We start from the raw sequence: 112,737 nt of genomic DNA on the forward strand, positions 1-112,737 counted from the left end.
GGCGATGATCTCGCGCAGCGACTCCGCCTCGGCGGTGAGGTCGAAGTCCTGCAGACGCTTCTGGATCGCCTTGGCGCCCATGTAGCCCTCGAAGTACTGGCCGAACCGGTACGTCATCTCGCGGTAGAGCATCTCGTCGCCCTCGAGGTCCTGGACCTTGAGGTTCTTGAACCGGTCCCAGACCTCGGTCAGGCGATCGATCTCGCGCTGGATGCGGTCACGACGCTGGCGAGCCTCGCGCTCGGCGGCGTCCTTGACCTTGCGCTTGGCGTCGGCCTTCGCGCCCTCGTCCTCGAGCTGCTTGAGGTCCTCCTCGAGCTTGGCCATGCGCTCGTTGACCTCGGTGTCGCGGCGGGTCTCGAGCTGCTCGACCTCCATCTGGATCTTGGACTCCAGGGAGGAGAGGTCGCGGTGACGCGCATCCTCATCGACACGGGTGATCATGTACGCCGCGAAGTAGATGACCTTCTCCAGGTCCTTCGGGGCGAGGTCGAGCAGGTAGCCGAGCCGGCTGGGCACACCCTTGAAGTACCAGATGTGCGTGACCGGAGCGGCGAGCTCGATGTGGCCCATGCGCTCACGGCGCACCTTGGAGCGCGTGACCTCGACGCCACAGCGCTCGCAGATGATCCCCTTGAAGCGCACGCGCTTGTACTTGCCGCAGTAGCACTCCCAGTCCCGGGTGGGACCGAAGATCTTCTCGCAGAAGAGTCCGTCGCGCTCGGGCTTGAGCGTCCGGTAGTTGATCGTCTCAGGCTTCTTGACCTCGCCGAAGGACCACGTACGGATGTCGTCGGCGGTCGCGAGGCCGATCTTGAGCTGGTCGAAGAAGTTCACGTCGAGCACGGTGTGGGGTGACCTTTCACCAAGAGAAAAAATTCAACGGGGGAAGTGTGGTTACTACACTTCTTCGACGCTGGACGGCTCGCGACGGGAGAGGTCGATGCCGAGCTCCTCCGCTGCGCGGAAGAGATCCTCCTCGGCGTCTCGCATCTCCACGGCGGTTCCCTCCGCGTTCAGCACCTCGACGTGCAGGCACAGCGACTGCATCTCCTTGACGAGCACCTTGAAGGACTCCGGGATGCCGGGCTCGGGGACGTTCTCGCCCTTGACGATCGCCTCGTAGACCTTGACGCGGCCGAGGATGTCGTCGGACTTGATCGTCAGCAGCTCCTGCAGCGCGTACGCCGCACCGTAGGCCTCCAGTGCCCAGACCTCCATCTCACCGAAGCGCTGGCCACCGAACTGGGCCTTGCCGCCGAGCGGCTGCTGGGTGATCATCGAGTACGGGCCGGTCGAGCGCGCGTGGATCTTGTCGTCGACCAGGTGGTGCAGCTTCAGCAGGTACATGTAGCCGACGCTGACCGGGTCCGGGAACTTCTCCCCGCTGCGTCCGTCGAACAGGACCGCCTTGCCGTCAGGGCCGACCATGCGGTCGCCGTCACGGTTGGGCAGCGTCGAGGAGAGCAGTCCGGAGATCTCGTCCTCGCGGGCACCGTCGAAGACGGGCGTCGCGATGTTGGAGTCCGACGGCGCACGGTCTGCACCAATGGAGCGCAGGCGATCGGCCCACTCGTCCTTGAGGTCGCCGATGTCCCAGCCGGCCTTGGCGACCCACCCCAGGTGGGTCTCCATGACCTGGCCGACGTTCATGCGGCCGGGGACGCCGAGCGGGTTGAGCACGATGTCGACCGGCGTGCCGTCCTCCAGGAAGGGCATGTCCTCCACGGGCAGGATCTTGGAGATGACGCCCTTGTTGCCGTGGCGTCCGGCGAGCTTGTCGCCGTCGGAGATCTTGCGCTTCTGGGCGACGTAGACGCGCACCAGCTGGTTGACGCCGGGGCTGAGCTCGTCGCCGTCCTCGGCGTTGAACACGCGCACGCCGATGACGGTGCCGGACTCGCCGTGCGGCACCTTCAGAGAGGTGTCGCGGACCTCGCGAGCCTTCTCGCCAAAGATGGCGCGCAGCAGGCGCTCCTCGGGCGTCAGCTCGGTCTCACCCTTGGGCGTGACCTTGCCGACCAGGACGTCTCCGTTGCCGACCTCGGCGCCGATGCGGATGATGCCGCGCTCGTCGAGATCGCCGATCATCTCATCGCTCACGTTCGGGATGTCGCGGGTGATCTCCTCCGGGCCCAGCTTGGTGTCGCGGGCGTCGACCTCGTGCTCCTCGATGTGGATCGAGGTGAGGAGATCGTCCTGCACGACGCGCTGGGAGAGGATGATCGCGTCCTCGAAGTTGAGGCCCTGCCACGGCATGAAGGCCACGAGCAGGTTGGTGCCCAGGGCCATCTCGCCCTCGTCGGTGCAGGGACCGTCGGCCAGCGGCTTGCCGACCTCCACCCGATCACCCTGTGCGACCAGCGGACGCTGGTTCGTGCAGGTGCCCTGGTTGGAGCGACGGAACTTGGCGAGGCGGTACGTGGTGTACGTGCCCTCGTCCTCCATGATCTCCACGGAGTCCGCAGAGACCTCCTTGACCACACCGGCCTTCTTGGCCACGGTGACGTCACCGGCGTCGACGGCGGCACGGAACTCCATGCCGGTGCCGACGAGCGGGGCGTCGTTGCGGACGAGCGGGACGGCCTGACGCTGCATGTTGGCACCCATGAGGGCGCGGTTGGCGTCGTCGTGCTCCAGGAAGGGGATGAGTGCGGTCGCGACCGAGACCATCTGGCGCGGCGAGACGTCCATGTAGTCGACGTCGCCGGCCGGGCGGAGCTCGGCCTCGCCACCGCGCTGGCGCACGAGCACCGCGTCGTCGACGAACGAACCGTCGTCGGTGAGCGGGGAGTTCGCCTGCGCGATGATGAAGCGGTCCTCGTCCGTGGCGGTGAGGTAGTCGACCTGGTCGCTGACCTTGCCGTCCACGACCTTGCGGTACGGCGTCTCCACGAACCCGAAGGAGTTGATCCGGCCGTAGGAGGCCAGCGAGCCGATCAGGCCGATGTTCGGGCCCTCAGGCGTCTCGATCGGGCACATGCGTCCGTAGTGCGACGGGTGCACGTCGCGGACCTCGTAGCCCGCGCGCTCACGCGAGAGACCACCCGGTCCGAGGGCCGAGAGTCGACGCTTGTGCGTCAGGCCCGCGATCGGGTTGTTCTGGTCCATGAACTGGCTCAGCTGGCTGGTGCCGAAGAACTCCTTCAGCGCAGCGACGACCGGGCGGATGTTGATCAGGGTCTGCGGCGTGATCGCCTCGACGTCCTGGGTCGTCATCCGCTCGCGCACGACACGCTCCATGCGGGCCAGGCCCGTGCGGAGCTGGTTCTGGATCAGCTCGCCCACCGTGCGCATGCGACGGTTGCCGAAGTGGTCGATGTCGTCGGCCTCGACGACCGTCTCACCGACGGCGGCGTCGAGCTCGGCCTCACCGGCGTGCAGCGCGACGATGTAGCGGATCGAGGCGACGATGTCGTCGATCGTCAGCGTCTGCTGGTCGAAGGCCTCGTCGACGCCGAGCTTCTTGTTGATCTTGTGGCGACCGACCTTGGCCAGGTCATAGCGCTTGCCGTTGAAGTAGTAGTTGTCCAGCAGCGTCTGGGCAGCCTCGCGCGAGGGCGGCTCGCCCGGGCGCAGCTTGCGGTAGATGTCCAGGAGCGCGTCGTCCTGGCTCTCGATGTTGTCCTTCTCCAGGGTCAGGCGGATCGACTCGTACTGGCCGAACTCCTCCAGGATCCGCGCCTCGGACCAGCCGAGCGCCTTCAGCAGCACGGTGACGCTCTGCTTGCGCTTGCGGTCCAGGCGGACGCCGACGAGGTCGCGCTTGTCGACCTCGAACTCCAGCCAGGCACCGCGCGACGGGATGACCTTGGCGGTGTAGATGTCCTTGTCCGACGTCTTGTCGGGGGTGCGCTCGAAGTACACGCCGGGCGAGCGGACGAGCTGGGAGACGACGACACGCTCGGTGCCGTTGATGATGAAGGTGCCCTTGTCGGTCATGAGCGGGAACTCGCCCATGAAGACCGTCTGGGACTTGATCTCACCGGTCTCGTTGTTCATGAACTCGGCGGTGACGAACAGCGGAGCGGCGTAGGTGACGTCGCGGTCCTTGCAGTCCTCGACCGAGTACTTCGGGGGCTCGAAGCGGTGGTCGCGGAACGACAGGCTCATCGTCTCGGAGAAGTCCTCGATCGGGGAGATCTCCTCGAAGATCTCCTCCAGACCTGACTTGGTGGAGACGTCGGTTCGACCGGAGGCGACAGCGGCGTCGACGCCGACCTGCCACTTCTCGTTGCCGATCAGCCAGTCGAAGCTGTCGGTCTGCAGGGCCAGGAGCTCGGGAACCTCGAGGGGTTCGTCGATCTTGGCGAACGAGATGCGGCGAGGGGCGATCGACGCGGCGGTCTGTGCTGACTTGTTCTGGGCGGCGGTGCGCGAGGCGGCCAAGAGGAGTCCTTCCAAGGGCTTCGCAGAGATGGCACGGTATGGACTTCAGCGCACGCCACAAGACCCCGGTCAAGGGGTCTGATCACAAGCGTGGTGAGCGCGAAACTACAGTCTAGCCCTCGACGTCGCTGCCACGCAAGCCGGGTGCTTGACAACGCCTGCGCGATGGTCCAGCATGGGGGGCTTTTGTCCCAGAATCGCAGTGCTGCCCCAGCGCCCCGACGGTCGCGTGGGTCGAGTGGCCCGATGCTCCGCGGCCGGTCAGACAGCGGCTCAGTAGGCTTCGATGTCGTCGACGAGCCACTCTCCGTCGGACTCGACCATGGAGAGCGTGATCCGGTTGCCGAAGACCGTGGGCTGCTCGTCGCCGTCGACCAGCCGGGCCTGGTCGATGAAGATCAGCACCTCCACGCTGTCGGTGGAACAGTCGCTCCCGCACGGCTGGGCCGCGGCGTCCCGCGCGGTGGCCTCGACCTGGATCTGGCGCTGCGGAGCGAGATCGTCCAGGGCGGGCGAGATGGACTCGAAGTCCTCGGCGAAGCTCGGGGTCATCAGCGCCTGGGAATTCTCGAGGTGCTCGTCGAGCTGGTCGTAGCGGTAGCTGAGGATCTGCTCGGCAGCAACGGCGGCCGCATCGGCGGCCTCACCCTGTGCGGCCTCCACACCGAACGTGCCCTGAGCCCGATCCCAAGCCCAGTACGACGCGCCCGCGCCGAAGACGAGCGCGAGCACCATGACGACCGCGGTCAGGATCCGGGTACGGGTGAACCTGCGCCCGGTCGAGCCGGTCCCGCGGAGGTCGGTCCCCGTCTCGGACGCTGAGGGTTCATCGGTGACGGTGTCGACCTTCGAGTCACCCTCGTCCGACACCGGAGCGGTAGTGGTCGTCGCAGCCCGCGAACGACCCCGACGGCTCGCCGGAACGATGCGCGGGGCATTGCGCTGCGTGCTCTCTTCCGCCTCCGGCCTGGCGGAGGGGGCGGCAGGCTGCACCGACTCGTCCGACTCCACGTCGCTGGTGACCGCAGGGGTTGACCTCGCGGCACGGCCGCGAGCCTTCTTGGCCGGCTTCTTGGCGGAAGACTCGGAGGTGCTGGACGGCGGCGTGGCCCCCGGACGGGCGACAGGCTTCTTGACCACGCGCCGCGCCGGAGCCTTGGCGCCGGTGGCTGGGCCGCTCTCCCCCGCGATACGACGACGGGGCGGACGCTTCTCCTCGCTCACTCGGACTCCTCCTGAGGCTGCTGCTCGTCCGGGACGGTCTCGGGCAGCAAGCCACCCTGCTCGCCCGGCTCCCCCACCTCGGCCTCGACTGCGGCGACGGCGTCGAACTGGCTCACGAGCCACTCGCCGTCCTCCTTGGCGAAGGTGACCTCCCACCGGAAGCGGCGCGGCACGGCCGCCTCGCTCCCTGCTGTGGTGATGGCGGCGTTCACGGCAACGAGCACCACGGCGCTGTCGTCATCGATGGTGTCGATCGCGGTGGCGACCACACGAGCGTTCTCGCTGCGCTGGTCCTTGGAGTCGATGGCGGAGAAGACGGCGTCGGTGATCTGCGTGAACTCACCGTAGAAGCCCTCTGTCAGAAGATCGCGCATGCGCTCCTGGTATTCATCCTTCTCGGCAACGTCATACGTGTTGTAGGTGACCGCGAAGTCCTCGGCGCGCTGAACGACGGCCGCCCGGTCGCCGGACTCCTCCCCGTCACCCAGCATGGGCACCACCAGGCCGACAACGAGAGCGATGACGCCCACGAGCACGCCGAGCACCGTCAGGACGACGGGCAGGCGCTTGCGGGACGTCGAGCTCAGTCGCTCGTTGGATCCAGCAAGAGCCACGACAGGGCGTCCTTTCCTTCGATGGACGACGGCACGGAGGTGCGGTTCCGGTTGACGTCGTCGGAGTCCAGTGGGGTTCGAGTCGGCATCCGCTCCGGGTCGGTGCAGTCGATGTCGATGTCGAACCCGCGTGGTGTCAGGTTGTTGTTGGAAGCTGGGTTTCGTTCGCCCAGACGACTGGTGTCACCCGGGTCGCCAAGCGCGTCCGCCCCCAGTCGAGGACGATACCCCTCTTGGCAAGGCTCGACCTTTCCCTCTCCGACGGGCGATGAGAGGACGAGTCCGAAGGTGGCGTCGTACTCTCCCGGCCGACGCTCGCTGGGCGCGGCGACGCTGAAGGAGCCCTCGAGCAGGTACGGGTAGACGATCGACAGGACCTGCAGGCCCTTCTGGTTCCGGGCGAGAGGCTCAGAGACGGTCCGCAGGTCCGAGATGATGGAACGCAGGTCCTCGGCGTTCTCGTCAACGAGCTGGCGGGTCTCGCGGGCGGCGGGGGTGCCCTCGTCAAGCAGGAACCGGATGTCGTCGTCGGACTCCACCAGCGTGTCCGAGAGCAGCGCGAGGTTCTCCGAGAACGTGGCCAGCTGTCCGCGCTTGTCGATCTGCGTCTGCAGGACGCCCTGGGAGTCGTTGATGAGGGCGCGTGTCACGTCGATGTTGGCATCGGCCTCGTTGATGAACTCCGTGGCCGTCTCGACGATGCGTGTGAGGTCGCGTCCGGTACCCTCGAAGGCAGCGCCGAGCTCGGAGACCACGGTGCGCAGGTTCTCGGTGTCGACCGAGGTCACGAGCTCGTTCAGGTTGACCAGCAGCGTCGTGGTGTCGATGGGGATCTCGGTCTGCGTCCGCTCGATCACGGTGCCGCTGGCCAGGAACGGAGCCTGGTTGGACTGCGGCTGCAGGTCCACGAACTGTTCGCCGATGGCCGATTTGTTGGCCACGACGGCCTTGGCGTCGGCCGCGATCTTCGGGGCGTCCTTCTCGATGTCCAGGATGACGTCGACGCCGGAGTCCGTGAACTCCAGCTTGCCGACCTGACCCACCTCGATGCCCCGGTAGGTCACCTGGGCCCCGGCGAAGATGCCGCCTGAGTCGTCGAAGCGTGCCGTGACCGGGTAGGTCCGGTCGACGACGAGGCGATCGACCTCCGCGTACTTGCCGCCCACGTAGGCCGTGCCCAGGACGGTGATGATCGCGAAGATCAGCAGCTGGAACTTGGTGAGCCTGGTGATCATCGTGCCACCGCCGGTCCGATCAGCAGGCGACCGAGGTCGTCCTGGGACTCCATGAGCTCGGCGGGTGTGGTGCGGCAGGCGCCCAGCAGCCGGCAGAACCCGTTGCCGCCTCCATCTCCCTCGCTCGACGAGTCCGAACCGGACTGCTGGGGGGCAGGGTCGGGCTCGTCGTCCTGCCCCTGTGGCGTCAAGCCCTCGACCAGGTCGACCAGGTCGCCAGAGGGTGACACGGCAGCCTCACCCTCTTCAACGGCCTCGTCCTCGGAAGCCGAAGCCTGCGCACTGTCCGACGGCACGAGTGTGTTGCCCAGACTGAGGACTCCTTCGAGGAGGCTGGTGATCTGGTCGGGCCCCAGCTCGAGCCGGATGTCGAGGTTGGAGTAGTCGCCGTAGCAGGCCCTGTCCGAGACGGCGGCGGAGTTGTCGGAGGTGAGGTTCTCCGGGCATACCTCCCGTGCGCGCTGGACGCTGTTGCCCACGATCTCGTCGGTGAATGGAAAGCTGAGCAGCGCCTGGGTGGAGGTGGCGAGGTCGTCACCGGCATCGGCGAGGCCCTTGAGCGTGGGCTCGAGGTCGCGCAGCACGGCGAGTGTGTCGTCCTTGGAGCGGCGGATGACGCCGGTGGCGACGTCACCGAGGCGGTCGAGCGCCTCCAGCAGACCGACGATTCCGTCGCGCTGCTCATCGAGCACCGCGAGTGCCTCTGGCAGCTCGTCAAGCGCCTCGGTGATGGCACCCTCCTGCTCGTTGGCCGTGACCGCGAGGTTGTTGACCTTCTCCAGCGCCGTGAGCAGCTCTTCCTTGTTGTCGTCGAGCTGGCTGACGAACGTCTCCGAGGTCTGCAGGAGCTGCTTGATCTCGGGCTCGTTGCCGTCGAGCGTCTTGTTGAGCTCCTTGACGATCGTGTTGGTCTTCTCCAGGCCACCGCCGTTGAGCAGCAGGGACGCCGCGCCGAGGACCTCCTCGATGTCCGGGTTGCGTCCCGAGCGCTCCAGCGGGATGAAGTCTCCCTCGCTCAGCTCACCATTGCCGGGGTTCTCCGGCGGCGCGAGCGCGACGAACTTCTCGCCCAGCAGGCTGGACTGGCGCAGAGTCGCCTCGGCGTTGTCGGGGAGCTGCACGTCGTCGTTGATCTGCAGGGTTGCAGTGGCCGTCCAGCCGTTGAGCTCGATGTCGGTCACCTTGCCGACGGCTATGTCGTCGACGCGCACGGCGCTCTGCGGCACGAGGTCGAGGACGTCGCGGAACTCGACCGTGACCTCGTAGGGGTCGTCGCCGAGGTCCGCGCCACCGGGCAGCGGCAGGTCATAGGGCGAGAAGCCACACCCGCTGAGGACGACCGCGGAGGCGGCGACGAGAGCGGTGGTCCGCGCGAGCCGTGGCGTGGTTCTGGTCATCACTGCACCGCCAGCATCTCGTCGAGCGAGGTCATGGTCCGGTCGGGCGAGGACGCCGAAGGCACCGCAGTGCGCTCGGCCGCCAAGCCCTCCCGCAGCTGCTGAAGCAGCTCGTCCGGAACGTCCTCGTCCTCCGCCGAGGAGGACGGCTCCTCGCCGCCACTCGTGGCGCCAGTCGCGCCGCGGAGACCGTCGGCAGCGCTGCCGAGAATCGGTCCGAGGATGTCGGTGAGGATGTCACACCCGTCACCCAAGAACTCGGGAAGTCCCAGGCCCCTCCCCGCCTCGCAGAGAATTTTCGGCAGGCCCTCAACCGCGCCGGTGACCAGACTGAGGAGATCGGCGTGGTTGTCGAGCGTGCCGAACTCACTGTTGTAGGTGAGGGCCACGTTGGACAGGGCGGTCGGGGCGCTGACGGTGAACTCCTCGATGTCGGACTCGTGGCGGGCCAGGACGTCGGCGATCGTCTCCAGGTTCTGGACGTTGCCACGCAGCTCCTCCCGGTTGTCGCGCACCAGCGAGCGAACCTCCACGAGCGCCCCACCCAGCGCGTCGAGCGTCGCGGCGAGATCGTCGCGCTCGCCCTCCAAGACCTCGGAGACCTCGGCCGTCGAGTCGAAGAACGCCCGGACCGAGGAGTCATTGCGGTTGAGCAGCTCGACGAACTGGGAGATCTCGCGGACGCTTCCGAAGAGGTCGTCCTTGTTGTCCGACAGCGTCTGGCTCAGCTGACCGAAGTTGCGCAGCGTCTGGTTGAGCTGGGCTCCTTGTCCGTCCAGCTGGCCGGCGGTGTCGTCGACGAGGTTGCTGAGGGCACCGTCGGAGTTGGCACCGTCCGGTCCGAGCGCGACGGAGAGGTCGTCGAGGGAGCTGTAGACCTCGTCCAGCTCGACCGGTACCTCCGTGCTCTCGACACCGAGCCTGGCCCCGTTCTCCAGCTCCGCGCCGCCGTCGTAGGCGGGAGCGAGCTGGACGAAGCGGTCGCCGACGATGGAGGGCGAGACGATGACGGCCTTGACGTCCTCGGGCAGCGTGACGTCCTGCGGGTAGGAGATCTCGGCCCGCACGCTGTCGCCCTGCGGAGTCAGCGTGTCCACCGTGCCGACCGGCACGCCGAGGATCTTCACGTCGGACCCCTCGTAGAGAGAGTTGGTGCGCGGGAAGTCCACCGTGAGGGTGCGTGACTCCGTGCGGTCGACGAAGACGAACACAGCACCGGCCACCAGCAGCAGGACCACCAGCACGGTGACCATCCGGCTCAGCCCGGCGAAACGACTCAACAACGAGCTCATGAGCCGGCCTCCCCGATCTGGACGTAGGTCTCGAACCAGGGACCGGTGCCCAGGGCGTTGGAGAAGACCCGAAGGAATCCGGGCAGAGCGGTCAACGCCTGATCGAGACTGTTCTGGTTCTGGCGCAGCATCGTGGTGACGGTCTCCAGGCGGGTCAAGGCGGGATTGAGGTCGGCGCGGGTGTCATCGACGAGCGCCGTCAGCTCTGCTGAGATCTCCTGCGTGGAGACCAGCAACCGGTTGATGGACTCCCGCCGCGAGGACAGGGCGTCGAAGAGCACCGAGGCGTCCTCGAAGAGCGTCTCCAGCTCCTCGTTGCGCGAATTGAGAACGCCGGAGACCTTCTTGAGATTCACCAGCAGGGTGTTGATCTGCTCGTCACGGGCCGCGAGGTTGGCCGAGAGGTCAGAGACGCCCTTGATGGCCCCGCGGAACTCCTCCGGGGTCTCGGCGGCCACCTCGGCGAGAGTCTCCAGAGCCGTGGCGATCTGGTCCTTGTCGAGCTCGTCGGTGGTCTCGCTCAGCTCGGAGAAGGCCTCCACGACGTCATAGGGGGCGACCGTCCGATCGACGGGGATCGTAGCGCCGCGGTCGAGCTCACCGCTGCCGTTGGGCGTGAGGGAGAGGAACTGCGCCCCGAGCAGCGTGCGGAGCTTGATCTCGGCCCCGGTCTCGGCACCCAGGTCGGTGCCCTTGTCGAGCTTGAACTCGACCTGGACCTTGTTGCCGTCCAGCTCGATCTGCTGCACCTTGCCGACGGACACACCGGCCACGCGGACCTCCGCGTCGTCGCGCAGTCCGCCGATCTCGCTGAACTCGGCGTAGTAGGTGTCACCCGCGCCGATGATGGGCAGCTGATCGGCGCGGAACGCACCCAGGAGCAGCGCGGCGATGACGGCGAAACCGAGCAGGCCGATGATGGCGTGGTTGCGCTCGCGGAAGGGCTTCACTCCTGATCACTCCCCCCGGAGGCGAGCGTCTGGGGGTACTCGCCATCGGCGGTCTCGCACCGATTCCCACCAACCTGGACGTTGGTCGGGTCGCCGTCGCCAGGCAAGCCACTGAGCAGGGCGCCCAGTAGGTCGTCCAGCACAGGAACGTCCTCAAGAGCCGTGATGTCGACGTCGAGCTCACAGACGTAGAAATTGAACAGCGAGCCGTTCGAGGCCAGGTTGCCCAGCTTCTCCAGCTTGATCGGCAGGATCTGCAGCGACTTCTCGATGGTGTCCAGGTTGTCCTTCTTCGCCAGGTTGCCCGAGAGGCGGTTCAGCTGCTTGACATCCCCGGTGAGGTCCTCACGACCTTCCGAGACCAAGCCAGACGTCTCCTCGGTCAGGGTAGAGATGGAGTCCAGGGATCCGAGGATCGCGTTCCGATCCTGCTTGAGCCCGGTGACGAGGGCCTGCAGGTTGTCGATGGTGGACGTCAGCTGGTCATCCCGGCTTCCGAGGGTGTCCAGCACCTGCGACAAGTTCGTCACGACGTCGCCAATGAGCTCATCGCGCCCGGCCAGCGTGTTGGTGAGCGAGGACGTGCTGGCGAGTAGGCTCTCGACGTTTCCGGCCTCACCCTGCAAGGTCTGCACGATCTCGAAGGCCAGCTGGTTGGTGTCCTCGGGTGACAATGCCTCGAAGACCGGCTTGAACCCGTTCAGCAGCACGTTGAGGTCAAGTGCCTCCTCCGTGCGCTCCTGCGGGATGGTGCTGCCCGGCTGCAGCCGCTCCGTGCCGCCCTCGGAGCCCTGGTACAACGCCATGTAACGCTGGCCGATCAGGTTGCGAAAGCGCAGCTGCGCGTTGGTGTTTTGCGTCAGTGGAGTGTCGGCCTCGACACCGAAGGTCACCAGGGCCTCGTTGGCGTCGACGATCTCGACCTTCTCGACCTCTCCCACGCGAACACCGCCGATGCGGACGTCGTCACCCTTGGCCGTGCCCGTGACGTCGCTGAAGCGTGCCTGGTAGGTCTCGGTCTGCTGGAACAGACCCTGGCTGAGGATGACCATGAGCAGCAGCGTCGCACCGCCGGTGATCCCGAAGAACACCATCAGCTTCAGCAGCGCGGACAGAGACTCCTTGTCGAGCTTCACGGGGCCTCCACCTCCGCTCCCCTCAGGACCGGGCTGAGCAGCAGGGAGGCGACGTCGGGTACATCCGCCGCGTCCACACCGGCCATCGCGCCTGCGAGCTCACGGACTTGCTCGCGCTGCTCGACACTGTCGGTGTCGGCCAGGCTGGGGCTCCCGTAGCCGGCATCGGCGAGCGAAGCCACAGCCGTGCGCTCGAAGGTCTCGTCCGGACCGAACTTGCCGTTGTGACCGTTGGTCAGCCCCAAGAGGGTATAGACCTCCTCGGCCACCTTGAAGGGCTCCTTGCCTGCACTGACTGCGCCGTTCGGGTTGTCGGAGTCATCTGGCCGGCCGGCGCCACCGAGCCCCTTGTTCTGGTACTGCGGAAGGGTCTCGCAGACCTGCTCGATCGAGTTGGGGCCGGTGGGCTGCGCTTGGGACGTGCCATCGATGACGGCCTGGTCGGGGAGCTGCGGCTCCTCCCCGTCCTCGTACTGGGTCGGCTGGGTGGCGAGCGTCTTGAGGTCGATGTGGACCGTGCGGTTGCGCAGCACGCTGTCCAGACGCGGGATGGCTTTGGCCATGCCACCGAGGAAGCACGGGAAGGTCGAGGAGTACTTGGCCGTGACCTGCAGTATCTCGCGGTTCTGGGCAGCGAGCGCCTCCAGGTCGTCGCCGTTGGCGTCCACGAAGTCGGTCAGCGTGTTGGCAAGACGGGTGCCTTCGTCGAAGAACGCGGCAAGCTCGGCGCGCTTGGCAACGATGGTGTTGCCCGTGGTGACGGAGTTGCGCAGCAGCCGCGCGATGGTCGGCAGCTCCTCGGCGTAGCCGTCGGAGACCTCGCCCAGCTTCACGACGTCATCGACGAGCGTCGGGACGTCAGGGTTGATCTGCTGCAGGTAGTCGTTGGCCGTCACGAGCGTCTCGCCGAGCTCCTCGCCGCGGCCCTCCAGCGCCTGTGAGACCGCGGTCAGGGTGTAGGAGAGGTCCGCAGGGTCGACCGCCTGCAGCAGCGGGTAGAGGTCGTTCAGGAGCTCCTCGACCTCGATCGGCACCTCGGCCTTGGTAATGGTGTCCCCGGCCTGCAGGGACTCACTACTCGGGCCGGTGCCCTCGGGCGCGAGGAGCGCCACGTACTTCTCTCCGAAGAGCGTCTTGGGGACCAGCTCGGCCGTGACGCCCGACGGGATGTCGTCGATGAGCTCGGGCTTCATGGCCAGCTCCATCGTGACGCCCTCGCCGGCCGGCTCGATCGAGCGCACCGAGCCGACGATCATGCCGCGAATCTTGACGTCGGCGTTCTTAGGCAGGTTGGAGCCGGCCTTGGTGGTCTCGAGCGTCACCACGTCGGAGTCGACGAACGACTTGTTGAAGAAGGCGTAGGTGAGCCAGACGAAGAACACCATCAGCGCGATGAACACGGCCCCGAGGGCCTTCAGCGACAGCGAGCGCTCGGCGAGAGGAGTGGCAGCCATGGGTGATCAGCCTGCCAATCTGACGGTGGCGGTCGTGCCCCAGATCGCCATGGAGGCGAGCAGGTCCACGACGTTGACGGCGACGATGGAGGTACGGACCGCGCGGCCCACGGCCACACCCACACCCGCCGGTCCACCGGAGGCGTAGTAGCCGTAGTAGCAGTGGATGAGAATCACTACGACGGCGAAGATGAGCACCTTGCCGAAGGACCACAGGACGTCTCCTGGCGGCAGGAAGGTGCTGAAGTAGTGGTCGTAGGTACCCGCACTCTGCCCTTGCAGCTGGGTGATGGTGAGCCGGGTGGCGAAGTAGGACGACAGCAGTCCGATGACGTAGAGCGGCACCACCGCGACGAGGCCGGCCAGCACCCGGGTGGTGACCAGGAACGGCATCGACGGGATGGCCATGACCTCCAGCGCGTCGACCTCCTCGGAGATGCGCATGGCACCGAGCTGCGCGGTGAAGCCACAGCCCACCGTGGCTGCCAGGGCGATGCCCGTGACGATCGGCGCGATCTCACGGGTGTTGAAGTAGGCCGAGACGAAGCCGGCGAGCGCGGCCGTGCCCAGCTGGTCCAGCGCCGCGTACCCCTGCAGACCGACCTCGGTGCCGGTGAAGAACGTCAGTGCCGCAATGACCCCGACCGTGCCACCGATGATCGCCAGGGCTCCCGAGCCGAGGGCGACCTCCGCGAGCAGGCGGACGACCTCCTTGGAGTACTTGCGCAGCGTCATGGGGACGGCCTTGACGACGCGCAGGTAGAACAGCATCTGCTGACCCAGGTCGTCCATCGCGCGGCTGGGGGTCTCATAGAGCGCGCTCAGGCGTGAGTTGGCCATCGTCACATCCCCTTGGGCGGCACGAGCTGGAGGTACGTGGCCGAGACGACGAAGTTGATGATGAACAGCAGGATGAAGGTGATGACGACGGACTCGTTCACGGCATCGCCCACCCCCTTGGGGCCACCCTTGGCGTTCATGCCCTTGTAGGAGGCCACGATCGCCGCCACGAAGCCGAACAGCACGGCCTTGACCATCCCTTGGTAGATGTCAGGCAGCTGGGCGAGCGCGGTGAACGAGGCGAGGTAGGCACCGGGGGTGCCGCCCTGCAGGACGACGTTGAAGAAGTACCCGCCCGCGACGCCCACGACGCTGACCAGGCCGTTGAGGAAGACCGCGACGAGCATGGCGGCCAGGACGCGCGGGACGACGAGACGCTGGATGGGGTCGATGCCCAGCACCATCATCGCGTCGAGCTCCTCGCGGATCTTGCGGGAGCCGAAGTCGGCGGCGATCGCCGAGCCGGCCGCTCCGGCGATGAGCAGCGCCGTGGCGATCGGGCCGGCGTTGCGGACGACGGCGAGCACGGCGGCCGAGCCCGTGAAGGACTGGGCACCGAACTGCTGGATGAGTCCGCCGACCTGCAGCGCGATGACGGCGCCGAAGGGGATCGCGACCAGGGCCGTGGGGATGATCGTCACGGTGACGATGAACCAGGCCTGGGTCAGGAACTCCTTGAGCTGGAACGGTCGCCGGAACAGCGCGACGAAGACGTCGAGCATGAAGGCGAACAGCCCGCCCGCGACGCGAGCGGGTGCCGTCAGCTGGGCAACGCTCACTGGGCGACGCCCGAGCTCAGGGGCATGTCGGCGACGAACGAGCCCTCGGGCGGCGTCACGCCGTTCTCCTCGCACCAGCGGCCGGGCTCGCGCTGGGCACGACGCGGGCGTCCGTCGGAAGGCTCGATCTGCATCGGGACGGGAGGCAGCGGCGGCATCTCCTGACCCTTCTCGGCATCGAGCTCGTCGGCGTCCTTCTCCTCCGACATTCCGATCGGGCCCACGCGCTGGGCGTTGAGGAACTGCGCCACGACCGGCTCCGTGGAGGTCAGGAGCATCTCGCGAGGCCCGAACATCGCCAGGTGCTTGTGGTACAGCAGACCGATGTTGTCCGGGACCGTGCGGGCGGTGTTGATGTCGTGCGTGACGATCAGGAACGTCGCGTCGATCTGCGCGTTCAGGTCGATGAAGAGCTGGTTGATGTAGGCCGTGCGCACCGGGTCCAGGCCGGAGTCCGGCTCGTCGATGAGCAGGATCTCCGGATCCAGCACCAGTGCGCGGGCGAGCCCGGCGCGCTTGCGCATGCCGCCGGAGATCTCACCGGGCAGCTTGTTCTCCGCACCTGTGAGGCCGACGAGCTCCATCTTGTCCATCACGACGTTGCGGATGTCGGACTCGGACTTCTTGGTGTGCTCACGCAGCGGGAAGGCGACGTTGTCGTAGAGGTCCATCGAGCCGAACATCGCGCCGTCCTGGAACAGCACGCCGAAGAGCTTGCGAACCTCGTAGAGGTCCTTCTCCTTGCAGGTGGCGATGTCGACGTCGGCGATGTGGATGTGGCCCTTGTCGGGCTTGAGCAGGCCGATGAGGGTCTTCAGGAAGACGCTCTTGCCCGTGCCGGAGGGGCCGAGCATCACCGAGATCTCGCCGGCGGGAAGAGTCAGCGAGACGTCGTTCCAGATCACCTGGGACCCGAACTTCTTGGTCAGTCCTTCGACCTTGACCTCAACGCCCACGCGCCCTCCTCGTTCCGCCGCAGACGACCGGGTCTGCACCCGCCGAGCGCTGTGACCCGGGACACCCAGAGTAACGAACATCGCAACATGGTGTTACGAGTCCGGCCAAGTGCTGTGACTCGCGAGTAACTTCCCGCGGTCACGAGACCTTACCCCCGGTAACTGCCGTTGACAAACGTGATCGACGTCATGTCCGGATGGTGGTCCTGAGCCCACGGCGCACACAGCACGACGGCGCCCATCCCCGGGGGGATGGGCGCCGTGCGCGCAGGTCCGTGGACCCGCGGATCAGCCGATCGTCACTTGAGGGTGACGGTGGCGCCGGCGGCCTCGAGGGCCTCCTTGGCCTTGTCGGCGGTCTCCTTGGTGGCCTTCTCCAGGACGGGCTTGGGAGCACCCTCGACGAGATCCTTGGCCTCCTTGAGACCGAGGCTCGTGAGCGTGCGCACCTCCTTGATGACCTGGATCTTCTTCTCGCCGGCCGACTCCAGGACGACGTCGAACTCGTCCTGCTCGGCGGCCTCCTCGGCGTCGCCGCCGCCGGCCGCGGGGGCTCCGGCGGCAGCCACGGCCACGGGGGCAGCGGCGGTGACGTCGAAGGTCTCCTCGAAGGCCTTCACGAACTCCGAGAGCTCGATGAGGGTCAGTTCCTTGAATGCGTCGAGCAGCTCGTCGGTGCTGAGCTTCGCCATGATGGCGTCCTTCCTTTCGGTGAGACCCCGAGGGGGTCCCGATGATGAATCGGGCTGTCAGCCCTCGGTGCCCGCGTCGTCAGACGCAGATTCGGGTGCTGCGTCGTCAGACGCAGAATCGGGTGCCGCGTCGGCAGGTGCCTCTGCGGGTGCTGCTGGGGACTCCTCGGCACGCTTCGCCTCGAGAGCACCCACGAGTCGGGCGGTCTGCGAGAGCGGGGCGCTGAAGAGGGACACGGCGCCCTGAAGGTTGCCCTTCATGGCACCGGCGAGCTTGGCGAGGAGCACCTCGCGGGACTCCAGGTCCGCCAGCTTCCGGATCTCGTCGGCGTCGAGCACCTTCCCGTCGAGGAAGCCGCCCTTGATGACGAGGGGGGTGTTGGCCTTCGCGAAGTCACGCAGACCCTTGGCCGCCTCCACGATGTCGCCCTTGATGAAGGCGATCGCGGTGGGACCGACCAGAAGGCTCTCGTCGAGCTCGACGCCGGCATCCCTGGCGGCGATCTTGGTCAGCGTGTTCTTGGCGACGGCATAGCTTGCGCCCTCACCGAGCGAGCGCCGCAGTTCCTGCAGCTGCTTCACGGTGAGACCGCGGTAGTCGGTGAGGACGACGCCGTCGGCGTCACGCAGACTCTGCGTGAGCTCTTTGACGGCAGCGACCTTGTCCGGGCTTGCCATGGGTCTCCTTCCGGTTCCACCGAGGCCGGCGGGCGAAGGACCCTGAAACGACGGACGCCCCGTGCGCAGGCACGGGGCGTGGTGTTCTGACACCGGCTTGCTGGTGGTGTCACTGCTCGTGTTCCTGCGCGGGCCGCCCTCGCTCAGAGGACCTTCGCGGATCCCGGGTGGGATCCGAACCAGCGGTCTTCGGCTCCGTCATCCTACGGGTCCGTGCCGGTGCGACCAAATCAGGTCGGGGACGGCCGAACGGCGACGAGCCGCTCCCGCAGAACGGGAACGGCTCGTCGTGGACGTTCCGGTGTCAGCCGCCCATCTCGCCGAACGGGCTCTCGGTCGTGATCTCGTCCTCGGACGGCTTCTCGACCGCGACCTCCTCGCCCCACTTGGAGTAGTCCATCGCCATCGAGGTGCCGGCCATGTCCACGACCACGCGTCGCGGCAGGTTGTCGGGGCCGACGAACATCGTGTAGGCGATCTCCTCAGGCATCTCGGCCTCGGCGCCGGCGGCTCCCTCGCCGAGCTGACCGACGATCTTGGAGCTGTCGACCGTGATCTCGTACGGCGTCGCCTCGACACCGTCGATCTCCTCCGCGTCACCCTTCTGCTCGAAGCCGGTGACCGCTTCCTCCAGGACCTCCAGCTGCTTGGCAGGATCGAAGTTGTCGGTCATGCTGCCGAACTGTGCACCGAGCGGGTTGGACTCATCGCTCAGGTCCATCTCGACGAACTTGCCCTGGGTCATGTCGCCGAAGTTCATGTAGAAGATGCCCTCCACGAGGCGCATCTCGATCGTGCCCATGGAGGCCTCGCCGGAGTCCATCGTCATGGTCATGGCCGTGTCCTCGGCCGACTCGCCCATCACGACGTCGCCCTCGGCCTTGATCCCGCCGGCCTCGGCACCCATGTCCATGCTGACGTGGCTGGACTTGGCCTCCACCTGGGCGTCGGTGACCTCGGAGAAGAAGTTCTCCTCAGTCAGCTCGGTCCCGGCTTCCTCGCCGACGGCGACCTCCCCTCCGGACCCGCCGGAGGTCTCGTCGGAACCACAGGCCGCCAGGCCCAGGCTCGTCATGAGCACGACCGCGCCCACCGATGTCCATGTCTTCAAAGGAGCTCGCATGGGGTCAGAGTACGCAGCCCGGGCGAACGACGTCCACGCTGGTCCGGCCGCGTCAGACGCCCGTCCACCGCCGGGTGCACGACGAAGGGCCCCGCGACCACCGAGCCGGTGTCCGCGGGGCCCTCAGGCCGGGTGCGCTCAGGCCTCGTCGTTCGCGTAGTTGCGGATCCGCGCGGGATCCACCGGCACGCCCGGACCGTTGGTGGTGGAGAGCGTGACCTTGCGGACGTAGCGGCCCTTGGAGCTGGACGGCTTGAGGCGCAGGACCTCATCGAGCGCCGCACCGTAGTTCTCGGCGAGCTGCTCGGCCGTGAAGGACGCCTTGCCGATCACGAAGTGCAGGTTGGCGTGACGGTCGACGCGGAACTGCACCTTGCCGCCCTTGATGTCGCCGACGGCCTTGGCGACGTTCGGGGTGACCGTGCCCGTCTTCGGGTTGGGCATCAGGTTGCGCGGGCCCAGGACACGACCCAGACGGCCGACCTTGCCCATCATGTCCGGCGTCGCGACGACGGCGTCGAAGTCGAGCCAGCCCTCGTTGATCTTGTCGACGAGCTCGTCCGCGCCCACGTGGTCGGCGCCGGCCTCGCGGGCGGCGTCGGCGTTGGCGCCGGTGGCGAAGACCAGGACCCGTGCAGTCTTGCCCGTGCCGTGGGGGAGGTTGACGGTGCCGCGGACCATCTGGTCGGCCTTGCGCGGGTCGACGCCGAGTCGCATCGAGACGTCGACCGTCGAGTCGTAGCGTGCGCTGCCGGACTCCTTGGCGAACGTGGTGGCCTGGAGCGGCGTGTAGAGCGCGTCCTTGTCGATCTTCTCGGCAATGGAGCGGTATGCCTTGCTTCGCTGTGTCATGGCTGGCTTCCTTCTGTTGTCACCAGGTGTGGTCGATCGGGCCCAGCTGGCCCTGCCACGTGGTCTCGATACACCGCGGCGGTTGCCGCGATCGTTCTGGGTGTCGGCCGCGTTGCCGCGGCACTCGACCCAAGGATGTGGATACGACTGACGGTCAGTCGGTCGTGACGCCCATGGAGCGGGCGGTGCCCTCGACGATCTTCATGGCCTGATCGATGTCGTTGGCGTTCAGGTCGGGCAGCTTGGTCGTGGCGATCTCACGGATCTGATCCTTGCTGAGCTTGCCGACCTTCTCCTTGTGCGGGACGCCGGAGCCCTTCTGCAGGCCGGCGGCCTTCTTGATCAGCTCGGCGGCCGGCGGCGTCTTCGTGATGAAGTCGAACGAACGGTCCTCATAGATCGTGATCTCGACGGGCACGACGTTTCCGCGCATGGACTCCGTGGCGGCGTTGTACGCCTTGCAGAACTCCATGATGTTGACGCCGTGCGGGCCGAGGGCGGTGCCGACGGGCGGCGCCGGGTTCGCCATACCGGCGTTGAGCTGCACCTTGACCAGGGCAGCGACCTTCTTCTTGGGAGGCATGTCTTCTCGGGTCCTTGTTGGTGGGTTGTTGCTGGTGTCGATCTGCTCGGTGAGCAGTGTGCGACCGGTGGGTCTCGATACGCCGCTCGTACCTCGCGGCTACTCGACCCTTGATCGCGGAGCGATCAAGCCTTCTGCACCTGCGTGAAGCTGAGCTCGACCGGGGTCTCGCGACCGAAGATCTCGACGAGGGCCTTGACCCTCTGGGCGTCGAGGTTGATCTCGGTGATGGTCGCGTGCAGCGTCGCGAACGGACCGTCGACGACCATGACGGAGTCGCCCGTCTGGAAGTCGGCGAACTCGACCTTGGGGGCCGATGTCTGCGGCGCGTCGGGGGCATCGGTCACGGCCTTGGCCGCGACCTCGGCCTCCACCGCCGGGGCGAGCATCTGCTCGACCTCGGCGAGGCTGAGGGGCACGGGCTGGTGGGAGTTGCCCACGAATCCCGTGACGGACGGCGTGTGGCGCACGACGCCCCACGACTCGTCGGTGAGATCCATGCGGACCAGGACGTAGCCGGGCAGGACGGTGCGCTTGACGAGCTTGCGCTGGCCGTTCTTGATCTCGGCGACCTCCTCGGTCGGCACGACGATCTCGAAGATGTAGTCCTCGGCGTTGAGCGAGGTGATGCGGTTCTCCAGGTTCGCCTTCACACGCTTCTCCATCCCGGAGTAGGTGTGCACGACGTACCAGTCGCCGAACTGGCTGTGCAGGCGCTCGCGGAACTCGGCGAGGGCGTCACCGGCGGGCTCCTCGGCCTCGACCTCGGGCACCTCGTCGGCTCCAGCCGTCTCGGCGTCGACCTCTGGTGCCACGTCGGCCTCGGCCTCGACGGCGCCGTCGGTGGGCTCGGACGCCTCGGGGGCGTCGGCCTCCTCGACGTCGGCCTCCACGGCAGGCTCGGTGACCTGCTCGTCGGAGGGGTCCTCGACGGGGGTCGACTCGTCAAACTGTTGGCTCACGGAATTCCTCTACCTGGCTAGGCGAAGATGGCGAACATCGCCTTGCCGAACCCGTAGTCCAGGCCGGAGACGTACGCCATCATGATCAGGACGAACACGAGCACGACGAAGAAGTAGTTGACGACCTGCGGACGGGTCGGCCAGACGACCTTGCGCAGCTCGGCGATCACCTGTCGGATGAAGGTGATGGGCGGGGTGCGCCTCTCCTTCTGCCCTGACAGCTCGTGGCGGTCGCTCACGATGATCCTCTCGTCGAATCTCGGGGTCGTGCTCTCGGTTCGTTCTCGGTCGGGTCGGCCCGGGGCCGACCGTCGCACGGCACGAGGGACTTGAACCCCCAACCTTCGGTTTTGGAGACCGATGCTCTACCAGTTGAGCTAGTGCCGTCCGGGCGAGGGCCACCACGCGCGCCTGCACGAGGGCATGACGGAACATCGTGAGATCTCACCGGTGGATCAAGTGTACGTGGTCGGCGCGGTCGATGCGAAACCGCCCGCTGGGCCGATTGCGGGCTGCGCCGCGGGGCCGACGGGCGGGCCGACTCGCGCGTAACCCCGTGCGTCGCCTAGAACTGAGTCGTGACCCGCCCCAGCGTGCCCGCACCCGTGCCCAGCGTCTCCAACTCCATCACGATCCGGCTGGAGGTTCCCCCCGGCGGCACCGCCGTCGGCGAGCTCACCACGATCGTGGAACGGGCCGGTGGCCTGGTCACGGCCCTGGACGTCGCCTCCTCGCGCACCGACGTGCTGCGCATCGACCTCACCTGCGCCGCTCGCGACCAGCAGCACGCCGAGGAGATCGCGGAGCAGATGCGGGCCGTGCCCGACGTGGAGGTCGTGAAGGTCTCCGACCGGACGTTCCTCATGCACCTCGGCGGTGTGATCGAGACGGCGGCCAAGCACCCCCTGCGCAACCGCGACGACCTCTCGATGATCTACACGCCCGGCGTGGCGCGGATCTGCATGGCCATCGCCGCGGACCGTGAGGACGCCCGCCGCCTCACCGTCAAGCGCAACAGCGTCGCCGTGGTGAGCGACGGGTCCGCAGTGCTCGGGCTCGGCAACATCGGCCCCTACGCCGCGCTGCCCGTCATGGAGGGCAAGGCGGCGCTGTTCAAGAGCTTCGCCGACATCGACGCGTGGCCCCTGGTGCTGGACACCCAGGACGTCGACACGATCGTGGAGACGGTCGCGATGGTGGCCCCGGGCTTCGCCGGCATCAACCTGGAGGACATCGGGGCACCGCGCTGCTTCGAGGTGGAGGCCCGGCTGCGTGAGCGTCTGGACATCCCGGTCTTCCACGACGACCAGCACGGCACCGCCATCGTCGTGCTCGCGGCCCTGCGCAACGCGTTGCGGGTCGTGGACAAGGACCTGCCGGACGTGCGCGTGGTCCTGGTGGGCGCGGGGGCCGCAGGCACTGCGATCCTGCGCCTGCTGCTCGGCGCCGGCCTGCGTGACGTCGCCGTCTGCGACGTGGACGGCATCGTCTCGCGGCAGCGGGAGGACGTCGACCCGACACTCGCCTGGATCGCGGAGAACACCAACCCTGCGGGGCTCACCGGCGGCCTGCGCGACGCCCTGCCCGGCGCCGACGTCTTCATCGGCGTGAGTGCTCCGAACCTGATCGGGGTCGAGGACGTGGACGCGATGGCCGACGACGCGATCGTGTTCGCCCTGGCCAACCCCGATCCCGAGATCGACCCTGGGCTGGCCCGCCGTCACGCCGCCGTCGTCGCGACGGGGCGTTCTGACCACCCGAACCAGATCAACAACGTGCTCGCCTTCCCCGGAGTCTTCCGAGGTCTGCTCGATGCCCAGAGCCACACCATCGAGGTCCCCGTGCTCGTCGCTGCGGCGGATGCGCTGGCCGGGACGGTCGGGCCGGAGGAGCTCAACGCCGACTACATCGTCCCCAGCGTCTTCCACCCCGAGGTCCACGACAACGTGGCCGAGGCCGTCGAGCGGGCGGCGCGGACCCTGGGTTCCTGAACCCGTCGCTACGGTGAGCCCATGACGACGCCACGTACCCCGGCGGCCTCCCCCGAGGCCGCGGCCCGATCCATCCGAGTGCTGGTCCTGAGCTTCGCCGGAGCCATGGCCATCGTGGCCGTGATCGCCCCGGTCCTGCTGCCGCCCGGCGAGGCCGACCAGCCTCCGCTCCTGCTCCTGGCCGGCTTCGCCGCCGTGCCGCTGGTCAGCCTCGCGCTGGTCCACCTCATCGGCTACCGAGCCGACCCGCTGGATCGCAACGACGTGGTGCGTGACGTCGCGGACGTGCAGGCGGCGTCGCTGCGGCGCTTCCTGCCCGGACACATGCTGCGGATGGCGCTCGCGGAGGCCCCGCTCATCGCGCTGCTGGCGCTCGGCTTCACCCTGCCCTACGGCCCGTGGCCCGTGCTCGCCGCGGCGGGCCCGGCGATCGCCGTCCTCTTCTTCATCGCGTGGCCGGGCCGACGCACCGTGCGCCGCGTCGCCGACCAGCTCGAGGCGAACGGTGCCCGGTCCCACCTGCCCGAAGCCTTCGGCCACGCCTGAGCGTTCACGGACCGGCTGGTTGGATGGGGGGATGAGGTCCGTCGCCCAGCTCCCCAAGGCACACCTCCACCTGCACTTCACGGGGTCGATGCGCCACGACACGCTCGTCGAGCTGGCCGAGCGCGACGGGATCCGCCTGCCGACCGCGCTGGTCGAGGACTGGCCGCCGGCTCTCTCGGCCGACGACGAGAAGGGCTGGTTCCGCTTCCAGCGGCTCTACGACGTCGCCCGCTCCGTGCTGCGCACCGAGGGCGACATCCGCCGGCTCGTGCTCGAGGCCGCGCAGGACGATGCCGCCGACGGCTCGCTCTGGATGGAGATCCAGGTCGACCCGTCGGGCTACGCCGCCCGCTTCGGTGGCATCACGGCGTTCACCGACCTGGTGATCGATGCCGTGCGTGACGCCGGTGAGCGCACGGGCCTGGGCATGGCCGTGGTCATCGCCGCCAACCGCACGCGTCATCCCTTCGACGCCAGGACCCTGGCACGCCTGGCCGGCCAGTACGCCGGACGCGGCGTCGTCGGGTTCGGCCTCTCCAACGACGAACGACGTGGAGACACCGGCGAGTTCGCTCCCGCCTTCGCCATCGCCGAGCGCGCGGGCCTGCGGGCGATGCCCCACGGCGGCGAGCTGCGCGGGCCTGCTCACATCGAGCAGTGCCTGCACCACCTGCATCCCGACCGGCTCGGGCACGGCGTGCGCTCGGTGGAGGACCCGGCGCTGCTGGAGCGGCTCGTCCAGCAGGACGTGACGCTGGAGGTCTGCCCCGTCTCCAACGTCTCGCTCGGTGTCTATCGCACGATCGACGAGGTGCCGGTGCGCGATCTCGTCGCCGCGGGGGCGAGGGTCGCGCTCGGTGCCGACGACCCCCTGCTGTTCGGATCCCGTCTGGCCGGTCAGTACGCCATCCTGCGAGCCGCCCAGGACTTCGACGACCGAGAGCTCGCGCACCTGGCCCGGAGCTCCTTCGACGGCTCGTGCGCCCCGAGCGACGTTCTGGAGGCCGGCCGCGTGGGCGTCGACCGATGGCTCACCGCCGAGAACGCTGATGGGATGGAGCCATGAGCGAGCGTCAGCTGGGGGTACCCCCACGAGCTCTGCTGGGGGCACCTCCCGCGAGCTCTGCGAGTGGGAGCGTAGGGGGCGCGAACCGAGGACACGGCCCCCAAGCACGCCCCCGCAAGCGGGAGGTGCCCCCACGCTTCGCTGCGTGCAGGTGGGTCCCTGCACGAAGTGCTTGGGCGGTACCCCCAATGCGGGCACGCTCCTACGGTGGTTCTTCAGAGGACGTGCTCGCATGAGCACTCCTCCCGCCGGGCCGTCGGCCGGCCCACCGCTCCCGACCGGCGGGCCCCCTCCCCCGGCCGTACAGCCGAGGCACGGGTGGACCCCGAATCGCCCCACACACCCCCGCGCCGTGGCCTCGCTCGTCCTCGGCATCGTGGGCCTCACCGGCCTCATGATCGTGGTCACCTTCGTCGTCAGCCCGCTGGCCTGGTACTTCGGCGCGGTGGCTCGGCGGGAGGCGCAGCGCGACGAGCAGCGGTGGGCACCGAGCGGGGCGGCCACGGCCGGTCTGGTCATGGGCGCGATCGGCACCGTGCTGCTCATCGGCGGCACTGTCGTCCTCGTGGGCCTCGCGGTGCTCAGCGCCCTCGTCGCCGGTACCGACACGGGCTACGGCGGCTGACGAGAGGGACCGGGCACCTGCACACCGGGGCTCGACCGATCGAAGGCCCGCGAGACGGAGCGGCCTCGTGGCACTCAGATGGCGGCGAGGGTGCGCCGGGCGGAGCCCGCGACGACGCCGAGGGGCGCGACCGTGAGACCGGTGACCAGTGCCCAGAGCGTAGGCGAGCCACCACCACCGAGCACGGTGAGACTGGCGCTGAGCAGGGGCACGAGCGCGGCGGACGCGAGCGCAAAGACGGCGGTCGCGCGGGCGACCTGCGGCCCGACGGCGAACCAGCGATGGCCGACGCCGGTCGCGACGAGGGCGAGGATGGCGCCGACCATCACCAGCGCACCACCGATCTCGATGAGTGGGTCGAGCACAGAGTAGAGCGTGGCAGCGGCGCCGCTCTGGGGAACGGACTGCGCCGCTGCGGCGGCGAGCTCGAGACCGTCGTCCCACAGGAACGGCTGGTAGCCGAGCGCCGCCAGCAGCATCCATGCCGTACGACGGGAGGCGGCGACGGCCAGGGTCGTCTGGAACGCGGGCGCGACCTCGTCGACCGGTCCGAAGTCAGCGACCGCGCGCCGCGCCGCCGCGGCGGCGGTCCACCCGGCTTCGACGAGTGCGTCGGTCGCGTCGTCCAGGTGGTCCCCAGCCTCGCGCAACAGACTGTGGCGGGTGCGACACGGCCCGACGAGTGCCTCGTCGAGGCGGGTGAGGTATTCACGGCGCACGTCGTCCATGACATCCATCGTGGCGCGCCGGAGGTGTCCCGCGCATCGGGGATGACCCTGAGACCCACCTCTCAGGTGGTTGCGCGCAGCACCCTCGTGACCATGCCCGAGAAGGTGGCCCACTCCTGACGCCGGGTCGCGAGCACCGCGCGGCCCGAGCGCGAGAGCGTGTACGTGCGGCGTCTGCGGCCGCTGTCCGTCGACCACGCACTGGTCAGGTGACCCGCCGCCTCCAGCCGGCGCAGGGCCGGGTAGACCGTGCCGGTCGGCAGGTCGAGCTGGCCGCCGCTGCGCAGGGCGAGCGCCTCGATGATCGCGTAGCCGTGCAGGGGCCCCGCCTCGACCGTGCTGAGGATCATCGCGTCCAGGTGGCCACGGAGTGCATCCGACTTCATGTAGACAGACTACACGTTGTACGGCTACTGTCTAGGCGTTGCCTGTCTACATATCGTCTGTCTACCTGTTTGACGCCCCGGAGGACCACATGACCACCACGACCCGGACCCGACCCGGTCCGTCCCGCTTCGTCCGGCTCGCCGCTTGGTCGCGGCGCCATCACTGGACCGCGGTGATCGCCTGGATCGCCATCCTCGTCGGCGTCGTGGCGGGCTCGAGCGCCGTCGGTGCCGACTACCGCAACGATTTCTCGATGCCGGGAACGGAGTCCGAGCGCGTCACCGACCTGCTGGCCGAGCACGCACCGGGGCAGGAGGGCGACTCGGTGAGCGTCGTGGTCCAGGCCGCAGCCGGACTCGACGGCCAGCAGGACGTCATCGCCGCCATGACGACGGCACTCGACGGGCTCGAGCACGTCGCCTCCGTCCAGGCGCCGGACCCCGAGGCCGGCACGGTGACGCCGGATGGCACCGTCGGTCTCGGCACCGTGCAGCTCGACGCCGCGGCCGGTGACATCCCGCGCGAGGCCAAGGTCGCGGTCCTGGAGACCGCGCAGTCCTTCGCATCCGACGATCTGCGGGTCGAGCTCGGCGGCGACGCGGTGCGCGAGGTCGAGGAAGAGGCCGGCGGCGGCGCCGAGGCCGCCGGCATGCTCGCGGCGCTCGTGATCCTGCTCGTGATGTTCGGTTCGTTGCTCGCCGCCGCGCTGCCGCTGGTCACGGCCCTGTTCGCGGTCGGCACCACGGTCTCGGTGGTCGCCCTCGCGTCGAACGTCCTGACGATCCCCGACTACACCGCTCCGGTGCTGATGCTGGTCGGACTGGGCGTCGGGATCGACTACGCGTTGCTGATCTTCGCCCGATTCAGGTCCGAGATCATCGCCGGACGTGACCGGGCGACCGCAGCCGACATCGCGCTCGACACCGCGGGCCGGTCCGTGCTGTTCGCCGGAGCGACGGTCGTCATCGCGCTGCTGGGTCTGCTCACGCTCGGACTGCCTTCGCTCGAGGGCATGGCGATGGCGGTCAGCCTGACCGTGCTCATGACGATGCTCGCGTCGCTCACGCTGCTGCCGTGCCTGCTCACCGTTCTCGGCGGCCGCCTCGAGCGGCGGATCCTGGCCCGGGCCCGCCGCGCCGCCGAGCGCGGTCGCGAGCCGGGCCGACGCTGGCGCACCCTGGCCGACGCCGTGCACCGTCGTCCGCTGCCGCCCCTGATCGGCGCCGTCACTCTGCTCGCGGTGCTCTGCGTCCCGGCGTTCGGTCTGCACCTGGGGTTCGCCGACGCAGGGAACGATGCTCCGGGCCAGACGAGCCGCGAGGCACACGACCTGGTCGCGGACTCCTTCGGACCGGGCTCGAACGGCCCGCTGGTCGTCGTGACCGAGGGTGATGAGGCGGATGCCGCCGCGGCGACCGCCGCTCTCGACACCCACCCCGGCGTCGCGCGCACCACGCCGCCGCAGGCCACACCCGACGGCGAGCTGTTCGTCGGGCTCGCGTTCCCGACGACGTCGCCCCAGGACGAGGAGACGACGGCGCTCGTGGAGAGCCTGCGCGACGACCTGCCGAACAGTACGTCGGTCGGAGGAGCGACTGCGGCCGCCGTCGACTTCGCCGATGCCGTCGCCGATCGCTTCGCGCTCTTCGTCGGCATGGTCGTGGGCCTCTCCGCTCTGCTGCTCCTGTTCGTGTTCGGCTCGATACCGATCGCGCTCAAGGCGGCCTGTCTGAATCTGCTCTCGATCGGCGCATCGCTCGGTGTGGTCACGCTCGTGTTCAACGAGGGGTGGCTCGGGGTCGAGCCGGGCCCGATCGAGAGCTTCGTGCCGGTGATGATCTTCGCGATCGTCTTCGGCCTGTCGATGGACTACGAGGTCTTCCTCGTCAGCCGCATGCACGAGCACTGGCAGCGCGGTCGCGACGCCGCCACAGCCGTCCGGGAGGGGCTTGCGACGACCGGCGGAGTCATCACCGCCGCGGCCGCGATCATGATCGTCGTCTTCGGTGCCTTCGTGCTCTCACCCGATCGGATGCTGCAGCAGTTCGGTCTCGGCCTCGCCACGGCGGTGCTGCTCGACGCGCTCGTGATCCGCTGCCTCGTCGTCCCGGCCGTCATGCGCCTGCTCGGCGAACGGGCCTGGTGGGCCCCGGCATGGATGGCGTCGCGACTCCCGACGGTGAAGGTGGACTGACGTGGCCCGTCGACGCCGTACGTTGCGGATCCTCATCAACCTCGCCGTCCTCGCGGTCCTCGGTCTCGTGGCTGTCGGGGTGTGGGTCGGCGTGTCGTTCCTGAACGCGGGTGTCGACACCGTCGGTGAGGTCGAATTCGACCGTCCGCTCGCGATCCCGCCGCTCGCGGACTCCCGCGTCGAGGACGGCCGTCGCATCTTCGAGCTCGAGATGGCCGAGGGGCGCACTGACCTCGGCCGCGGCGAGGACACCCCGACGTGGGGGTTCAACGGGTCGATGCTCGGTCCGACGCTGCGCGCCGAGCGCGGCGAACAGGTCGAGGTCGCGGTCACCAACGCGCTGGGCGAGGACACGACCGTCCACTGGCACGGCATGCATCTGCCGGCGGTGATGGACGGCGGACCGCACCAGATGGTCGCCCCCGGCGAGACGTGGCGACCGACGTGGTTGATCGACCAGCCCGCGGCGACGCTCTGGTACCACCCGCACCCGCACGGGGAGACCGCGCAGCACGTCTACCGCGGTCTCGCCGGCATGTTCATCCTCGACGACCCGGCCGAGCAGGTCGTGCAGGAACAGCTCCCCCACGAGTACGGCGTCGACGACGTGCCCGTCGTCGTGCAGGACAAGAACTTCGACGGTGCCGAGCTCGACACGTCGAGCTCGGTGTTCAGCAGCGCGGGGCTTCTCGGCGACACGGTGCTGGTCAACGGCACGCCGGGCCCGTACCTCGAGGTCACGACCGAGCGCGTGCGGCTGCGCGTCCTGAACGGCTCGACGGCGCGCACCTACCGGTTCGTGCTGTCGGACGACCGCCCGTTCGACGTCATCGCCTCCGACGGCGGCCTGCTGCCCGAGCCCGTGGAGCTGGGCGAGCTGATGCTCTCACCGGGCGAGCGGGCCGAGATCGTCGTGGAGCTGGAGCCGGGCGAGGACGTCGTGCTGCGCAGCGAGGCCCCGGGGAATGCGGTCGGTGGCCGGTTCCAGGGCGGCGACGACCGGCTCGACGTCCTCCAGCTCCGCGCGGCCGATGTGCTGGAGCCGTCGCCCGCGGTCCCGGACCGGCTCGCCGACGCCCCCGACCTGGACGCCGACGACGTCGAGCAGACCCGCGACTTCCGGCTCGCGGGGGTCACGATCAACGGACGGGTCATGGACATGTCGCGCATCGACCACGCCGTCGAGGTGGGCACCGTCGAGCGCTGGCGGGTGCACAACGCCGACGGACAGGGCCACAACTTCCACGTCCACGACGTGCAGTTCGCCGTCGAGAGCATCGACGGACGCCCGCCGCCACCGCACCTACGGGGCTGGAAGGACACGGTCTTCATGCCGCCGGGCGTGCGCACAGACCTCGTCATGCGCTTCTCCGACCACACCGACCCGGACGTGCCGTACATGTTCCACTGTCACCTGCTGCGGCACGAGGACCAGGGCATGATGGGTCAGTTCGTCGTGGTCGACCCCGGTCAGTCCACCGGTTCGCCGCCGACGTCCGCGCACGACCACTGAACCCTGGTCCGCCGGCGCGACTGGTCGCCTCGTCCTCCGGTCGCACCTGCCGTGCCTGAGGATCCGATCGCCAGCGCCGTGCTGGAGCCCACTGGGATGTGGGATCGTTCACCCATGAGCGATCCCTACGGTTCTGAGCCGTCCGACGAGCCCGGGCAGCAGCCGAACCCCGACCAGCCGCAGGGGCAGCAGCCCTACCCCCAGCAGCCCTACGGACAGCAGCCCCCTCCGCAGCAGCCCTACGGACAGCAGCCGTACGGCCAGCAACCCGTCCCCGGCCACGTGCCACCCATGGGCCCGCCCAAGCACCAGAGCGCTACCACGGCGATGGTGCTCGGCATCATCGCGGTCGCCGGCGGCGTCATGTGCTACCTGCCGATCTTCGCGGCGCCCTTCGCCTGGGTGATGGGCGGCCGAGCCGTCAAGGAGATCGATGCGTCGGGCGGCGCACTGGGGGGCCGCGGTGAGGCGATGGCAGGTCGGGTGCTCGGCATCATCGGCACCGTCCTGCTGATCCTGGGCCTCCTCGCGATCATCGGCATCGTGACCCTGCTCATCGCCACCGACGCGTTCGACAGCACGTCGACGTACGACTCCACCTACTGAGCAGCTCGAGCCGACCCGGGGCCTGGAGAGGTCAGAGCCGACAGCCCACCAGCACCGGCTCCGGCACGAGCGTGACGCCGAAGTCGCGCTGCACGCCGTCGCGGATCTCCCGCGCGAGGTCCAGGAGCTCACGGGTCGTCGCTCCGCCCCTGTTGGTGAGGGCGAGGACGTGCTTGTCCGACAAGGCGGCTCGGCCGGTGCCGTGCCCCCGCTCGAAGCCCGCCCGCTGGATGAGCCACGCCGCACTGGTCTTGACCGAGCCGTCCGGCTGCTCGAACCGCGGCGCTCCCTCGGGCAGGGCGGCCGCGGCGGCGGGATCCAGCATCGGGTTGGTGAAGAACGAGCCCGCGCTCCACGTGTCGTGGTCGTCGACGTCCAGGACCATGCCCTTGCCGCGACGCAGGGCGAGGACGGCATCTCGCACCGCCCGCAGTGGGGCCCGCTCCCCCACCTCCACGTCGAGGGCACGGGCGAGCTCGGCGTACGCCACCGGTGCGCCCAGGTCTCCCGGTGCGAGCTGGAAGGTGACGTCGAGGACGACGTAGCGCTGAGGCGCTGCCTTGAACCGGCTGTGCCGGTAGGAGAAGTCGCACTGGGCGTTGGCGAAGGTGCGGACGGTGCGGTCGTGCCGGTCCCACGTGCGCACCGACGCGATGGTCTGCGCGACGTCCTGCCCGTAGGCGCCGACGTTCTGGATCGGGGTGGCCCCCACCGCGCCCGGGATGCCGGACAACGCCTCGACGCCCACCCAGCCCTGGTCGACGGAGTGCGCGACGAACGCGTCCCAGGGTTCGCCCGCCTGCACGGTGACGCTGACCCCGCTGCAGGCGTCGGACTCGACGCGCAGGCCCGAGGTGAGCACGCGGACAACGGTGCCGTCCACTCCCTCGTCCGCCACCACCAGGTTGCTGCCGCCGCCGACCACCAGCAGCGGGTCACCGGCCTCGTCGGCCACCCGCACGGCACCGAGCAGCGTGACCTCGTCGGTGGCGTCGATGACGGCGCGGGCAGGACCACCGAGACGCAACGTCGTCAGCTCCGCGAGGTCCATGGCTCGACCCTATCCACGCACACATGCAGCAGACCCCCGACCGTGGCCGGGGGTCTGCTGGAGGACTGTGTCAGCGCGTCTCGCGGTGGACCTGGTGCACCTTGCAGCGCGGGCAGAACTTCTTCATGTCGAGACGATCGGGATCGTTGCGACGGTTCTTCTTGGTGATGTAGTTGCGCTCCTTGCACTCGGTGCAAGCCAAGGTGATCTTGGGTCGAACGTCGGAGCTCTTGCTCGCCACGGGTCTACCTCTTCTGCTCGTCTGCTGGTGCGTTGGGGTGCCGGATGGTAGCGGGGGCGGGACTCGAACCCGCGACACCACGATTATGAGCCGTGTGCTCTAACCACCTGAGCTACCCCGCCACGGGACACGAGTCACCTCGTGTTCCAGAGCCCCTTTACGGAATCGAACCGTAGACCTTTTCCTTACCATGGAAACGCTCTGCCGACTGAGCTAAAGGGGCGCGCCGACGATCCAAGATACAGGGTCGGGCGGGGAACTCGAAATCGGGTCGACACTAGGGTCGAAGTGGGAGACCTCGGGCGTCGAGCGGCCGTCCGGTGAGCATCAGGATGCCGTCGATGAGACTCCACAACCAGAGTCCGACGAAGACCGGGATGCCGATCAGCACGAACATGAACGGGATCGCGATCAGCATGCCCAGCAGCTGGGTCAGACCGATGGCGGTGTGACCCGCGTAGAGCCGTCCGACACCACCCAAGCTGCACAGCAGGGTGAGCAGCAGCTGCAGCAGACCGGCAGTCGTCTTGGCCTTCTCCGAGTAGGGAACCCCGAACGGATCCCGCCCCCAGGGTGCCGAGGGATCGGGCGGCCCCCAGCCGAACTGCCCGCCCTGCGGCGGCGGTGGCTGACTCATGCCTGACTCCTCGCGCCTGGGCCGGCCGAGGCCGCACGGGCCAGGCGCGCCGGCCAGAGCGGTCCGCCGTAGATGAAGCCGGTGTACGCCTGCACGAGGTCCGCACCCGCGGCGAGCCGGTCGACGACGTCCTGCTCGTCGGTGACCCCACCCACCCCGATGAGCGCCAGCTCGTCGCCGACCCGCTCCCGCAGCCGCACCAGGACGTCGATGGCACGGTCGCGCAGCACCGGCCCCGACAGGCCGCCGGGACCTGCCTCGTCCACCACCTGACGATCGGTCCGCAGGGACTCGGGACGGGCGATCGTCGTGTTGGTGGCGCTGATCCCGTCCAGACCGATCTCGAGGGCGAGGTCGGCCAGGGCGTCGACGTCGGGGTCTGCGAGGTCCGGCGCGATCTTGACCACGAGGGGGAGGGGGCCGATGACCGCGCGGACCTTCTGCAGGATCGGCCGCAGCGCCTCCACCGACTGCAGGTCGCGCAGGCCCGGCGTGTTGGGGCTGGAGACGTTGACGACGAGATAGCTGGCGAACGGTGCCAGCAGACGGGCGCTCTCGACGTAGTCCGCGACAGCATCCTGCGCCGGCACCGACTTGGTCTTGCCGATGTTCACCCCGACGACGGGGTGATCACCGTGTCGCTTCCGGAACCGGTGCAGACGGCTGGCGACCTGGGCGGCGCCATCGTTGTTGAAGCCCATCCGGTTGATGACGGCGGCGTCGTCCACGAGGCGGAACAGGCGAGGTGCGGGGTTGCCGGGCTGCGGGCGGGCCGTCACGGTGCCGATCTCGACGTGGCCGAACCCCAGGCCGAGCAGTCCGCCGACCGCCTTGGCGTTCTTGTCGAACCCCGCCGCGAGCCCGAAGGCGTGCGGGAACCGCAGCCCCATGACGGTTCGCGGGGCCTCGGGCACGCGGGCGAAGACCCCTGCCGCGCGACCACCGGCCCGGATCGCGGTGAAGGCGCCCTCGTGCGCGCGCTCGGGGTCGACCCGGGAGAGCACCGTGGAGAACAAGGCGTCGTAGACCACGCCGCCACCCTAGTGGCCGCCCAGGGCCCCGGTGGTCACGGGAGGCCTGGCTAGATCCAGCCCTTCTCACGAGCCTTCAGCGCCGCCTCGTAGCGGTTGGCGACGGCCAGCTTGGCCATGGCCGAGGACAGGTAGTTCCGGGTCGTGCCGACTGCGAGGTGGGCGCGCTTGGCGATCTCCTCCACCGAGGCGCCGTCGAGCGCGAACTCCAGGACGTCGGCCTCGCGCGCCGTGAGCACCGAGTCGCCCGCGCTGATGGCCTCGGCGGCCAGGGAGGGGTCGACGTACCGACCGCCGCCGTGCACCGTGCGGATGACCTCGGCCAGGGTCGCCGCCGCGGTGGTCTTCGGCACGAAGCCGCGGACGCCGGCCGACAGGGCACGCTTGAGGTACGCGGGGCGACCGTGGCTCGTGACGATCAGGACCCCCACGTCGGGCGTGAGCTCCTGGAGGGCGACGGCGGTGTCGATGCCGTCCAGACCGGGCATCTGCAGGTCGATGACCGCCACGGCAACCGGCTCGCCTGCCGAGACACGGCGTCGCCAGGAGGCCACCAGCTCCTCGCCGGAGCCCACGTGCTCCACCACCTGCAGGTCGGGCTCGAGGTCGAGCATCGTCGCCATCGCAGCACGGATCAGTGTCTCGTCGTCGGCCATCAGGACCGGGATCACGTCGTGGCCCATCGAACCTCCAGTACGTAGTGGTCATCGACCACCGCGGTGGTCATGGTCGCGCCGACCTCGGCGAGCCGCTCGGCGAGGCCGATCTGGCCGGATCGGGCCCCGGAGTCCGCACCCGCGTCGTCGTTGCGCAGGGACATCCCGTCGACACCGAGCGTGAGCGTGGCGTCCTTGGCCGAGGTGTGCTTGACGATGTTCGTCGTCCCCTCGCGCACGACCCAGGCCGCGACCTCGTGGCAGGCCTGCGGCACCTTGGCGGCCTCGCCCTGGACGTCGAGGTGGCAGCCGGCCGCAGAGAGCAGGGACCGCGCGCCGGCGACCTCTGCGGCCAGGCTGATGTCGCGATAGCCGCGGACCAGCGAGCGCATCTGCTCCATCGAGTCCACCGCGACGGCCTTGACCTCGTCCATCTCCGCCGCAGCACGCTCGGGAGCCCCGGCGCGCGACAACGCAGCAGCGAGCTCACTCTTGACCGCGATCGCGGAGAAGCCGCGGCCGACGACGTCGTGCAGGTCCCGGGCGAAGCGCAGACGTTCCTGGGTGACCTGGAGCTCCGCCTCGACCGATCGGGCGCGTTCCAGGTCGTCGACGACCTGGATGCCCCACAGCGTCAGCACCATCGTGCCCACCGCGAAGACCCCCAAGCCCGCCCCGAGGACGGCCGTCAACGCCATGTTCATGGGCGACTCGCCGAAGGCCGGACCGGAGGCCACCCCCAGGCCGATGACGATGAGCCACCGGTGCGGCAGGAACGCGACGACCGCCATGACCGCCAGGATGAGCGCGAACAGGCCCACCGTCCGAGTGTCGGCGACCGTTGCCGAGCCCTCCGTGGAACGCAGCAGCACCGCCGCCGCGACCGTGACACCGGCGAGCAGCGTGACTGCGGTGATCGCCAGCCATCGCTGCTGGGTGCGGCTCGTCCAGGAGGTCAGCTCCGGCCGGGCCTCCAGCGCGAGCAGGGCCGCGACGCCGCACACGACCGCGGCGACCGACTGCCACGGGCCACGCATCGAGGCGGCCATCACTACGGCAGTGCCGGCGATGGCCACCTCGACGGTGAAGCGGGTGTAGAAGCGGAAGCGCTCCGTGTCCGACAGCCCGTTCCACCAGGTGGTGACTCGGTTCACCCCCGGTCGTCCCAGCGGAAGCTGCGCTGGGTGATCACGAGCGCGACGACGGTCCATGCCACCAGTGTGACGACCGGGCCGCCCATCTCGGCGAAGGTGCCGGCGAAGTCGAGCGTCTCACCGGACGTCTCGGTGGCCAGCCGGCCCGTGGCACCGAGACTGACGAGGTCGCCGATGGCCGCGAACGGGGTCCAGTCCACCACGGTGCCGAAGTTGTCAGGCAGGATGTTTCGGATGCTTCCCATGCCGATCGTCGCGATGGCGATGATCGGCAGGGACGTCACCTGGGCTGCTTCGGCGTTCTTGGTGAATGTCGCGGTCACCAGGGCGAGGGCGGTGAAGACCACGATCCCGCCCAGGACGGCGACGAGCATCGGCACGACGCTGACCGGGGTCGGTGCGCCGGTCGCGTACACGACGGCCGCCATGGCCGCCGAGCCAGCGACGATCAGCAACGCACCCGGGAAGGCGGGGGCGGTCTTGATCTGCCAGTCGGCGGCCTCACCCGTCCTGAGCCGCTTGAGCACTCCCTCGCCGCGCCTGGTGGTCACGAGGGAGAGGACGGAGTAGTACTGCACGAAGACGAGTGCGATGTACGCGAACATCTCCAGGGTCAGCACCGCGACCTCGCTGGCTGTGGCGCCGTTGTTCTGGGCGATGAAGTAGGTGACCAGCGGCAGGCCGATCGGGAAGACCGTGCCCATGAACATCAGCGTCCTGTTGCGGCGGAACTGCAGGTACTCGGCCTTGCCGAGCGCTCGCAGCTGCTTCCATCGTGGGACGGCGGTGGTCTCGGGGGTGGTGGCGGTGGCGCTCATGAGGTGGCTCCCATCGGGGTCGTGACGTCGGAGGGGGTCTGGTCGGTCTGGTCGGTCTGGTCGGGCTTGTCGGGCTTGTCGGGCTTGTCGGCGACGTCGAGGAACACCGACTCCAACGAGGCCGCTCGGGCCTCCAGCCCGGTGAGCTCGAGCCGGTGCTGGGCGGCCCAGGCGAGCACCTCCATGAGGTGGCCCTGCAGGTCATGGGTACTGATCGTGACCCGTGCTCCCGCCTCGACGGTGGCGTCGGGCAGCGGCGGCAGCACCAGACCCGGGTGGTCGAAGCTGATCCGGGCAGCGTGGTGGTCGACGATCTCGCGCAGCGTGCCGCGCCGGACGATCTGTCCGCGGTGCATGATCGCGATGCGATCGGCGAGCGCCTCCGCCTCGTCGAGGTAGTGCGTCGTCAGCACCATCGTGGTCCCGGCCGCCTTGAGGTCCGAGAGCAGCTGCCAGGTGCCGCGGCGGCTCTCCGGGTCGAGCCCTGTGGTGGGCTCGTCGAGGAAGAGCAGCCGTGGCTGGCCGAGCAGGGCGCAGGCGAGGTCGACGCGACGCTGCTCGCCGCCGGACAACGAGCCGACGCGGACGCCGGCACGATCGGTGAGGCGGACCCGCTCGAGGACGTCGTCGACCGTGGTCGGGTTGCTGCAGGTCCCGCGCCACATCTCCAGCGTCTCGACGACCGTCAGCTCGGCGGGAAGCCCGCCGGACTGCAGCATGGTGCCCACGTGCGGGCGGACCCGGTCGCGGTCCTTGCGGGGATCGAGGCCGAAGACCTCGACCTCGCCCTCGGACGGGGCGGCCAGGCCCTCGAGCAGGTCGAAGGTGGAGGTCTTGCCCGCGCCGTTGGTGCCCAGCAGCGCGAAGACCTCTCCCTCGGCCACGTCGAGGTCGATGCCCTTGACGGCCTCGAAGGCGTCGTCACCGGTGCCGTAGACCCGGCGGATGCCGCGGGCGCTGATCACCATGCTCATGACGCACCTCCCAGGTGCAGGGAGATGGCTCGCTGTGCGGCGAGGAGCTCCTCGAGCCCGAGGCCGTTGCGGCCCGTCGGGTGGTGGATCGTGTTCCTGGCGTGTTCTGTGTTCATGCCTCCACACTCGTCGCGATCACGGCGTGCCAGTAGTGGGTGGAGTCACCAGCTCAGATGGGTCCCGCCATGGGGCACCCATGAGGAATGTCATCTCGCGACGACGTGCGGCCGTCAGGCGTAGGAGGCGGCGGTCCGCTCCAGGACGTGCCGTGCGAGCGCCGGGACATCCACGTCGGGTCCTGCCACCTCACGCTGGCGCCGGGCCGGCCCGCCCTCGGCCACCAGCCGGGCGACACCGTCGTGGACGAGCTCCCGGTCCCCGGCCAGCCTCAGCGCGGGGTCCACGTGCTCCAGCAGGCGCGCCAGTGCGTCGGCGGCCGGCACCGAATGCGCGGAGACCGGGTCGAGGAGGTGCCCGGTCAAGCCCTCGCGACGAGCCAGCCACCGGGCACCCCGCAGCAGCTCGACTCGCCAGGGGTCGAGCGCCTGGCCCTCGGCCGCAGTGGCCACCAGGGCCCGGCTCAGCGCGGCGACGAGGACGACGTCGTCGATCTCGGTGCAGACGTCCGCCACCCGCACCTCGACGGTGGGCACGGCTCGGGCCAGTCGGGCGTCGAAGTAGATCATCCCCTCGTCGAGAGCCGCCCCCGTCGAGACGAGGTCGCTCAGGGCCCGGTCGTACCCCTCGAGGCCGCCGAACGGCGCGACGGGCCCGGCCGTCGGCCACGCGTCCCACACCTGACCACGCCAGGACGCGTAGCCGGTGTCGACCCCGTGATGGAACGGGGACCCGGCCGAGAGCGCCATCAGCAGCGGGAGCCAGGGCGCGAGCCGGTCGATGACCGCGACCCCCTCGTGCTCGTCCTCGACCCCGACGTGCACGTGCATCGCGCAGACGGCCGCCCCACGGGCCACCTGGCCGTAGCGGTCCGCCATGCGCAGGTACCGCTCCCCCGGGGTGAAGTCCACGGCGTCGCCGCCGAGCAGGGGCGTCGGCACGGCCAGCACGGCGGCACCGGCTGCCGTCGCGTCGGCGGCTGCACGTCGACGACCGGCCACGACGTGGCCGCGGAGCTCCTCGAGGTCGGTGGCCGGCGCCGTGTTCGACTCGATCTGCTGCAGGAACAGCTCCTGGGCGACGTCCTCGTCGTCGTCCCGGGACTCGTCCGCGCGGATGGCCCGTTGGGAGACGCCGGTCAATCGCACCGTGGCCGGATCGACGAGAAACATCTCCTCCTCGACGCCGACGGTCCTGGGTCCTTCGAGGTGCATGCGCGTCGTCCTGTCCTGGTGGGGCTGTCGGCCGCACGGTCGCGCACGGCGAGCCTGACACTACGCCCGCAACGAGACACCCGCGGCGCGAGCCGACCTCGCTCCGACGAGAGGACCGGACACCGCTCGGGCAGAAGGTCGATCTCGCGTGCCATGCGTCGCGGGCATCGGGGCGGCTGCCACGATCGACCCATGGGGACCGTCGAGTGGGACCGCGACGACCGCCCGATGACCTGGTGGACCCGTCTCTACGTCCTCGGCATGCGGCTGGCGCGGGACAAGCGCGCCTTCGAGGGCGAGGACCACACGCGAGAGACGGCACTGGAGAAGCAGCGCAAGGGGGACGCCGCCCCGACGGCACTCACCAGGACGGTGTGCCGGGTGCGGCGCGAGGTCCGGGACGCGATGGTGGTGTGGGGCGTCGAGCCCAGGCGCCGTCCGGTGGAACGCGTCGTGCTCTACCTGCACGGGGGTGGCTACATCCACCCGCTCACGTCCGACTACTGGCGCCTCGTGCGCAGCCTGGTCGCTGCACGGGCTCGAGTCGTGGTCCCCTGCTACCCCTTGGCGCCCGGGGCGACGTTGGACGACGTCGCACCTCGGCTGGTCGACCTCGTCCCTCGGGACGATGTCGCGACGACGCTCCCGACAGTCGTGATGGGTGACTCCGCCGGAGGAGCGCTCGCGCTCGTCGTAGCCCGGCGCTGCGCCGACGCCGGGGGATCGTCGCTCGCGTCGGTGATCGCCCTCTGCCCCTGGCTCGACGCCGAGCTTGACGACTCCGAGGTCGCCGAGCTCGAGAGCACCGACCCGATGCTCGCCGAGTCCGGGCTGCGGGCAGCGGGACGCTGGTGGGCAGGGCGCAGGTCACCGGGCGACCCGGAGGTCAGCCCGGTCGCACTGCGACTCGAGGGCCTCCCGCCGCTCGACCTGTTCATCGGCGATCGCGACATCCTGAGGCCGGCCGTGGACCGCCTGGCTGACCGCGTGCGGTCGGCGCCCGGGGTGCACCTGAGCGTCCACGAGACGTCGGCGATGTTCCACGTCTGGATGACGCGCGCGATCCCGGAAGGTCGCCGCACGCGCAGGAGGCTCGCACACCTGCTGGCCGAGCGAACGCCCTGAGGCCCGCCGACAGTGGGTTCACGCGAGGGCCTCTCCATCGAGCCGTCCCGGACAGGCTCCCTCCCCACCTCCGTGAGCTCCGGCCACGGGCGGCGTTACCTTGGCCTGGCCCCGTTCCGGCAACCTCGAGGATGACCACCATGGCGCGCATGGCACCACGTACGGTCGTGCTGCACGGTCAGGAGCTCTCCTACGTCGACAGCGGCTCCGGCCCCGTCGTGCTCTTCATCCACGGGATCCTCGGGTCGCAGCGGCAGTGGGCCCACCTCGTCGACACGATGGACGATGACCACCGGATGCTCGTGCCCGACCTCTTCGGTCACGGCGAGTCGGCGAAGCCGCTGGGGGACTACTCGCTCAGTGCCCACGCCGCGACCATGCGCGACCTCCTCGACGACCTCGGGGTGGAGCGAGTCACTCTCGTCGGGCACTCCCTCGGGGGCGGCATCGCGATGCAGTTCTTCTATCTCTTCCCCGAACGGGTCGAGCGCCTCGTCCTGGTCGCCAGTGGCGGGCTCGGACGCGAGGTGAACCTGCTCCTGCGCTCCGCGACCCTGCCCGGCGCCGCGCAGGTGCTCAGCGTCATCGCTTCCGCCCCCGTCCTCTCACGCGTCGAGTCACTGGGCCGTGGCGCATCCAAGGTCGGCTGGAGGCCCGGCGCGGACGTCAACGCGATCTGGCAGGGGTTCAGCTCGCTCTCGGACCGCGAGAGCCGACGCGCGTTCCTCGCCACCACCCGTGCGGTCATCGACTTCGGCGGCCAGAGCATCAGCGCCCACGACCACCTGGAGGGCGTGCTGCCGATCCCGACGCTGATCGTGTGGGGCTCCAAGGACCGGATGATCCCCGCCTGGCATGCGCTCAGTGCGCAGCGTGCGGTCCCCGACTGCCGCGTCGAGCTCTTCGAGGGCGCCGGCCACTTCCCGCACCTGGACGACCCCGACCGCTTCGCGCGCCTGCTCCGCGAGTTCGTCGCCGCCGGGCCGGCGCCGGCAGCGACCGAGGACTGACACCCGGCCCGGTCGACGCGGAAAGGCCTCCAGCCAGCGTCTCTCCGCTGGCCAGAGGCCCTTCCGGTCATGCTGTGGCAAGTAGAGGGTTCGAACCTCTGAAGGCAATGCCGGCTCACTTTCACAGCACTTTCAGACGATGCCTCTGACCTGCGGCCATGTCGAATATCTCGATCGCTGCTCACGAACAGCCCCAGATTCTCAACGTGAGCCGAACAGCGCCCGAACCAGCGCAGCTATGGCGTGACGGCCGAGGGCAGCCACAACGCCAGCTCGGGGAAGGCGAACACGACCGCCACCATGGCCAGGGCTACGCCAACGAACGGGAACACGCCCAAGAACACCGTCTCTGCACGCACGCCCGACGCCATGGAGACCACGAAGGTATTGATGCCGACTGGCGGCGTCACCAATCCGATCTCGAGCATCATGACGAACAGGACCGCGAACCAGACCCCTTCGAAGCCCAGTCCAGTCACGGCGGGGTGCACGAGCGGAACGACGATCAGGACGATCGCCAACGGCTCGAGGAACATGCCCAGTGGGAGAACCGCCAGAAGGATCACTGCCACAATGAGCAGCGGGGGCAGATCGACCGTGACCACCCAGTCGGCAAACCGCATCGGCACGCGAGCCGTGACGAGGAACCCGGCGAAGATCGCGGCGCCCACAACGAGCGCGAAGACCATCGAGGTGATCGCAGCGGTCTGCAGCACCGAGTCCTTCACCAACGATGCAATCTGCTTGACGCCGGACCGGAGGTTCTCGACCAGGAGGACGAGGAGTGCCACCAGCGCGCCGATCGCCGCCGACTCGATGACGGTGAAGATGCCACTGAAGAGACCGATGACGATGACGAGCGCGATCAATCCGATCCAGAGGAGGGCGCGCAGCTGTTGAAGCACTGTCGGTTGCTCATCGGCTGGCTCGGTGGGCCCGGACGGCGCCACGTCCACCGAGGCGCCCCTCGCCGAGCCGCCTACCCCTCCGGCGTGTGCCAGGGCGACACTCAAATCGTCCGTCGGGACGTCGATCATGGCGCGAGCGCGGAACACGATCAACGTGGCGAAGGCTATTGCGCACAAGACTCCGGGGACGATCCCCGCGACGAGGAGCTCGGCCACGGACTCGCGTGCCAGAACTCCGTAGATGACCATGACCACACTTGGCGGGATGAGGATGCCCAAGGTGCCGGCGATGGCAACGATGCCGGCGGCGAACCTCGGCTGGTAGCCGACCTTGATCATCTCGCCGACCGACAGCTTGCCGAGGCTGGCCGCCGTGGCCAGGCTCGAGCCGGAGACAGCGGAGAATCCCGTGCACGCCGCCACTGTGGCGACCCCGAGTCCACCTGGCAATCTGCGCAGCAGAACTCGCGCTGCAGCGTAGACCCGCTCGGCGAGCCGGCCGTGCAGCGCGAACATCCCCAGAGCCACGTACAGCGGAATGATGACCAACGTGTAGGACGACGTCGCGGTGAACGGGATGCTGCTGAGCGTCGTGCCCGCGACGTCGCTGCCGCGCAGCAGGATGAAGCCCACCGTTCCGGAGGTGGCGAGCGCGAAAGCCACCGGCATCTCGATGAACAGGAACAGGATCAGGACCGCCAGCACGGTCACCACGATGAGGTCAGCGCTCATGACGCTCGCTCTCCTTCTGACTCGGTACCGGTTGCTGTCCAGTCGTCGCCAACGGCGACGCCGCCTCGCCAAGCACGACGCAGACTCATGCAGAACTCGGCGGTCAGCAAGGCGAAACCGAGAGAGATGACCAGCTTGCCCGGCCACAGGGGGATCGACAGCAATCCTTGGCTGTATTCACCCCGCTCGATCGAGGTGGTGGCGGCGTCCCAGGTGGCCATGGTGAACCAGGCGCAGATCCCCACGGTGAGGACGGCGGCGATCGTGCGAGCGAACCGCGCAGGAGCTTCAGGGAGCCGAGACGTCACCAGGGTCAGCTTGATGTTGCTGCCGGAGCGTTCCGCCCACGCCAGACCGAGGAAGGCGACCCCGACCAGCATCATCGTCACGACTTCGTAGGCGCCGGCCAAGGAGCCGCCAGTCATGTTCCGCCTCGCCACGTCAGTCACCATCACCACGAGGATGCCGCCGATCAGGACGCAGGCCAGCACGGCCGACACAGCCGACAGCCGCGCCACGACACGGTCGATGCGGTCCATCATCGGCTTTCCACCGCCTTCTTTGGGACGAGCCCGGTCGAGCGGGGGACGAGCTCGACGCAGCGCACCACCCCTGGTCACGAGCATGTCTCGTGCGCCGGGGGCGTCGGCTCGCCCTTGAGCTCGTCGTATCGTTCGACGTAAGCCCGCAACGCTTCGTCGGGATTGTCGAGGGACGAGGCATTTGCGAGCCACAGGTTGTGCTGGTCCTGCAGGCCGTCGTTCACCCATGTCCGGAGGGACGGCGTTTCTTCGACCTTCTCAATGGCGGCCCCGCCCTCCTTCGCCTGTTCACAGGCCGCCGCCCACGACGGCAGAAAGTGCTCGTCGATGATCGAGGCGCTCACCTCGGTGGCGGTCTCGGACATGACCTCCTGCGCTTCGGAGGACAGACGATCCCACGATTCCTCGTTCATCATGTAGGAGGTCATGGCGTAGAGGCCGACGTACGCGCCGATGTCGTAGACGTAGGGCGCCACCTCGTGGAGCCGCATGTCGACGATGGTGTCGAAGGCGAGAACTGCGCCCGACACCACGCCGCGCTCGATGGACTCGTACGTCTCGGCAGCGCCGATGGTGACCGGGTTGCCGCCGAACGCCTCCACGACCGTCGCCATGGAGCCCCCGGCGCGCAACGAGAGTCCGCTCAGGTCGTCGAAGGACTCGATGGGGTCCTTCAGTGCGATGACGGGTGGAGCACCGGGCGCGTAAAGGAGCGCCCTAGCCGACCGACTCTGCAGCTCCTCCTCGAAGTCGGGGTCCTCGGCCTGGAGCTGGACGTGGGCGTCAGTGGCCGCTTGCAGGTCGGTGGCCTGGAAAGGCAACGACGAGACGTTGATCAGGGAGAGCTCGGGTGAGTCGACGGTCGCCATCAACGCGATGTCCACCGTCCCGTTGCTCACGCAGTCGAGTCCCTCGTTCACCGTGCAGACGCCCCCCTCGTAGGTGTGCTCGAATTCCACGTCGCCTCCAGTCCGTTCGGTCACGTCGTCGGTGAACGTGGTGAAGGCCTGACTGGCCGGGTGCTCAGCCGACAGCCCATGACTGACCGTGAGAGTGACCGTGTCGCCGGACGCGACGCCGCTGCAGGCACTGAGCGCCAGGGCGATCGAGAGGGCCGCTGCGGTCCCGATACCCCACGTTCTGCGGGGTCTTGTCCTGGTCATGGAGTCTCCTTGAGGGTCATCGGCCGCAACGGACTCCGCAGAGCCGCGTCGGCTGCTCACGCGAGCGGCCGCACTCAGCCTGCATGATGTGACGCAGGCCATACGTAGATCGTAAGTTGAATCTAATTTATAATCAAGTATCGATTTGTGCGCTGCCGTGCTGAGATGCCGCGCCCTGGACGAAGTCACCGCTCGCACCTCGTCCCCACCCTTGGGACGGCGTCAGCTCGAGGAAGAGCGCTTTGGCCTCGGCGCACACCACACCTTCCTGACAAATGCGGCCCCGAGTGTGGATCTTGCGGCCATCGACGCTCTCGATCCAGGCCTCGACCTGGAGCTCGGCACTGATGGGCACCAGGGCTCGGTAATCGACATGCAGGAAGAGCGTGCGCTTCAAGCCAGCGCCGACCGAGGTTGCCGTCCCGCCGAGCAGGTCGTCGAAGAGGAGGGCAATCGCGCCGCCGTGCGCCGCCCCGCCGGCCCCGAGGAACCAGCGCCCGAACCTCACCGTGCCTTCGAAGCGCCCCTCGCCGGCCGGAATCATCTGCAGCTCGGGCGCCATGGCCCGACCTCGGGCGGGGACTTGCACCATCCGCCCCCATGCCTGCTCGTGCTCCGGCCCGGCATAGGGCTCCAGTCGCGTGCGCAGCCCGACGAGCTCCTCGGCCAGGGCGTCGAAGGCCGCCGGAACGGCGCCGAGGGAAGCGATCACATCCTGCACTCCCCGCAGGGCTCGGACCATCGCCGCGTAGGAGTCGACCTCTCGTGCGTCGAACTCGCCGGGCACCATCGCCCCCAACTCCACCGCATCGGACTGGGACATCGCGGCTCCTCCCTCGAACCATGGGCTCACGCACTTGTGCCTCGACAGCAATTTAATTTATTCTCGATTTGAACCGGTGCGGGTCATCCTACCTCCAGACCGGGTGAGAAGAGGTCAGCCATAACTTGTCCGTCATGCTTCGCAACACCGCCGTCGCGCACGGGGACCGCGCCGCGGTCGTCGCCCCGGACGGCATCGAGACGTGGTCGGAGCTCTACGAACGGGCGTGCAGACTCGCCAACGGCCTGCGGGACGTCGGCATCGTGCCAGGCGACCGCGTGGCCGTCCTCGGGGACAACTCGAGCCAGCTCCTGGAATGCGTCGCGGCCTGTGCGCTGGGAGGGTTCCCACGCGCGTCGTTGTACCCCTACCACTCAGCAGAGGTGAACGCCTACCTGCTCGACCTGATCGACACCCGCGTGATGATCGTCGAGGCGCAGTACCTCGAGAACCTGCGCCCGCTGCTGGTCGACCGTCCTCACCTACGGGTCATCGCCATCGATGCAGCTGGCTCAGTCGTCCAACAACATCAGGCAGCAGTCGGGTACGAAGACCTCATCGCGGCCAGCAGCGCGACAGACCCGATGGTTCCGATCGACGACGACGCCCCCCACATCATCCGCTTCTCGAGCGGCACGACGGGACGGCCGAAGGGGATCTGGCACAGCTCCGCCCGGTGGCGAGGACAGAGCACCGACTTCGCAGCGATCCTGCCCACCATGGACGAGCGGGACCGCTTTCTCGCGGCGGGCTCCCTCACGCACGTCGCGGTCGGCAACCTCTGGCAGATCATCCAGACCGGGGCCAGCGTGCTCCCCATGGCACCGTTCGATGCCGGCGAGGCGCTCCGTCTCATCGAGGAGCATCGCCTGACCTATGCCGCCGCCGCGCCGATCATGATCAAGGCCATGGTCGAGCACCCCGATGCCGCGCGGCGCGATCTCAGCTCGATGCGCTGCATCTGGTACGCCGGATCGCCCATCGCCGAAGCCACTCTCGAGCGGGCTGTCGTCTGCTTCGGCGACGCGCTGTACCAGGTGTACGGACAGAGCGAGAGCAGCCCGATGTCGGTCCTTCGGCCGCACGAGCATCCGATGGAGCGCGGGTCGAGGCGACACCGCTCAGCGGGCCGTCCGCAGCCCAACATGGAGATCTCCATCGTCGACGACGACGGACGGAGACTCCCCACGGGAACCGTCGGAGAGGTGGCCGCCCGCAGCCACGGCACGATGAGCGGCATCTGGGGTGATCCGCAGGGCACCGCATCTCGCACGCTCGACGACGGCAGCATCCGGACTCGAGACGTCGGCTTCCTCGACGAGGAGGGATATCTGCATCTCGTCGACCGCAAGGACGACATGATCGTGTCCGGGGGCTACAACATCTGGCCGGCCGAGCTCGAACAGGCACTGGTCGAGCACCCAGCCGTGCGCGAGGCGTGCGTTGTCGGGGTACCGGACGAACGGTGGGGCGAGACCCCACTCGCCGCCGTGGTGCTCGTCCAGAACATGCCTCGTCCGACGACCGAGGAGCTGATCATGTTCGTCCGCGATCGGGTGGGCGGCTACAAGAAACCCTCGTACGTCGAGTTCGTCCGCGACCTGCCGCGCACGGGGACGGGAAAGGTGCTGCGACGCCTGCTCCGCGACCAGCACGTGCCACGTGAGGCCGGCAGCATCGTCGGCTCCTGACTGGTGGCGTCGTGAGGCCCGGTCCTGTCCGAGCCGCCCCACCCCCCACCCGTGAGCCCGATCGATCGTTCGTTCATCTCGACGTCGACGAGCCAGAAGACGTCACTGGACCAATGGTCGACCTCCGCGACCCTGGCACCGCACGGACGGTCAGTCGGGCGGCCAGGCGGCCCATCAGCATCGACTCCGGCACCGCTGGATCCTGATGGACCGCTCCACCGCCGGGACGCCGGCGTCGCCGAGCGACCGCGGCCGCCCTCCGTCCGGCTCTCCAAGAGCGGGACAGAGGGCGGCCGTCACCGGGTCATCGGCCGACAGGGCGTCTGTATGCTGCAGCGCTCACGAGCAGATCTCGTGCGTCGGCGGAGTGGGAGCACCTTCCAGCTGACCATAGATATCCAGGTAGGCCCGGGAAGAGGCCTGCGGATCGTCCAGCGAGGACGCATCGGCGATCCATCCGTCGAGCAGCTCCTGGCGAGTCCCCTCGACCCACTGGTCGACCACCGCAGTCTGCTCGATCTCGCTGATAGTGGCCCCCTCGTCCACCGCCGTCTCGCAGTAGCCCTCCAGGGAGGGGAGGATGTGATCGTCGACGATCGCGGAGCCCACCTCGGCCGCCGCGTCGGTCATGGCCTCCTGCGCCTCGGGCGACAAGCTTTCCCACGTGTTCTCGTTGATCATGAAAGCCGACATCACGTAGAGGCCGACGTACTCTCCGATGTCGTACACGTACGGCGCGACCTCGTGGAGCCGCAGGTCCACGATCGACTCGATGGGCAGCACCGCGCCGGAGACCACTCCACGTTCGATGGACTCATAGCTCTCGCCCGCGCCCAGACTCACCGCGTTCCCGCCGAAGGCCTCCACGGCTGATGCCATGGACCCTGCGGCGCGCAAGGAGAGTCCGCTGAGGTCGTCGAAGGAGTCGATGGGCTCCTTCAGCGCCACGACGGGTGGGGTGCTCGGCACGTAGAACAGGGAGCGCACTCCACGCCCCTCCAGCTCGGCGCTGTAGGCGTCGTCGTCGGCCTGCAGCTGGTTGTGAGCGTCCGCGGCGGCCTGGATGTCCGTGGCTTGGAAGGGCAACGACGAGACGTTGACCAGACTCAGCTCTGGGGAGTTGAGCGCCGCCATGTACCCGATGTCCACGGTGCCGTTGCTGACGCAGTCCAGACCCTCGGGAATCGCGCAGATGGCCCCTTCGTAGGTGTGCTCGAACTCCACCTCGCCGCCCGTGCGCTCAGTCACCGCATCGGCGAACTCGACGAAGGCCAGACTGAGGGGGTGGTCCGCCGAGCCACCGTGATTCACGCTGAGCGTCACGGAGTCGTCGGCGGCGACACCTCCGCATGCGCTGACGACCAGGGCCGTGGCGACGATTAGCCCGCCCGCGGAACGACGCGACCGTGTGCGGCGGTGTGGATTCATGGGGTCTCCTTCAAAGCGGCGCGCCGGACTACTCCGTCGCGGACTGACCAAGCGGGCGGACCACGCATGTGTGGCCGCATCACAGCGGTCGGGATGTGAGGTGTGTCATACGATTGTATCTCTAAATCTAATTTAGAATCAATACTTTCTCGAAGTCTCCACTCGACCGCGACACATCACCTCTCACGGCGGGTCGACGTCAAGCACCAGCCGACGGCTTCTGGCTCGAGAGACGCACACCAACATCGCACCCTGTTGATGGTCCATCGGCGTCAAGAGATCGTCGCGATGATCGGGCTCCCCCTCGAGCACGGTGGTCTCACAGCTCCCGCAGATCCCTTCCTGACAGGAGTAGAAGATGTCGACGCCGGCATCGATCAGTGCGGTGAGGATCGGCTGGTCACCCGGTACGTCGATGACCGGTCCGCCGCAGCCGAGCTGGACCTCCACCACCCCGTCCTCGGGTTGCTCAGCCGGGCCGGGCCCGGCAGCCCGGTCACCCGACGCCTCGCTCGCCTCGGAGTCCGGCCTCGAGCCAAACCTCTCCACGACCAGGCTGTCGACAGGCCACCGGTCCGCGCACGTGGACTCCACCGCCGCCAGGAGACCCTCGGGCCCGCAGCAGTAGACCAACGTCTCAGACTCGGCCTTCGACAGCAGTCCCTCGACGTCGATCAGCCCGTCCACGTCTTCGGTGACGATGCGCACCTGGTCGCCGTGACGTTCCAACAGAGGATCGACGAACGCCATGCTGGTGCGGGAGCGTCCGCCGTAGACGAGCGTCCAGTCCGCACCACGTGCGGCCGCCATCTCGATCATCGGCAGCAGGGGCGTGATGCCGATCCCACCCGCGACGAACAGGTACCGACCCGACTCGCGGAGCTCGAAATCGTTGCGCGGCGCGGAGATGCGAAGGTGCGCACCCGCCTTCAGTCGGTGCACGCCGGTGGATCCGCCCCGGCCGTCGCGTGAGTGGAGCACGGCGATCTCGTAGGCGTCGGTGTCACCACTGGCACCACACAGCGAGTACTGGCGGACCAGGCCTGGCTGGATCTCGACGTCGATGTGCGCTCCGGGCGACCACGGTTCCAACGAGTGTGGGCCGGTCGGCTCGAGCACGAGGTGAACGACGTCATCGGCGACGCGGTGGACCGCGACCACCTGCACGTCCTGCCTGGTCACACTCATTCTTGGCTTCCCTCTACACGTGGGGTCTCGGTCATGGACGCAGCGATCTATCCGGGCATGTGCTTGCCACCAGAGACGCTGACGACCTGACCAGTGAGCTGTCGTGAGAGCCGCTCACTGGCGAAGAACAGCACCGAACCCGCGACGTCCTCAGGCGTCGACAAACGACGGAGAGGGACGGCCGCGCGGATGTGCTCCCGTCCCGTCTCATCGATGACGTCCTGCTCCCCGACGGCCCAGAGGCTGTCCTTGCCGACGGACTCCGGGCCTGGGGGGATCACCAGCCCCGGGGCGACGACGTTGAACCGGATGCCTTTGCGTCCGTACTCCAGCGCGAGGGCCTTCATAAGGGCAACAACTCCGGCCTTCGCCGCTCCGTAGACCGACGTGCGCAACTCGCCGAAGGCCGCATCAGAGGCGACGGAGACGACGGAGCCGCCGCGCCCGCTGCCCTCCATCAGCGGCAGGACGGCGCGCGTGGCATAGGTGGCCGACATCAGGTTGACGCGCACCGCCTTGTCCATGTCCTCGGCCGTCACCGAGGCGAACCATGCGGGTCGGTTCCACCCGACGTTGTTGACCAGGACGTCGATGCTCCCACGCTCTGCCACCGTTGCGGCGACAGCCGCGTCGACGGCATCGGGTTCGGTGGCGTCGCAACGGACGACCGACACGTCGCCTCCGCCGCGTCGCGCCACGTCCGCCGTGCGCTCCGCCTGCTCGACGTCGATGTCCCAGATCGTCACACGCGCACCCTCCGCCGCCGCGGACAGCACGATCGCCCGACCGATGTTGGAGGCACCTCCGGTGACGACGACCGAGGCCTCCGCCAGTCCCAGCCCGGGGCCGGCGGCCTGCTCAGTCACCGGTCGACCACTCGACGAACGGCTCGTCGCGATCGCGCAGGGCGCGGGTGAGCCCCGCCTCGTCAACGCGGTCCCAGAAGGCGCCCGCGGCGTCGGTGCGGTGGGCGATCGCGTCGAACTCGACGCCGATGCCGCGGACCGCACGATGACCGACGATCATGTCGGCCCGTAGCAGCGACCGCTTGATGAGCAGCAGGTTGTCCAACGGCATGGCCCTCAACGACGCCAGCACCTCCTCGACCGCCGCATCGAGATCCTCCGCTGGGACGGCTCGCGTGATCCAACCGCGGCCTCGGGCCTCGCGCCCCGACACCGAATTCCCCGTGAGGAGCATCTCGCGGGAGTCACGGTGCCCCATGGTCTGCGGGAACAGCATGAACGGTGGGACGCCGAGCGCCCTCAGCGGAGGGTGTCCGAACCGCGCGTCGTCGGTAGAGATCACGAAGTCGCAGGACAGGGCAAGCTCCAGGCCACCGGCCAGGGCGAACCCGTGCACCTTGGCGACGGTCGGCTTGGGGAAGCTGAAGATTCGCTCCCACCGGTCGTTGTTGCGCTGCAGACGCGCCCAGTCCTGCAGCATCGTCTGGTGCTTGATGTTGATGGCACCGGTCGGCGCGAGGTCGTAGCCGCTGCTGAACCCCTTCCCCCTGCCCTCGAAGACGAGAGCATGGATGTCAGGGTCCGCCGCGGCATCGTCGAGAGCCTGATCGAGCAACTCGAGGGCCTCGCCGTTCAACGCGTTGGACCGCTCGGGCCGATCGATCCGGAAGTAGGCGATCGAGTCCGAGGTCTCGTAGCTGGCAGGTGCGTTCATGAGGTGACCCCCTCCATGGGGCGAGCATGCTGGTCGGGCCGGTTCGCTTGATGTCGATCGAACTCGACGTACTCGTCGTCCGCGGCGTTCCGGCACCGACGGCGGTAGTACTTGTAGCTGCCCACCGAGAACAGCGGCCGGCGCTGCTTGCCGGGGATGTTGGCACCGGTCCACCACGAGTCGGTCCCGGGAATGACGGTCTGGTCGACCTGTGCCACGATCTCCGCTCCCCAGGCGGCCTCCGCCTCGGCGTGCGGGTCCATCGCGTCGATACCCTGGCGCCGCATGAACCCGATGCAGTCGGCAATCCATTCGACGTGGAACTCCATGTTCACGGCGTGGTTGCCGAACGTCGATCCCGGCCCCGTGATGGTGAACAGGTTCGGGAACCCGTGCTGCATCAGGCCGAGGTAGTTGCTCGGGCCGTCGTCCCACTTCTCCGACAGGCTCACCCCACCGATGCCGCGTAGGTCGAGCTTGAGGTACGGCCCCGTCACCGCGTCGAAGCCGGTGGCGAAGACGATGACGTCCACCGGGTAATCTCCCGCCTCGGTGCGCAGGCCACGCTCGGTCGCCCCGACCATCGGCTCCTCGCGCAGGTCGAGCAGGGTCACGTTGTCCCGACCGAACGTCTCGAAGTACTCCGTGTCGACGATGGGACGTCGCGCTCCGAACGGATAGTGCGTCGGGGTCAACCTGGCGGCGAGCTCCGGGTCGTCGATCCGCTCGCCGATCTTGGTCCGCACGAACTCGGCCACGCGCTCGTTCGACCGGTGGTCGGTGAGCAGGTCGCGATAGGAGCCGAAGACGAACTTCAGGCCACCTTCGGCCCAGAGCGCCTCGAGAGTTTCTCGCAGTCCCTCATCGCTCTCGTCGAGCGCTGAGCGACCGTTGTGCTCCCAGGGGAATCCACCGGCCGAGCGTCGCGCGACACTCCAGATGTCGTCGTAGCGAGCCTGGATGTCGTCGAACATGGCGTCGTCGATGGTGGCGTGACGGGCAGGCACGGTGTACTGGGGAGATCGCTGCACGACGTAGACGTGCTTCGCCTCCTTGGCGATGACGGGGATGGTCTGCACACCCGTGGAACCGGTGCCGACCACCGCGACCCGCTTGCCGGAAAGGTCCACGCCGTCGGCCGGCCAGGCCCCGGTGTGGTGCCACTCGCCGGAGAACTGCTCGAGGCCCGGGAGCGCCGGTGTGTACGGCGCCGCCGAGAGCGTGCCCATGGCCGAGACCAGGTACCGGCACTCGTAGACGTCACCTCCGTCGGTGAGCACCCGCCACCGAGCCCGCGCCTCGTCGTAGCTCGCAGCCACCACCCGAGTGCCGAACACGATGTCCTTGCGGAGGTCGAAGCGGTCGCTCACGTGCTCGAAGTACGTGAGCAGCTCCGCCTGGTCCGGGTACCGGGACGTCCATCGCCAGCTCTTCAGCAGCTCCTCGGAGAAGGAGTAGCAGTACACCCAGCTCTCGGTGTCGCACCGAGCCCCCGGGTAGCGATTGGTGTTCCAGGTACCGCCGACCCCCTGGGTGGCCTCCAGGATCCGCACGTCGAGCCCCTCGTAGTCACGCAACCGGTGGAGCGCGTACAGGCCGGAGAAGCCGGCTCCGATCACCACGGCGTCGATCTCGGTCGCGATGGGGGTGTCGTCAGATGTCATCGAGGGTTCTCCCGGAGGGTCGAGGGATGTCAGGCGGCGACTCATGTGGTCATCGCGTCGTCGAGCCACTCGTGGTAAGCAATCAACCCGGGCTCGTTGCGTCCGAACGTGAACTGCCCGATGCCGCCGGCCATGAGGGCGCGCTGGGTTTGCACGACCTGGGGGAAGTCCTCCTCGTCGGTGACCGCCATCAGCACCTCGATGCTGCGACGCAGGTACCGCTCTGTGCGCTCGTCGATGTCGCTGCCGTAGGAGTAGATGCTCGTGCGCACGAGCGCCTCGTCCGGACCGGCGCCAGGACAGACCTGCCAGGTCTCGATGTGGTCGATCTGGTGGGAGACGATCACGTTCGGGTAGAGGATGTACTGCAGGGTCGCGTGAGGACTGAAACGCCGCTCGTTGCTCGGCTTGTCCTGCTCCTCGAAGATCGAGTTGCGGATGCCGACGACCAGACCCACCGGGCCCAGATCCTCGGTGATTCCCGGTGCCGACAGTTGCCGCGTCGCCAGAGTGTCCCGGTGCAGGGAGAACACGTGGTAGGACTCCAGGAAGGTGTCGATGACCAGCTTCCAGTTGAGTCCGATCGTCCGGGTGTGGGACTCGACCAGCCGGCAGTCCTTCAGGTTCAAGTCACGAAGATCATCATCGGCGGCTCCGAAGATCTTCGTCGGATCGAAACCCTCCCCCGCGTCGGACCCGGCGTCGGCCGGGGTCACGAAGACCGCTCCATGTCGCTCGAACACGTCGAGGTGCCGCATGGAGAGCGCGTCCCGATCGCAGTCCTTGAACCCCTCGCGGGCCAGGGGCTGACCCATGAGACGCCCGTAGATGTCGTAGGTCCAGGCGTGGAAGGGGCAGGAGACGCCACGACCCTGGACCGTGCCCCGCTCCTCGGTGTAGATCCGCGCCCCCCGGTGTGAGCACATGTTGACCATCGCCCTCAGGTGCTCGTCCTCGCCGCGCAGCACCACGACCGGCAGGCCATCGAGCTCCGCGGTCACGTAGGCCCCGGGTTCGGCCAGCTCGCCACTGAGGCAGAACAGCAGTGGTCGACCGCGGAAGAGCGTGCGCCGCTCGTCAGCCAGATACCCCGGGTCCGTGTAGACGGAGGTGACCTGCGTCCGTGGTTTCGCCGCCATGGACGTCCCCTTTGTCTCCAACAGCCGGAAGAACTCGTCCGACAGCTCGACCTCGCGCTCGGTGCGCATCACTGACCTCCTGTTTTTGAATCTGCATTAGATTCTGTGGTCGCATTCTTGGCCCCGACATGGACCCGAGTGCGACCCGTCAATATTTGAGTTTAAGATAGATTAAAGTCGCTGAGGAAGCAAGCGCGCCACGACCTGACACGGAGGAACTCGATGACTGGACCCCTCGCTGGACTACGCGTGCTCGAGATGGCCGGCTTGGGTCCCACTCCGCACGCTGCGATGATGCTGGCCGATCTCGGCGCCGACGTGATCCGGATCGAGCGACCCGAGCGGCCTGCAAACGCCGCCACGGACCTCGTGCTCCGCCACCGAAAGCACGTCGCCGCCGACCTCAAGTCCGAGACCGACGTGGGCCGACTGCTGGACCTCGTCGAGCAAGCCGACGTGTTCCTGGAGGGATTCCGGCCCGGTGTCGCCGAGCGACTGGGCATCGGCCCGTCGCCGTGCCGCGCACGCAATCCACGGCTCGTCTACGTCCGCGTCACCGGCTGGGGCCAGGACGGTCCGATGGCTCACAAGGCCGGACACGACATCAACTACATCGCGTCCTCCGGGCTCCTGGCGGCCTTCGGTCGGGCCGGATCACCACCCGCACCCCCGTTGAACGTCGTCGGCGACTACGGGGGAGGCTCGATGCTGGCCTTGACGGGTGTGCTCGCCGCGCTCTGGCACATGAAGCAGACCGGTGAGGGACAAGTGGTCGACGTCGCGATGCTCGACGGAGCGATCCTGCAGAGTCAGTTGTTCTGGAGCATGGACGCCCGGGGAGAGTGGACCGACCTTCCCGGCACCAACCTGCTCAACGGCGGGCATCCGTACTACGACACGTACCGCTGCGCCGACGAGGAGTTCATGGCTGTCGGAGCCGTCGAGCCACAGTTCTACGCACAGCTCCTGGAGGGCCTGGATCTCGATCCAGATGCCTACCCACAGGATGCTGCGGAGCGGTACCCCCAGTACCGCGCTGACTTTGCCAGGATCTTCGCCACCCGGACCCAGGCCGAGTGGGCCGAGCGCTTCTCCATGCTGGACGCCTGCGTCAGCCCGGTCCGACGGCTCTCACAGACACCCTCGGATCCGCAGGTCGCGGCACGTGCGTCGACACCGCTGGTCGATGGCCTCACCCACGCAGCACCTGCACCCCGCTTCAGCAGCACTCCCGCTCGACCACCGGCACCACCGACCGCCCAGCGGATCGACATCGATGAGCTGGGCCGACACTGGGCACCCGGCCCCCGGAGGCCGTAGGGGGAGCATGGACTCGAAGCGGGGCGTCAGCCCCTCAGCCCGTGGAGCACGAACGCCTGAGCGTTGGCGATCACACCTTCCAGGCTTCCCACCTTCGGGTCCCACCACTCGGGTACCCAGTTCAGCGCTCCGAGGGCGAAGAGTCGGGCCGAACTGGTGTCCAGCTGTTCGTTGATCTGGCCGGCGTCGACAGCCGCCGCGATCAGCTGGCGCCACAGCTCGCCGTACTTGCGCTGCTCCACCAGCTGACGGGCACGAATCTCCGGCGGCAGGTGCCCCGAGGTGCGGATGGCCGCCGAGGCGTGATGGGAGTCGCGAAGGGTCACCTCGAGCTGTGCCCGCACCGCGAGGCTGATGCGCTCGATGGGTTCCAGGTCGTCGCCGGCCTCGAGCACCTCGGTGACGTGATCGAAGACGCGTTTCTGCCCGATGGTGACGACCTCCTCGATCAGCTCCTCTCGTGACTTGAAGTAGTAGTACAGCGCGGGAGCTTGGATCTCGGCGATCGCGGCCACGTCGGACAGTCGACAGCTGGCGTAGCCGCGCTCCTTCAGGACGATGGCCGCCGCCTCCAGGATGCGTGCGCGGGTCCGACTCGACTTGCTGTTCTCGTCGCCTCCGGAGTCGACCGACGCCCTCAGTTCCCGTGTGGTCTTCTTGGCCTTCGGCATGTATTCGAGCCTATCCTAGATTCAAAGAGGCCCCCTTTCACCTGGGACCCTCGGCAAGGATGTGGACCGAGCTCACGAGTGCAACCCCGGGCATCGACCCTGCGAGACCAGGCCTGGTTCGGGCGGGGGGCCGACGCCAGTTCCCAACTATCGAGCGGAGGCGAAGAACGCCTTGGCGGCGGCGACGTCGCTGGATGCGGCTCGCCGGACGGCACCCCAGCCCGGACGTCGGCCGTGCTCCGCCGCCGCGCGGGCGTACTCGATCGCCGCCGACACGACGTCACCGGCGGGCACCACCTGGTGGGCCAGACCGAGATCCAAGGCCTCGACCGCACCCACGCTCCGCCCGGTGATGAGCAGCTCAGCAGCTGCGCTGCGCCCCATGATCTGGGAGAGGTACCAAGCGGCCCCGTGTTCTGCCACCAACCCCATCCGCGCGAACACGGTGGTCAGGGCGGCGTCCGCGGCGAGGATACGGACGTCGCACATCAACGCGTGGATGAGGCCTAGTCCGGCCGCCGTCCCGTTGACGGCGGCCACCAACGGTTTGGGGAACTCGAGAGTACGAAGTACTGAGGCCGGACTGAGCTCCGAGGCAGGCTCCTCGCCTCGTCGAAGGCTGTCGAGGAGCGACAGGTCCGCCCCCGCGCAGAAGTGCCGACCCTCCCCGGTGACGACGACCACGGCGATCTCCGGGTCGTCCGCACACCCGCTCAGGGCACGGGTGTAGCCCAGCTGAAGCTCGAGCGTCCACGCGTTGGCAGTCGCCGGAGCATTGAACCGAACCACGGCGACCGAGCCCTCTCGGGTCACCGTCACCGGAGTCGATGTGCCCTCCGGTTCGCCCCCCTGGTCAGGCACGTTCGAGGATCGTGGCGTTGGACTGCCCGCCGCCCTCGCACATCGTCTGCAGTCCGTACCGCGTCCCATCGGCCTGCATCCGATGGACCATCGTGGTCATCAGACGCGCCCCCGAGGCACCCAAGGGATGTCCGAGAGCGATCGCACCGCCCTGCGGGTTGACCAACGCGGGGTCTGCGCCGATCTCCTGCAACCACGCCAGCAGCGGAGCGGCAAATGCCTCGTTGAACTCAAAGGTCCCGATGTCGGACAGACTCAGTCCGGACCTCTTGAGCGCCTTCTCCGTGGCCGGGATGGGGGCAGTCAGCATCATGATCGGGTCATCGCCGGCCAACGCCGCCGTGTGCACCACGGCGAGCGGCCTGAGTCCCAGCTCTTCAGCCTTCTCCTGCGTCGTCATCAGCAGGGCTGCCGCGCCGTCGGAGATCTGCGATGCGTTGCCGGCAGCAATGAGGCCGTCAGCTCCGAAGGCCGGCGCGATAGCGCCCATCTTCTCGAGGGAGCCACCGCGACGTACCCCTTCGTCCTGAGCGAAGACCGAGCCGTCGGGCAAGGTGATCGGGACGATCTGGTCGTCGAAGTCTCCACGATCCTGCGCGGCAGCAGCCAGCTCGTGCGAGCGGAGACCGAGCTCGTCCATCTGCCTGCGCGTGAAGCCCCACGTGCGAGCGATGAGCTCGGCCCCGTCACCTTGGAAGGGCACGGAGCCGAAACGCTCCGTGAAAGCCGGGCCGAAGGCGTCACGATCACCCATCGGCGAACCCATCGGCACCCACGACATGGACTCGGTTCCGCCTGCGACGACGACGTCGTAGTGGCCGGCCACGAGCCCCGCCGCGGCGAAGTGGACAGCTTGCTGCGAGGAGCCGCACTGACGGTCGACCGTCACACCGGTCACCGAGAGGGGCCATCCGGCAGCCAGCACGGCAGTGCGAGCGATGTCCCCAGCCTGCTCGTGGACCTGACTGACACACCCCCACACCACGTCGTCAATGTTCTCCGGCTCGATCCCGACCTCACGGGCGAGTCCGTTCAGCACCTGCGCGGTCAGGTCCACGGGATGCAGACCCGACAGGGCGCCCCCCCGGCGACCGATCGGGCTGCGCACAGCACCGACGATGACGGCCTTGGTCATGGTTCACTCCTTGGTTGGGGCGCACCGAGCCGGTGCTGCCGTGGTGTTCTCGGTGGGTCAATCAATCTTGGAACAGGCCATCCACGGGACGGTCCCGCTCAGATCGAACGTGAGACGTCACGCCAGTAGGGCTCTCTGAGCTGGCGTCGCATCACCTTCCCGCTCTCCTGACGCGGCAGCTCCTGATGGAAGTCGACGATCTTGGGAACCTTGTGTGATGCGAGGCGTTCTCGAACATAGTCACGAAGCGTCTCTCCCTCGAGCTGTTCGCCGTCGAGCAGGGCAACGGCGAGGACGACCTTCTCGCCGAGGTCCGGATCGGGTGCTCCGAACACGGCACAGTCGGCAACCCTGGGGTGAGTGATCACGACGGCCTCGATCTCGGCAGGGTAGACGTTCACCCCGCCGGAGATGATCATGTCGTTCTTGCGGTCACACAGGAAGAGGAAGCCGTCCTCGTCGACGAAGCCGACATCGCCGACGCTGACCAGGCCGTCACCGTAGGTCTGCTTCTCACGACCGATGTACTCCCAGTCGGGTGCGAGCCGGTTCAGCGCGAACACCTCGCCGACCTCGCCCGGCGGCACCGCCTTGCCGTCCGGTCCCACGATCTCGACGGTAGTCTCGGGCAGCGGCCGACCGACCGTCCCCGGTTTCTTGAGCCAGTCGACGGAATCGACGTAGAAGGTCACCCCGACCTCCGTCGCTCCGTACAGCTCGTGCACGATCGGTCCCCACCAGTCGATCATCGCCTGCTTGATGTCGGGGGCGCATGGCGAACCGGTGTGGATCACGGTTCTCAGGCTCGAGGTGTCGTATCTACGCCGGACCTTCTCAGGCAGCTTGAGGATCCGAACGAACATCGTCGGCACGAGTGAGAGCTCGGTGATCTGGTACCGCTCGATCTGTGCGAGGGTGAGCTCGGGATCGAACCTTTTCTGCATCACCAAAAGGTCGGCCAGCTCGAGCCCGAGCTTGGACGCCGTGTCCGGCAGCGAGTGGTAGAGCGGGCCGAGCACGAGAGCCCGCGATCCCTCGCCGATCCCGAACACCCGTGACATCTCGTTGAGATTGCGAGCTCCGCGGTCGTCGGTGAACGGGAGGCGACGGACGCCCTTGGGTTTGCCCGTCGTCCCCGAGGTGTAGATGATCGCCTCGGTCGATGCCTGTGGTCCGGCCTCGAGGGACGGGCTCTCAGCGATGAAGTCCGACCACGGACGTGCCCCCGCGACCTCCGAGAGCACTTGCTCGGCCAGAGGATCCGGACTCGCTGCGTGACCCTCGCTCGGGACCACCAGGATCGGGACCTCGGGCAGGATGTCGCGAACATTCCACAGGAGGTCCGCGTGGCCCACGATCACCGAGGGTCGTGAGTCCGAGATGATGTAGTCGACCTCGGAGGACCTGCTGCGATAGTTGAGCAGCACCACGTGCGCTCCCAGGTACCGCACAGCACGTCCGGCCACAAGATAGGACAGGTCGTTGCGTAGCAGGAGGGCGACGGTGTCCCGCTCCGAGACGCCCAGAGAGTCCAGCCCACCGGCGAGACGTGCCGCCTGGCCCAAGACCTCCTCCCGTGACACCTGCTCATCGCCCAGGATGATCGTGCCGGGACTCATAGTCGTCTCCTTCTCCTCAGTAGCTGTTCCCCGACCGTCGACTGCCATGGCCCTCACCTCTCGACGGGCTCGAAGAAGAACAGGAAGATGAGGTCCGCGACCAGAGCCGGGCGCTCGGACCCCTCGAGATCCAAGGTCGCCGCCAAGACCACCCGGACGCCCAGGCCCTGCGGCGACGCGTCCTTCACGCTGGCCCGTAGGCGCACTCGTGACCCCGACGGAACCGGTGCGAGGAAGCGCAGACCGTCTGCTCCGTAGTTGAGTCCGCTGATCGCGTCCACACACAACAGATCGTCGACGAGGCGCGGAAGCAGTGAGAGCGTCAGGTAACCATGAGCGATGGTGGTGCCCCCGAGGGCCTCACGCCGGGCGCGCTCGACGTCGGTGTGGATCCACTGGTGGTCGCCGGTCGTGTCGGCGAAGGCATCGATCAGCTTCTGCTCGATCGCGATCCAACCCGTCTCCCCCAGATCGCGACCCACCATCGCGGTGAGAGCCGCGGCATCGTCGATCTTCACCACGTCATGCCTCCCACCGGCCGATGCTGCGCAGCCGCTCCTCGACTCGCGCGGCGGTTCCCGGTGTCGTGGGGCGAGCGCCGTCGAGGTCCTGGACGGCATCGAAGACCTCCGCGAAGGCGTCAGGAGTGACGTCCTCGCGAGGATCGAACTGCACCCCCTCGCTCTCCACGTAGTGGATCCGTGAGTACCCGCCCGCGAAGGCCTGGATGATCTGCCCAGTCACATCACAGGTCTCACTCGCGAGATAGGCCACGACCGGGGACACCAGCTCAGGCTTGAGGTACTGGTCGAGCGCCGGAGGGTTCAGTCCGTCGGTCATGCGCGTGGAGGCGCCCGGGGAGACCGAGTTGACGAGGATGCCGTGACGACGCCCCTCGATCGCCAGTGCGTTCATGAGCCCCACGACGCCGAGCTTGCCGGCGGCGTAGGCGGACTGGCCGAAGTTCCCCGAGGTACCGGCCAGCGAGGTCGTGAAGACGACCCGGCCCGCCCCCGAGTCCATCAAATGGGGCCAGGCGGCGTGCGTGACGTTGGCGCTTCCCAGGAGATGGACCTCAACGACAGCGCGAAAGTCGTCCAGAGTGCTCTTCGCGAACGTCCGGTCGCGCAGGATCCCGGCATTGTTCACGACGACGTCCAAGCGACCGAACTCGGCCACGGCCGCCTCGACGATCCGTACCGCCTGCGACGGGTCGGAGACGTCGGCATAGTTCGGTGCGGCGATTCCGCCGGCTGCGCGGATCTCGGCCACGACCGCGTCGGCCGGCCCGTGGTCGCCCTCCGCTCCCGATACCGGCCCTCCGTAGTCGTTGACCAGCACGGAAGCGCCACGGGCCGCGAGCAGCAAAGCGTGCGATCGACCGAGCCCGTTGCCGGCACCGGTGATCACCGCGGCCCGTCCTGTCAGATCAATCGTCATCAGCTCTTGTTCCTTCGATCATGGCGCAGGGACACCGTGGACAACATTCTCTAATTTACTATAGAATAAATTCAAGAGGAATGCCAGGTCCCAGCCTATTCTTCGACCTCGAGCCGATGGCCGCGGTCGGCGGGCGCGAACGCCAACGGGGCGAACCTCGGCGGACGCCGCTCGAGGTAGCTGGCCACTCCCTCCGCGAAGTCGGCCCCCGCGAGCGACTCGGCGACGAATGTGCGCGAAGCCTCTTCCACCTCCGAGACCGACATCGTCGCCTGCGCCGTGACCTGATGCTTGATCACATTGACCGACGCTGGACTCGACATCGACGCCACGTCGCGGGCGTAGGCGACGGCAGAGTCGAGCATCGCGCCAGGATCGCCGACCCGATGCACCAAACGCAGACGCTGCGCCTCCTCGGCGTCGACCTCGCGCGCCGAGAGCATCAGGTCGAGGGCGGTCCCGCGTCCCGCCACCTGCGTGAGGAGCCATGCCATGCCAGCTTCGGCGACGTCGCCGCAACCCCGCGGTGCCGTCGAGAAGACCGTGTCGGACGCGGCGAACCGTACATCCGCCAGCAGGGCCTGCAAGAAGCCGATACCTGCGGCGGCACCGCTGATTGCGGCGATCAGCGGCTTGGCGAAGTGGACAGGCTCCAACAGGAACGCCCCGGCCCACGCCGGGTCTCCGGAGATGGCCTCCCGCAGCTCCGGCGTGCCACCGCGACAGAAGGTGTCCCCGGCCCCCATCAGGACAACCGCCCGCACCGCGGGGTCGGCCTCCAGCTCGCGCAGTGCCGCCAGGTACGCCTCCCCCAGCTCCATCGACCAGGCGTTCTCAGCATCAGGACCACGGAGCGTGAGCAGCGCCACGCCGGCGTCGTCGACGGACCGGGACACCATCGCTCTCAATGGGGCCTCCTGCCCGCCGCGATCCACCGGCCTCACAGCGACTCCCCGGGCTCGGCCGCTGCCCCGTCAACAAGGCCGGTGAGGTGCCGACGATCGGACGGCTCGAGGTAGTCCGGATTCCAGCTGCCAAGCTTCCCGGCGACGTCGGCGAGCAGAACATCCACGACCTCAGCACGGCGCCCCTCGAGCACACCGCGCCGGATCGCGTTCGCGAGCTCCGATTCGTCTGCGACGCCGAATCCGGCCAAGCGCTCTCGATGACGCGCCGCGAGGGCGGGCCCCGCGGTCAGCTCGCGCTCGACGGTCCCGGCGACGTTCGCCGCGACGCGGCCCATGTAGCTCAGCCGGTCATCGGCACTGGACCTCACCTCGTCCTCGAGGAAGCGACGCAACGCCTGGACCAGCTCGATCGTGGTTGGTACTCCGCGCGCCATCACGCCGCCTCCGCCAGCTCACGCAGGTGCAACAGGACGTCGTACTCCTGCTCCCACACACGTCGACCGATGGCCGCGAGCTCGACGGACTGTTCCGCGCCGGAGAGGAAACGCCAAGCCTGGGACATGCAGCCGACACCCCAGCGAACGCAGCTGTAGAGCTCCCACCAACGGACCGCCGACGGATCGACCTCGACACCGGCGACTCGTTCGTACCCCCTGAACAGGTCGGCGTAGTCTCCGAAGCCGCCCACCGGCTTGTCGAAGACGCGGAACCGCCACGCGCGCGCACACAGGTACCCCAGATCTTCCATGGGGTCTCCGCGGTGGACGACCTCCCAGTCCAGAACCGCACGGATGTCCTCGGGCCCCACCAGTAGGTTCCCGTTTCGGAAGTCACCATGCACGACGGCGTCGTTCGTGTGCGAGGGGCGATTCTCCTCGAGCCAGCGCATGGCCAGCTCGAACGCCGGACTCGAGTTCGAGTATCGATCGAGATCCTCGCGCAGCGATTGCAGCGAGTCCGCGGACTTCAGTCCATCGATCTCCGTCGGGTCGACTGCGTGAATCCCGGCGAGGATCTCACCGCAGCGTTCAGCCAGACGAGGACGCAGGCGACCGTACTCGGGATTGCGCAGGATACGACGCGGGCGAGTCTCGCCGTCGACGTGAGTCATCACCATGAATGGAGTGCCGAGGAGGTCCGAGCTGTCGCTGTGCAGGACGACTCTCGGCACCGGGACGCCACGCCTGGCCGCCGCCTCGATCGCGGAGGCCTCCCGGGACATGTCGCCGTCTGCTCGCACAGCCGCCGGCGGATCGCGGCGCAGGACGAGCCGACAGGTCTGCCCGTCGCCTTGCCGAACGTCGAACGCCCAGGTCTCTCGGCTCGCGCCGCCGCTGAGGCGCTGCAGGCCGTCGATCACGATCGTCGGGTCATCCAAAGGGTCGACGAGCACGCTGCGCAGGGCCTCGCCCAGACCGTCGCCGTCCGTGAGCCCAACGCGCTGCTCGACCTCCTGCGCGACCTCGTGCCGGAGCCTCGCCTGACTGCCTGGCGCCACATGTCCTCCTCTAGATCTGCGACCACCGGGGCGAGCCCCCGTCCTCGATGCCATGCGGGCCCACCGGCGCCGATCCGGCCGGAGACGACTTCGCCTTCGACAACCCCATACTCACGTACGCTGAGGGTCACTCGGGCGGGCCCGGAGCCGAGGGTGGTGGTGCTTGAGTCACCCACGTATTTAATCTAACATAAACTAAGGTCGGAGGCTTTCACCCACCAGTGGTCCGCGCTCTCCGCCGCGCCCCGCCACGATGACCCGAGGATCCCTATGAGCACCAGCTTCAAGCCGAACGACGACTACCTCCACCCGATCACCGATCACCCGGATCACAATGAGAGTGCCTACTACAGCTTCGCCGTGCACGACGGGTTGACCGGCTGGGTGCGGATCGGCAACCGTGTCAACGACGGGTTTGCCGAGGTCACCATCTGCCTCTACCTCCCCGACGGCAGCATCGGCTTCTGGTGGGACCGCGCCGACATCCGCGACCCCCTGCTCCACGACGCCGGAGGGCTGACCTTCGAGGTGATCGAACCGTTCCAGCACCACCGCGTCACCTACCGCGGCCCGGTAGCCATCTTCACCGACTACCGTGTCCTGGAGAACCCGAGAGCCGCCTTCAGCGAGGCGGAGCGCCGCGACGTCGCCATCGACCTGACCTTCCACCGGGCGTCACCGGTCTGGAGCGGCGGACCCGATGTGAAGATCCTCGACAACTTCGCCGGCGCCCACTTCGAGCAGCACATGAGCACCGCCGGAACCGCCACCGTCGGGGAGGAGGTGTTCTCACTCGACAACGGCCTGAGCCTGCGCGATCACTCGTGGGGGCCCCGGCGCTGGCAGCAGATCTCCTGGTACAGGTGGCTGACGGCTAGTTTCGCGTCCGACCTCGGCATCGCGTGCACGATGATCGGGACCGACACCGAGGGCGAGTACATCGCACACGGCTACATTCACCACGGCCCGGAGTCACCGGCGACCCAGATCGTCGGTGCGAAGGCGACCACCAGCTATGTCGACGGGTGGTACCCGGCGTCCGTGGAGTGGGTCATCAGCACCGAGGACGGCGCGACGCACGAGGTAAGCGCCGAGGTCCGGACTCCGCTCCCGCTACGCCACCGTCGAGATGGGCAGACGACCCGGATCATCGAGGGACCGACCACCTACACCTGGGAGGGGCGCCGTGGCGTGGGCATGACCGAGTACCTCGACCTCATGGTCGACGGATCGCCGATCGGACGCGATTTCGCCTGATCGCGCACGCGGCGTACCGGCACCGACCGTCACACGCCCTGCTCCGACCGTCCAGGTAGCTGGAGCAGGGCGTGACGGTCGAACAGGGGTCACTCGATGACCAGTTCGCCGATCGAGCCCACACTGAGCGTCCGTCCGCGCGGCACGAAGGTCGTCGACATCTCCTCGCGCACGATGGCGGGACCGACGAACGTGTCGCCACAGCACAGCCCAACGCGATCGTAGACGGGGCAGTCGACATCGTCGTCGTACAGATGGCGGAGCGTCGTGGTCGCGATCGGCTCCACGGCGTCGCCGACACGAGTCGGCAACGACGCGAACTCGAACTTTTCCGACGGGACCGTCACCTGCACGCGGAATGTCACCGCCTCGACCGGGAAGGACTCGAAGCGGGTGCCGTTGCGCTGCTGGTACTCGGCGTGGAAGTCCCGAATGAGCTCGTCAAGTGACGCGGCAGTCAGCTCACCGGCCGGGATGGAGACGAACGGCGTGTCCCACGACTGACCCAGGAGGCGCCCGTCGAAGCTCCGGGCGACCACGGCCCGTGCCCGATCCGCCTCCGCGAGTGGCTCGAGCAGAGCCGCCTCGAGAGTGGACAGGATCTCGTTGACCGACTCGACCGCCCCCTCACCCAGCACGGTGTAGGCACTGCGACTGTCGGAGTAGACCAGGTCGGTGCTGAGAAGTCCCAGGGCACTGAAGAGGCCGGGGTGCGGTGGGACGATCACCCGTTTGACGTGCAGGAGGTCCAGCAGCGAGGGCAGCATCATCGGACCGGCGGCGCCGTAGGCGACCAGTGAGTAGTCACTGGGGTCGACGCCCCGGGTCAGGGCGGCGTTGAAGATTCCCTCAGCGATGTTGTTGAGCCCGAGGTTCCAGGCGTCACTGACCCGGTCGGAGAGCGGGCCGGTCATTGGAAGCGACTCGAACGCGCTCACCGCGAGCTCGGGCTGCAGCCGATGTGCACCCCCGAGGAACGCATCGGAGTCCAGGAGGCCCATGAGTAGACATCCGTCAGTCGTGGTGGGCTGATCTCCGCCGGCGCCGTAACAGGCCGGCCCCGGCACAGCGCCCGCGCTGCCCGGCCCCACGGTGAGCTCGCCGAGCGTGTTGACGTCGACCAGGCTCCCTCCGCCCGCGCCGATCGTCACGATATCCGTGGACAGGGAGTTGACCAGCAGGTCGTGCTCGAACTCGAAGGTCGTCTTCAGGTAGGGACGCCCGCCGGTGACGACGCTGATGTCGCAGGACGTCCCACCGATGTCTGCGCAGAGCAGGTCCGACCAGCCGGTGACCTCCCCCAGCCGCACGGATGCCGCAGTGCCGGCCGCCGGTCCGGAGAACACGACACGGTACGGCCTCGCCATGGCCGCCTCCGCGTCGATCAAGGTCGCCGCGGAGTCGGCGTAGTTCAGCTGACCAGTGAAACCCAGGTCGACCAGACCCTTGAGCAGCCGGTCGTTGTAGTCACCGTAGATCAGCTTCATCATGACGTCGATGACGGTCGTCGACGTGCGGGCGTACTCCTTGGCCAGGGCAGAGACCTCGCTCGAGATCGAAACAGGGATCTCGCCGAGCACCTCACGCACCAGCTCGCGCACCCGGCGTTCGTGCGTGTCGTCGACGTAGGAGTGGAGCAGACAGATCGCAACCGCCTCGACATCACAGCGGCCCAGCACTTCGAGCTGCTCTCGAAGCTGCGGCTCGTCCAGCGGGATCACCGCCGCACCGGTCCGGTCGAGTCGCTCCTGCACTCCGCGACGCAGGTAGCGCGGGACCAGTGGACGCGCGGAGTCGGAGAACGAGCGTCGCCACGACGGGTCGGTCACCGCCTCAGCGGGCCGGATGATGCGGCCCTGGTCGAGTACGTCCCGATGGCCCTTGGTGTGCAGGAGCCCCACCTTGGGCAGCTGTCGGGTGATGATCGCGTTCAAGCCGTGGGTGCTGGCGTGGTTGAACACCCTCGCCCCATCCACCCCCAAGCCCGCGGCCCCGGCAAGCACCGAGGCGTGGGCGTCCTCGGACCGGCTGGGCACCTTGTTGACGACGATCTGGCCGTCACGGATCGCTACCACGTCGGTGAACGTTCCTCCCACGTCGACACCGATCATGCTCGCTTCTCCTCGATCGTCAGGGCGTTGCCTATCGGTCCGGCAGAGGAAGCGACAGTGTCCTCCAGCAGAACGTTCCAGCCCAGCCGGTTCCATGGCTCTCTCGACACGGCAGCCAGGCAGCTCTGACACTTGACCACGCGCTGCCAGCCAGTCTCGGCGACCAGGGGGTACTCGGCCAGTGCCGAGGCGCCACACTCGGGGCAGTCCCCTGCAACCTCGTCCCGCGCGACGGAGACCACCGGCGCCACCGACTTGAAGATCCACGCGTCGTCGTCTGATGTCGCCGGCCCGGCACGGAGGCTGGCGGTGGCGTCACGGTCGATGCTCAAGCCCTCGGGATCGATCTCCGGGTCGCCGAGAACCACCACGCCGTACCGGCTAGCGGCCCCCTCAGGACTGACGTAGCCATCACGGACATCAGCCAGCACCGCCTCGGGGACGCGCTGGCGCGGGTCCCCCCAGCCACCGCCACCACCGCTGACGACGCGGAACCACGCACCCTCGCCGGCAGCCCACGGGTCACCAGCCGCCCAGTGGTAGTAGCGTCCGGACGCCGACCGCCGCAACGTCTGCGGATCCATGACTCCGCAGATCGGCGCGCTGGAGGCGTGAGCGCACTCGTCGTCGAGGCGATCCCACGTCCCGGCCCCGAGCTCGAGGTTGTCCCACATCCAGGCTCCGCCCTGCACTCCCGCGCCTCCCCCGTCGGCGCCGAAGCCGTTCGGTGTCTTGAGGCTGGCCATCGTGATCTGGTGATCGGTCCCGGTCGACCAGTACGTGTCCTCAAACAGCCCAGCGCCGCCGCGATGGACTCCCGGTCCGCCCGAGTCGGTCTCGTACTCGCGACGCAGGACGACGGTGGGGATTCCGGACTCCAGCGACTCCACCTCCACGAGGAAGTAGTTCATGAGATACCCGATCTGGCCGCTGTCGGCGTCGCCGGTCCGTTCCGCACCCCAGCCGCCCACGGCTCCGAGCGCCGTGACCCACGGAACACCATCGGCACTTGTCCCCGCGACGCTGTGGATCTGCGTCGCACGAGCATCGCCAGCGAGCGCTCCGGACCCGAGCACCGGGTTGAGGGCGCGACAGATGGCCGCGAAGGCGGCCTCCATCGGCTCCCAGTACAGCATCACGGCCGCTGGTGACTCGGCGCTGACGACGCTGCCCCGCGGGAGCACGACGTCGACGTCCCTGAGCACGCTGGAACAGAACGGTGACCTGGGATCGATGAGGAACTTCAGCGCCATGCTGACGACCGTGAGCGCGTCAGGCCAGCACGCGTTGAGACTCGTCCTCCCCTGCACGGAAGTTCCACTGAAGTCAAACTCAGCCCGCCCGGCCCGCTTGCGGATCGTGACGTTCACCTGGTGCGCCTCATCGGGGTCCGCCCCGTCGCAGTCAAGATACTCCGTGCCCTCGTAGTCCCCGTCCGGCAGCGCCTCCAACGCCGTCTGCATGAGCTCGGCCGCGGCGTCGCATGCGTAGTCGAACGCACCCTTGAAAGCCGCAAGGCCGTACTTGTCGATCGTCTCCTTGATGAGCCGCTCGCCGAACCTCAAGGACTCGAAGATGCTCTGGATGTCCGGCAGGAGCAGGGCTCCGAAGCGCGAGTTGCCCACGATCAGCGAGAACGTGGAACGCACGGGACGATCGTTGCGGTACAGCAGCGTCGGCGGGACGACGAGCCCGTTCTCGTACACGTCCTTCTTCATCCCCGAGAACCCACCTGGGACGCGTCCGCCGATGTCCAGCTGGTGTGCCCTGATCGTGAGGACGCTCACCAGCTCCCCGTCGACGAAGACCGGGCGCATGAAGCACATGTCGTTCACGTGCGTACCGACGCGGTAGGGGTCGTTGGCGATGAGAACATCGCCGTCGGCGATGTCGTCCACGCCGAACTCGTCGAAGCTGATGGCGACGGCGTTGCGCATGGATCCGAAGAACAGGCTCAGGGTCTTGGCGACGGCTGGCGTCTGGTATGCCTGGGCCGGCCCACCAGACAGCGAGGCGGAGAAGTCGTAGAAGTCACGGATGATGGGCGAGAACGCATTGTTCAGCAGCTGCCCACACACGTGCTCCATGACGTACTGGAAGCGACTGGCAAGAATGGACATGGTGAACCGGCTGCCACCGTAGGTGGAGAACAGCTCGTCCTCACCGAGATCTCGCAGTCGCCGGTCACTGGACGAAGAAACCATCTGTCAGATCCTCACTTCAGACGCCGGCGGCGAAGCCCTGAGCTCGCGAGACCATAGCGACAATCTCGATCCTGACGTGCTCCTGGTCACATGACAGTAGAGCAGTCCAGGCACCGCCGCAATACCTTTTCTATTTTTGATTATTCGATGGTCCACGGCCCTCACGGAGCGTGACCAACGTGCTCCGCGAAGCCAAGAGGCCCTACGCCGACCGCCGAACTCACCCAGCGTCGTCAGCGGTTGATCATCGGTCTAACGACTTCACATCAATCCGATCCTTGAAGCGACTGTCACCTCAGGATGCCCGCGGAAGGCGGTTGCTCAGCTGGTGCGCCTCGCGCAGGAGGAGGCGGCCGAGGCCGGGGCGGCGGTCGTCGGCGAAGCGCGTCTGAACACCGGTGAGGGTGAGAGCGGCGGCCGGCCTCCCGTAGGAGTCGAAGACGGCGGCCGCCATGCCCCAGCTGCCCTCGACGACGAGGCCGGGGTTGGTCGCGTAGCCGTCGAGGCGGGCGAGCGCGATGCGCTCGCGCAGCGCCGCCTCGGCGTGGTCAGGGCCGTGGTCGGCGACCAGGTCGGTGCCGGCGAGGTAGGCGTCGACCTCGTCGTCGGGCAGGTAGGCCAGGACGACGAGCCCTGCGGAGACGACGCCGAGCGGGAACCGGGCGCCCTCGAAGAGCACGAATGAGCGGAGCGGGAAGTCGCCGTCCTCGCGGACGACGCACACGGTCTCGTCGCCGCGGCGCACGGAGAAGAACGCGCTCTCGCCGGTGACCTGCGCGAGGCGGGAGACGTGGGGGCGCGCGGTCTCGGCGACGTCGAAGCGGCGGGCGGCCTGGACGCCGAGGACGTAGAGCTCGGGACCAAGGTGCCAGTGGCCGCTCGCCTCGTCGCGGTCGGTCAACCCCTGCTCGCGCAGCACGCTCAGCAGACGATGCACGGTGGCGCGGGGCAAGCCGGAACGGGCAGCGACGGCCGTGGTCGTGGCGCCCCGCGCCTCGAGCGCGGCGAGGCTCTTGAGCACGCGGACCGCTCGGGTGGCGACGCCGTCGCCCTGCCGGTCGCGATCTCTCACTCCAGCATCTTGTCACGTTCACTGACTGAACGTTGGGATGGGCACAGTCCCACAGAACGAGCAACTATCGGTTGATTCCCGTCCATCTGTTGAGCGAGACGCGGCGACCTGGTTCTCTGCTGTCGACAACGAGAACCAGGAGGACGTGCATGGACAAGGTCGTGGACGGCGCCCACGAGGCGACTGCCGACATCGCCGACGGATCGACGATCGCCGTGGGCGGGTTCGGCCTGTGCGGCATCCCGTCGGTGTTGCTGGACGCACTGCTCGAGCACGGCACGAGCGACCTGGAGGCGGTCTCCAACAACGCCGGGGTCGACGGCTGGGGCCTCGGACGACTCCTGGGAGCGGGCCGGCTACGTCGGATGGTCGCCTCCTACGTGGGCGAGAACAAGGAGTTCGCTCGCCAGTACCTCGCCGGCGAGCTGGAGGTGGAGCTGACCCCGCAGGGCACGCTCGCCGAGCGGATGCGCGCCGGAGGGTCCGGCATCGCGGCGTTCTTCACCGCGACCGGCGTCGGCACCCAGGTGGCCGACGGCGGCCTCCCCTGGCGCTACACCCGCGACGGGATCGTCGCCAAAGCCAGCCCGGCCAAGCAGACTCAGATCTTTCACACCCGCGAGGGCGAACGCGAGTACGTGCTGGAGGAGGCGATCGTCGCCGACGGCGCTCTCGTGCGCGCCTGGAAGGGCGACCGGCACGGCAACCTCGTCTTCCGCCGCGCCGCACAGAACTTCAACCCCCTGGCCGCGATGTGCGGACGCCTGACGATCGCCGAGGTCGAGAACCTCGTCGAGCCCGGCGACCTCGACCCAGCCGAGATCCACACCCCCGGCGTCTTCGTGCACCGCGTCGTGGCGCTCACCCCTGACCAGACCGCCGACAAGCGCATCGAGAAGCGCACCGTCACCCCTGCCTGAGCCGCAGGATCGAAAGAGGAGGATCTCATGGCCTGGACCCGTGACCAGATTGCCGCTCGCGCCGCCGCCGAGCTGTCCGACGGCTCCTACGTCAACCTCGGCATCGGCCTGCCGACCCTCGTACCGAACCACGTGCCCGACGACGTCGAGATCATCCTGCAGTCAGAGAACGGCATCCTCGGCGTCGGAGCCTATCCCGCCGAGGCCGACGTCGATCCCGACCTGATCAACGCCGGCAAGGAGACCGTGACCGTCCGCCGCGGCGCCTCCTACTTCGACTCCGCCACCAGCTTCGCCATGATCCGCGGCGGCAAGGTCGACGCCGCGATCCTCGGCGCCATGCAGGTCTCCGTCCAGGGCGACATCGCCAACTGGATGATCCCCGGCAAGATGGTCAAAGGAATGGGTGGCGCCATGGACCTCGTCCACGGCGCCCGCCAGGTCATCGTCCTCATGGAGCACACTGCCCGCGGCGGCTCCCCCAAGATCCTCGCGGACTGCGACCTCCCCCTCACTGGGCGCCACGTCGTCCAACGCATCATCACCGACCTCGCCGTCATCGACGTCGTCCACGCCACCACCGGACACCCGGTCCCACCCGGCGAACCCGCACCTCGCCGCCTCGTGCTCAGCGAGCTCGCGCCCGATGAGACCGTCGAGACCGTCGTGGCGGCCACCGGCGCCGCGCTCGACGTCGCCGTTGACCACTGATCGACGAGGTCCACGGTGCACGCTGACCCGGTCCCGGGCCGGCGTCGGCAGCGACCGAGGACTGACCCGCGGCGCGGTGGGCTAGAGCCGTTGCATCGGGTCACCAGGTCGGACACTCCTGCCCGGTGGACACGAAAGGGCCTCTGACCAGCGTCTCTCCGCCGGCCAGAGGCCCTTCCGGTCATGCTGTGGCAGGTAGAGGATTCGAACCTCTGTAGGCAATGCCGGCTGATTTACAGTCAGCTCCCTTTGGCCGCTCGGGCAACCTGCCAGGGGCGCCGCCCACGCGGGGCGACGACGAGCAACCCTACCTCAGCGCCCTCGTGACGAGCACACGAGATCGAACCCCTTGACTTGTACAACCATTCAGTTGTATGTTTTGCTCATGACCGCACCGGACGAGGACAGGGCCGACGCGCTGTTCCACGCACTCGCCGACCGGACCCGGCGCGACATCGTGCGTCGCGTCCTCGCCGGGGAGCACTCGGTCTCGACGCTCGCCGCCTCCTACGACATGAGCTTCGCCGCGGTGCAGAAGCACGTGGCCGTGCTCGAGCGGGCCGGGCTCGTCACCAAGCGCCGCATCGGCCGCGAGGCACTGGCCTCCGGCGACGTGAAGGCCGTGCGCTCGGTGGCCTCGATGCTCGACGAGATCGAGGCCGTCTGGCGCGGCCGCATCGGCCGGATGGACGAGCTGCTCGCCACCGGCGACCCACCCACACCACCACCCGCCACGCAGGACGACACCACCCACACCACCCACACCACCCACACCACCACCACCAAGGAGAGCTGACATGCCCGTCATCGACATCCAGAAGGACCTGGAGAACCGCACCATCATCATCACGTCGGAGTTCGCTGCCCCTCTCGAGCGCGTCTGGGAGCTGTACTCCGACCCGCGTCAGCTCGAGAAGGTCTGGGGCCCGCCGAGCCACCCGGCCACCTTCGTGGAGCACTCGCTCACCCCCGGCGCGGTCACGAAGTACTACATGACCGGGCCGGAGGGCGAGCAGTACCACGGCCTCTGGGAGCTCACCGACGTCCGGGAGAAGTCCGCGTTCGCCTTCCGCGACGCCTTCGCCACGCCCGACTTCGAGCCCGTCCCGGACATGCCGGTCTCGCAGAACGAGTACCGCTTCGAGTCCACCGACGCCGGCACCCGCATGGTGAACGTCAGCCGCTACGCGACGGCCGAGGCGCTGCAGCAGGTGCTCGACATGGGCGTGGAGGAGGGCGCGCGCCAGGCGATCGACCAGATCGACGACTTCCTCGCCGCCTGAGAACGCCCGCGACCTCGGGCCCTCCCTGCCCCTCTAGGCTGGGAGGGCCCGTTCCCCGTCCAGCCCCAGGAGACCGCCATGGCCGACTCGTCGTTCGACATCGTCAGCAAGCTCGACCGCCAGGAGGCTGACAACGCCCTCAACCAGGCCGTCAAGGAGATCAACCAGCGCTACGACTTCCGTGGGACCGGCGCGGCCCTGGAGTGGAAGGGCGAGGAGGGCATCGAGATCACCGCCAACGCCGACGAGCGTGCCCTCGCCATCCTCGACGTCTTCAAGGAGAAGCTGATCAAGCGCGGCATCTCGCTCAAGGCGCTGGAGACCGACGACCCGCGCCAGAGCGGCAAGGAGGTCAAGATCAACGGCACCTTCAGCCAGGGCATCAGCACCGAGAACGCCAAGAAGGTCTCCAAGATGATCCGGGACGAGGGCCCCAAGGGCGTCAAGGTCCAGGTGCAGGGCGAGGAGCTGCGCGTCACCAGCAAGAAGCGTGACGACCTGCAGGCCGTCCAGGCGCTGCTCAAGGGCGCCGACCTGGACTTCCCGGTGCAGTTCGCCAACTACCGGTAGGCGTCGCCGCGGACCGAATGGCGGCCTCGCCACTCGCGCCGAACGCGTGTGGAAGTTGTGTCAGCGGCCGTACGTATGTTGGATTCATGGAGATCGCAGAGCACATCGAGGTCAGGCAGCTGGCCGACGTGGTGCGCTCTCGGGCACGGGCGGAGGCCACCGAGTGGTCGCAGCTGGTGGCGGTCCACGATGCCGAGATGGCGCGGATCGAGGCCTCGGGCTCGTCGCCCGACCGCCCCTGCCGGGAGCACCGAGCATCTCCCCCGACCACCCGATCCGTCGAGGGCGGAACACCTGCTCGCCACCACGGTCGTGGAGTACGTGCCCTGAGCCGTCCGGCTCACGGCGCTCTGGTTGACGCGCCCATCGCCCGGGCGCCGGGCGCGCTGCGCGTCCAGGGCCAGACCATGAGAGCCCAGACCGCGGCGATGAGCACGACCTGCACGCCGACGTACCAGGGCCAGGCCGGCAGGAGGTCCAGGGCCGAGCCGCGGGCCGGCTTGCCGTTGAGGTAGCCGTAGTTGGTGTCGAGCAGGGCGTTGTAGACCATCATCGTCGCCGCCCACACCAGCGTGGCACCGACCGTCTGGGCGTACGTCCGCCAGGTCGGGGCGATGCGCAGCCCGAGGACCAGGTAGAACGAGGCCCAAACGACCAGCACGTGCATGGCCCAGAACATGACGAACCGTGGCTCCGGGAACGGGGTGGCGAGGTCCGGGGTGATCATCGCCTGCGTCGTCAGGGTGATGCCCCACAGGTAGGTGATGGTCGCGGTGAGCCGCGAGCGCGTCCACAGGGCGTGGACCGCAATGATCCAGGCCAGGTCACAGAGCTGGAACGGCAGGGAGGTGCGCGGGTTCCACTCCCCCGGCAGGAGCTGCAGGACCTGCAGCGGCACCGTGACCGCGACGATGCCGACCGCGATGCCCCGGTTCACCCAGACCTCGGCCCCCGTGCCCCGGATCCTGCGGCCGAGCAGGACGACGGCGACGACCCCCACCGCGAAGAACGCCAGCACGGTCAGGTGCGACGTCCCGAGCGTCGCGAACTCATCCTCCACGCGTGCAACCTAGCCGGGTCGGACCCCGACGTCACCCGGGCGCGGTCAACGGTCGACGCGGACGACCTCGAAGTCCTCGGAGATCTCCACCGTGACGTCGTCGTCACGACGCTCCACGTCCACCTCGTAGGCGTGGGAGGAGTCGTCGCTTCGCTCCACGTCCTCGACCCGTCCGTCGCCGACCTCCTCGAGCGCGACGCGCTCCAGGCGCTCCCGTGTCGACCGGTCGATGGGGGCGTCGTCGGCATCGTCACCGTCGGGACTCACCGATGGCGTCGGGGAGGCCGAGCTCTCCTCCATGTCGAGGGTGCCACTGGTCGGCAGGGGGCGGGTCTCGTCGTCGGAGCCGCAGGCGCTCACCCCCAGCGCGAGGGCGAGGGCGAGGGCAGCAGTGGCCAGGCGGCGGTGATTCATCATGGGCCCATCAGAGTACGTCCGGGTGAGAGGACCATGACCCGATGATGAGGACCCTCTCATGCAGCATCGGAGCCGGGCCGACGCAGGACGGCCACCACGAAGTCAGCCGTCTCGGACCAGGGCCTCAGGTCCCACGTCGAGAAGCGGTGCTCGGGCTCCAGACCCCCCGCCCGGGCCGCGGCTTCCACCGACTCGATGGTCACGTGCCGATCCAGACGGAAGCCGACGACGAGCACCCCACCCGGAGCGACGTGCCCTGCCATGCGCTGCACGACCTCGTCCTCGGTTCCCGGGGCGAGGAAGACCAGGACGTTCCCCGCGCTCACCACGGCGTCGAACGTCTCGCCGAGGTCGAGGGTGGCGAGGTCGGCCCGCTCCCACCGCGGCCCGGCGTGATCCGCCTCCGCGGCCGCCAGCAGGACCGGGTCCACGTCCACGCCCACGACGTCGTGGCCACGCTCGTGCAGTGCGCCCGCGAGCCGGCCGGGGCCGCAGCCTGCGTCCAGGACGCGAGCGCCCGGGCTCACCACGGCGTCGACGAACCTCGCCTCCCCGGCCAGGTCAGCACCCTCGGCGGCCAGCTCGCGGAAGCGGTCGACGTACCACTGGGAGTGCGTCTCCGGGGTCTGGGAGAACCAGCGCGGCCGGTCGTCGTCCGTGCCCGCGGGAGGATTCGGGAGGTGGTCGGCCATGGGGACATCCTGCCCCACCCCCGGCGGGCGTAGCATCTCGTCGTGAGCAGCAACGAGACCCGGACCCGCCCGGAGTCCACCACCGGCGGTGGGCTGGCCTTCGGGGTCGGCGCCTACCTCTGCTGGGGGTTCTTCCCGCTGTACTGGCCGCTGCTCGCCCCCGCCGGTGCCCTGGAGGTGCTGGCGCATCGCATCGTCTGGTCGCTCGTGTTCGTGCTCGCCGGCATCGCCTTGACGCGCCGGTGGTCCCGCTTCGTCGCCATCGCCCGCAACCGTCGACAGATGCTCTTCCTCGCCCTCGCGTCCGTCGCGATCGCCCTCAACTGGGGCGGCTTCATCTACGGCGTCACCACGGGGCACGTCATCGAGACGTCGCTCGGCTACTTCATCAATCCGCTGGTGACGGTGCTGCTGGGGGTCGAGGTCCTCAAGGAGACACTGCGGCCCGCCCAGTGGACGGCGGTCGCGGTGGGTGCCGTCGCCGTCGTCGTGCTGACGCTGGACTACGGCCGGCTCCCGTGGATCGCGCTGCTGGTCGCCGGCTCGTTCGCCGCCTACGGCTTCCTGAAGAAGCGGGCGAGCCTGGGGGCATTCGAGGGCCTCGGGATGGAGACCCTCATCCTCGCCCCGGTCGCCCTGGCCTTCTTGGTTGCGCTCGAGCTGCGTGACGAGCTGGCCTTCGCCCACGAGGGCACCGCCAACATGGCTCTGCTCGTGGGCACGGGGGTCGTGACGGCGATCCCCCTGCTGATGTTCGGCGCTGCCGCGACTCGGCTCTCGCTCACGTCGATCGGGCTGCTGCAGTACCTGGGGCCGGTCCTGCAGTTCATCCTCGGTCTGGTGGTCTTCGGCGAGGCGATGACCACCGCCCGCTGGATCGGCTTCGTCCTGGTCTGGTCCGCGCTCGTCGTCTTCACCGTCGACGCGATCCTCAACCGACGCCGCGTCCTGCGCCACGTCGCTGAAAACGCCGAGGCCTGCTGACGTGACGACGCGAGCGGGCCCGGGACGGATGATCCGTCCCGGGCCCGCTCGATCACTGTCGGCTCAGTCCTCCTCGAGGTGCTTCTCGACGAGGGTGGTGCGACCCGGGTAGCGGATCTCCTCCACCAGGGCCTGCATCTTCTCCGACGGCTTGGGCGTGAACTGCGAGACGATGATCGTCACCGCGAAGTTCACCAGCATGCCCACCGTGCCGATGCCGGTCGCCGGGATGCCGCGGATGCCCTCCCCGCCGAAGTAGATGTCCAGCGTCCAGACCATGTACGCCAGCGTGAACACCAGGCCGGTGATCATCCCCGCGGCCGCACCCATGGCGGTGGCCTTCTTCCAGAAGATCCCCAGCACGAGGATCGGGAAGAAGCTGGCCGCCGCCAGGCCGAAGGCCAACGCGACCACCTCGCCCACGAAGCCCGGCGGGTTGATGCCGAGGTAGCCCGCGACGAGGATCGCCGCGGCCATCGTGATGCGACCGACGTTCAGCTGCTGCTTCTCCGTGGCCTGCGGGTTGATCCGCTTGTAGTAGACGTCGTTGGCGATCGAGGAGCTGATCACCAGCAGCAGTCCGGAGGCGGTGGACAATGCGGCCGCCAGGGCACCCGCGGCGACCAGTCCGACGATCGGGGCCGGCAGGCCTCCGATCTCCGGGCTCGCCAGCACGAGGATGTCGTTGTTGATCATCACCTCGTTGCCGGCGCCGCCGGTGTAGTTGTACACACCGTCGTTGTTGAGGTCCTGCAGTGCAGCGCCCTCGGGCCCGGTGATCAGGTCGACGTCGGACCATGTGGTGAACCACTGCGGCAGGGAGCTGATCGCCGTGTCGTTGAGCGTCTCCAGGATCTCCAGCTTCGTGAACGCCGCCACCGAGGGCGCGGTCACGTAGAGCAGACCGATGAACACGATCGCCCACACCGCCGAGTACCGGGCAGCCCGAACACTCTTGGCGGTGTAGAACCGCACGATCACGTGTGGCAGGCCGGCCGTGCCGAACATCAGCGCGGCCGTGATCAGCAGCATGTTCTGCATCCCGAAGGCAGGATCGGTGAACGCCTCGGTGTAGGCCTCGAAGCCGAAGTCGCGCTGCAGCTGGTCGAGGTCGCCCAGGATCTGTCCGAACCCGATCTGCGGGAGCGGCATGCCCGTCGCACGTGCCGAGATGGCGACCGCCGGGATCAGGTACGCGATGATCAGCACCGAGTACTGCGCCACCTGGGTCCAGGTGATGCCCTTCATGCCGCCGAGGACGGCGTAGAAGAACACGATCGCCATGCCGATGATGACGCCCACCGTCGGGCTCACCCCGAGGAACCGGGTGAAGACCAGACCGACGCCGCCCATCTGGCCGGCGACGTAGACGAAGGAGATCACGACCGCCGAGATGACCGCCACGAGGCGGGCCGTCTCGGAGTACCGGTCACCGACGAACTCCGGCAGCGTGAACCTGCCGAACTTGCGCAGGTACGGCGCCAGCAGCAGGGCCAGCAGGACGTAGCCGCCCGTCCAGCCCATCAGGAAGACGCTGCCGGAGTAGCCGTTGTAGCCCAGGGCGATGATGCCCGCCATCGAGATGAACGACGCAGCGCTCATCCAGTCCGCGGCGATCGCCGCTCCGTTGGCCGGGGCGGGAATGCCGCCACCGGCGACGTAGAAGTCCGAGGTCGAGGAGACCCGGCTGGCGTAGGCGATGTAGATGTAGATGCTGAAGGTGATGACGGCGAAGATCAGGGTCCACAGCTGGATGTCGCTCATCAGTGCGTCACCCCGCCCTCTTCGTAGTCATCGGCGCCGTACTTCTTGTCCAGCGCGTCCATCCGCTTCGCGTAGACGAAGATCAGCGCGATGAACACCAGGATCGATCCTTGCTGCGAGAACCAGAACCCCAGCGGGAAACCGCCGATGACGATCTCGTTGAGCTGGTCGACGAAGATGATGCCGGCGCCGAAGGAGACGATCGCCCAGATCGTCAGCAGCACCGCCATCAGGCGTAGGTTCGATCGCCAGTAAGCCTGGCGGTCGTGTTGTTCCATGGGGGCCTCCTCGGGGGGCGTGCACGGGCTGTATGACTGGTGAGACAAGCGGTTGCGCACCCCGACCGTCAAGCCACCGACGTGACCGGGCTCACGTCGTGCGGTGAGTGGCATCGACCATGCGCTGAGCGGTCGCTCACGAGCAGGGGTCGCGGTGTGATCTTGGGTACAGTGACTGGCATGTCCTCGTCCACCACCGGCCCTCCTGTCACCCGGCGCCCGGCGCGCACGATGGCGCTCGTCGCCGTCCTTCTCGTCGTCATCGGGTCCTTCCTGCCGTGGGTGCACACCCCGATCGGCAACGTCTCCGGCGGTCGAGGCGCCGGACTCTGGACCGCCTACGCCGCCTTCGTCGGACTGGCCGGGACGCTCATGCCATGGCACCGCGTCGGGGCCGGCCACCTGGCCGTCTTCGCCGTGGTGGCGCTCGCCCTGCCGGCGTGGCAGCTGCTGCACCTGGTCAACCTCGTCGGCTTCGGTGGCTGGATGCCCGGGACCGGTCTGGTCCTGGTCGCCGTAGGAGGAGTGCTGGCCGCCACGGCCGCGTTGCGCACCTGGCGCCAGGTCTGAGAGGCCGCCCCTCTCGCGCCCGCTCCCGCTGGCCTCAGACGATGCGGGTCGTGAGGGTCGTGCAGAGCGCCTCGAGGGCAGAGCGTGCGGAGCTCGGCGGCAGGCCGTCCAGAAGCCCGCGCGCGGTCGCGGCCTCGGCACGGACGAAGGCCCTGGCCTGCTCCATCGACGGGTGTCGGCGCAGCTCTGCGAGGACCTCCTGCACCACTGCCTCGTCGGCGATCGGGCCGGACAGGCGCTCCAGCAGCACGGCGTCCGCGGGGTCGGTGGAGCGCTGGGCGAACAGCGTCGGCAAGGTCGGCACGCCCTCGCGCAGGTCGGTACCCGGTGTCTTGCCGGAGTCGTCGGACTCGCTGGCGATGTCGATGATGTCGTCGCTGAGCTGGAAGGCGATGCCGATGCGCTCACCGAACTCGGTGAGGATCCGCTCGTGCTCGGGCGCGGCCCCGGCCATCTTGGCCCCCAGGCGCGCCGACGTGGCGATGAGCGACCCGGTCTTGTCGGCGACGACGTCGAGGTAGTGCTCGAGCGCATCGGCCTGAGCCTTCGGTCCGATCGTCTCGCGGATCTGCCCTCGGACCAGCCGGGAGAACGTCCGCGCTTGGATGCTCACCGCCTCGGTGCCGAGCGTCGAGACGAGGTCGGAGGCCTGGGCGAACAGGAAGTCGCCCACCAGGATGGCCAGGGAGTTCGTCCACCGGGCGTTGGCGCTCGGTGCGCCTCGACGCAACGGCGCCTCATCCATCACGTCGTCGTGGTACAGCGTCGCGAGGTGAGTCAGCTCCACCACCACGGCCGCCGTCGTGACCTCGGTCCGTTCAGGGTCGCCCAGCTCGGCCCCGAGGGCCACGAGCATGGGCCGGAAGCGCTTGCCGCCCGCGCTGAGCAGGTGTCCGGCGGCTTCGTCGAGGAAGTCGTCGGGGCTGCGGACCGCCTCGGCCAAGGCCAGCTCGGCACGGTCGACGCCCGCTTCCACGCGCGCGGCAAGAGCCGGGTCGTCGAACTCCACACCCAGAACCACGCCTGCTCCCGTCACGCTCAGCGAACGAAGGTGCCCGCGTGCTGAGCCAGCTCGAGCACGGGCCCCGGAAGGATGCCCAGGACGACCGTGGCCGCAGCCGCTGCGGCGATGACCACGGTAGTCAACACGCTGGGAACCGCCACCGTCGGGCCGTCACCCACAGGCTCGGTGAAGAACATCAGGACGATGACACGAACGTAGAAGTACGCCGCGAGGGCGCTCACGAGCACGCCCGCCAGCGCGAGCGTCCAGTACCCCCCGGACCACGCCGCGCTGAAGACGCCCCACTTGCCGATGAAGCCGGCCGTGAGCGGGATGCCTGCGAACGACAGCATGAACAGCGCGAAGGAGCCTGCGAGGAACGGTGACTCCCGGCCCAAGCCCGCCCAGCGGGACAGGTGCGTGGCCTCGCCACCGGCATCGCGCACGAGCATCACGACGGCGAAGGCGCCGATGGAGGCCACGCCGTAGACCAGCAGGTAGAAGAGCATGGCCGAGACCGACGTGATCCGGCCCTCCCCGCCCACGTAGGCGCCTGCGAGCCCGACCAGCAGGAAGCCGGCGTGGGCCACGGAGGAGTAGGCCAGCATCCGCTTCACGTCCGTCTGCGAGATCGCGACGACCGAGCCGACGAACATCGTGAGCACGGCGATCACCCACACCGTGGGCCGCCAGTCCCAGGAGGCGTCGCCGAAGGCGACGAAGAACACGCGCAGGAAGGCGATGAACGCGGCAGCCTTGGTGCCGGCCGCCATGAACGCCGTGACCGGTGTGGGCGCGCCCTGGTAGACGTCGGGCGTCCAGGAGTGGAACGGGACCGCGCCGATCTTGAACAGCATGCCGACGGCGATGAGCGCGACCGCGGCCAGCAACAGGTTCTCGCTGCCCGCCCGCGCCGAGACGGCGGTGTCGATGTCTGAGAGGGCGAACCCGCCGGCGTAGCCGTAGGCGAGCGCGACGCCGTAGAGGAAGAAGACGGAGGAGAAGGCGCCGAGCAGGAAGTACTTGAGCGAGGCCTCCTGGCTCAGCAGGCGCCGGCGGCGCGAGAGCCCGCACAGGATGTACAACGGCAGGCTCATGACCTCCAACGCCACGAACATCGTCAGCAGGTCGTTCGACGTCGCGAAGAGCAGCATGCCGCCCAGGGCGAACATCGCCAGCGGGAAGACCTCGGAGTGCTCGAGCTTGACCGCCACGGCCTGCGTCTCGTCGGAGGAGCCCGGCGCATCGGCAGCGCGACCGGTGAAGGCGCTGAGACCACCCTCGAGCCGACGCTCGGCGAACAGGCCGATGCTCAGCAGGCCGAAGACGCACAGCATCCCCCACGTGAGGACGGCAGGTCCGTCGACGGCGAGCGACCCCTCCACGGCTGCCTGGCCGCGCCCGATGACCGAGCCCTCGACCCGGTCGAGCGAGAGGTAGACGCGCACCGTCTCGGCCAGGGCGGCCACGATGCCTGCCGCGGCCAGGACCGCCTGCACGGTGAAGCGTCCGCGGCGGGGAGCGAAGGCCTCCACCAGGACGCCGAGCACGGCGACGCCACCCAGGATGAGCAACGGGGTCACCATCGACCACTCGACGGTGGGCGCCGGGATCTGCGCCGCCTCGACGGCGGCCAGGGTCGTGGACGACATCATCGGTCTCCCTCCTGGCTGCCTTCGAGGTCTGCCGGGGTGCGTGGCGGCGGGTCACCGACGCCGACCGTGGCGACCACCTCGTCGACCGCGGGGTTGATCACGTTCAGCAGCGGCTGCGGGTAGAAGCCGAGTGCCACGATGAGCACGATGGCCGGGGTGAGCGCCCCCACCTCACGCGGCGTGAGGTCCGTGACTCCCTCGGCACCCGGCGCGAGCGGACCCGTCATCGTGCGCTGGTACATGATCAGGATGTACAGCGCCGCGAGCACGATGCCGAGCGTCGCGAGGACCGCCGCAGGGACGGACCGCGTGAAGGTGCCCGCGAGCACGAGGAACTCGCTGATGAACGGGGCCAGCCCGGGCAGCGACAGGCTCGAGAGACCGGCGATCAGCAGGATCCCGGCCATCACGGGGGCGATCTTCTGCACTCCACCGAAGTCCCTGATGCTGGCCGACCCGCGCCGGGCGATCATCATTCCCGTCACCAGGAACAGCGCCGCCGTCGACAACCCGTGGTTGAACATGTAGAGCGTCGCACCGGCCGTCGAGGTGTGGGTGAACACGAAGATGCCCAGGATGATGAAGCCGAAGTGGGACACCGACGTGTACGCGATCAGGCGGCGGATGTCGTCCTGGCCGATCGCGAGCAGCGCGCCGTAGAGGATGCTGATGACCGCGAGCGTGATCACGACGGGGCTGGCCCACTCCGAGGCGTTCGGGAAGATCTCCAGGCACCAGCGCAGCATGCCGAAGGTGCCGACCTTGTCGATGACGCTGACCATGAGCACCGAGGTCGCCGGCGTCGCGGTGCCGGCGGCGTCGGGCAGCCAGGTGTGCAGCGGCCACAGCGGCGCCTTGATGGCGAAGGCCGCCATGAATCCGAGGAAGAGCAGGCGCTCGGTGGTCTGACCCATCTCCAGGCCGGACAGGTCGCTCAGCAGGTAGCTGGGCTCCCCGGCGCCGGCGGAGACGACGTACAGGCCGACGACCGCAGCCAGCATCAGCAGGCCGCCGACGAGGTTGTAGATGAGGAACTTCACCGCGGCGTACGAGCGGGACTCCCCGCCGTAGGAGCCGATGAGGAAGTAGATCGGGATGAGCGTCGCCTCGAACAGGACGTAGAACAAGAAGACGTCCGTGGCGGCGAAGACGCCGATGGCCAGGCCCTGCAGAGCCAGCATCCACGCGAGGTAGGAGTTGACGCTGCGCGAGGTGGGGATGCGATCGCCCCACGCCGAGAGCAGCACGATGGGCACCAGCACCGTCGTCAGCAGGATCAGCGTCAGGCCGATGCCGTTGACGCCCAGCGCGTAGTGCGCCCCGAGCGGGCCGATCCAGTCGTGCTGCTCGACGTACTGGTAGCCACCGGCGGCGACGTCGTAGCCCGACATCATCACCAACGACAGCGCCAGGGTGACCAGGCTGAACGCCACGGCGACGGACTTCACCATCGTCGCGCTCTGGGCGGTCCTCGGCAGCACCGTCAGGACGAGCGCGCCCACCAGAGGGGTCGCGGCCAGGATCGTGAGCATCATGCGAGCGTCACCGCCAGGAGTGCGAGCACCACGACGGCGGCGCCGGCGAAGATGCTGAGGGCGTAGCTGCGCACGTAGCCGGTCTGTGGCTTGCGCAGGAACTGGGACGTGTCACCGAGCCGCTCGGCGATCCCGGTGACGAGACCGTCGACGCCCTTGGCGTCGAACCACACCAGGAACCGGGTGAGGTGACGCGTCGGCCGGACGGCGACGGCGTCGTTGATCTGGTTGCCGTACAGCTCGTGCCGTCCGGCGCGGGTGAGGACCGAGACCGAGCTGTCGCCCGGGGTCTCGCCCGCGATCGGTCGCCGACCGTAGGTGAGGTAGGCGAGAGCGACGCCGGCGGCCACGACGAGCGTGATGATCGTCGTCATCACCCAGACCGGCATCTCCACCGGACCCATCTGCGCCCCGTGGTGCTCGGTGGCGCCGATGGCCGGCTCGAGCCAGTGCTCGATCCAGGTGCCGAGGATGAGCACCCCGCCGAGAACCGACGCGGCGGCCAGCACGATCAGCGGCACGGTCATCACCTTGGGCGACTCGTGCGGCTCGACGTCATCGAGCCAGCGCTTCTCGCCGAAGAACGTCATCATCATCAGGCGCGTCATGTAGAACGCCGTCACCCCGGCGCCGAGCAGCGTGCCCATGCCCACCCAGAAGGAGTGCGCGAAGGCAGCCTCGATGATCTTGTCCTTGCTCCAGAACCCGGAGAAGCCCGGGAAGCCGATGATGGCCAGGTAGCCCATCGCGAACGTCAGGAACGTGACGGGCATGGCCTTGCGCAGGGCGCCGTAGTGCCGCATGTCGACGTCGTCGTCCATCCCGTGCATCACCGAGCCGGCACCGAGGAACATGTTGGCCTTGAAGAAGCCGTGGGTGATGAGGTGGAAGATGGCGAACGCGTAGCCCGCGGGGCCGAGCCCGGCGGCCAGCATCATGTAGCCGATCTGGCTCATCGTGGAGCCGGCCAGCGCCTTCTTGATGTCGTCCTTGGCGCAGCCGATCCAGGCACCGACGAGCAGGGTCACCAGGCCCACGATGATGACGGCCGTCTGAGCCGTCTCGGAGGCGTTGAAGACACCGTTGCTGCGGACCACGAGGTAGACGCCGGCCGTGACCATCGTCGCGGCGTGGATCAGCGCGGAGACCGGCGTGGGGCCCTCCATGGCGTCGAGCAGCCAGCTCTGCAGCGGCACCTGGGCGGACTTGCCGCATGCACCGAGCAGGAGCAGAAGCCCCATGGCCGTGGCGACCGACGTCGTGACCGACCCCATGGACCCGTTGACCGCGCCGATGGACGTCGTGCCGAGCTGGGCGAACATCAGCATGATCGCCAGCGCCATCCCGACGTCACCCACACGGTTGACGACGAAGGCCTTCTTGGCCGCGGCAGCCGCGGACGGCTTGTGCTGCCAGAACCCGATCAGCAGGTAGGACGCGAGACCGACGCCCTCCCAGCCCAGGAAGAGCACCAGGTAGTCCTCGGCGAGCACGAGCGTGAGCATCGCCGCGATGAAGATGTTGAGGTAGGCGAAGAACCGACGACGGCGCGGGTCGTGCTCCATGTAGCCGATGGAGTAGACGTGGATGAGCGTGCCGACGCCCGTGATGAGCAGCACGAACAAGGCCGACAGCGGATCGAAGCGGTAGGCCATCTCCACCTCGAACGGCCCGGCGGAGATCCAGGTGAACAGCGAGCGGACGAACGAGCGGTCGTCCTCGGGCCGGCCGAGCAGCTCCAGGAAGGCGAGCAGGCCGAGCACGAACGCGAACGTCGATGCCGCGGTGCCGACGAGGTGACCGAAGCGGTCCCCCTCCTTGCCCCACACGAGCAGGCCGAGGCCACTGACCAGTGGCACGATGACGAGGAGCCAGACGAGATCGAGCACGACTCCCCCTTCAGAGCTTCAACAGGCTCGCCTCGTCGACCGAGGCCGAGCGACGCGTGCGATAGATGGACACGATGATGGCCAGGCCGATGACGACCTCGGCCGCCGCGACGACCATGACGAAGAACGCCGCGATCTGACCGTCGAGGTTGCCGTGCTGACGAGCGAACGTCACCAGGGCCAGGTTGGTGGCGTTGAGCATGAGCTCGATGCACATGAAGACGATGATCGCGTTGCGGCGCACGAGGACGCCGGTGGCGCCGATCGTGAACAGGATGAGCGACAGGGTCAGGTACTCGGTCACTTCCGGGTCCCCCCGTCCGCTCCCGGCCCATCGACGTCGTCGGAGCGCTGGACCTGGCCGCGGCGGGGCCAGGGCGTCGTCGCCTCGCCCTCGAGCTGGTCGGAGTAGTCGTCGACGTCGTCCTCGAACCCGTCGCGCAGCTGGCCGCGCGCCACGATGCTCGGGGAGACCGAGTCCTCGACGGGAGTGCCGTCGGGCAGCAGCGCCGGGGTGTCGACGGCGTTGTGCCGGGCGAAGACCCCCGGTGTCGGCGGGTTGCCCGGGTGACGGCCGGACTCGGCGAACTCGCGCATCCGGTCCTTGGCGATCTCGCCCTGGCTCCGGCGGATGCCCAGCTCCTCGCGGTGCGCCAGCACCATGGCGCCGAGCACGGCCGTGATGAGCAGGGCGGCGGTGAACTGGAAGCCGACCACGTAGTCGCCGAACATCAGCGCGGCGAGGCCCTCGACGTTGCCGCCGGCGTTGGCGTCGTCGAGGCCGGCGATGCTGCCCGTGACGGTCTGGCCGATCGCCAGGACGGCAGTGATGCCGAACAGCAGACCCACGACCGTGGCGGCGATCCGCTGGCCCTTGATCGTCTCGCTCAGCGACTCCTCCGTGGACGTGCCGACGAGCATCAGGACGAACAGGAACAGCATCATGATGGCGCCGGTGTAGACGATGATCTGCACCGCGAACAGGAACGGGGCGTCCTGTGCCGCGTAGAGCACCGCGAGGCTGATCATCACCACGGCCAGGCACAGCGCACCGTGCACGGCCCTGCGCGCGAGCAGCAGGCCGAGCGCCGAGAGCACCATGATGGGCGCCAGGGTCCAGAACACGGTCATGCTGGGGTTCCCGGCTCGCCGCTGGAGGACGGGTTCACGTCGGCCTTCTCGGCCGGGTCGACGGGGAACAGCGGCAGCGTCTTGCCCTTGTAGTAGTCGTGATGGTCCGGGCTGATCATCTGCTCGTGCGGCGGCTGGACCATGCCCTCCAGCAGCGGGGCGAGCAGGTCGGTCTTCTCATAGATGAGGTCGGCCCGGTTGTCGTCGGCCAGCTCGTACTCGTTGGTCATGGTCAACGCGCGGGTGGGGCACGCCTCGATGCACAGGCCGCACAGGATGCAGCGCAGGTAGTTGATCTGGTAGACGCGGCCGTAGCGCTCGCCGGGGCTGTAGCGCCCGTCCCCGTCCGGTGAGTCGTCGTTGGACGCACCCTCGACGTAGATGGCGTCGGCCGGGCAGGCCCACGCGCACAGCTCGCAGCCGATGCACTTCTCCAGCCCGTCGGGCCAGCGGTTGAGCTGGTGGCGGCCGTGGAAGCGCGGAGCAGTCGGCAACTTCACGAACGGGTACTGCTCCGTGACGGTCTTGCGGAACATCGTCCGGAAGGTCACGCCGAACCCGGCGATGGGGTCCCACAGGGTCTCGCGAGCGGAGCTCATCGTGATCCACCCTCCTTCTGGTTCCAGGTCTTCTCGGGCATGGGCGGGACGGGATAGCCACCGACGAACGTGCCGTCCCCGTCCTCGGTCGTCGAACCACCTGAGTCGGGGCCGGCCAGGTGCGCCGGCTCCGGCTCTGTGCTCTTGCGCTCCGGGATGAACAGGCTCAGCAGCAGCACGGCCGCCGCCACTCCGGCGGCGACGAACAACGCCCGCTGGTCGAGCATGTCCTCGTTGCGGAGCTTGCGGATGAAGGCGACCGCCACGATCCAGACCAGCGAGATCGGGATGAGCACCTTCCACCCGAAGGCCATGAACTGGTCGTAGCGCATCCGGGGCAGCGTGCCGCGCAGCCAGATGAACAGGAAGATGAAGGCCAGCGTCTTCCCGAGGAACCACAGCACCGGCCAGTAACCCTCGTTGAAGCCCTCCCACAGGGTGCCGAGCCCGAACGGGGCGCGCCAGCCACCCAGGAACAGCGTCGTGGCCAGGGCCGAGACGGTGACCATGTTGATGTATTCGGCGAGGAAGAACAGCGCGAACTTCAGCGAGCTGTACTCGGTGTGGAAGCCGCCCACCAGCTCGCCCTCGGCCTCGGGCAGGTCGAACGGCGCGCGGTTGGTCTCGCCCACCATCGCGATGACGTAGATGATGAACGACGGCAGCAGCGGCAGGAAGAACCACAGGTCCTCCTGCGCCGCCACGATCTCGCTGGTGGACATCGATCCGGCGTAGATGAAGACGGTCACGAACGACAGGCCCATCGCCACCTCGTAGGAGATGACCTGGGCGCTGGAGCGCAGGCTGCCCAGCAGGGAGTACGTCGAGCCGGAGGCCCAGCCGGCCAGCACGATGCCGTACACGCCGATGGATGTGACGGCCAGGATGTACAGGACGGCGACCGGCAGGTCGGTCAGCTGCAGCACCGTCTGCGTGTCGGTGAACGGGATGGTGACTTCCGGCCCGAACGGGATCACCGCCCAGGCGAGGAACGCCGGGATGGTGGCCAGGATCGGGGCGAGGACGTAGACGACCCGGTCGGCCGCCTTGACGACGATGTCCTCCTTGAGGGCCAGCTTCACGCCGTCGGCGAGGCTCTGCAGCAGGCCGAACGGGCCGTGCACGTTGGGGCCGACACGGTGCTGCATCTTGGCGACGACCTTGCGCTCGAACCAGATGTTGAACAGCGTGAAGACGACCAGGATCACGAAGATGAGGAGGGACTTGAGGGCCACCACCCAGAACGGCTCGTTGCCGAAGAGCTCACTCATGCGATCACGCCCTCAGAAGAACCACCGTAGGAACGTGCTCGCATGAGGGGTCCCTCGTTCCCTCGCTGGCGCTCACTCATGAGGTCTCCCCCGGCGTCAGGGTGACGGTGTCGCCGTGGCCCGCGCGCAGCGCGGCCCGCAGGTTGACGCCGTTGTTGGACGGCGCCCACACGACCCCGTCCGGCAGGTCCGCGACCTCGGCGGAGAACGTCGCCGAGCCGACCTTGGTGGCGATGGTGGCCGGTTGCCCGGGCGCGACGCCCGCAGCAGCGAGCGTGGCGGCCGAGGCCCGCAGGACGGGACGGCGCGCCGTGGCCCGGTACTTGGCCTGGCCGTCCTGGCCGCGGGCGTCGTCGATCAGCTGTCGCCACGTGGCCAGCACGGTCTTGCGAGGTGCTCCCGACGGCGCGGTGAGATCCGGCGCGGTGACATCAGGGGCTGGCAGCCGCTCGCCGTCCCATGCACCGACCTCCACGAAGCGCTCCCGGGCGCCCGAGACGGTGCGGAAGCCGAGGTCGACACCCATCTCCTCGGCGATCCCCGCGAGGACCCGGATGTCGGTGAGGGAGCCGGGCTCGTGCAGCACTGCCTCGAAGGGCCGGTACCGGCCCTCCCACGTCAGGAACGTGCCGGGCTTCTCCACCGCGGGGGCGACGGGCAGCACGACGTCGGCCGCGCGGGTGACGTCGCTCTCGCGCACCTCCAGGCTCACGACGAAGTCGGCAGCGTCTAGGGCCTCGCGGGCGGCGGTCGGGTCGGGCAGGTCGTCGACCTCGACGCCCCCGACCACGAGGGCGCGCAGCTTGTGGTCCACGGCGGCACCGATGATGCCCGCGGTGTCGCGGCCCACCCGGCCGGGCACCGAGCGCACGCCCCACACCGCGGCGAGGTCGGCGCGTGCCTCGGCGTCGTTGACCGGGCGACCACCGGGCAGCAGGTTCGGCAGGCAGCCGGCCTCCACCGCACCACGGTCGCCGGCACGCCGGGGGACCCAGGCGAGCGGGGCGCCGAGAGCGGTGCTCGTACGCAGGGCAGCACTGAACCCACCGGGGACGGTGGCCAGGCGCTCACCGACGAGCAGGACCACCGGTCCGGCATCATCGCCCAGCCCTGCGGCCCAGGTCTCCAGCGCGGCGGCCTCCTGGCCGGGCACGGCGGAGACCAGCTGCCCTCCGAGCTTCTGCAGCCCGCGCGAGGTGTGGGAGCCGACCGAGATGACACGGGTGCGGCCGGCGAGCATGCCCTTGCGCAGGCGCAGGAAGATGGCCCCGGCCTCGTCCTCCGGCTCCAGCCCCACGAGCACGACGGTGCCCGCGCGCTCGAGGTCGGCGTAGGTGACCTGCATGGGTCCGGCGGCGACGCTCGAGGCGAGGAACGCCGCCTCCTCCTTGGAGTGCGCGCGAGCCCGGAAGTCGACGTCGTTGGTGCGCAGGGCGATGCGGGCGAACGTGCTGTAGGCGAAGGCGTCCTCGACGGTCAGGCGACCCCCGGGCAGCACCCCGACCTTGCCCTCGGCCGCCTGGAGCCCTCGGGCGGCGGCGGCGAGCGCAGCTGGCCACGAGGCGGGCTCCAGCTCTCCGCCGTCCCCTCGCACGAGCGGGGTCCGGATCCGGTCGCCGACGGTGGGCCAGGTGAAGCAGAAGCGGTCCTTGTCGGTGATCCACTCCTCGTTGACCTCCGGGTCGTCACCGGCGAGCCGGCGCATGACCTTGCCGCGACGGTGGTCGACACGGATGGCCGAGCCGCACGCGTCGTGCTCGGCGACGCTCGGCGTGGAGACGAGGTCGAAGGGCCGCGCCCGGAACCGGTAGTCCGCGCTCGTCAGGGCACCGACCGGGCAGATCTGGATCGTGTTGCCGGAGAAGTAGGAGTGGAAGGGCTGCGTGCCGGCGTCCTCGGTGGAGGAGGCGCCGATGCCCACCTGCTGGTGCGCACCGCGCTCGACGAGGGCGATGAACGGGTCGCCGGCGATCTGTTCGGAGAAGCGTGTACAGCGTGCGCACAGGACGCAGCGCTCACGGTCGAGCAGGACCTGCTCGGAGACCTCGTAGGGCTTGGGGAAGGTGCGCTTCGTCTCCACGAAGCGCGACTCGCCCCGACCGTGGCTCATGGCCTGGTTCTGCAGCGGGCACTCACCGCCCTTGTCGCACACGGGGCAGTCCAGGGGGTGGTTGACCAGCAGGAACTCCATCGTCCCGTGCTGCGCCTTCTCCGCCACGGGCGAGGTGACCTGGGTCTTGACGACCATGTCGGCCGCGACCTCCAGCGTGCACGAGGCCTGCGGCTTGGGCATGCCCCGGCCGTTGCCGGCGTCGGTGACCTCCACGAGGCACTGCCGGCACGCGCCGACCGGCTCCAGCAGTGGATGGTCGCAGAACCGCGGGATGTCGACGCCCATGAGCTCGGCGGCGCGGATGACGAGCGTGCCCTTGGGGACGCTCACCTCGACGTCGTCGATCGTCAGGGTGACGAGCTCCACCGGGGTGCCCCCCTGGCCGGTGCGGCCGGGCTGCGTGACGGTCATCGGGCGGCCTCCCCGGCTCGCTGAGTGTGACGCTTCTGCCCCAGAATCACCGTCAGGAGGGTTGAAACGTCACACTCACGGATCACGGTGCCGGTCATGCGGTGACCTCCTGACCGAAGAGCATCGACGCCGCGGGCGGGAAGAGCTCGCCGGACGGCGTGTGCATGCCGGCCTCGAACTCCTCGCGGAAGTACTCGATGGCCGAGGTGATGGGGCTGGTCGCACCGTCGCCCAGGGCGCAGAAGGACCGGCCGAGGATGTTGTCGCACAGGTCGAGCAGCAGCTCGATGTCGCCCTCGTGACCCTGTCCGGAGTCGAGCCGCTGCAGCGTCTGCACCAGCCACCACGTGCCCTCGCGGCACGGCGTGCACTTGCCGCACGACTCGTGCTTGTAGAACTCCGTCCACCGCAGGACGCAGCGCACGACCGACGTCGTCTGGTCGAAGACCTGCAGGGCCTTGGTGCCGAGCATGGAGCCGGCGCCACCGACGCCCTCGTAGTCCAGCGGCACGTCCAGGTGCTCGTCGGTGAGGATCGGGGTCGACGAGCCACCCGGCGTCCAGAACTTCAGCTCCGAGCCCTCGCGCATCCCACCCCCCAGGTCCAGCAGCTCACGCAGCGTGATGCCCAGCGGCGCCTCGTACTGCCCGGGTCGCTTGACGTGGCCCGAGAGCGAGTAGAGCGTGAAGCCCTTGGACTTCTCGGTGCCCATCGAACCGAACCAGTCGATGCCGCCGCGCACGATCGGCGGGACGGAGGCGATGGACTCGACGTTGTTGATCACCGTCGGGCAGGCGTACAGGCCCTCGACCGCGGGGAACGGCGGGCGGAGCCTCGGTTGGCCGCGACGTCCCTCCAGGGAGTCCAGCAGCGCCGTCTCCTCGCCGCAGATGTAGGCGCCGGCGCCGGCATGGATGACGAGGTCGACGCGCTTGCCGCTGCCGAGGACGTCATCACCGAGCAGACCGGCCTCGTAGGCCTCGCGGCAGGCCGCGCGCAGGCGACGGATGACGTGCAGCACCTCGCCGCGGACGTAGATGAAGGCCTGCTCGGCGCGGATCGCCAGGCAGGAGATGATGACGCCCTCGATCAGGCTGTGCGGGTTCGCCATCATCAGCGGGATGTCCTTGCAGGTGCCCGGCTCGGACTCATCGGCGTTGACCACGAGGTACTTGGGCTTGCGGCCCGCCTCCGTCTCGGGGTCCTGGGGGATGAAGCTCCACTTCATGCCGGTCGGGAAGCCCGCGCCACCACGACCGCGCAGGCCGGAGTCCTTGACGAGGGTCACGATCTCCTCGGGAGCCATGGCGACCGCGGTGTCCAGCGCCTCGTACCCTCCAGCGCGCCGGTAGGCGGACAGCTTCCAGGCGTTCTCGTCGCCCCACGTGCTGCTCAGGACCGGCGTCAGCGTGTCAGTCATCGCTGGCACTCCCTTCCTCGACCGTCTCCCCGGAGTCGGTGGAACCTTCCTTCGAGCCCCCGCCGACGGTCTCGGCCGGGGACTGTGCCGCGGCCGTCTCTGCCTCGGCGCGTCCGGTGTCGGCCTGCGCCGCGGCCTGCTGCGGGCTCTCGTCCGCGACCTCCTCGGCCTCGGCAGCGCCCTGGGACGTCCCCTCGTCGAACGCCGGCGCGGCCCAGCCCCGCTCGGCGGCGATCTCCAGACCCGCGAGGGACGCCCCGGCAGCGGCCGGGCCCTCGTCGACGCGACCGTCCTCGTAGCCGGCGATCACGCGCTCGGCCTCGCGCCAGCTGGTGATGGTGGCGCCCCGCGTGGAGGTCACGCGCTCCCCCGCCCGCAACGCGTCGACGAGCGCGACGGCCGACTCGGGCGTCTGGTTGTCCATGAACTCCCAGTTCACCGTGAGGACAGGGGCGAAGTCGCACGCTGCGTTGCACTCGATGTGCTCGAGCGTGACCGTGCCGTCCTCGGTGGTCTCGTCGTTGCCGATCTCGAGGTGGTCCTTGAGCCGCTCGAGGATGGCATCGCCACCCATGACGGCACACAGGGTGTTGGTGCAGACGCCGACGTGGTGCTCGCCCATCCGGCGGCGCTTGTACATCGTGTAGAACGTCGCGACACCGGAGACCTCGGCCGCGCTCAGGCCCAGCAGCTCGGCGCAGGTCTCGATGCCCTCGGCGGTGACACTGCCCTGCTCGGCCTGGGCGAGGTGCAGCATCGGCAGCAGGGCCGACCGCGCCTGGGGGTAGCGCCCCATCAGCTCGCGCATCTCGGCGATGGTCGTCTCGGAGATTCCACCCTCGCCGCCGGCCGCCGGGATCGGCAGTGCGGCCTGCGACGTCGTCGGGTCCTGAGTTGTCATCGGTCCACACCGCCCATGACGGGGTCGATGCTCGCGATGGCGACGATGACGTCGGAGATCATCCCGCCCTCGCTCATGATCGACGTGCCCTGCAGGTTGACGAAGCTGGGGTCACGGAAGTGGGCACGGAACGGCCGCGTGCCCCCGTCGGAGACCACGTGGCACCCGATCTCGCCGCGCGGCGCCTCGATCGCGACGTAGGCCTGACCGGGCGGCACCCGGAAGCCCTCGGTGACCACCTTGAAGTGGTGGATGAGGGCCTCCATCGACTCGCCCATGATCTTCTTGATGTGCGCCGCGGAGTTGCCCTGCCCGTCCGAGCCGACGCTCAGCTGCGCGGGCCAGGCGATCTTGGGGTCGTCGACCATGACCGGTCCCGGCGACCCCTGGGCGAGCCGCTCCACGGCCTGCTCCACGATCCGCAGCGACTCCCACATCTCCTGCTGGCGTACGCGGAAGCGTCCGTAGGAGTCGGGCTGGTCCCACGTGACGACGTCGAAGTCGTAGGTGTCGTAGCCCCAGTACGGCTGCTTGCGGCGCAGGTCCCAGTCGTAGCCGGTCGCGCGCAGTGCCGGGCCGGTGATGCCGAGGGCGAGGCAGCCCGCCAGGTCGAGCTCGCCGACGCCATCGAGGCGACCGCGGAAGATCGGGTTGGCGTTGCACAGCGCCGCGTACTCCGGCAGGCGCTTCTTGAGCAGGCTGACCGTGGAGCGGATCTTCTCCAGCGTGCCGTCGGCGAGGTCCTGCGCGACACCACCGGGACGGAAGTACGCGTGGTTCATCCGCAGGCCGGTGATCATCTCGAAGAGGTCGAGGATGAGCTCACGGTCGCGGAACCCGCAGGTCATGACGGTGAGTGCACCGAGCTCCATGCCACCGGTGGCGATCGCGATGAGGTGGGAGCTGATCCGGTTGAGCTCCAGCAGCAGGACGCGGATGACCTCGGCGCGCTCGGGGATGTCGTCCTCGATGCCAAGCAGCCGCTCGATGCCGGCGACGTAGGCGGCCTCGTTGCTGAAGGGGGCGACGTAGTCCATCCGGGTGCAGAAGGTGACGCCCTGCGTCCAGGTGCGGAACTCCATGTTCTTCTCGATGCCCGTGTGCAGGTAGCCGATCCCGGCACGGGCGTCCTTGACCGTCTCGCCGTCGATCTCCAGCACGAGGCGCAGGACACCGTGGGTGGACGGGTGCTGGGGACCCATGTTCACCACGATGCGGTCGCCGTCGATGCTCGAGGGATCGATCGTGTCCCAGTCCTGCCCGGTGACCGTGTAGACCGGCCCGGCCGTGGTCTCGCTCGTGCCGGCGTAGGCGTCGTGCGTGCTGCCGGTCGCCTTGGTGCCGCTCACGAGTAGCTCCTGCGCTGGTCGGGGGCCGGGATCGTCCCGCCCTTGTACTCCACGGGGATGCCGCCCAGTGGATAGTCCTTGCGCTGGGGGTGCCCCTGCCAGTCATCCGGCATCAGGATGCGGGTCAGGGCCGGGTGGCCGTCGAACTCGACGCCGAACATGTCCCACGTCTCGCGCTCGTGCCAGTCAGCGGTCGGGTAGACGGACACGACGCTGGGCACGTGGGGGTCCGCGTCGGGCGCGGTGACCTCGAGCCGGATGCGACGGTTGTGGGTCATCGAGAGCAGGTGGTACGCGACGTGGAGCTCGCGGCCGGTCTCCTGCGGGAAGTGCACGCCGCTGACCGACGAGCAGTGCTCGAAGCGCAGTGCGGGGTCGTTGCGCAGGTGGGTGACGGCGGCCAGCAGGTGCTCGCGCCGGATGAAGAAGGTGATCTCTCCGCGGTCGACGACGGTGTGCTCGATCGCTTCCGCGACGCCGTCGTCCAGGCCGCGGTGGACGTCGTCGAACCAGCCGCCGAAGGGGGGCTGCGAGGCGCCGGGCATGACGACCGGGCGCTCCAGGCCGCCGTAGCCGCTGGTGTCACCGCTGCCGCGGACGCCGAACATGCCCTCGCGGACGTCGACCACGGGCAGCTCGGCACCGGGCGCCCACGGCTCGGGTCCCACCGGCGCGTCGGCGTGGGCCAGGGCGTCACGCGTCTCGTGCGAGGCGTCCTGGGTGTCGGTGTGCTCGTCGACCGTCTCGGCGTCGGAGGGGACCGGAGGATCGTTCTGCGTGTCGTCGTCGGACGCCATCAGCGCATCAGGCCCTTCATGCCGGAGGTCGGCGGGGCCACCAGGGCCGCCGCCTCGCGCTCGGCGATCTGCTCCTCGCGGTGCGCGCCGAGCTTGCCGTGCTGGATCTGGTCGTGCAGCTTGAGGATGGCGTCGATGAGCATCTCCGGCCGAGGCGGGCAGCCGGGCAGGTACATGTCGACGGGCACCACGTGGTCGACACCCTGCACGATCGCGTAGTTGTTGAACATGCCGCCGGAGCTGGCGCACACGCCCATCGCGAGGACGTACTTGGGGGCGGCCATCTGGTCGTAGATCTGCCGCAGGACGGGCGCCATCTTGTTGCTCACGCGGCCGGCGACGATCATCAGGTCGGCCTGGCGCGGGCTGGGGCGGAAGACCTCCATGCCGAAGCGCGAGGAGTCATAGCGCGGAGCGCCGAAGGTCATCATCTCGATGGCGCAGCAGGCCAGACCGAACGTGGCGGGCCAGAACGACGCCTTGCGCATGTAGCCGGCGAGGCCCTCGACCGTCGAGAGCAGGACGCCACTGGGGAGCTTCTCCTCAAGGCCCATCAGGTCCACTCCATTCCGCCGCGCCGCCACTCATAGGCGTACGCGACCGTGATGTTGACGAGGAAGAGCATCACAGCGAAGACCGCGAACCACGTGAGCTCGTCGAAGGCGACGGCGAACGGGTAGAGGAAGACGATCTCGATGTCGAAGATGATGAACATCATCGCGGTGAAGAAGTACTTGATGCTCACCTTGCCGCCGCCGTCGGGCACGGGGCTGGGCTCGATCCCCGACTCGTAGCGGTCCAGCTTGGCCCGGTTGTAACGCTTGGGGCCGGTGAACGGTGCGATCGCGATGCTGAAGATGGCGAAGCCGGCCGCAAGGGACCCGAGCACCAGGATGGGCGTGTAGGCCTCCATGGGCACCTCCCGACTGAGACCGAGCTGACCGTGATCGTGACCTTGTGAATGACTTCACAACGTGATCGCGCTCTCACTCTACGCCCGGCGGGATCCACCCGTAACTAAGGTCACACTAACCCCGTTCGGCACTCCGCGGTGGGGCCTCAGGGCTTGCGGGAGTGGTGCAGGGCGACGATGCCCGCGGACAGGTTGTGCCACTCCACCCGCCCCCAGCCGGCCTCGACCATGCGCAGCGCCAGGCCCTTCTGGTCCGGCCAGGCCCGGATGGACTCCGCGAGGTAGACGTAGGACTCCGGGTTGGACGAGACGCGTCGCGCGATGCTCGGCAGCGCCCGCATGAGGTAGTTGGAGTAGATCGACTCGAACGGCGCCCACGTCGGCCGGCTGAACTCGCAGACGACGATCCGACCCCCCGGCTTGGTGACACGCAGCAGCTCCCGCAGGCCCTGCACGGGGTCGTGGATGTTGCGCAGTCCGAAGGAGATCGTGACAGCGTCGAAGACGTCGTCGGCGAAGGGCAGCCCCATGCCGTCCCCGGCGACGAAGGGCAGGTCGGGGTACTGCTCGCGACCCACCCGCAGCATACCCAGCGAGAAGTCGCTGGGCACGACCGTGGCGCCGGCGTCGGCGAACGGCTTGCTCGACGTCCCGGTGCCTGCGGCGAGGTCGAGGATGAGCTCACCGGGCTGCGGTGCGACGAGGTCGACGACCCGGCTGCGCCAACGGCGGTCCTGGCCGACGGAGAGGACGTCGTTGGTGAGGTCGTAGCGTCGGGCGACGGTGTCGAACATCCGCGCGACGTCGCGTGGCTCCTTGTCCAGACCGGCTCGGCTCACGCGGCCACTGTGCCATGACGCACCGCGAGGTACCGACCGTGCCCGGTGCGGTGAAGGCTGCGAGAGTACCCTCGACCGGGTGAGCAGTCCCGTCGTCGACCCCTCCGGCACCCCTCGTGGCGCCGGATCGGCGGTCCCGCTGCTGGTGCGGACCCTGGAGGTCGAGGATCCCGGAGCACTGATCTCCCTGCTGCCCCGCGAGGACGCGGTGGCCTGGGTCCACCATGGCGACGGCCTGGTCGGCTGGGGGTGTGCCGCGTCCTACGAGACCGGGGACCACACCCGCTTCCGGGACGCCCACGCCTGGTGGCGCGAGGTCACCCGGCACAGCGTCGTGCGCGACGAGGTGGACGTCCCGGGCACGGGCCTGGTCGCCTTCGGCACGTTCACCTTCGACGCCGAGGCCGAGGGCAGTCGGCTCGTCGTGCCGGAGGTCCTCGTCGGTCGCCGCGACGGACGCTGCTGGGTGACGCTCATCGGCACCAGGATCACCTCACGACCCGAGCTGTCCAGCACCGGCCCGGCCGACGTTCCGCGCACCGCCGGCTTCCGGGACGGTGACGTCGACGCCGAGCAGTGGCTGGACATCGTGGCCGGCGCCGTGGCCCGGATCGCCGACGGCGACCTGGACAAGGTGGTCCTCGCGCGCGACCTCGTGGCCACCTTGGAGGAGCCGCTCGACGTGCGGGCCCCCCTCGCCCGGCTCGCCGACCACTACCCCGGGTGCTGGACGTTCCACGTCGACGGATTCTTCGGCTCCACCCCGGAGATGCTGGTGCGGCTCGAACGCGGCCTGGTCACCTCACGGGTGCTCGCAGGGACGATCCGACGGACGGGCGACGACACCCACGACCTCGCGCTCGCCGCCTCGCTCGCCCGCTCCAGCAAGGACCTGGAGGAGCACGAGTACGCCGTGCGCTCCGTGGCTGACGCCCTGATGCCCTACTGCACGAGCACCAACGTGCCCGAGGCGCCGTTCGTGCTGCACCTGCCCAACGTCATGCACCTGGCCACCGACGTCACCGGCGTGGTGGCCGGTGACGTGAGCGCGTTGATGCTCGCCGCGGCGCTGCACCCCTCGGCGGCCGTCGGCGGCACGCCACGCGAGGCCGCCATGGACCTGATTCGCGAGATCGAGGGCCTGGACCGTGGGCGGTACGCCGGGCCCGTGGGGTGGATCGGCGCGAGCGGCGACGGCGAGTTCGGCATCGCGCTGCGCTCGGCGCAGGTGGGCGAGGACGGCACCAGCGTGCGGCTGTTCGCCGGCTGCGGGATCGTCGCGGACTCCGTCCCTGACGAGGAGCTCGCCGAGTCCCGCGCCAAGCTCATCCCGGTGCGCGACGCCCTCTCCTAGCTGCTGAACCGGGCGCCCTCTTCGAGCCGCTTCACCTGTGATCGGTGCCTCAGCAACCGATAGCGGTCGTGATCAGTCGGATCGGTGCTTCAGCAACCTGAACGCGAGTCATTTCGTTGCTGAGGCACCGATCCGCGGCCCGGCCCCCATCGGTGCCTCAGCAACCAGGAGTCGTTTCCATCGTTGCTGATGCACCAATCCAGGGTCAGCGCAGGGTCTTCTTGCCCCCGTGCAGGAGGGTGACGATCAGGCCGAGCGCCTTCTCGGCCTTCTCGTCGCGCTGGAAGGACGTCAGGTTCAGCGGCGGCTTGAAGCGCTGACGCGTGATCGACTTGGCGTAGGTGAACTCCTTGAGGCCGTCGGCCCCGTGGATGCGACCGAAGCCGGACTCGCCCACGCCACCGAAGGGAAGCGACGGCACCCCGGCGAAGGCGATGACGGAGTTGACCGACGTCATGCCGGAGCGGACCTGCCGGGCGATCTCCATCCCGCGCTTCTTGGAGTAGACCGCCCCGGCCAGGCCGTAGCGCGTCGCGTTCGTGCGCTCGACGGCCTCCTCCATGCTGTCGACCGGGTTGATCGCGAGCGTCGGGCCGAACGTCTCGTCCGTCATCTCCGAGGAGCTCTCGGGCACGAACGTCAGGATGGTGGGCTGCACGAACCGCTCGCCGATGGCCTCGGGCCCGCCGAGGACGACCGTGGCGCCCTTGTCGAGGGCGTCCTGGACGTGGCTGCGGATGACGTCGACCTGCGACGGCATCGTGATCGGGCCGATCTGCGCTCCCGCACCACCGGCGCGCAAGCCGCGCGCCTGCTCGGTGATCTCGTCGACGAACTGGGCGAAGACGGCACGGTGCACGTAGACGCGCTCGGTGCCGATGCAGGTCTGGCCCGCGTTGCTCATGCCGCCCCACAGTGCCGCCTCGGCGGCCGCCGTGACGTCCGCGTCCTCATCGACGATGAGCGAGTCCTTGCCGCCGGCCTCGATCAGCACGGGCGTGAGCGTCTCGGCGCACGCGGCCATGACCTTCTTGCCGGTGGCACCGGAGCCGGTGAACGCCAGCTTGTCGACGCCGGAGGTGCACAGCGCGCTGCCGGTCTCCCCCAGGCCGGTGACGCACTGCAGCACGGCGCGACCGCCGACGACCTCCGCGAGGGTGTCGGCCAGCCACTGACCCACCCCCGGGGTGTACTCGCTGGGCTTGAACACGACGGTGTTGCCGGCGGCGAGGGCGTAGGCGATGGAGCCGACCGGCGTGAACACCGGGTAGTTCCACGGGCCGATGACCCCGACGACGCCGAGCGGCTTGTACTCCACGCTCGCCGCCTGGTTGGCCATGACGAGTCCGGCCGGGACGGAGGACGGACCGAGCACCTTCTTGGCGTTCTTGGCGGCCCAGGCGATGTGGTCGATGGCCAGCGACGCCTCGAGGGTGGCGTCACCGTGCGGCTTGCCGGTCTCGCGGTGGACCAGCTCGGCCAGCTGCGGCAGACGGCGCGTGATGACGCTGCGCCACGTCAGGAGATGGTCCGCGCGCTCGGCGAAGGACAGCCCACCCCACCAGCGGGCCGTCTCGCGCGCCCGCTCGACGGCGAGCGCCACGTCCTCGGGCGAACCGACCGGGTGGACGCCGACGACGTCGCCGGTGGCCGGGTCGAGCGACTCGAAGGTGTCGACGCCCTCGGCCGGCGGCGGAGCGCTGGAGATGGGGCGTCGCGGACCGGCGGCCGGGGCGGACGTGGGAGCGGGGATGGTGCTGGTCATCGGGACTCCTTCAGCAGGTCGGCGGCCTTCTCGCCGACCATGATCGTGGGGGCGTTGGTGTTGCCACGGGGGACGGCGGGAATGACGGACGCGTCCGCGACGCGCAGGCCATCGACGCCGCGGACCCGAAGGTCCGGGCCGACGACCGCGTCCTCGCCGGTGCCCATCGCGCACGTCGAGACCGGGTGGTAGAGCGTCTGGCCGAGCCGGCCGATGGTCTCGATGATCTGCTCGTCGGTCGGATCGAAGGTCTCGGGCTCCCACGGGGCGTCGACGTACTTGGCCAGCGGTCCCTGCTTGAGGATCTCGAACATGCCGCGGTAGCCGGAGATCATCGCCTCCAGGTCGGCGCGGTCGTCGAAGTAGCCCGCCTCGATCTCCGGGTGCCAGGTGGGGTCGGCCGAGCGCAGCCGGACGTGTCCGCGGCTCTGCACGCGCACGAGCGTGATGGCGGCGGTGAGGGCCCGCTGGGTCGGCTCGTGCAGGCCGTTGTCCCAGAAGCCGGTGGGGGCGAAGTGGATCTGGATGTCGGGAGCGTCCATGCCCTCGCGCGAGCCGAAGAAGGCGCCGGCCTCGGCGATGTTCGACGTCAGGGGCCCGCGGCCGAGCTTCTGGGCCTTGAGCATGTTGGGCAGGTCGAGGAACTCCGCGACGTCGCTGGTGTCCTTGGTGTGGGCGAGGATGCCGGAGACGGGGTGGTCCTGCAGGTTGCTCCCGACGCCGGGGAGATCGACGGCGACGTCGATGCCCATGTCGCGCAGGTGCGCCGCGGGGCCGATGCCGGAGACCATGAGCGTCTGGGGGCTGTTGACGGCTCCCCCGCTGAGCACGATCTCGGCGTCGGCCCGGGCCGAGTGCAGGGCGCCGTCGCGGCGGTAGGTGACCCCGACGGCGCGGGTGCCCTCGAGGTCGACCCGCGTCACGAACGCCTCGGTGCGTACGGTGAGGTTGGGCCGGCGCATCGCGGGGCGGATGTAGGCGTCGGCGATCGACCAGCGTCGGCCCTTGCGGCACGTGACCTGGTACAGGCCCGCGCCCTCCTGCTCGGCGCCGTTGAAGTCGTCGGTCGGCTTGTGGCCGGCCGCGACGGCGGCATCGACGAAGGCGTGGCTGAGCTCGTGGGTGAAGCGGCGGTCCTCCACGACGAGCGGTCCGTCGTTGCCGTGGAAGGAGTTGTGCAGCCGGGTGTTCCCCTCGGCGCGCTTGAAGTACGGCAGGACGTCCTCATAGCCCCAGCCGGTGGCGCCGTAGGCGTCGCGCCACTCGTCGTAGTCGGCGCGGTTGCCGCGGATGTAGATCATCGCGTTCATGGAGGAGCACCCGCCGAGCGCCTTCATGCGCGGCCAGTCGGCCCGTCGGCCACCGAGGTGCTTCTGCGCCGTCGTCTGGTAGCCCCAGTCCCACTTGGTCTTGAACAGGGTGGAGAAGGCCGCCGGGAGGTGGATCATGTCGTCGTCGTCCATCGGCCCGGCCTCGAGCAGCAGGACGGAGACGGCGGGGTCCTCGGTCAGCCGGGCAGCGACGACTCCGCCGGCACTGCCCGATCCGATGACGATGTAGTCGAAGCTCTCGGTGCCCATGGAACCCTCTCGGCGGTGGCGGTGATCGGCGTCACAAACCTACTCTCGGTATCCCAAGGCGTCCAACGCTCGCTGCCAGGACTCCTGGGAGGCCGTCGCTGCCGCCCGGACCGCGCCAGCGAGGTCACGTCGGGCCGCCCGAGGTACCGGGACCTCCAGCACCCGCAGGCCGGCGGCGGGCTCCTCCAGCGCCCCCGCGAGGTCGTCGGGCGACACTCGGCGGTGCGGGACGCCATGGGCCCGGCACAGGGCCTCGAGGTCGGCGCCGGTGGGCGTGGCGTAGACACGTTCGAAGGCCGAGGCGTACTCGCCGGCACCCTGCTCGAGGGTGGCAAAGATGCTGCCGCCGTCGTCGTTCACGACCACGACCGTGAGGTCGGGCCGAGGCTCCGCCGGTCCGATGAGCAGACCGCCCGCGCCGTGCAGGAACGTGAGGTCGCCCATGACGGCCAGCGCGGCACTGCCGGGACGTCGACGCTGCCGAGCCAGGGCTGCCCCGACCGCGCTGGATACCGTGCCGTCGATGCCGGCGAGCCCACGGTTGGCGATCACCAGGCGGTGCTCGCCCGCGGGGTACGGCCGAGCCACGAGGTCGAGGTCACGGATGGGGTGCGAGGACCCCACGAACAGCATGCCGCCCGGTGGTACGGCGGCGGCCAGCGTCCGGGCCACTCGCAGCGGGACGGCGTCGGGCCGGTCGCGCACGACCTCGTCCACGGCGCGTGTGAGGGCCGCGTCCGCGAGCCGCCACAGCCCGAGCCACGAGGCGTCGGAGGAGGCAGCGGCCTCGACGTCATCGGCGAACCGCACGTTCGGCCCCGGGACGTGCGGGAAGGTGGCGGGCGGGCCGAGATGGACCACGTCGACGTCGGATCGTGCCAGCAGCTGCGAGACCGGGCGCGACAACGTGGGGTGACCGACGCTGACGACCCGCTCGACGTGGTCGGCCAGCGGGGAGTCCAGCAGCAGCCGGCAGGACACGAGGGCCTCGCCGGTGCGGGCACCGGAGCTGGGCTCGGCGAGCAGCGGCCAGCGGGCGTCGCGAGCCAGGATGCGCGCGCGGGGCCCGGCGTCGTCGCCCGCGACGACCACGGTGCGCGGCCCGGGCTCCAGCGTGACCACGGTGCGCTCCCTGGCCGCCGACCCAGGTGCGGGGTCCGGGGCGAAGTGCCACTCCACGGGCTCGACCAGCGGCTCGTCGAGCTCGAGGTTGAGATGGACCGGTCCTCCGAGCACTGCCGGCACCTCGTCCACGTACGGCACCCCCGGGAAGATGCGGCGCTGGTCGGTGGTCTGGTTGGCCCCGGTCCCGCGCAGGTGTCCGGGCCGGTCCGCCGTCACGGCCACGACGGGAACGTCCGCGTGCAGGGCCTCGAGCATCGCGGGGTGCAGGTTGGCGACCGCCGTGCCCGACGTCGTCACGACCGGCACGGGTGCGCCGGAGGCCTTGGCCAGGCCGAGCGCGAGGAAGCCCGCCTCCCGCTCGTCGACGCGCACGTGCAGGCGCAGGAGGCCGTCGGCGTCGGCCGCGTGCAGCGCGAGCGCGATCGGCCCCGACCTGGACCCGGGGGCGAGCACCGCCTCCGTGGCACCGAGGCCGACCATGCGCTCCACCAGGCTGCGGGCCACGGCGACGGAGCTGCGGTCGCGCTCAGCGCCGGGCATCGCGAGTCTCCTCCTGCTCGAGCATCGCGGTGACCTCGGCGAGACGGTGGTGCCACCGCTCGACCGTGGCCGGCGGGGGCGCGACACCCGCGAGCGCGTCGGGGTCGATGGCGAGCCGGCCGGCGGGGAGCAGACCGCCGACGGGCACGAGCGGCCGGGCGACGACGTCGGCGTCGAGCAGTGAGGTCGTGGCCAGACCGCACGCGTGGGGGAGATCGGGCAGCGCGGCAGCCAGGGCGAGGCCCGCCGCGAGCCCGATCGACGTCTCGACGGCGCTGGAGACGACGACGGGCAGCTCGATCTGCTCGGCGATGCGCAGGCAGGCGTGGACCCCACCGAGCGGCTGCACCTTCAGCACCGCGATGTCCGCGGCCTCGAGGTCGCGGACGCGGTAGGGGTCGTCGGCGCGTCGGATGGATTCGTCCGCGGCGACCTTGACGGCGACCCGTCGCCGCAGGGCCGCGAGGTCCTCGACCGCGGCGCACGGCTGCTCGACGTACTCCAGACCGACGGCGGCGTCGAGGGCGGTGACGGCTCGCTCGGCCTCCTCCAGCGTCCATCCCCCGTTGGCATCGACGCGGACGTGGCCGTCGGGGCCGATGGCCTCGCGGACGGCCGCCACCCGGGCGAGGTCGTGGGTCAGGTCCTGTCCCGGCTCGGCCACCTTGACCTTGGCTGTCCTGCACCCGGACCGCTCGACGATGTCGCGGGCGACGTCGGGATCCACGGCGGGCACGGTGCAGTTGACCGGCACCTGCTCGCGGCGCGGCTCGGGCCACGGGCGACTCGCGGAGTCCAGGGCAGCCCGCAGCCACGGGAGGCACTCGGCGGTGTCGTAGTCGAGGAAGGGGCTGAACTCCGCCCACCCGGCGGAGCCCTCCAGCAGCACGCCCTCACGTCGCTCGATGCCGCGGAACCTCATCGGCATCGGGATCGAGAACGGGACGGTGCGCACGCCCCGACCCTAGTCGCCGACGGCCCGGCCGACGGGTCGCGGCGGGGTCCCTGCTGGTTCCCATGTCGACATGGGAACCAGCACTGCTGCACGGGAATCTTCCATCTGCACGGGTTGCAACCCGTGCAAACGGCAGAAAGCCGTGCAGATGGACTCGGATCGCGTCACACACGGACCCGCTCAGCCGGGGAGGCCTGGCGGCCCCGGCCCCGACCAGCGGGCTCACCACCGTCGTGCCACGGTGGAGGCATGACCCAGATCGCCATCGTCGGAGGCCACGGACAGATCGCTCGGGAGCTCATCCCGCGCCTTGTCGCCGCTGGCCACACCCCAGTCGCCCTCGTCCGCAACGACTCGCAGGTCGCGACCGTGGAGAAGCTCGGTGCCACCGCCCGGCGTCTCGACATCGAGGCCGAGGAGGCCGGGGCCTTCGCCGCCGCGTTCGAGGGCTGCCACGCCGTGGTCTTCGCCGCGGGGGGCGGGCCCGACGGCAACATCGAGCGCAAGCGCACCGTCGACCTCGAGGGCTCCCTCAAGTCGATCGACGGTGCCAAGCAGGCAGGCATCGCCCGCTTCGTCCAGATCTCGGCCATCGGGGTCGACCTGCCGCTGCCCGAGGACGCCGACCCGGTGTGGCAGGCCTACGTCGAGGCCAAGCGCGACGCCGACGCCGCGCTGCGAGGCTCCGGCCTGGACTGGACCATCCTGCGTCCGGGCATGCTCACCGACGACGAGCCCACCGGCGAGGTCACGGTGGCCGAGTCGGCGCAGCGGGGCGAGATCCCCCGTGGCGACGTCGCCGCCGTGGCAGCCGAGGTCCTGGACTCCGGGAACGGCATCGGCCGCCAGTGGGACGTCGTGGGCGGCAGCGCGTCGGTCGCCGACGCCGTCTCTTCCGCCTGACACATCGCAATCTGACACCTCGCAATCTGACACCTCGCAATTTGTGAGCCCCTGCACCCGAACCTGACCCACGAGGCCGATTCGGGTGCAGGGGCTCACAAATCTTGGGAGGCGCGGGTGCGGAGCGAGAGCCGGTCGACCTTGCCGCCGGGCAGGAGCGGCAGGGTGTCGACGAGCTCCAGCTGCCGCGGCGCCCAGCGCCGGTCCAGGCCGAGCCCCTCGAGCTCGTCGCGCACCGCGTCGAGACCCAAGCCGTCCAGGCACACGGCGTCCGAGGGCACGACGAACGCCACCACGCGCGACCCCCACTCCGCGTCATCAGCTCCGACGACGGCAGCGTCCCCGACCCCGGCGACCTGGCGCAGCGTCCGTTCCACCACCGGCAGTGCGACGTTGACGCCTCCGCTCACCACGACGTCGTCGACCCGGCCGGTGATGCCCAGGACGCCGTCGGGCCCGAGCGTGCCGAGGTCGGCCGTCGCGAACCACTCCCCCGTGAACGGCACCTCGCCGTACCCACTGAAGAGCGTCGGGCCCGCCACGAGCACCTGGCCGCCCTCGTCGACACGGACCCGGACGCCGTCCAGCGGCACGCCGTCGTAGACGCAGCCTCCACACGTCTCGCTCATGCCGTACGTCCGCACCACCGGGACGCCGGCTGCACGGGCCCTCTCGAGCAGCCCGGGGTCGATCCCCGCGCCACCGACGAGCAGGGCGTCCAGGCGCGCGAGCAGACCGAGGCGGCCCTCCCGGTCGAGCCGGTGCAGCTGCGTCGGCACGAGCGAGGCGTAGGTCCGCCCGCCCCCCGCGGCGAGCACGTCCAGGGCGGCGGTGAGGTCGGGGTGCTCGTCCAGCACGACGGGATCACTTCCGGCGAGCAGCGAGCGCACGAGCACCTGCAGGCCTGCCACGCCCGCCGTAGGCAGCGCCAGCAACCAACGCCCCGGCCCACCGAGCCGCTCCTGCGTCGCGCGGGCCGATGCCAGCACGGCCGCGTGGGACAGCACGACGTCCTTGGGCTCACCGGTGCTGCCGGAGGTCCGCACGACGAGCGGCTCGCCACCCTCGGCAACCCACGGGGCCAGCGCCCGCAGCAGCGCCCGAGGGTCTCCCCCGACGGGCCGCAGCGACGCGCTCACAGGTCGTCGTCGGTGATCGGCTCCTCCGGCTCACGGACGGGCCGCGACTGGTAGAGCGCTGCGGCAGCCAGGATGAGCGCCGCGACGCCGCACAGGATCCGCAGCGCTGCCTCGGACTCCGAGAGCGCGAGGTAGCCCATCACCGCGGTCAGTGCCACCAGCACGAAGGGGAACGGTGGCTGCTTCATGGAACCACCCTACGGCGGTGGCACACTGAGCGTCGTGCCTGCCGACCACGCTCCCGCCCGCGCGAACCTGTCCCAGTGGGTCGAGGGAGCGCGGCCCCGAACCCTCCCGGCGGCCGTCGCCCCGGTCCTCGCGGGCACCGGCGCGGCCGTCCACGCCGAGGGCTTCGTGTGGTGGAAGGCCCTGCTCGCGCTCGGCGTCTCCCTCGCGCTGCAGGTCGGCGTCAACTACGCCAACGACTACTCCGACGGCATCCGCGGCACGGACGACGATCGGGTCGGCCCGCTGCGTCTCGTGGGCTCCGGGCTCGCGTCTCCCGGCGCGGTGCGGAGCGCCGCGCTGGGGTTCCTGGCCCTCGGCGGCCTGCTCGGTCTCGCGCTCGCCGCGACGACCACCTGGTGGCTGCTCCTGGTGGGTGTCGCTGCCCTCGGAGCCGCCTGGACGTACACCGGCGGCGCCAAGCCGTACGGCTATCGTGCCCTCGGCGAGGTCAGCGTCTTCCTGTTCTTCGGACTGGTTGCCGTCCTCGGCACGACGTACGTGCAGCTCGAGCGGGTCACGGCGACGTCGCTCGCGGCCGCGGTCGGCGTGGGAGCGCTGGCGTGCGCGATCCTCGTCGCCAACAACCTGCGCGACATCCCCACGGACGTCGTCGCCGGCAAGCGCACCCTCGCGGTGGTGCTGGGCGACGCCGGTTCACGACGGTTCTTCCTCGTGCTCGTGGTGCTGGCCGCGCTCGCGCTCGTCGCGGCCGCGCTGGCGTCGACGCCGTGGGCGCTGCTGGGCGTCATCGGCCTCCCGCTCGCCCTGCGCGCGACGCAGGTCGTGCTCTCCGGCGCCGACGGCGCGACGCTCATCCCCGTGCTGCGTGACGTCGGCCTCGCCGAGCTGCTCTACGCCGCCGGCCTCGCCGCGGGCCTGGTCGTCGCCACCGTCGCATGAGCGAGCGCCAGCTGGGGGTCCCCCCGCGAGTCCTACGAGCAGGGGGCGTGAACAATCAGCACCTCATGCGAGCACGCTCCTACCGTGGTTCTTCTGAGGACGTGATCGCATCAGCCGTCTGCACGTCGGTCTGATCTCCGACACTCACGCACCGCGGTTCTGGAAGGGCATGCCGGTCCGGGTCGCCGAGGAGCTCACCGGCGTCGACGTCATCCTGCACGCCGGTGACGTCTGCGAGCCCGGCGTCCTCGACGAGCTCGCCGCCCTCGCCCCGCTGCACGTGGTGGCGGGGAACAACGACGGGCCCGACGTCGAGGCCTGGGGTGCTCCGCACACGCTCGAGCTGGAGCTCGCCGGCGTCCACGTCGCGATGATCCACGACTCCGGTGCGAAGCAGGGGCGACTCGCGAGGATGCGGCGGCGCTTCCCCATGGCCGACGTCGTCGTGTTCGGTCACTCCCACATCCCCCTGACCGAGCAGGACGACGACCTGCTGATCGTCAACCCCGGCTCCCCCACCGACAAGCGTCGTCAGCCACACGGAACGGTCGGCCATCTCGTTCTCACCGACGGCCCGGGGGGCGGCACCGTGGAGTCGGTGCGGATCGTGCCGGTCAGCTGAGCGCGAGCTCGCCGGAGCGCTCGTACTCGCGCAGCGCCGCGGCGTAGGGCGCGATGTCCAGGCCGTGCTCGGACAGCCAGCCGTCGTCGTAGTAGGTGCTCACGTACCGCTCCCCGCCGTCGCACAACAAGGTGACGATGCTGCCGTCGGTACCGTCGCGGCGCATCCTCTCGGCCACCTGAAGCGCGGCCCACACGTTGGTGCCGGTCGAGCCGCCCACGGCGCGACCGAGCCGGTCGCTCACCCAGCGCATGGTTGCGATCGAGGCGGCGTCGGGGACGCGCAGCATGTCGTCGATGACCCCGCCGACGAACGACGGCTCGACGCGGGGCCGGCCGATGCCCTCGATCCGCGAGGAGCGGCCGGTCACGACGTCCGAGCGGTCCTCCCGCCAGCCGTCCAGGAACGCCGAGCCCTCCGGGTCGGCCACCAGTAGCCTCGTGGCGAAGCGGCGGTAGCGGACGTAGCGCCCGATGGTCGCGGAGGTCCCGCCGGTGCCCGCGCTCACGACGATCCACGTCGGGCACGGGTGCGGCTCGCGTGACATCTGCTCGAAGATGGACTCGGCGATGTTGTTGTTGCCCCGCCAGTCCGTGGCCCGCTCGGCGTAGGTGAACTGGTCCATGTAGTGGCCGCCGCAGTCGTCGGCGATCCGCCGGGCCTCGTCGTAGACCTGCCCGGCCTCGTCGACGAAGTGGCAGCGGCCACCGTGCCACTCGATCAGTGAGACCTTCTCGCGACTCGTCGTCGACGGCATGACCGCCACGAACGGCAGCCCCACGAGCCGCGCGAAGTAGGCCTCGCTGACGGCCGTGGAGCCGCTGGAGGCCTCGACGATCGTGCTGTCCGGGCCGATCCATCCGTTGCACAGAGCGTGCAGGAACAGCGACCGGGCCAGCCGGTGCTTCAGGCTTCCGGTCGGGTGGACCGACTCGTCCTTGAGGTAGAGGTCGACTCCGGGAGTCGCGATCTCCAGGGAGTGCAGGTGGGTGTCGGCGCTGCGGTTCGCGTCGGCGTCGACCCGCCGGATCGCCTCGTCGATCCAGGCCCGGTGGTCAGTCGACGTCTTCGGCACGACGGGACTCCTCGACCTTCTGGCTCATCCGCTCGGCGCGCTCCTGGACGCGGTCGGCGATCTGGCCTCGCAGGTCCGCGAGCGCGAACACGGAGATGATCGAGGAGAGGACGAGCGCCACCAGCAGGACCACGAGGTTGGTGAGCGTCCCGAACTCCAGGAAGAACTGCCCGACGCCCCACAGCAGGACGTAGGTGAGCAGGAAGATGCCCAGGCGGGCGAGGGTGAACTTCGCCACGAGACTCATGCGATCACACCCTGTGAGGAAGCATCCTCAGAGCGTGCCCACAGGAGATGTCCCTCGGTCTGCCGCTGACGCTCGCTCATGCCCCGAGCCTACTGGTCTCGATGGCGAGCATGCCCGGCCAGTCTTGCCCGTCGGCGGTAACGTTGGCCCATGGGCAAGGCACTGATCGTGATCGTGGCCGTCGTGCTGCTGGTCTACGCATTCTTCGACCTGCTCGCGACCCCTGCGACCCAGGTACGGGTCGTGCCGAAGCTCGTGTGGTTCGTGCTCGTGGTCATGCTGCCCTTCCTCGGCCCGCTGCTGTGGATCTTCTTCGGTGCGCAGCGTCAGCGCGGCACGCCGCCGCCCAGGCGCCGTCCCGGCGGCTTCGGCCCCGACGACGACCCGGACTACCTGCGCGGCCTCTGAGCCGGGCGCACGGCGCACCCCACCGAACCCGCCCGCGTCGAGGCGATGGCGGTACGCCACGCAGTCGCAGCGAAGGCGTCCGCTACTTCGCGTAGGAGTGCAGGCCGGAGCCGAAGAGGTTGACGCCGTAGTAGCTGAACAGGAACGTCGCGAACCCGACGAGGGCGATGATCGCGGCGCGCTTGCCCTTCCACCCGGCCGTCGCCCGGGCGTGCAGGTACCCGGCGTAGACGACCCAGGTGATGAAGGCCCAGACCTCTTTGGGGTCCCAGCCCCAGTACCGGCCCCAGGCGTAGTGCGCCCAGATCGGGCCGGCGATGAGCGCTCCGAACGTCCACAACGGGAACCCGACGGCGATGACGCGGTAGGCCACCTTGTCCATGGCCGCCGACGACGGGAAGCGGCCCAGCAGGCCGCCCACCGTGCCGCGGGCTTCAGCCCGCCCGCGGACCAGGTACAGGGCCGACGCCGCGGCACCGACGAGGAAGAAGGCGCCCGACAGCATCACCGCCGCGACGTGGATGACGAGCCAGTAGGAGTGCAGGGCGGGCACGAGGGGGCCGGCCGGCACGTAGGTCGACATCGCCATGCCCAGCACGACGAGGGCGAACCCCGTGACGATGCCGCCCAGCCAAGCGAGTCCGGAGAGCCTCACCATCACCAGGTAGACCACGAGCGCGACGACGGCGCCACCGATCCCGAACTCGTACATGTTGCCCCAGGGGACCCGGTCCGCGGCCAGGCCGCGGGCCACGAAGCCCACGAGCAGCAGCGCCGTCCCGAGCCCGGTCAAGGAGACTCCGATCGAGGCCAGGAGGTCCGGCCGGCTCGGAGCGTCCTCGTCGGACCCGTCCGCAGCGTCGGGCTCCACCGCTGCTGCCGGTCCACCCGCCGCGACCGTGGCACGCTCTGGCGCGACCTTGCGGGCGAAGCCCCACTCGGCCATGTGCGCGAGGAAGGCGAGCGCGATGACGACGGTCGCCGACGCGACCGAGTAGTTGGACACCTGGGCGAGGGTCTCGGTGCTCATGGGCGGTCCTTCTCCTCGCGGGGGCCAGTCGTGTCGGGGTCGACGCCCGTCGCGACACGGAGCCGCTCGAGCAGGTCGTCGAGGTCGTCGGGCAGGTCGTCCCGGGGGACGCGATCCAGCCCAGCGACCTCCACCACGGTACGTGAGCCATCCCGACGCGACCTGACCCAGGTGCGCCGCGGGCGGATGACGAGCGACAGGATCAGCCCGATGATCCCGACGCTGATCGCGACGAGAGGAAGCTCCACGAGCGGCGTCGACGCGACCTGGAACCGGGCGAACAGCTTGAGGTCGACGAACTCGATCGTGCCGCCGTTCGGGAGCTCGGCCTGCTGACCGGGGCTCAGGCTGACCCGGAACGGATCCCCGTCCTCGTTCTCCAGCTGGGTGACGTTCGTCTTGTCGAGCACGTAGACCGACTGCGGCGTGCCGTCGTCCAGGCCGAGGTCGCCCTCGAACACGAACAGCCCGACGAGCGGGTTCACCGCGCCGGGGAAGATCGAGACGGAGGCCTCCTCCTCCCCCGACGACACGGCCGTGGGCAGGAAGAACCCCTGGAAGCCGAGCTGCTCGGGCGAGGCGTCGGGCACCTTGACCACGCCGTTGGACGTGTAGGTCCCGTCCTGGGGCAGGAAGGGCACGGCGTCGTCGAAGACCACGTTCCCCTCGGCGTCGGTGACCCGCAGGACCGGTGCGTAGCCCTGCCCGACGAGGAAGACCGACGAGCCGCCGACGTCCAGCGGCTGGTTGACCTGCATGCGGTAGGGCTGCTCCCCGGCACCGGGCTCGGCCTCGTACGTCCCGGAGGCGCGAAAGAGGCGAGGAGCCCCGCGCTGCGGCCCGTCGGTCCAGAACCGCGCCACCATCTCGTCGAGCTGCAGGCTGAACGGCGGGAGCTCGTCGGAGTCGAACAGCGCGCCGGAGGAGAACTCGTCGTACTGCGTCAGCACGTTGGCGAAGCCGTCACCCTGCGTCACGATGGCGGCGCCGCGGTAGCCGAACAATGCTCCGACCGCCACGCCCACGAGGACCGCGACGACGCTCACGTGGAACACCAGGTTGCCGGCCTCGCGCAGGTAGCCCTTCTCGACGCGGACCTCGCTGGACGTCGCGTCCTCGACGACGTCGATCCGGGCCGGCAGCCCCCGCGGTCCGGCAAGCACGCGGCGCGCCGCGGCGGCCACCTCCTGCGGCGAGGCGTCGGTCTCGAAGGTCCCGAACGCCGGCAGCCGCTCCAGCCGCTTGGGGGCCTTGGGCGGACGCGCCCGCAACGCCCGCAGGTAGACCCTGGTGCGCGGCAGGATGCAGCCCACCAGCGAGACCATCAGGAGCAGGTAGATCGCGCTGAACCACGGGGACGTGTAGACGGAGAAGAACCCGAGGCGGTCCAGCCACGGCGCGAGATCGGGGTTGCGGGAGAAGTACGCCTCGACGGCCCGGGCGTCGACGCCGCGCTGCGGCACCACCGAGCCCGGCACCGACGCGATCGCCAGCAGCATCAGGAGCACCAGGGCCGTGCGCATGGACGTGAGCTGACGCCACGCCCAGCGCAGCATGCCGACGGTGCCCATCGCCGGCGCGGTGCCGCTCGCCGACATCAGACCACCGCCCCGAAGCCGCCGGCCCAGGACTGCAGGTCTGTCACCACGGCGTCCCACACGCCGGTCACGAGCAGCACGCCGACGAGCACCAGCATCCCGCCGCCCGCGCGGGAGATGGCCCGCTGGTGTCGGCGGGCCCAGCCGACCGCACCCATGAAGCGACGGAAGGCGAGCGCCGCGACGATGAACGGCACCCCCAGCCCGAGGCAGTACACGAACGTCAGGAACGCGCCGCGGGGCGCCGTGCCCTCCTGGTTCGCCAAGGTGAGGACGACCCCCAGCGTCGGGCCGATGCA

At 69.0% G+C, this 112,737-nt stretch carries 109 protein-coding genes and 4 tRNA genes (2 of these 113 running past the window's edge); 24 read left to right on the forward strand and 89 right to left on the reverse strand.

Annotation, left to right across the window (positions count from 1 at the left end; translation table 11 throughout):
• The 21 genes from ACHAAC_RS10720 to ACHAAC_RS10820 all read right to left on the reverse strand — a co-directional run.
• Positions 1-846 carry the start of a DNA-directed RNA polymerase subunit beta' gene (locus ACHAAC_RS10720; protein ID WP_435716221.1) on the reverse strand. It extends 2,991 nt beyond the left edge of the window, so 846 of the gene's 3,837 nt are visible here — the first part of the coding sequence; its start codon is at positions 844-846; its stop codon lies off the left edge, out of view.
• A 54-nt stretch (positions 847-900) separates the two neighbouring features.
• On the reverse strand, positions 901-4,389 hold the full coding sequence (gene rpoB / locus ACHAAC_RS10725; RefSeq protein WP_435716222.1) for a DNA-directed RNA polymerase subunit beta: 3,489 nt from the start codon (positions 4,387-4,389) through the stop codon (positions 901-903).
• Between the two features lie 273 nt (positions 4,390-4,662).
• Positions 4,663-5,613, reverse strand: a complete 951-nt coding sequence (locus tag ACHAAC_RS10730; RefSeq protein WP_435716223.1) for a hypothetical protein — start codon at positions 5,611-5,613, stop codon at positions 4,663-4,665.
• The gene (locus ACHAAC_RS10735; RefSeq protein ID WP_435716224.1) at positions 5,610-6,227 is read right to left on the reverse strand and encodes a hypothetical protein; all 618 of its coding nucleotides are present in this window, start codon (positions 6,225-6,227) and stop codon (positions 5,610-5,612) included. Before ACHAAC_RS10735 ends, ACHAAC_RS10730 begins: the two co-directional genes overlap by 4 nt.
• Positions 6,197-7,462: an MCE family protein gene (locus ACHAAC_RS10740; RefSeq protein WP_435716225.1), complete on the reverse strand. Its 1,266-nt coding sequence runs from the start codon at positions 7,460-7,462 to the stop codon at positions 6,197-6,199. The genes ACHAAC_RS10735 and ACHAAC_RS10740 overlap by 31 nt, the downstream gene beginning before the upstream one ends.
• On the reverse strand, positions 7,459-8,859 hold the full coding sequence (locus ACHAAC_RS10745) for an MCE family protein (RefSeq protein ID WP_435716226.1): 1,401 nt from the start codon (positions 8,857-8,859) through the stop codon (positions 7,459-7,461). The genes ACHAAC_RS10740 and ACHAAC_RS10745 overlap by 4 nt, the downstream gene beginning before the upstream one ends.
• Positions 8,859-10,151, reverse strand: a complete 1,293-nt coding sequence (locus ACHAAC_RS10750; protein WP_435716227.1) for an MCE family protein — start codon at positions 10,149-10,151, stop codon at positions 8,859-8,861. The genes ACHAAC_RS10745 and ACHAAC_RS10750 overlap by 1 nt, the downstream gene beginning before the upstream one ends.
• Positions 10,148-11,101, reverse strand: a complete 954-nt coding sequence (locus ACHAAC_RS10755) for an MCE family protein (RefSeq protein ID WP_435716228.1) — start codon at positions 11,099-11,101, stop codon at positions 10,148-10,150. The genes ACHAAC_RS10750 and ACHAAC_RS10755 overlap by 4 nt, the downstream gene beginning before the upstream one ends.
• The gene (locus ACHAAC_RS10760) at positions 11,098-12,237 is read right to left on the reverse strand and encodes an MCE family protein (RefSeq protein ID WP_435716229.1); all 1,140 of its coding nucleotides are present in this window, start codon (positions 12,235-12,237) and stop codon (positions 11,098-11,100) included. The genes ACHAAC_RS10755 and ACHAAC_RS10760 overlap by 4 nt, the downstream gene beginning before the upstream one ends.
• Positions 12,234-13,691, reverse strand: a complete 1,458-nt coding sequence (locus ACHAAC_RS10765; RefSeq protein WP_435716230.1) for an MCE family protein — start codon at positions 13,689-13,691, stop codon at positions 12,234-12,236. Before ACHAAC_RS10765 ends, ACHAAC_RS10760 begins: the two co-directional genes overlap by 4 nt.
• Positions 13,692-13,697: 6 nt before the next feature.
• Complete coding sequence (locus tag ACHAAC_RS10770) at positions 13,698-14,531, reverse strand: MlaE family ABC transporter permease (RefSeq protein WP_435716231.1); 834 nt, start codon at positions 14,529-14,531, stop codon at positions 13,698-13,700.
• 2 nt (positions 14,532-14,533) lie between these two features.
• The gene (locus ACHAAC_RS10775) at positions 14,534-15,253 is read right to left on the reverse strand and encodes an MlaE family ABC transporter permease (RefSeq protein ID WP_435716401.1); all 720 of its coding nucleotides are present in this window, start codon (positions 15,251-15,253) and stop codon (positions 14,534-14,536) included.
• A 53-nt stretch (positions 15,254-15,306) separates the two neighbouring features.
• Positions 15,307-16,266 carry an ABC transporter ATP-binding protein gene (locus ACHAAC_RS10780; protein ID WP_435716232.1) on the reverse strand — a complete coding sequence of 320 codons (960 nt, stop codon included), beginning with the start codon at positions 16,264-16,266 and terminating at the stop codon, positions 15,307-15,309.
• A 299-nt stretch (positions 16,267-16,565) separates the two neighbouring features.
• A complete protein-coding gene (gene rplL / locus ACHAAC_RS10785) occupies positions 16,566-16,958 on the reverse strand; it encodes a 50S ribosomal protein L7/L12 (RefSeq protein ID WP_435716233.1) in 393 nt (130 codons plus the stop codon).
• 57 nt (positions 16,959-17,015) lie between these two features.
• A complete protein-coding gene (gene rplJ, locus ACHAAC_RS10790) occupies positions 17,016-17,636 on the reverse strand; it encodes a 50S ribosomal protein L10 (protein WP_435716234.1) in 621 nt (206 codons plus the stop codon).
• Positions 17,637-17,940: 304 nt separating this feature from the next.
• A complete protein-coding gene (locus ACHAAC_RS10795) occupies positions 17,941-18,759 on the reverse strand; it encodes a hypothetical protein (protein WP_435716235.1) in 819 nt (272 codons plus the stop codon).
• 138 nt (positions 18,760-18,897) lie between these two features.
• Positions 18,898-19,611: a 50S ribosomal protein L1 gene (gene rplA / locus ACHAAC_RS10800; RefSeq protein ID WP_435716236.1), complete on the reverse strand. Its 714-nt coding sequence runs from the start codon at positions 19,609-19,611 to the stop codon at positions 18,898-18,900.
• Positions 19,612-19,765: 154 nt separating this feature from the next.
• Positions 19,766-20,194 carry a 50S ribosomal protein L11 gene (rplK, locus tag ACHAAC_RS10805; RefSeq protein WP_435716237.1) on the reverse strand — a complete coding sequence of 143 codons (429 nt, stop codon included), beginning with the start codon at positions 20,192-20,194 and terminating at the stop codon, positions 19,766-19,768.
• 125 nt (positions 20,195-20,319) lie between these two features.
• On the reverse strand, positions 20,320-21,156 hold the full coding sequence (gene nusG, locus ACHAAC_RS10810; protein WP_435716238.1) for a transcription termination/antitermination protein NusG: 837 nt from the start codon (positions 21,154-21,156) through the stop codon (positions 20,320-20,322).
• A gap of 17 nt (positions 21,157-21,173) precedes the next feature.
• Entirely contained in the window at positions 21,174-21,395 is a 222-nt protein-coding gene (secE, locus tag ACHAAC_RS10815) for a preprotein translocase subunit SecE (protein WP_435716239.1), read from the reverse strand.
• A 75-nt stretch (positions 21,396-21,470) separates the two neighbouring features.
• Positions 21,471-21,543, reverse strand: a tRNA-Trp gene (locus ACHAAC_RS10820).
• A 191-nt stretch (positions 21,544-21,734) separates the two neighbouring features.
• Here ACHAAC_RS10820 and ACHAAC_RS10825 point away from each other — a divergent pair.
• From ACHAAC_RS10825 to ACHAAC_RS10840, 4 genes are all read left to right on the forward strand, one after another.
• Positions 21,735-23,147: an NAD-dependent malic enzyme gene (locus tag ACHAAC_RS10825; protein WP_435716240.1), complete on the forward strand. Its 1,413-nt coding sequence runs from the start codon at positions 21,735-21,737 to the stop codon at positions 23,145-23,147.
• A 21-nt stretch (positions 23,148-23,168) separates the two neighbouring features.
• The gene (locus ACHAAC_RS10830) at positions 23,169-23,693 is read left to right on the forward strand and encodes a hypothetical protein (protein ID WP_435716241.1); all 525 of its coding nucleotides are present in this window, start codon (positions 23,169-23,171) and stop codon (positions 23,691-23,693) included.
• A gap of 31 nt (positions 23,694-23,724) precedes the next feature.
• Positions 23,725-24,759, forward strand: a complete 1,035-nt coding sequence (locus tag ACHAAC_RS10835) for an adenosine deaminase (RefSeq protein ID WP_435716242.1) — start codon at positions 23,725-23,727, stop codon at positions 24,757-24,759.
• A 352-nt stretch (positions 24,760-25,111) separates the two neighbouring features.
• Positions 25,112-25,384 carry a DUF4190 domain-containing protein gene (locus ACHAAC_RS10840; RefSeq protein WP_435716243.1) on the forward strand — a complete coding sequence of 91 codons (273 nt, stop codon included), beginning with the start codon at positions 25,112-25,114 and terminating at the stop codon, positions 25,382-25,384.
• A gap of 74 nt (positions 25,385-25,458) precedes the next feature.
• On the opposite strand, the gene ACHAAC_RS10845 is transcribed toward ACHAAC_RS10840, so the two are convergent.
• Together ACHAAC_RS10845 and ACHAAC_RS10850 are read right to left on the reverse strand one after the other, a co-directional pair.
• Positions 25,459-26,112: a permease prefix domain 1-containing protein gene (locus ACHAAC_RS10845; protein WP_435716244.1), complete on the reverse strand. Its 654-nt coding sequence runs from the start codon at positions 26,110-26,112 to the stop codon at positions 25,459-25,461.
• Between the two features lie 62 nt (positions 26,113-26,174).
• Positions 26,175-26,498 carry a PadR family transcriptional regulator gene (locus ACHAAC_RS10850; RefSeq protein ID WP_435716245.1) on the reverse strand — a complete coding sequence of 108 codons (324 nt, stop codon included), beginning with the start codon at positions 26,496-26,498 and terminating at the stop codon, positions 26,175-26,177.
• Between the two features lie 89 nt (positions 26,499-26,587).
• On the opposite strand from ACHAAC_RS10850, the gene ACHAAC_RS10855 reads away from it, so the two are divergent.
• From ACHAAC_RS10855 to ACHAAC_RS10865, 3 genes are all read left to right on the forward strand, one after another.
• The gene (locus tag ACHAAC_RS10855; protein WP_435716246.1) at positions 26,588-28,693 is read left to right on the forward strand and encodes an MMPL family transporter; all 2,106 of its coding nucleotides are present in this window, start codon (positions 26,588-26,590) and stop codon (positions 28,691-28,693) included.
• 1 nt (position 28,694) lies between these two features.
• Positions 28,695-30,206, forward strand: a complete 1,512-nt coding sequence (locus ACHAAC_RS10860; RefSeq protein ID WP_435716247.1) for a multicopper oxidase family protein — start codon at positions 28,695-28,697, stop codon at positions 30,204-30,206.
• A 114-nt stretch (positions 30,207-30,320) separates the two neighbouring features.
• Positions 30,321-30,812 carry a DUF4190 domain-containing protein gene (locus tag ACHAAC_RS10865; protein WP_435716248.1) on the forward strand — a complete coding sequence of 164 codons (492 nt, stop codon included), beginning with the start codon at positions 30,321-30,323 and terminating at the stop codon, positions 30,810-30,812.
• Positions 30,813-30,843: 31 nt separating this feature from the next.
• Here ACHAAC_RS10865 and ACHAAC_RS10870 read toward each other — a convergent pair whose 3' ends face one another.
• From ACHAAC_RS10870 to ACHAAC_RS10920, 11 genes are all read right to left on the reverse strand, one after another.
• Complete coding sequence (locus ACHAAC_RS10870) at positions 30,844-31,863, reverse strand: UDP-N-acetylmuramate dehydrogenase (RefSeq protein WP_435716249.1); 1,020 nt, start codon at positions 31,861-31,863, stop codon at positions 30,844-30,846.
• Positions 31,864-31,933: 70 nt separating this feature from the next.
• A complete protein-coding gene (gene rpmG / locus ACHAAC_RS10875) occupies positions 31,934-32,104 on the reverse strand; it encodes a 50S ribosomal protein L33 (RefSeq protein ID WP_435716250.1) in 171 nt (56 codons plus the stop codon).
• A 45-nt stretch (positions 32,105-32,149) separates the two neighbouring features.
• A tRNA-Met gene (locus tag ACHAAC_RS10880) sits at positions 32,150-32,226 on the reverse strand.
• 28 nt (positions 32,227-32,254) lie between these two features.
• Positions 32,255-32,327, reverse strand: a tRNA-Thr gene (locus tag ACHAAC_RS10885).
• A gap of 54 nt (positions 32,328-32,381) precedes the next feature.
• The gene (locus ACHAAC_RS10890) at positions 32,382-32,741 is read right to left on the reverse strand and encodes a hypothetical protein (protein WP_435716251.1); all 360 of its coding nucleotides are present in this window, start codon (positions 32,739-32,741) and stop codon (positions 32,382-32,384) included.
• On the reverse strand, positions 32,738-33,772 hold the full coding sequence (locus ACHAAC_RS10895; RefSeq protein ID WP_435716252.1) for a quinone-dependent dihydroorotate dehydrogenase: 1,035 nt from the start codon (positions 33,770-33,772) through the stop codon (positions 32,738-32,740). Before ACHAAC_RS10895 ends, ACHAAC_RS10890 begins: the two co-directional genes overlap by 4 nt.
• A 50-nt stretch (positions 33,773-33,822) precedes the next feature.
• Positions 33,823-34,455 (reverse strand): response regulator transcription factor, encoded by a 633-nt coding sequence (locus ACHAAC_RS10900; protein ID WP_435716253.1) that lies wholly within the window; start codon positions 34,453-34,455, stop codon positions 33,823-33,825.
• Positions 34,440-35,582: a sensor histidine kinase gene (locus ACHAAC_RS10905; RefSeq protein ID WP_435716254.1), complete on the reverse strand. Its 1,143-nt coding sequence runs from the start codon at positions 35,580-35,582 to the stop codon at positions 34,440-34,442. The genes ACHAAC_RS10900 and ACHAAC_RS10905 overlap by 16 nt, the downstream gene beginning before the upstream one ends.
• Positions 35,579-36,400 (reverse strand): ABC transporter permease, encoded by an 822-nt coding sequence (locus tag ACHAAC_RS10910; protein WP_435716255.1) that lies wholly within the window; start codon positions 36,398-36,400, stop codon positions 35,579-35,581. The genes ACHAAC_RS10905 and ACHAAC_RS10910 overlap by 4 nt, the downstream gene beginning before the upstream one ends.
• On the reverse strand, positions 36,397-37,374 hold the full coding sequence (locus tag ACHAAC_RS10915) for an ABC transporter ATP-binding protein (RefSeq protein ID WP_435716256.1): 978 nt from the start codon (positions 37,372-37,374) through the stop codon (positions 36,397-36,399). The genes ACHAAC_RS10910 and ACHAAC_RS10915 overlap by 4 nt, the downstream gene beginning before the upstream one ends.
• Before the next feature lie 230 nt (positions 37,375-37,604).
• The gene (locus ACHAAC_RS10920; RefSeq protein ID WP_435716257.1) at positions 37,605-38,705 is read right to left on the reverse strand and encodes a carboxylate-amine ligase; all 1,101 of its coding nucleotides are present in this window, start codon (positions 38,703-38,705) and stop codon (positions 37,605-37,607) included.
• Positions 38,706-38,897: 192 nt separating this feature from the next.
• Between ACHAAC_RS10920 and ACHAAC_RS10925 the strand changes: the two genes are divergently transcribed.
• Together ACHAAC_RS10925 and ACHAAC_RS10930 are read left to right on the forward strand one after the other, a co-directional pair.
• Entirely contained in the window at positions 38,898-39,830 is a 933-nt protein-coding gene (locus tag ACHAAC_RS10925) for an alpha/beta hydrolase fold domain-containing protein (protein ID WP_435716258.1), read from the forward strand.
• 140 nt (positions 39,831-39,970) lie between these two features.
• Complete coding sequence (locus tag ACHAAC_RS10930; protein ID WP_435716259.1) at positions 39,971-40,840, forward strand: alpha/beta fold hydrolase; 870 nt, start codon at positions 39,971-39,973, stop codon at positions 40,838-40,840.
• A gap of 236 nt (positions 40,841-41,076) precedes the next feature.
• Here the strand turns inward: ACHAAC_RS10930 and ACHAAC_RS10935 are convergent, their stop codons facing one another.
• The 4 genes from ACHAAC_RS10935 to ACHAAC_RS10950 all read right to left on the reverse strand — a co-directional run bounded on the left by ACHAAC_RS10935 (position 41,077) and on the right by ACHAAC_RS10950 (position 45,008).
• A complete protein-coding gene (locus ACHAAC_RS10935) occupies positions 41,077-42,480 on the reverse strand; it encodes a TRAP transporter large permease (protein WP_435716260.1) in 1,404 nt (467 codons plus the stop codon).
• On the reverse strand, positions 42,477-43,022 hold the full coding sequence (locus ACHAAC_RS10940) for a TRAP transporter small permease (protein WP_435716261.1): 546 nt from the start codon (positions 43,020-43,022) through the stop codon (positions 42,477-42,479). Before ACHAAC_RS10940 ends, ACHAAC_RS10935 begins: the two co-directional genes overlap by 4 nt.
• 74 nt (positions 43,023-43,096) lie before the next feature.
• Positions 43,097-44,185 carry a TRAP transporter substrate-binding protein DctP gene (gene dctP, locus ACHAAC_RS10945; RefSeq protein ID WP_435716262.1) on the reverse strand — a complete coding sequence of 363 codons (1,089 nt, stop codon included), beginning with the start codon at positions 44,183-44,185 and terminating at the stop codon, positions 43,097-43,099.
• A 133-nt stretch (positions 44,186-44,318) separates the two neighbouring features.
• Entirely contained in the window at positions 44,319-45,008 is a 690-nt protein-coding gene (locus ACHAAC_RS10950) for a hotdog domain-containing protein (protein ID WP_435716263.1), read from the reverse strand.
• Between the two features lie 134 nt (positions 45,009-45,142).
• On the opposite strand from ACHAAC_RS10950, the gene ACHAAC_RS10955 reads away from it, so the two are divergent.
• Positions 45,143-46,699, forward strand: a complete 1,557-nt coding sequence (locus tag ACHAAC_RS10955) for a class I adenylate-forming enzyme family protein (protein ID WP_435716264.1) — start codon at positions 45,143-45,145, stop codon at positions 46,697-46,699.
• A 339-nt stretch (positions 46,700-47,038) separates the two neighbouring features.
• Here ACHAAC_RS10955 and ACHAAC_RS10960 read toward each other — a convergent pair whose 3' ends face one another.
• The 6 genes from ACHAAC_RS10960 to ACHAAC_RS10985 form a co-directional block, all read right to left on the reverse strand.
• Complete coding sequence (locus tag ACHAAC_RS10960) at positions 47,039-48,127, reverse strand: TRAP transporter substrate-binding protein (RefSeq protein WP_435716265.1); 1,089 nt, start codon at positions 48,125-48,127, stop codon at positions 47,039-47,041.
• A 183-nt stretch (positions 48,128-48,310) separates the two neighbouring features.
• Positions 48,311-49,315 (reverse strand): PDR/VanB family oxidoreductase, encoded by a 1,005-nt coding sequence (locus ACHAAC_RS10965; RefSeq protein WP_435716266.1) that lies wholly within the window; start codon positions 49,313-49,315, stop codon positions 48,311-48,313.
• Positions 49,316-49,362: 47 nt separating this feature from the next.
• Positions 49,363-50,181 (reverse strand): SDR family NAD(P)-dependent oxidoreductase, encoded by an 819-nt coding sequence (locus ACHAAC_RS10970; RefSeq protein ID WP_435716267.1) that lies wholly within the window; start codon positions 50,179-50,181, stop codon positions 49,363-49,365.
• Positions 50,174-50,995, reverse strand: coding sequence for an enoyl-CoA hydratase-related protein (locus ACHAAC_RS10975; RefSeq protein WP_435716268.1), 822 nt, complete (start codon positions 50,993-50,995; stop codon positions 50,174-50,176). The genes ACHAAC_RS10970 and ACHAAC_RS10975 overlap by 8 nt, the downstream gene beginning before the upstream one ends.
• Entirely contained in the window at positions 50,992-52,659 is a 1,668-nt protein-coding gene (locus ACHAAC_RS10980) for a flavin-containing monooxygenase (RefSeq protein ID WP_435716269.1), read from the reverse strand. Before ACHAAC_RS10980 ends, ACHAAC_RS10975 begins: the two co-directional genes overlap by 4 nt.
• Before the next feature lie 41 nt (positions 52,660-52,700).
• Entirely contained in the window at positions 52,701-53,867 is a 1,167-nt protein-coding gene (locus ACHAAC_RS10985) for an aromatic ring-hydroxylating oxygenase subunit alpha (RefSeq protein ID WP_435716270.1), read from the reverse strand.
• Between the two features lie 153 nt (positions 53,868-54,020).
• On the opposite strand from ACHAAC_RS10985, the gene ACHAAC_RS10990 reads away from it, so the two are divergent.
• Positions 54,021-55,118, forward strand: a complete 1,098-nt coding sequence (locus ACHAAC_RS10990) for a CaiB/BaiF CoA transferase family protein (protein WP_435716271.1) — start codon at positions 54,021-54,023, stop codon at positions 55,116-55,118.
• Between the two features lie 26 nt (positions 55,119-55,144).
• On the opposite strand, the gene ACHAAC_RS10995 is transcribed toward ACHAAC_RS10990, so the two are convergent.
• The 9 genes from ACHAAC_RS10995 to ACHAAC_RS11035 form a co-directional block, all read right to left on the reverse strand.
• The gene (locus ACHAAC_RS10995) at positions 55,145-55,789 is read right to left on the reverse strand and encodes a TetR/AcrR family transcriptional regulator (RefSeq protein WP_435716272.1); all 645 of its coding nucleotides are present in this window, start codon (positions 55,787-55,789) and stop codon (positions 55,145-55,147) included.
• Positions 55,790-55,936: 147 nt separating this feature from the next.
• Entirely contained in the window at positions 55,937-56,608 is a 672-nt protein-coding gene (locus ACHAAC_RS11000) for an enoyl-CoA hydratase-related protein (protein WP_435716273.1), read from the reverse strand.
• Positions 56,609-56,642: 34 nt separating this feature from the next.
• Positions 56,643-57,785 (reverse strand): thiolase family protein, encoded by a 1,143-nt coding sequence (locus tag ACHAAC_RS11005; protein ID WP_435716274.1) that lies wholly within the window; start codon positions 57,783-57,785, stop codon positions 56,643-56,645.
• A 98-nt stretch (positions 57,786-57,883) separates the two neighbouring features.
• A complete protein-coding gene (locus tag ACHAAC_RS11010; protein ID WP_435716275.1) occupies positions 57,884-59,404 on the reverse strand; it encodes an AMP-binding protein in 1,521 nt (506 codons plus the stop codon).
• 53 nt (positions 59,405-59,457) lie between these two features.
• Entirely contained in the window at positions 59,458-59,925 is a 468-nt protein-coding gene (locus ACHAAC_RS11015; protein WP_435716276.1) for a MaoC family dehydratase, read from the reverse strand.
• Position 59,926: 1 nt separating this feature from the next.
• Positions 59,927-60,844, reverse strand: a complete 918-nt coding sequence (locus tag ACHAAC_RS11020; RefSeq protein ID WP_435716277.1) for an SDR family NAD(P)-dependent oxidoreductase — start codon at positions 60,842-60,844, stop codon at positions 59,927-59,929.
• Positions 60,845-60,939: 95 nt separating this feature from the next.
• On the reverse strand, positions 60,940-61,743 hold the full coding sequence (locus ACHAAC_RS11025) for an enoyl-CoA hydratase-related protein (RefSeq protein ID WP_435716402.1): 804 nt from the start codon (positions 61,741-61,743) through the stop codon (positions 60,940-60,942).
• 41 nt (positions 61,744-61,784) lie between these two features.
• Positions 61,785-62,186 (reverse strand): DUF6285 domain-containing protein, encoded by a 402-nt coding sequence (locus ACHAAC_RS11030; protein WP_435716403.1) that lies wholly within the window; start codon positions 62,184-62,186, stop codon positions 61,785-61,787.
• Positions 62,186-63,250 (reverse strand): phosphotransferase family protein, encoded by a 1,065-nt coding sequence (locus tag ACHAAC_RS11035; RefSeq protein WP_435716278.1) that lies wholly within the window; start codon positions 63,248-63,250, stop codon positions 62,186-62,188. Before ACHAAC_RS11035 ends, ACHAAC_RS11030 begins: the two co-directional genes overlap by 1 nt.
• 270 nt (positions 63,251-63,520) lie before the next feature.
• Between ACHAAC_RS11035 and ACHAAC_RS11040 the strand changes: the two genes are divergently transcribed.
• On the forward strand, positions 63,521-64,507 hold the full coding sequence (locus tag ACHAAC_RS11040) for a DUF7064 domain-containing protein (protein ID WP_435716279.1): 987 nt from the start codon (positions 63,521-63,523) through the stop codon (positions 64,505-64,507).
• An 89-nt stretch (positions 64,508-64,596) separates the two neighbouring features.
• Here the strand turns inward: ACHAAC_RS11040 and ACHAAC_RS11045 are convergent, their stop codons facing one another.
• From ACHAAC_RS11045 to ACHAAC_RS11055, 3 genes are all read right to left on the reverse strand, one after another.
• Positions 64,597-66,618, reverse strand: a complete 2,022-nt coding sequence (locus tag ACHAAC_RS11045; protein WP_435716280.1) for a hydantoinase/oxoprolinase family protein — start codon at positions 66,616-66,618, stop codon at positions 64,597-64,599.
• Positions 66,615-68,822 (reverse strand): hydantoinase B/oxoprolinase family protein, encoded by a 2,208-nt coding sequence (locus ACHAAC_RS11050; protein ID WP_435716281.1) that lies wholly within the window; start codon positions 68,820-68,822, stop codon positions 66,615-66,617. The genes ACHAAC_RS11045 and ACHAAC_RS11050 overlap by 4 nt, the downstream gene beginning before the upstream one ends.
• Positions 68,823-69,117: 295 nt before the next feature.
• A complete protein-coding gene (locus ACHAAC_RS11055) occupies positions 69,118-69,894 on the reverse strand; it encodes an IclR family transcriptional regulator (protein ID WP_435716282.1) in 777 nt (258 codons plus the stop codon).
• Positions 69,895-70,043: 149 nt separating this feature from the next.
• Here ACHAAC_RS11055 and ACHAAC_RS11060 point away from each other — a divergent pair, with 149 nt between their 5' ends.
• The gene (locus ACHAAC_RS11060) at positions 70,044-70,814 is read left to right on the forward strand and encodes a CoA transferase subunit A (RefSeq protein WP_435716283.1); all 771 of its coding nucleotides are present in this window, start codon (positions 70,044-70,046) and stop codon (positions 70,812-70,814) included.
• Between the two features lie 27 nt (positions 70,815-70,841).
• A complete protein-coding gene (locus tag ACHAAC_RS11065) occupies positions 70,842-71,525 on the forward strand; it encodes a 3-oxoacid CoA-transferase subunit B (protein WP_435716284.1) in 684 nt (227 codons plus the stop codon).
• Between the two features lie 189 nt (positions 71,526-71,714).
• Here ACHAAC_RS11065 and ACHAAC_RS11070 read toward each other — a convergent pair.
• Positions 71,715-71,796, reverse strand: a tRNA-Tyr gene (locus tag ACHAAC_RS11070).
• A 114-nt stretch (positions 71,797-71,910) separates the two neighbouring features.
• Here ACHAAC_RS11070 and ACHAAC_RS11075 point away from each other — a divergent pair.
• The 3 genes from ACHAAC_RS11075 to ACHAAC_RS11085 all read left to right on the forward strand — a co-directional run bounded on the left by ACHAAC_RS11075 (position 71,911) and on the right by ACHAAC_RS11085 (position 73,378).
• Positions 71,911-72,321 (forward strand): ArsR/SmtB family transcription factor, encoded by a 411-nt coding sequence (locus tag ACHAAC_RS11075; RefSeq protein WP_435716285.1) that lies wholly within the window; start codon positions 71,911-71,913, stop codon positions 72,319-72,321.
• A gap of 1 nt (position 72,322) precedes the next feature.
• Positions 72,323-72,808 (forward strand): SRPBCC family protein, encoded by a 486-nt coding sequence (locus ACHAAC_RS11080; RefSeq protein WP_435716286.1) that lies wholly within the window; start codon positions 72,323-72,325, stop codon positions 72,806-72,808.
• A 78-nt stretch (positions 72,809-72,886) separates the two neighbouring features.
• The gene (locus ACHAAC_RS11085; RefSeq protein ID WP_435716287.1) at positions 72,887-73,378 is read left to right on the forward strand and encodes a YajQ family cyclic di-GMP-binding protein; all 492 of its coding nucleotides are present in this window, start codon (positions 72,887-72,889) and stop codon (positions 73,376-73,378) included.
• Positions 73,379-73,718: 340 nt separating this feature from the next.
• Here the strand turns inward: ACHAAC_RS11085 and ACHAAC_RS11090 are convergent, their stop codons facing one another.
• From ACHAAC_RS11090 to ACHAAC_RS11100, 3 genes are read right to left on the reverse strand one after another with little or no spacing between them, the layout of a single operon-like run.
• Positions 73,719-74,438, reverse strand: coding sequence for a YwaF family protein (locus ACHAAC_RS11090; RefSeq protein ID WP_435716288.1), 720 nt, complete (start codon positions 74,436-74,438; stop codon positions 73,719-73,721).
• A 45-nt stretch (positions 74,439-74,483) separates the two neighbouring features.
• The gene (locus ACHAAC_RS11095) at positions 74,484-74,855 is read right to left on the reverse strand and encodes a hypothetical protein (protein WP_435716289.1); all 372 of its coding nucleotides are present in this window, start codon (positions 74,853-74,855) and stop codon (positions 74,484-74,486) included.
• A 56-nt stretch (positions 74,856-74,911) separates the two neighbouring features.
• Entirely contained in the window at positions 74,912-75,547 is a 636-nt protein-coding gene (locus ACHAAC_RS11100; RefSeq protein ID WP_435716290.1) for a class I SAM-dependent methyltransferase, read from the reverse strand.
• A gap of 42 nt (positions 75,548-75,589) precedes the next feature.
• On the opposite strand from ACHAAC_RS11100, the gene rarD reads away from it, so the two are divergent.
• Positions 75,590-76,531: an EamA family transporter RarD gene (rarD, locus tag ACHAAC_RS11105; protein ID WP_435716291.1), complete on the forward strand. Its 942-nt coding sequence runs from the start codon at positions 75,590-75,592 to the stop codon at positions 76,529-76,531.
• A 63-nt stretch (positions 76,532-76,594) separates the two neighbouring features.
• Here the strand turns inward: rarD and ACHAAC_RS11110 are convergent, their stop codons facing one another.
• Both ACHAAC_RS11110 and ACHAAC_RS11115 read right to left on the reverse strand, forming a co-directional pair.
• Complete coding sequence (locus ACHAAC_RS11110) at positions 76,595-78,295, reverse strand: sodium:solute symporter family protein (protein ID WP_435716292.1); 1,701 nt, start codon at positions 78,293-78,295, stop codon at positions 76,595-76,597.
• On the reverse strand, positions 78,295-78,573 hold the full coding sequence (locus ACHAAC_RS11115; RefSeq protein ID WP_435716293.1) for a DUF4212 domain-containing protein: 279 nt from the start codon (positions 78,571-78,573) through the stop codon (positions 78,295-78,297). Before ACHAAC_RS11115 ends, ACHAAC_RS11110 begins: the two co-directional genes overlap by 1 nt.
• A 180-nt stretch (positions 78,574-78,753) precedes the next feature.
• On the opposite strand from ACHAAC_RS11115, the gene ACHAAC_RS11120 reads away from it, so the two are divergent.
• Entirely contained in the window at positions 78,754-79,143 is a 390-nt protein-coding gene (locus ACHAAC_RS11120; protein WP_435716294.1) for a hypothetical protein, read from the forward strand.
• Positions 79,144-79,177: 34 nt separating this feature from the next.
• Here ACHAAC_RS11120 and ACHAAC_RS11125 read toward each other — a convergent pair whose 3' ends face one another.
• The 16 genes from ACHAAC_RS11125 to ACHAAC_RS11200 all read right to left on the reverse strand — a co-directional run bounded on the left by ACHAAC_RS11125 (position 79,178) and on the right by ACHAAC_RS11200 (position 96,969).
• A complete protein-coding gene (locus ACHAAC_RS11125; RefSeq protein ID WP_435716295.1) occupies positions 79,178-80,164 on the reverse strand; it encodes a polyprenyl synthetase family protein in 987 nt (328 codons plus the stop codon).
• 17 nt (positions 80,165-80,181) lie between these two features.
• Complete coding sequence (nuoN, locus tag ACHAAC_RS11130; protein ID WP_435716404.1) at positions 80,182-81,798, reverse strand: NADH-quinone oxidoreductase subunit NuoN; 1,617 nt, start codon at positions 81,796-81,798, stop codon at positions 80,182-80,184.
• The gene (locus ACHAAC_RS11135) at positions 81,798-83,336 is read right to left on the reverse strand and encodes an NADH-quinone oxidoreductase subunit M (protein ID WP_435716296.1); all 1,539 of its coding nucleotides are present in this window, start codon (positions 83,334-83,336) and stop codon (positions 81,798-81,800) included. The genes nuoN and ACHAAC_RS11135 overlap by 1 nt, the downstream gene beginning before the upstream one ends.
• Positions 83,333-85,225, reverse strand: coding sequence for an NADH-quinone oxidoreductase subunit L (nuoL, locus tag ACHAAC_RS11140; RefSeq protein WP_435716297.1), 1,893 nt, complete (start codon positions 85,223-85,225; stop codon positions 83,333-83,335). Before nuoL ends, ACHAAC_RS11135 begins: the two co-directional genes overlap by 4 nt.
• 10 nt (positions 85,226-85,235) lie before the next feature.
• Positions 85,236-85,529 carry an NADH-quinone oxidoreductase subunit NuoK gene (gene nuoK, locus ACHAAC_RS11145; RefSeq protein WP_435716298.1) on the reverse strand — a complete coding sequence of 98 codons (294 nt, stop codon included), beginning with the start codon at positions 85,527-85,529 and terminating at the stop codon, positions 85,236-85,238.
• Positions 85,526-86,356 (reverse strand): NADH-quinone oxidoreductase subunit J, encoded by an 831-nt coding sequence (locus tag ACHAAC_RS11150; protein WP_435716299.1) that lies wholly within the window; start codon positions 86,354-86,356, stop codon positions 85,526-85,528. The genes nuoK and ACHAAC_RS11150 overlap by 4 nt, the downstream gene beginning before the upstream one ends.
• Positions 86,353-86,955, reverse strand: coding sequence for an NADH-quinone oxidoreductase subunit NuoI (nuoI, locus tag ACHAAC_RS11155; RefSeq protein ID WP_435716300.1), 603 nt, complete (start codon positions 86,953-86,955; stop codon positions 86,353-86,355). Before nuoI ends, ACHAAC_RS11150 begins: the two co-directional genes overlap by 4 nt.
• Positions 86,952-88,226 carry an NADH-quinone oxidoreductase subunit NuoH gene (nuoH, locus tag ACHAAC_RS11160; protein ID WP_435716301.1) on the reverse strand — a complete coding sequence of 425 codons (1,275 nt, stop codon included), beginning with the start codon at positions 88,224-88,226 and terminating at the stop codon, positions 86,952-86,954. Before nuoH ends, nuoI begins: the two co-directional genes overlap by 4 nt.
• A gap of 76 nt (positions 88,227-88,302) precedes the next feature.
• Positions 88,303-90,750: an NADH-quinone oxidoreductase subunit G gene (locus tag ACHAAC_RS11165; protein WP_435716302.1), complete on the reverse strand. Its 2,448-nt coding sequence runs from the start codon at positions 90,748-90,750 to the stop codon at positions 88,303-88,305.
• A gap of 94 nt (positions 90,751-90,844) precedes the next feature.
• Positions 90,845-92,170, reverse strand: coding sequence for an NADH-quinone oxidoreductase subunit NuoF (gene nuoF, locus ACHAAC_RS11170; protein ID WP_435716303.1), 1,326 nt, complete (start codon positions 92,168-92,170; stop codon positions 90,845-90,847).
• Positions 92,163-93,071: an NADH-quinone oxidoreductase subunit NuoE gene (gene nuoE, locus ACHAAC_RS11175; protein ID WP_435716304.1), complete on the reverse strand. Its 909-nt coding sequence runs from the start codon at positions 93,069-93,071 to the stop codon at positions 92,163-92,165. The genes nuoF and nuoE overlap by 8 nt, the downstream gene beginning before the upstream one ends.
• Positions 93,068-94,420 carry an NADH-quinone oxidoreductase subunit D gene (locus ACHAAC_RS11180; RefSeq protein WP_435716305.1) on the reverse strand — a complete coding sequence of 451 codons (1,353 nt, stop codon included), beginning with the start codon at positions 94,418-94,420 and terminating at the stop codon, positions 93,068-93,070. Before ACHAAC_RS11180 ends, nuoE begins: the two co-directional genes overlap by 4 nt.
• The gene (locus ACHAAC_RS11185; RefSeq protein WP_435716306.1) at positions 94,417-95,217 is read right to left on the reverse strand and encodes an NADH-quinone oxidoreductase subunit C; all 801 of its coding nucleotides are present in this window, start codon (positions 95,215-95,217) and stop codon (positions 94,417-94,419) included. Before ACHAAC_RS11185 ends, ACHAAC_RS11180 begins: the two co-directional genes overlap by 4 nt.
• Positions 95,217-95,771, reverse strand: a complete 555-nt coding sequence (locus ACHAAC_RS11190; protein ID WP_435716307.1) for a NuoB/complex I 20 kDa subunit family protein — start codon at positions 95,769-95,771, stop codon at positions 95,217-95,219. Before ACHAAC_RS11190 ends, ACHAAC_RS11185 begins: the two co-directional genes overlap by 1 nt.
• Positions 95,771-96,130: an NADH-quinone oxidoreductase subunit A gene (locus ACHAAC_RS11195; protein ID WP_435716308.1), complete on the reverse strand. Its 360-nt coding sequence runs from the start codon at positions 96,128-96,130 to the stop codon at positions 95,771-95,773. Before ACHAAC_RS11195 ends, ACHAAC_RS11190 begins: the two co-directional genes overlap by 1 nt.
• A 146-nt stretch (positions 96,131-96,276) precedes the next feature.
• Complete coding sequence (locus ACHAAC_RS11200) at positions 96,277-96,969, reverse strand: demethylmenaquinone methyltransferase (protein WP_435716309.1); 693 nt, start codon at positions 96,967-96,969, stop codon at positions 96,277-96,279.
• A gap of 79 nt (positions 96,970-97,048) precedes the next feature.
• Here ACHAAC_RS11200 and ACHAAC_RS11205 point away from each other — a divergent pair, with 79 nt between their 5' ends.
• Positions 97,049-98,323: an isochorismate synthase gene (locus ACHAAC_RS11205; protein ID WP_435716310.1), complete on the forward strand. Its 1,275-nt coding sequence runs from the start codon at positions 97,049-97,051 to the stop codon at positions 98,321-98,323.
• Between the two features lie 205 nt (positions 98,324-98,528).
• Here ACHAAC_RS11205 and ACHAAC_RS11210 read toward each other — a convergent pair whose 3' ends face one another.
• The 4 genes from ACHAAC_RS11210 to ACHAAC_RS11225 are packed head-to-tail and all read right to left on the reverse strand — an operon-like array spanning position 98,529 to position 104,288.
• On the reverse strand, positions 98,529-100,088 hold the full coding sequence (locus ACHAAC_RS11210) for an aldehyde dehydrogenase family protein (protein WP_435716311.1): 1,560 nt from the start codon (positions 100,086-100,088) through the stop codon (positions 98,529-98,531).
• Positions 100,085-101,668: a GMC family oxidoreductase gene (locus ACHAAC_RS11215; RefSeq protein WP_435716312.1), complete on the reverse strand. Its 1,584-nt coding sequence runs from the start codon at positions 101,666-101,668 to the stop codon at positions 100,085-100,087. The genes ACHAAC_RS11210 and ACHAAC_RS11215 overlap by 4 nt, the downstream gene beginning before the upstream one ends.
• A gap of 39 nt (positions 101,669-101,707) precedes the next feature.
• On the reverse strand, positions 101,708-103,333 hold the full coding sequence (gene menD / locus ACHAAC_RS11220; protein ID WP_435716313.1) for a 2-succinyl-5-enolpyruvyl-6-hydroxy-3-cyclohexene-1-carboxylate synthase: 1,626 nt from the start codon (positions 103,331-103,333) through the stop codon (positions 101,708-101,710).
• Positions 103,320-104,288, reverse strand: a complete 969-nt coding sequence (locus tag ACHAAC_RS11225) for an o-succinylbenzoate synthase (protein WP_435716314.1) — start codon at positions 104,286-104,288, stop codon at positions 103,320-103,322. Before ACHAAC_RS11225 ends, menD begins: the two co-directional genes overlap by 14 nt.
• 249 nt (positions 104,289-104,537) lie before the next feature.
• Between ACHAAC_RS11225 and ACHAAC_RS11230 the strand changes: the two genes are divergently transcribed.
• A complete protein-coding gene (locus ACHAAC_RS11230; protein WP_435716315.1) occupies positions 104,538-105,191 on the forward strand; it encodes an SDR family oxidoreductase in 654 nt (217 codons plus the stop codon).
• Positions 105,192-105,286: 95 nt separating this feature from the next.
• Here ACHAAC_RS11230 and ACHAAC_RS11235 read toward each other — a convergent pair whose 3' ends face one another.
• Both ACHAAC_RS11235 and ACHAAC_RS11240 read right to left on the reverse strand, forming a co-directional pair.
• Positions 105,287-106,330 carry an AMP-binding protein gene (locus ACHAAC_RS11235; RefSeq protein WP_435716316.1) on the reverse strand — a complete coding sequence of 348 codons (1,044 nt, stop codon included), beginning with the start codon at positions 106,328-106,330 and terminating at the stop codon, positions 105,287-105,289.
• Complete coding sequence (locus ACHAAC_RS11240; protein ID WP_435716317.1) at positions 106,327-106,518, reverse strand: hypothetical protein; 192 nt, start codon at positions 106,516-106,518, stop codon at positions 106,327-106,329. The genes ACHAAC_RS11235 and ACHAAC_RS11240 overlap by 4 nt, the downstream gene beginning before the upstream one ends.
• 34 nt (positions 106,519-106,552) lie before the next feature.
• On the opposite strand from ACHAAC_RS11240, the gene ACHAAC_RS11245 reads away from it, so the two are divergent.
• Positions 106,553-107,458, forward strand: a complete 906-nt coding sequence (locus ACHAAC_RS11245) for a 1,4-dihydroxy-2-naphthoate polyprenyltransferase (RefSeq protein ID WP_435716318.1) — start codon at positions 106,553-106,555, stop codon at positions 107,456-107,458.
• A 133-nt stretch (positions 107,459-107,591) separates the two neighbouring features.
• On the forward strand, positions 107,592-108,080 hold the full coding sequence (locus ACHAAC_RS11250) for a metallophosphoesterase family protein (protein WP_435716405.1): 489 nt from the start codon (positions 107,592-107,594) through the stop codon (positions 108,078-108,080).
• On the opposite strand, the gene ACHAAC_RS11255 is transcribed toward ACHAAC_RS11250, so the two are convergent.
• Together ACHAAC_RS11255 and ACHAAC_RS11260 are read right to left on the reverse strand one after the other, a co-directional pair.
• Positions 108,073-109,155, reverse strand: a complete 1,083-nt coding sequence (locus ACHAAC_RS11255; RefSeq protein WP_435716319.1) for a PLP-dependent cysteine synthase family protein — start codon at positions 109,153-109,155, stop codon at positions 108,073-108,075. The genes ACHAAC_RS11250 and ACHAAC_RS11255 overlap by 8 nt on opposite strands.
• Entirely contained in the window at positions 109,136-109,402 is a 267-nt protein-coding gene (locus tag ACHAAC_RS11260; protein WP_435716320.1) for a DUF4229 domain-containing protein, read from the reverse strand. Before ACHAAC_RS11260 ends, ACHAAC_RS11255 begins: the two co-directional genes overlap by 20 nt.
• A 150-nt stretch (positions 109,403-109,552) precedes the next feature.
• On the opposite strand from ACHAAC_RS11260, the gene ACHAAC_RS11265 reads away from it, so the two are divergent.
• Complete coding sequence (locus ACHAAC_RS11265; protein ID WP_435716321.1) at positions 109,553-109,810, forward strand: PLD nuclease N-terminal domain-containing protein; 258 nt, start codon at positions 109,553-109,555, stop codon at positions 109,808-109,810.
• Between the two features lie 82 nt (positions 109,811-109,892).
• Here the strand turns inward: ACHAAC_RS11265 and ccsB are convergent, their stop codons facing one another.
• The 3 genes in view from ccsB to ACHAAC_RS11280 are tightly spaced (each overlapping or abutting the next) and all read right to left on the reverse strand, a layout consistent with a single transcriptional unit that may run on beyond the window.
• Positions 109,893-110,840 (reverse strand): c-type cytochrome biogenesis protein CcsB, encoded by a 948-nt coding sequence (ccsB, locus tag ACHAAC_RS11270; protein WP_435716322.1) that lies wholly within the window; start codon positions 110,838-110,840, stop codon positions 109,893-109,895.
• On the reverse strand, positions 110,837-112,438 hold the full coding sequence (gene resB / locus ACHAAC_RS11275) for a cytochrome c biogenesis protein ResB (protein WP_435716323.1): 1,602 nt from the start codon (positions 112,436-112,438) through the stop codon (positions 110,837-110,839). Before resB ends, ccsB begins: the two co-directional genes overlap by 4 nt.
• Positions 112,438-112,737, reverse strand: partial view of a cytochrome c biogenesis CcdA family protein gene (locus ACHAAC_RS11280; RefSeq protein ID WP_435716324.1) — the 3' end only. It continues 447 nt past the right edge of the window; the window shows 300 of its 747 coding nt (coding positions 448-747); its start codon lies beyond the right edge, outside the window — the gene reads right to left on this strand; the stop codon is at positions 112,438-112,440. Before ACHAAC_RS11280 ends, resB begins: the two co-directional genes overlap by 1 nt.

It is taken from the genome of Aeromicrobium sp. CF4.19 (assembly GCF_051262555.1).
In the GTDB taxonomy this organism is placed as follows: domain Bacteria; phylum Actinomycetota; class Actinomycetes; order Propionibacteriales; family Nocardioidaceae; genus Aeromicrobium.

Coding starts and splice junctions, on each gene's coding strand:
- ACHAAC_RS10930 (WP_435716259.1), top strand. CDS start 39,971: ATGGCGCGCATGGCACCACGTACGGTCGTGCTGCACGGTCAGGAGCTC.
- ACHAAC_RS10975 (WP_435716268.1), bottom strand. CDS start 50,995: ATGAACGCACCTGCCAGCTACGAGACCTCGGACTCGATCGCCTACTTC.
- ACHAAC_RS11230 (WP_435716315.1), top strand. CDS start 104,538: ATGACCCAGATCGCCATCGTCGGAGGCCACGGACAGATCGCTCGGGAG.
- ACHAAC_RS11005 (WP_435716274.1), bottom strand. CDS start 57,785: ATGACCAAGGCCGTCATCGTCGGTGCTGTGCGCAGCCCGATCGGTCGC.
- ACHAAC_RS10765 (WP_435716230.1), bottom strand. CDS start 13,691: ATGGCTGCCACTCCTCTCGCCGAGCGCTCGCTGTCGCTGAAGGCCCTC.
- ACHAAC_RS11150 (WP_435716299.1), bottom strand. CDS start 86,356: ATGACCGTGTTCTGGACCCTGGCGCCCATCATGGTGCTCTCGGCGCTC.
- ACHAAC_RS10850 (WP_435716245.1), bottom strand. CDS start 26,498: ATGAAGTCGGATGCACTCCGTGGCCACCTGGACGCGATGATCCTCAGC.
- ACHAAC_RS10955 (WP_435716264.1), top strand. CDS start 45,143: ATGCTTCGCAACACCGCCGTCGCGCACGGGGACCGCGCCGCGGTCGTC.
- ACHAAC_RS11025 (WP_435716402.1), bottom strand. CDS start 61,743: ATGGTGTCCCGGTCCGTCGACGACGCCGGCGTGGCGCTGCTCACGCTC.
- ACHAAC_RS11115 (WP_435716293.1), bottom strand. CDS start 78,573: ATGGAACAACACGACCGCCAGGCTTACTGGCGATCGAACCTACGCCTG.
- ACHAAC_RS10900 (WP_435716253.1), bottom strand. CDS start 34,455: ATGGGCCACGACGTGATCCCGGTCCTGATGGCCGACGACGAGACACTG.
- ACHAAC_RS11165 (WP_435716302.1), bottom strand. CDS start 90,750: ATGACCGTCACGCAGCCCGGCCGCACCGGCCAGGGGGGCACCCCGGTG.
- ccsB (WP_435716322.1), bottom strand. CDS start 110,840: ATGAGCACCGAGACCCTCGCCCAGGTGTCCAACTACTCGGTCGCGTCG.
- ACHAAC_RS10915 (WP_435716256.1), bottom strand. CDS start 37,374: ATGAGCATGGTGATCAGCGCCCGCGGCATCCGCCGGGTCTACGGCACC.
- ACHAAC_RS11010 (WP_435716275.1), bottom strand. CDS start 59,404: ATGAGTCCCGGCACGATCATCCTGGGCGATGAGCAGGTGTCACGGGAG.
- ACHAAC_RS11190 (WP_435716307.1), bottom strand. CDS start 95,771: ATGGGCCTTGAGGAGAAGCTCCCCAGTGGCGTCCTGCTCTCGACGGTC.
- menD (WP_435716313.1), bottom strand. CDS start 103,333: ATGCCCGGCGCTGAGCGCGACCGCAGCTCCGTCGCCGTGGCCCGCAGC.
- ACHAAC_RS10910 (WP_435716255.1), bottom strand. CDS start 36,400: ATGAGCGCCACCGCCACCACCCCCGAGACCACCGCCGTCCCACGATGG.
- ACHAAC_RS10830 (WP_435716241.1), top strand. CDS start 23,169: ATGACGACGCCACGTACCCCGGCGGCCTCCCCCGAGGCCGCGGCCCGA.
- ACHAAC_RS11100 (WP_435716290.1), bottom strand. CDS start 75,547: ATGGCCGACCACCTCCCGAATCCTCCCGCGGGCACGGACGACGACCGG.
- ACHAAC_RS11110 (WP_435716292.1), bottom strand. CDS start 78,295: ATGAGCGACATCCAGCTGTGGACCCTGATCTTCGCCGTCATCACCTTC.
- ACHAAC_RS11050 (WP_435716281.1), bottom strand. CDS start 68,822: ATGGTTTCTTCGTCCAGTGACCGGCGACTGCGAGATCTCGGTGAGGAC.
- ACHAAC_RS11075 (WP_435716285.1), top strand. CDS start 71,911: ATGACCGCACCGGACGAGGACAGGGCCGACGCGCTGTTCCACGCACTC.
- ACHAAC_RS11215 (WP_435716312.1), bottom strand. CDS start 101,668: ATGGGCACCGAGAGCTTCGACTACATCGTCATCGGATCGGGCAGTGCC.
- ACHAAC_RS10740 (WP_435716225.1), bottom strand. CDS start 7,462: ATGATCACCAGGCTCACCAAGTTCCAGCTGCTGATCTTCGCGATCATC.
- nuoH (WP_435716301.1), bottom strand. CDS start 88,226: ATGAGTGAGCTCTTCGGCAACGAGCCGTTCTGGGTGGTGGCCCTCAAG.
- ACHAAC_RS10750 (WP_435716227.1), bottom strand. CDS start 10,151: ATGAGCTCGTTGTTGAGTCGTTTCGCCGGGCTGAGCCGGATGGTCACC.
- ACHAAC_RS10990 (WP_435716271.1), top strand. CDS start 54,021: ATGACTGGACCCCTCGCTGGACTACGCGTGCTCGAGATGGCCGGCTTG.
- ACHAAC_RS11020 (WP_435716277.1), bottom strand. CDS start 60,844: ATGACGATTGATCTGACAGGACGGGCCGCGGTGATCACCGGTGCCGGC.
- ACHAAC_RS10745 (WP_435716226.1), bottom strand. CDS start 8,859: ATGACCAGAACCACGCCACGGCTCGCGCGGACCACCGCTCTCGTCGCC.
- ACHAAC_RS11030 (WP_435716403.1), bottom strand. CDS start 62,186: ATGGCGCGCGGAGTACCAACCACGATCGAGCTGGTCCAGGCGTTGCGT.
- ACHAAC_RS10940 (WP_435716261.1), bottom strand. CDS start 43,022: ATGATGGACCGCATCGACCGTGTCGTGGCGCGGCTGTCGGCTGTGTCG.
- ACHAAC_RS10795 (WP_435716235.1), bottom strand. CDS start 18,759: ATGCGAGCTCCTTTGAAGACATGGACATCGGTGGGCGCGGTCGTGCTC.
- ACHAAC_RS10950 (WP_435716263.1), bottom strand. CDS start 45,008: ATGTCCCAGTCCGATGCGGTGGAGTTGGGGGCGATGGTGCCCGGCGAG.
- nuoI (WP_435716300.1), bottom strand. CDS start 86,955: ATGAGCTCCGCTCGCGAGACCCTGTGGGACCCCATCGCCGGGTTCGGC.
- ACHAAC_RS11265 (WP_435716321.1), top strand. CDS start 109,553: ATGGGCAAGGCACTGATCGTGATCGTGGCCGTCGTGCTGCTGGTCTAC.
- ACHAAC_RS11195 (WP_435716308.1), bottom strand. CDS start 96,130: ATGGAGGCCTACACGCCCATCCTGGTGCTCGGGTCCCTTGCGGCCGGC.
- ACHAAC_RS10770 (WP_435716231.1), bottom strand. CDS start 14,531: ATGGCCAACTCACGCCTGAGCGCGCTCTATGAGACCCCCAGCCGCGCG.
- ACHAAC_RS10865 (WP_435716248.1), top strand. CDS start 30,321: ATGAGCGATCCCTACGGTTCTGAGCCGTCCGACGAGCCCGGGCAGCAG.
- ACHAAC_RS11095 (WP_435716289.1), bottom strand. CDS start 74,855: ATGATGAATCACCGCCGCCTGGCCACTGCTGCCCTCGCCCTCGCCCTC.
- ACHAAC_RS10995 (WP_435716272.1), bottom strand. CDS start 55,789: ATGCCGAAGGCCAAGAAGACCACACGGGAACTGAGGGCGTCGGTCGAC.
- ACHAAC_RS11135 (WP_435716296.1), bottom strand. CDS start 83,336: ATGATGCTCACGATCCTGGCCGCGACCCCTCTGGTGGGCGCGCTCGTC.
- ACHAAC_RS10925 (WP_435716258.1), top strand. CDS start 38,898: ATGGGGACCGTCGAGTGGGACCGCGACGACCGCCCGATGACCTGGTGG.
- resB (WP_435716323.1), bottom strand. CDS start 112,438: ATGTCGGCGAGCGGCACCGCGCCGGCGATGGGCACCGTCGGCATGCTG.
- ACHAAC_RS11240 (WP_435716317.1), bottom strand. CDS start 106,518: ATGAAGCAGCCACCGTTCCCCTTCGTGCTGGTGGCACTGACCGCGGTG.
- ACHAAC_RS10980 (WP_435716269.1), bottom strand. CDS start 52,659: ATGACATCTGACGACACCCCCATCGCGACCGAGATCGACGCCGTGGTG.
- nuoE (WP_435716304.1), bottom strand. CDS start 93,071: ATGACAACTCAGGACCCGACGACGTCGCAGGCCGCACTGCCGATCCCG.
- ACHAAC_RS11080 (WP_435716286.1), top strand. CDS start 72,323: ATGCCCGTCATCGACATCCAGAAGGACCTGGAGAACCGCACCATCATC.
- rplJ (WP_435716234.1), bottom strand. CDS start 17,636: ATGGCAAGCCCGGACAAGGTCGCTGCCGTCAAAGAGCTCACGCAGAGT.
- ACHAAC_RS11260 (WP_435716320.1), bottom strand. CDS start 109,402: ATGAGTCTCGTGGCGAAGTTCACCCTCGCCCGCCTGGGCATCTTCCTG.
- ACHAAC_RS11045 (WP_435716280.1), bottom strand. CDS start 66,618: ATGATCGGTGTCGACGTGGGAGGAACGTTCACCGACGTGGTAGCGATC.
- nuoF (WP_435716303.1), bottom strand. CDS start 92,170: ATGACTGACACGCTGACGCCGGTCCTGAGCAGCACGTGGGGCGACGAG.
- nuoN (WP_435716404.1), bottom strand. CDS start 81,798: ATGTCGTCCACGACCCTGGCCGCCGTCGAGGCGGCGCAGATCCCGGCG.
- rplA (WP_435716236.1), bottom strand. CDS start 19,611: ATGACACAGCGAAGCAAGGCATACCGCTCCATTGCCGAGAAGATCGAC.
- ACHAAC_RS10855 (WP_435716246.1), top strand. CDS start 26,588: ATGACCACCACGACCCGGACCCGACCCGGTCCGTCCCGCTTCGTCCGG.
- ACHAAC_RS10845 (WP_435716244.1), bottom strand. CDS start 26,112: ATGGACGACGTGCGCCGTGAATACCTCACCCGCCTCGACGAGGCACTC.
- ACHAAC_RS10935 (WP_435716260.1), bottom strand. CDS start 42,480: ATGAGCGCTGACCTCATCGTGGTGACCGTGCTGGCGGTCCTGATCCTG.
- rplK (WP_435716237.1), bottom strand. CDS start 20,194: ATGCCTCCCAAGAAGAAGGTCGCTGCCCTGGTCAAGGTGCAGCTCAAC.
- ACHAAC_RS11210 (WP_435716311.1), bottom strand. CDS start 100,088: ATGACCAGCACCATCCCCGCTCCCACGTCCGCCCCGGCCGCCGGTCCG.
- ACHAAC_RS10775 (WP_435716401.1), bottom strand. CDS start 15,253: ATGCTCGACGTCTTCGTCGCGCTGTTCCGGCGACCGTTCCAGCTCAAG.
- ACHAAC_RS11040 (WP_435716279.1), top strand. CDS start 63,521: ATGAGCACCAGCTTCAAGCCGAACGACGACTACCTCCACCCGATCACC.
- ACHAAC_RS10890 (WP_435716251.1), bottom strand. CDS start 32,741: ATGAGTCAGCCACCGCCGCCGCAGGGCGGGCAGTTCGGCTGGGGGCCG.
- ACHAAC_RS10870 (WP_435716249.1), bottom strand. CDS start 31,863: ATGGACCTCGCGGAGCTGACGACGTTGCGTCTCGGTGGTCCTGCCCGC.
- ACHAAC_RS11185 (WP_435716306.1), bottom strand. CDS start 95,217: ATGGCGTCCGACGACGACACGCAGAACGATCCTCCGGTCCCCTCCGAC.
- ACHAAC_RS11085 (WP_435716287.1), top strand. CDS start 72,887: ATGGCCGACTCGTCGTTCGACATCGTCAGCAAGCTCGACCGCCAGGAG.
- dctP (WP_435716262.1), bottom strand. CDS start 44,185: ATGACCAGGACAAGACCCCGCAGAACGTGGGGTATCGGGACCGCAGCG.
- ACHAAC_RS11060 (WP_435716283.1), top strand. CDS start 70,044: ATGGACAAGGTCGTGGACGGCGCCCACGAGGCGACTGCCGACATCGCC.
- ACHAAC_RS10985 (WP_435716270.1), bottom strand. CDS start 53,867: ATGCGCACCGAGCGCGAGGTCGAGCTGTCGGACGAGTTCTTCCGGCTG.
- ACHAAC_RS10960 (WP_435716265.1), bottom strand. CDS start 48,127: ATGAATCCACACCGCCGCACACGGTCGCGTCGTTCCGCGGGCGGGCTA.
- ACHAAC_RS10965 (WP_435716266.1), bottom strand. CDS start 49,315: ATGAGTGTGACCAGGCAGGACGTGCAGGTGGTCGCGGTCCACCGCGTC.
- rplL (WP_435716233.1), bottom strand. CDS start 16,958: ATGGCGAAGCTCAGCACCGACGAGCTGCTCGACGCATTCAAGGAACTG.
- ACHAAC_RS11065 (WP_435716284.1), top strand. CDS start 70,842: ATGGCCTGGACCCGTGACCAGATTGCCGCTCGCGCCGCCGCCGAGCTG.
- ACHAAC_RS10920 (WP_435716257.1), bottom strand. CDS start 38,705: ATGCACCTCGAAGGACCCAGGACCGTCGGCGTCGAGGAGGAGATGTTT.
- ACHAAC_RS11120 (WP_435716294.1), top strand. CDS start 78,754: ATGTCCTCGTCCACCACCGGCCCTCCTGTCACCCGGCGCCCGGCGCGC.
- ACHAAC_RS10835 (WP_435716242.1), top strand. CDS start 23,725: ATGAGGTCCGTCGCCCAGCTCCCCAAGGCACACCTCCACCTGCACTTC.